Source organism: Nocardia sp. NPDC059195, assembly GCF_042754695.1.
Taxonomy (GTDB): domain Bacteria; phylum Actinomycetota; class Actinomycetes; order Mycobacteriales; family Mycobacteriaceae; genus Nocardia.
Window position 1 is genome coordinate 1 of the sequence record NZ_JBHZBG010000027.1, and the last position, 100,154, is coordinate 100,154.

General features: G+C 66.4%; 84 protein-coding genes, 2 tRNA genes and 1 riboswitch. Of the genes, 25 read left to right on the top strand and 61 right to left on the bottom strand.

The window, feature by feature from the left end; all coding sequences use genetic code 11:
• Positions 1-198: 198 nt before the first annotated feature.
• From ffh to ftsY, 6 genes are all read right to left on the bottom strand, one after another.
• A complete protein-coding gene (gene ffh, locus ACFXKN_RS26605; protein WP_378965298.1) occupies positions 199-1,764 on the bottom strand; it encodes a signal recognition particle protein in 1,566 nt (521 codons plus the stop codon).
• Positions 1,765-1,844: 80 nt separating this feature from the next.
• Positions 1,845-2,159, bottom strand: coding sequence for a hypothetical protein (locus ACFXKN_RS26610; protein ID WP_378900511.1), 315 nt, complete (start codon positions 2,157-2,159; stop codon positions 1,845-1,847).
• 132 nt (positions 2,160-2,291) lie between these two features.
• On the bottom strand, positions 2,292-4,736 hold the full coding sequence (locus ACFXKN_RS26615; protein WP_379434022.1) for a [protein-PII] uridylyltransferase: 2,445 nt from the start codon (positions 4,734-4,736) through the stop codon (positions 2,292-2,294).
• 87 nt (positions 4,737-4,823) lie between these two features.
• Positions 4,824-5,162: a P-II family nitrogen regulator gene (locus ACFXKN_RS26620; protein ID WP_110036141.1), complete on the bottom strand. Its 339-nt coding sequence runs from the start codon at positions 5,160-5,162 to the stop codon at positions 4,824-4,826.
• A 5-nt stretch (positions 5,163-5,167) separates the two neighbouring features.
• Positions 5,168-6,532 (bottom strand): ammonium transporter, encoded by a 1,365-nt coding sequence (locus ACFXKN_RS26625; protein WP_379434023.1) that lies wholly within the window; start codon positions 6,530-6,532, stop codon positions 5,168-5,170.
• Positions 6,533-6,847: 315 nt separating this feature from the next.
• On the bottom strand, positions 6,848-8,353 hold the full coding sequence (ftsY, locus tag ACFXKN_RS26630) for a signal recognition particle-docking protein FtsY (protein WP_379434024.1): 1,506 nt from the start codon (positions 8,351-8,353) through the stop codon (positions 6,848-6,850).
• A gap of 154 nt (positions 8,354-8,507) precedes the next feature.
• On the opposite strand from ftsY, the gene ACFXKN_RS26635 reads away from it, so the two are divergent.
• Complete coding sequence (locus ACFXKN_RS26635) at positions 8,508-8,897, top strand: DUF2237 family protein (protein WP_067448994.1); 390 nt, start codon at positions 8,508-8,510, stop codon at positions 8,895-8,897.
• 286 nt (positions 8,898-9,183) lie between these two features.
• Here ACFXKN_RS26635 and ACFXKN_RS26640 read toward each other — a convergent pair whose 3' ends face one another.
• The gene (locus tag ACFXKN_RS26640) at positions 9,184-9,933 is read right to left on the bottom strand and encodes a TetR/AcrR family transcriptional regulator (RefSeq protein WP_379434025.1); all 750 of its coding nucleotides are present in this window, start codon (positions 9,931-9,933) and stop codon (positions 9,184-9,186) included.
• Between the two features lie 123 nt (positions 9,934-10,056).
• On the opposite strand from ACFXKN_RS26640, the gene ACFXKN_RS26645 reads away from it, so the two are divergent.
• Positions 10,057-10,977 (top strand): NmrA/HSCARG family protein, encoded by a 921-nt coding sequence (locus ACFXKN_RS26645; protein ID WP_379434026.1) that lies wholly within the window; start codon positions 10,057-10,059, stop codon positions 10,975-10,977.
• 130 nt (positions 10,978-11,107) lie between these two features.
• On the opposite strand, the gene smc is transcribed toward ACFXKN_RS26645, so the two are convergent.
• The 10 genes from smc to ACFXKN_RS26695 form a co-directional block, all read right to left on the bottom strand.
• Complete coding sequence (gene smc, locus ACFXKN_RS26650; protein ID WP_379434027.1) at positions 11,108-14,734, bottom strand: chromosome segregation protein SMC; 3,627 nt, start codon at positions 14,732-14,734, stop codon at positions 11,108-11,110.
• A gap of 181 nt (positions 14,735-14,915) precedes the next feature.
• Positions 14,916-15,419 (bottom strand): DUF1707 domain-containing protein, encoded by a 504-nt coding sequence (locus ACFXKN_RS26655; RefSeq protein ID WP_378965250.1) that lies wholly within the window; start codon positions 15,417-15,419, stop codon positions 14,916-14,918.
• An 88-nt stretch (positions 15,420-15,507) separates the two neighbouring features.
• The gene (locus ACFXKN_RS26660; RefSeq protein ID WP_378965247.1) at positions 15,508-15,963 is read right to left on the bottom strand and encodes a DUF350 domain-containing protein; all 456 of its coding nucleotides are present in this window, start codon (positions 15,961-15,963) and stop codon (positions 15,508-15,510) included.
• A 35-nt stretch (positions 15,964-15,998) separates the two neighbouring features.
• Positions 15,999-17,162, bottom strand: coding sequence for a glutathionylspermidine synthase family protein (locus tag ACFXKN_RS26665; RefSeq protein WP_378965244.1), 1,164 nt, complete (start codon positions 17,160-17,162; stop codon positions 15,999-16,001).
• Positions 17,163-17,906 (bottom strand): hypothetical protein, encoded by a 744-nt coding sequence (locus tag ACFXKN_RS26670; protein ID WP_378965239.1) that lies wholly within the window; start codon positions 17,904-17,906, stop codon positions 17,163-17,165.
• 31 nt (positions 17,907-17,937) lie between these two features.
• A complete protein-coding gene (locus ACFXKN_RS26675; RefSeq protein ID WP_378965236.1) occupies positions 17,938-18,273 on the bottom strand; it encodes an acylphosphatase in 336 nt (111 codons plus the stop codon).
• Positions 18,270-18,713: an OsmC family protein gene (locus tag ACFXKN_RS26680; RefSeq protein WP_378626344.1), complete on the bottom strand. Its 444-nt coding sequence runs from the start codon at positions 18,711-18,713 to the stop codon at positions 18,270-18,272. Before ACFXKN_RS26680 ends, ACFXKN_RS26675 begins: the two co-directional genes overlap by 4 nt.
• A 90-nt stretch (positions 18,714-18,803) precedes the next feature.
• Entirely contained in the window at positions 18,804-19,610 is an 807-nt protein-coding gene (locus tag ACFXKN_RS26685) for a response regulator (RefSeq protein ID WP_378965224.1), read from the bottom strand.
• Entirely contained in the window at positions 19,597-22,107 is a 2,511-nt protein-coding gene (locus ACFXKN_RS26690; protein ID WP_379434028.1) for an ATP-binding protein, read from the bottom strand. The genes ACFXKN_RS26685 and ACFXKN_RS26690 overlap by 14 nt, the downstream gene beginning before the upstream one ends.
• Entirely contained in the window at positions 22,104-22,268 is a 165-nt protein-coding gene (locus tag ACFXKN_RS26695; RefSeq protein WP_379434029.1) for a hypothetical protein, read from the bottom strand. Before ACFXKN_RS26695 ends, ACFXKN_RS26690 begins: the two co-directional genes overlap by 4 nt.
• Before the next feature lie 281 nt (positions 22,269-22,549).
• Here ACFXKN_RS26695 and ACFXKN_RS26700 point away from each other — a divergent pair, with 281 nt between their 5' ends.
• The 4 genes from ACFXKN_RS26700 to ACFXKN_RS26715 all read left to right on the top strand — a co-directional run bounded on the left by ACFXKN_RS26700 (position 22,550) and on the right by ACFXKN_RS26715 (position 27,401).
• The gene (locus tag ACFXKN_RS26700) at positions 22,550-22,633 is read left to right on the top strand and encodes a potassium-transporting ATPase (protein WP_067449012.1); all 84 of its coding nucleotides are present in this window, start codon (positions 22,550-22,552) and stop codon (positions 22,631-22,633) included.
• A gap of 83 nt (positions 22,634-22,716) precedes the next feature.
• Entirely contained in the window at positions 22,717-24,387 is a 1,671-nt protein-coding gene (kdpA, locus tag ACFXKN_RS26705) for a potassium-transporting ATPase subunit KdpA (protein WP_378965210.1), read from the top strand.
• 1 nt (position 24,388) lies between these two features.
• Complete coding sequence (gene kdpB, locus ACFXKN_RS26710; RefSeq protein WP_379434030.1) at positions 24,389-26,530, top strand: potassium-transporting ATPase subunit KdpB; 2,142 nt, start codon at positions 24,389-24,391, stop codon at positions 26,528-26,530.
• Between the two features lies 1 nt (position 26,531).
• Positions 26,532-27,401 carry a potassium-transporting ATPase subunit C gene (locus ACFXKN_RS26715; RefSeq protein ID WP_379434031.1) on the top strand — a complete coding sequence of 290 codons (870 nt, stop codon included), beginning with the start codon at positions 26,532-26,534 and terminating at the stop codon, positions 27,399-27,401.
• 110 nt (positions 27,402-27,511) lie between these two features.
• Here the strand turns inward: ACFXKN_RS26715 and ACFXKN_RS26720 are convergent, their stop codons facing one another.
• The 10 genes from ACFXKN_RS26720 to ACFXKN_RS26765 all read right to left on the bottom strand — a co-directional run bounded on the left by ACFXKN_RS26720 (position 27,512) and on the right by ACFXKN_RS26765 (position 37,872).
• Positions 27,512-29,656, bottom strand: a complete 2,145-nt coding sequence (locus tag ACFXKN_RS26720) for a glycogen debranching N-terminal domain-containing protein (protein WP_379434032.1) — start codon at positions 29,654-29,656, stop codon at positions 27,512-27,514.
• A complete protein-coding gene (locus ACFXKN_RS26725) occupies positions 29,653-30,822 on the bottom strand; it encodes a glycosyltransferase family 4 protein (RefSeq protein WP_379434049.1) in 1,170 nt (389 codons plus the stop codon). Before ACFXKN_RS26725 ends, ACFXKN_RS26720 begins: the two co-directional genes overlap by 4 nt.
• A gap of 424 nt (positions 30,823-31,246) precedes the next feature.
• Entirely contained in the window at positions 31,247-32,740 is a 1,494-nt protein-coding gene (locus ACFXKN_RS26730; RefSeq protein ID WP_379434033.1) for a substrate-binding domain-containing protein, read from the bottom strand.
• Between the two features lie 92 nt (positions 32,741-32,832).
• Entirely contained in the window at positions 32,833-33,870 is a 1,038-nt protein-coding gene (locus ACFXKN_RS26735) for a PHP domain-containing protein (protein WP_379434034.1), read from the bottom strand.
• Between the two features lie 5 nt (positions 33,871-33,875).
• Positions 33,876-34,457: a dihydrofolate reductase family protein gene (locus ACFXKN_RS26740; protein ID WP_378965187.1), complete on the bottom strand. Its 582-nt coding sequence runs from the start codon at positions 34,455-34,457 to the stop codon at positions 33,876-33,878.
• A 64-nt stretch (positions 34,458-34,521) separates the two neighbouring features.
• Positions 34,522-35,382 carry a bifunctional DNA-formamidopyrimidine glycosylase/DNA-(apurinic or apyrimidinic site) lyase gene (gene mutM, locus ACFXKN_RS26745; protein WP_379434035.1) on the bottom strand — a complete coding sequence of 287 codons (861 nt, stop codon included), beginning with the start codon at positions 35,380-35,382 and terminating at the stop codon, positions 34,522-34,524.
• Positions 35,383-35,386: 4 nt separating this feature from the next.
• Positions 35,387-36,118, bottom strand: a complete 732-nt coding sequence (rnc, locus tag ACFXKN_RS26750; RefSeq protein WP_378965176.1) for a ribonuclease III — start codon at positions 36,116-36,118, stop codon at positions 35,387-35,389.
• Positions 36,119-36,142: 24 nt separating this feature from the next.
• Entirely contained in the window at positions 36,143-36,325 is a 183-nt protein-coding gene (gene rpmF, locus ACFXKN_RS26755) for a 50S ribosomal protein L32 (protein ID WP_040708879.1), read from the bottom strand.
• An 80-nt stretch (positions 36,326-36,405) separates the two neighbouring features.
• Entirely contained in the window at positions 36,406-37,011 is a 606-nt protein-coding gene (locus ACFXKN_RS26760; protein ID WP_379434036.1) for a YceD family protein, read from the bottom strand.
• 87 nt (positions 37,012-37,098) lie between these two features.
• Positions 37,099-37,872, bottom strand: coding sequence for a DivIVA domain-containing protein (locus ACFXKN_RS26765; RefSeq protein ID WP_378965162.1), 774 nt, complete (start codon positions 37,870-37,872; stop codon positions 37,099-37,101).
• Between the two features lie 253 nt (positions 37,873-38,125).
• Between ACFXKN_RS26765 and ACFXKN_RS26770 the strand changes: the two genes are divergently transcribed.
• Entirely contained in the window at positions 38,126-38,683 is a 558-nt protein-coding gene (locus ACFXKN_RS26770; protein WP_379434037.1) for a GtrA family protein, read from the top strand.
• Between the two features lie 149 nt (positions 38,684-38,832).
• Here ACFXKN_RS26770 and coaD read toward each other — a convergent pair whose 3' ends face one another.
• Genes coaD through ACFXKN_RS26785 form a run of 3 tightly spaced genes read right to left on the bottom strand, consistent with a single transcriptional unit; the run spans position 38,833 to position 43,280 of the window.
• Positions 38,833-39,318: a pantetheine-phosphate adenylyltransferase gene (coaD, locus tag ACFXKN_RS26775; RefSeq protein ID WP_378965153.1), complete on the bottom strand. Its 486-nt coding sequence runs from the start codon at positions 39,316-39,318 to the stop codon at positions 38,833-38,835.
• A gap of 3 nt (positions 39,319-39,321) precedes the next feature.
• Positions 39,322-39,885 carry a 16S rRNA (guanine(966)-N(2))-methyltransferase RsmD gene (rsmD, locus tag ACFXKN_RS26780; protein WP_379434038.1) on the bottom strand — a complete coding sequence of 188 codons (564 nt, stop codon included), beginning with the start codon at positions 39,883-39,885 and terminating at the stop codon, positions 39,322-39,324.
• On the bottom strand, positions 39,882-43,280 hold the full coding sequence (locus ACFXKN_RS26785; protein ID WP_378965138.1) for a pyruvate carboxylase: 3,399 nt from the start codon (positions 43,278-43,280) through the stop codon (positions 39,882-39,884). The genes rsmD and ACFXKN_RS26785 overlap by 4 nt, the downstream gene beginning before the upstream one ends.
• Before the next feature lie 279 nt (positions 43,281-43,559).
• Positions 43,560-43,769, top strand: a riboswitch (cobalamin riboswitch).
• Between the two features lie 143 nt (positions 43,770-43,912).
• Here ACFXKN_RS26785 and metE point away from each other — a divergent pair.
• Entirely contained in the window at positions 43,913-46,177 is a 2,265-nt protein-coding gene (metE, locus tag ACFXKN_RS26790; RefSeq protein WP_379434039.1) for a 5-methyltetrahydropteroyltriglutamate--homocysteine S-methyltransferase, read from the top strand.
• Positions 46,178-46,331: 154 nt separating this feature from the next.
• On the opposite strand, the gene ACFXKN_RS26795 is transcribed toward metE, so the two are convergent.
• The 3 genes from ACFXKN_RS26795 to ACFXKN_RS26805 are packed head-to-tail and all read right to left on the bottom strand — an operon-like array spanning position 46,332 to position 49,910.
• Positions 46,332-47,468 (bottom strand): bifunctional 2-methylcitrate synthase/citrate synthase, encoded by a 1,137-nt coding sequence (locus ACFXKN_RS26795; protein ID WP_378965129.1) that lies wholly within the window; start codon positions 47,466-47,468, stop codon positions 46,332-46,334.
• A 4-nt stretch (positions 47,469-47,472) separates the two neighbouring features.
• The gene (gene prpB / locus ACFXKN_RS26800; protein ID WP_378965124.1) at positions 47,473-48,387 is read right to left on the bottom strand and encodes a methylisocitrate lyase; all 915 of its coding nucleotides are present in this window, start codon (positions 48,385-48,387) and stop codon (positions 47,473-47,475) included.
• Positions 48,387-49,910, bottom strand: a complete 1,524-nt coding sequence (locus ACFXKN_RS26805) for an MmgE/PrpD family protein (protein WP_378965514.1) — start codon at positions 49,908-49,910, stop codon at positions 48,387-48,389. Before ACFXKN_RS26805 ends, prpB begins: the two co-directional genes overlap by 1 nt.
• A gap of 318 nt (positions 49,911-50,228) precedes the next feature.
• Between ACFXKN_RS26805 and ACFXKN_RS26810 the strand changes: the two genes are divergently transcribed.
• Positions 50,229-51,653, top strand: coding sequence for a short-chain fatty acyl-CoA regulator family protein (locus tag ACFXKN_RS26810; RefSeq protein ID WP_378965119.1), 1,425 nt, complete (start codon positions 50,229-50,231; stop codon positions 51,651-51,653).
• Between the two features lie 74 nt (positions 51,654-51,727).
• Here ACFXKN_RS26810 and recG read toward each other — a convergent pair whose 3' ends face one another.
• The gene (recG, locus tag ACFXKN_RS26815) at positions 51,728-53,986 is read right to left on the bottom strand and encodes an ATP-dependent DNA helicase RecG (protein WP_378965113.1); all 2,259 of its coding nucleotides are present in this window, start codon (positions 53,984-53,986) and stop codon (positions 51,728-51,730) included.
• Positions 53,987-56,047, bottom strand: a complete 2,061-nt coding sequence (locus ACFXKN_RS26820) for a DAK2 domain-containing protein (RefSeq protein ID WP_378965109.1) — start codon at positions 56,045-56,047, stop codon at positions 53,987-53,989.
• Between the two features lie 313 nt (positions 56,048-56,360).
• Here ACFXKN_RS26820 and rpmB point away from each other — a divergent pair, with 313 nt between their 5' ends.
• The 3 genes from rpmB to ACFXKN_RS26835 all read left to right on the top strand — a co-directional run bounded on the left by rpmB (position 56,361) and on the right by ACFXKN_RS26835 (position 58,070).
• Entirely contained in the window at positions 56,361-56,552 is a 192-nt protein-coding gene (gene rpmB, locus ACFXKN_RS26825) for a 50S ribosomal protein L28 (RefSeq protein WP_011210730.1), read from the top strand.
• Positions 56,553-56,651: 99 nt separating this feature from the next.
• On the top strand, positions 56,652-57,155 hold the full coding sequence (locus ACFXKN_RS26830) for a GNAT family N-acetyltransferase (protein WP_378965102.1): 504 nt from the start codon (positions 56,652-56,654) through the stop codon (positions 57,153-57,155).
• 126 nt (positions 57,156-57,281) lie between these two features.
• The gene (locus tag ACFXKN_RS26835; RefSeq protein WP_378965089.1) at positions 57,282-58,070 is read left to right on the top strand and encodes an enoyl-CoA hydratase/isomerase family protein; all 789 of its coding nucleotides are present in this window, start codon (positions 57,282-57,284) and stop codon (positions 58,068-58,070) included.
• Between the two features lie 181 nt (positions 58,071-58,251).
• Here the strand turns inward: ACFXKN_RS26835 and ACFXKN_RS26840 are convergent, their stop codons facing one another.
• Genes ACFXKN_RS26840 through ACFXKN_RS26850 form a run of 3 tightly spaced genes read right to left on the bottom strand, consistent with a single transcriptional unit; the run spans position 58,252 to position 60,252 of the window.
• On the bottom strand, positions 58,252-58,503 hold the full coding sequence (locus ACFXKN_RS26840) for a hypothetical protein (protein WP_378912457.1): 252 nt from the start codon (positions 58,501-58,503) through the stop codon (positions 58,252-58,254).
• Between the two features lie 49 nt (positions 58,504-58,552).
• The gene (locus ACFXKN_RS26845; RefSeq protein WP_378965084.1) at positions 58,553-59,236 is read right to left on the bottom strand and encodes a uracil-DNA glycosylase; all 684 of its coding nucleotides are present in this window, start codon (positions 59,234-59,236) and stop codon (positions 58,553-58,555) included.
• Between the two features lie 11 nt (positions 59,237-59,247).
• Positions 59,248-60,252: a thiamine-phosphate kinase gene (locus ACFXKN_RS26850; protein WP_378965510.1), complete on the bottom strand. Its 1,005-nt coding sequence runs from the start codon at positions 60,250-60,252 to the stop codon at positions 59,248-59,250.
• A 119-nt stretch (positions 60,253-60,371) separates the two neighbouring features.
• On the opposite strand from ACFXKN_RS26850, the gene ACFXKN_RS26855 reads away from it, so the two are divergent.
• On the top strand, positions 60,372-61,145 hold the full coding sequence (locus tag ACFXKN_RS26855) for a DUF3515 domain-containing protein (RefSeq protein ID WP_379434040.1): 774 nt from the start codon (positions 60,372-60,374) through the stop codon (positions 61,143-61,145).
• Positions 61,146-61,215: 70 nt separating this feature from the next.
• Here ACFXKN_RS26855 and ACFXKN_RS26860 read toward each other — a convergent pair whose 3' ends face one another.
• Both ACFXKN_RS26860 and ACFXKN_RS26865 read right to left on the bottom strand, forming a co-directional pair.
• Entirely contained in the window at positions 61,216-62,307 is a 1,092-nt protein-coding gene (locus ACFXKN_RS26860; protein ID WP_379434041.1) for a D-alanine--D-alanine ligase family protein, read from the bottom strand.
• A gap of 44 nt (positions 62,308-62,351) precedes the next feature.
• Positions 62,352-63,347, bottom strand: coding sequence for an NAD(P)H-dependent glycerol-3-phosphate dehydrogenase (locus ACFXKN_RS26865; RefSeq protein ID WP_378965069.1), 996 nt, complete (start codon positions 63,345-63,347; stop codon positions 62,352-62,354).
• Between the two features lie 31 nt (positions 63,348-63,378).
• On the opposite strand from ACFXKN_RS26865, the gene cofC reads away from it, so the two are divergent.
• The 3 genes from cofC to ACFXKN_RS26880 all read left to right on the top strand — a co-directional run bounded on the left by cofC (position 63,379) and on the right by ACFXKN_RS26880 (position 67,235).
• Positions 63,379-64,050 carry a 2-phospho-L-lactate guanylyltransferase gene (gene cofC / locus ACFXKN_RS26870; RefSeq protein WP_379434042.1) on the top strand — a complete coding sequence of 224 codons (672 nt, stop codon included), beginning with the start codon at positions 63,379-63,381 and terminating at the stop codon, positions 64,048-64,050.
• A gap of 72 nt (positions 64,051-64,122) precedes the next feature.
• Complete coding sequence (locus tag ACFXKN_RS26875) at positions 64,123-66,291, top strand: RNA degradosome polyphosphate kinase (RefSeq protein WP_379434043.1); 2,169 nt, start codon at positions 64,123-64,125, stop codon at positions 66,289-66,291.
• Complete coding sequence (locus ACFXKN_RS26880; RefSeq protein WP_378965050.1) at positions 66,288-67,235, top strand: NUDIX domain-containing protein; 948 nt, start codon at positions 66,288-66,290, stop codon at positions 67,233-67,235. The genes ACFXKN_RS26875 and ACFXKN_RS26880 overlap by 4 nt, the downstream gene beginning before the upstream one ends.
• A 122-nt stretch (positions 67,236-67,357) precedes the next feature.
• On the opposite strand, the gene ACFXKN_RS26885 is transcribed toward ACFXKN_RS26880, so the two are convergent.
• The 3 genes from ACFXKN_RS26885 to leuC form a co-directional block, all read right to left on the bottom strand.
• Positions 67,358-68,005 (bottom strand): HU family DNA-binding protein, encoded by a 648-nt coding sequence (locus ACFXKN_RS26885; protein WP_056811975.1) that lies wholly within the window; start codon positions 68,003-68,005, stop codon positions 67,358-67,360.
• A 156-nt stretch (positions 68,006-68,161) separates the two neighbouring features.
• Positions 68,162-68,770, bottom strand: a complete 609-nt coding sequence (gene leuD, locus ACFXKN_RS26890; RefSeq protein WP_378965041.1) for a 3-isopropylmalate dehydratase small subunit — start codon at positions 68,768-68,770, stop codon at positions 68,162-68,164.
• A 35-nt stretch (positions 68,771-68,805) separates the two neighbouring features.
• Positions 68,806-70,230, bottom strand: a complete 1,425-nt coding sequence (leuC, locus tag ACFXKN_RS26895) for a 3-isopropylmalate dehydratase large subunit (RefSeq protein WP_379434044.1) — start codon at positions 70,228-70,230, stop codon at positions 68,806-68,808.
• 63 nt (positions 70,231-70,293) lie between these two features.
• On the opposite strand from leuC, the gene ACFXKN_RS26900 reads away from it, so the two are divergent.
• Positions 70,294-70,995 (top strand): IclR family transcriptional regulator, encoded by a 702-nt coding sequence (locus ACFXKN_RS26900; protein ID WP_378965024.1) that lies wholly within the window; start codon positions 70,294-70,296, stop codon positions 70,993-70,995.
• A 51-nt stretch (positions 70,996-71,046) separates the two neighbouring features.
• Here the strand turns inward: ACFXKN_RS26900 and ACFXKN_RS26905 are convergent.
• The 4 genes from ACFXKN_RS26905 to ACFXKN_RS26920 all read right to left on the bottom strand — a co-directional run bounded on the left by ACFXKN_RS26905 (position 71,047) and on the right by ACFXKN_RS26920 (position 73,681).
• Positions 71,047-71,119 (bottom strand) — tRNA-Glu (locus ACFXKN_RS26905).
• Between the two features lie 27 nt (positions 71,120-71,146).
• Positions 71,147-71,218, bottom strand: a tRNA-Gln gene (locus ACFXKN_RS26910).
• A gap of 193 nt (positions 71,219-71,411) precedes the next feature.
• Entirely contained in the window at positions 71,412-72,887 is a 1,476-nt protein-coding gene (gltX, locus tag ACFXKN_RS26915) for a glutamate--tRNA ligase (RefSeq protein ID WP_378965014.1), read from the bottom strand.
• Positions 72,888-72,907: 20 nt separating this feature from the next.
• A complete protein-coding gene (locus ACFXKN_RS26920) occupies positions 72,908-73,681 on the bottom strand; it encodes a fumarylacetoacetate hydrolase family protein (RefSeq protein WP_378965008.1) in 774 nt (257 codons plus the stop codon).
• Positions 73,682-73,984: 303 nt separating this feature from the next.
• Between ACFXKN_RS26920 and ACFXKN_RS26925 the strand changes: the two genes are divergently transcribed.
• The gene (locus ACFXKN_RS26925; RefSeq protein WP_379434050.1) at positions 73,985-75,163 is read left to right on the top strand and encodes an MFS transporter; all 1,179 of its coding nucleotides are present in this window, start codon (positions 73,985-73,987) and stop codon (positions 75,161-75,163) included.
• A gap of 155 nt (positions 75,164-75,318) precedes the next feature.
• Here the strand turns inward: ACFXKN_RS26925 and ACFXKN_RS26930 are convergent, their stop codons facing one another.
• Complete coding sequence (locus tag ACFXKN_RS26930; protein ID WP_379434045.1) at positions 75,319-76,326, bottom strand: 3-isopropylmalate dehydrogenase; 1,008 nt, start codon at positions 76,324-76,326, stop codon at positions 75,319-75,321.
• Between the two features lie 319 nt (positions 76,327-76,645).
• Entirely contained in the window at positions 76,646-78,244 is a 1,599-nt protein-coding gene (gene serA, locus ACFXKN_RS26935) for a phosphoglycerate dehydrogenase (RefSeq protein WP_378964993.1), read from the bottom strand.
• 136 nt (positions 78,245-78,380) lie between these two features.
• On the opposite strand from serA, the gene ACFXKN_RS26940 reads away from it, so the two are divergent.
• Positions 78,381-79,184 (top strand): DNA polymerase beta superfamily protein, encoded by an 804-nt coding sequence (locus ACFXKN_RS26940; RefSeq protein WP_379434046.1) that lies wholly within the window; start codon positions 78,381-78,383, stop codon positions 79,182-79,184.
• 76 nt (positions 79,185-79,260) lie between these two features.
• On the opposite strand, the gene ACFXKN_RS26945 is transcribed toward ACFXKN_RS26940, so the two are convergent.
• Positions 79,261-79,464: a cold-shock protein gene (locus ACFXKN_RS26945; RefSeq protein ID WP_056812000.1), complete on the bottom strand. Its 204-nt coding sequence runs from the start codon at positions 79,462-79,464 to the stop codon at positions 79,261-79,263.
• Positions 79,465-79,879: 415 nt separating this feature from the next.
• On the opposite strand from ACFXKN_RS26945, the gene ACFXKN_RS26950 reads away from it, so the two are divergent.
• Positions 79,880-80,662 (top strand): MHYT domain-containing protein, encoded by a 783-nt coding sequence (locus ACFXKN_RS26950; protein WP_378964978.1) that lies wholly within the window; start codon positions 79,880-79,882, stop codon positions 80,660-80,662.
• Here ACFXKN_RS26950 and ACFXKN_RS26955 read toward each other — a convergent pair.
• Positions 80,659-80,862 (bottom strand): cold-shock protein, encoded by a 204-nt coding sequence (locus tag ACFXKN_RS26955; protein ID WP_378927543.1) that lies wholly within the window; start codon positions 80,860-80,862, stop codon positions 80,659-80,661. The two genes, ACFXKN_RS26950 and ACFXKN_RS26955, sit on opposite strands and share 4 nt — an antisense overlap.
• Positions 80,863-81,032: 170 nt before the next feature.
• On the opposite strand from ACFXKN_RS26955, the gene ACFXKN_RS26960 reads away from it, so the two are divergent.
• From ACFXKN_RS26960 to ACFXKN_RS26970, 3 genes are all read left to right on the top strand, one after another.
• Positions 81,033-82,328, top strand: a complete 1,296-nt coding sequence (locus tag ACFXKN_RS26960; protein ID WP_378964967.1) for a hypothetical protein — start codon at positions 81,033-81,035, stop codon at positions 82,326-82,328.
• Positions 82,329-82,458: 130 nt separating this feature from the next.
• Positions 82,459-83,106: a hypothetical protein gene (locus tag ACFXKN_RS26965; protein WP_378964963.1), complete on the top strand. Its 648-nt coding sequence runs from the start codon at positions 82,459-82,461 to the stop codon at positions 83,104-83,106.
• A 291-nt stretch (positions 83,107-83,397) separates the two neighbouring features.
• The gene (locus ACFXKN_RS26970; RefSeq protein WP_378964958.1) at positions 83,398-83,916 is read left to right on the top strand and encodes a hemerythrin domain-containing protein; all 519 of its coding nucleotides are present in this window, start codon (positions 83,398-83,400) and stop codon (positions 83,914-83,916) included.
• A 57-nt stretch (positions 83,917-83,973) separates the two neighbouring features.
• On the opposite strand, the gene ACFXKN_RS26975 is transcribed toward ACFXKN_RS26970, so the two are convergent.
• Positions 83,974-84,234 (bottom strand): hypothetical protein, encoded by a 261-nt coding sequence (locus ACFXKN_RS26975; protein WP_378964954.1) that lies wholly within the window; start codon positions 84,232-84,234, stop codon positions 83,974-83,976.
• 230 nt (positions 84,235-84,464) lie between these two features.
• A complete protein-coding gene (locus tag ACFXKN_RS26980; protein WP_378964952.1) occupies positions 84,465-84,998 on the bottom strand; it encodes a hypothetical protein in 534 nt (177 codons plus the stop codon).
• Positions 84,999-85,372: 374 nt separating this feature from the next.
• Between ACFXKN_RS26980 and ACFXKN_RS26985 the strand changes: the two genes are divergently transcribed.
• Both ACFXKN_RS26985 and ACFXKN_RS26990 read left to right on the top strand, forming a co-directional pair.
• Positions 85,373-85,678, top strand: a complete 306-nt coding sequence (locus ACFXKN_RS26985; protein ID WP_378964949.1) for a hypothetical protein — start codon at positions 85,373-85,375, stop codon at positions 85,676-85,678.
• A gap of 1,001 nt (positions 85,679-86,679) precedes the next feature.
• Positions 86,680-87,105 carry a phosphoribosyltransferase gene (locus tag ACFXKN_RS26990; RefSeq protein WP_379434047.1) on the top strand — a complete coding sequence of 142 codons (426 nt, stop codon included), beginning with the start codon at positions 86,680-86,682 and terminating at the stop codon, positions 87,103-87,105.
• Here the strand turns inward: ACFXKN_RS26990 and ACFXKN_RS26995 are convergent.
• The 8 genes from ACFXKN_RS26995 to ACFXKN_RS27030 form a co-directional block, all read right to left on the bottom strand.
• The gene (locus ACFXKN_RS26995; protein WP_378964938.1) at positions 87,078-89,684 is read right to left on the bottom strand and encodes an ATP-binding protein; all 2,607 of its coding nucleotides are present in this window, start codon (positions 89,682-89,684) and stop codon (positions 87,078-87,080) included. The genes ACFXKN_RS26990 and ACFXKN_RS26995 overlap by 28 nt on opposite strands.
• Before the next feature lie 268 nt (positions 89,685-89,952).
• Positions 89,953-90,768 (bottom strand): DUF6339 family protein, encoded by an 816-nt coding sequence (locus ACFXKN_RS27000; protein WP_378964932.1) that lies wholly within the window; start codon positions 90,766-90,768, stop codon positions 89,953-89,955.
• On the bottom strand, positions 90,765-91,598 hold the full coding sequence (locus ACFXKN_RS27005; RefSeq protein WP_378964928.1) for a hypothetical protein: 834 nt from the start codon (positions 91,596-91,598) through the stop codon (positions 90,765-90,767). Before ACFXKN_RS27005 ends, ACFXKN_RS27000 begins: the two co-directional genes overlap by 4 nt.
• A gap of 62 nt (positions 91,599-91,660) precedes the next feature.
• Positions 91,661-93,649 (bottom strand): hypothetical protein, encoded by a 1,989-nt coding sequence (locus ACFXKN_RS27010; RefSeq protein WP_378964926.1) that lies wholly within the window; start codon positions 93,647-93,649, stop codon positions 91,661-91,663.
• Positions 93,646-94,662, bottom strand: coding sequence for a PD-(D/E)XK motif protein (locus ACFXKN_RS27015; protein ID WP_378964922.1), 1,017 nt, complete (start codon positions 94,660-94,662; stop codon positions 93,646-93,648). Before ACFXKN_RS27015 ends, ACFXKN_RS27010 begins: the two co-directional genes overlap by 4 nt.
• Complete coding sequence (locus ACFXKN_RS27020) at positions 94,662-97,217, bottom strand: Z1 domain-containing protein (RefSeq protein WP_378964918.1); 2,556 nt, start codon at positions 97,215-97,217, stop codon at positions 94,662-94,664. The genes ACFXKN_RS27015 and ACFXKN_RS27020 overlap by 1 nt, the downstream gene beginning before the upstream one ends.
• Before the next feature lie 163 nt (positions 97,218-97,380).
• The gene (locus tag ACFXKN_RS27025) at positions 97,381-98,490 is read right to left on the bottom strand and encodes a DNA cytosine methyltransferase (protein ID WP_378964915.1); all 1,110 of its coding nucleotides are present in this window, start codon (positions 98,488-98,490) and stop codon (positions 97,381-97,383) included.
• A 44-nt stretch (positions 98,491-98,534) separates the two neighbouring features.
• Complete coding sequence (locus ACFXKN_RS27030) at positions 98,535-99,644, bottom strand: DNA cytosine methyltransferase (RefSeq protein WP_379434048.1); 1,110 nt, start codon at positions 99,642-99,644, stop codon at positions 98,535-98,537.
• Positions 99,645-100,154: the final 510 nt, after the last annotated feature.

Sequence of the window (100,154 nt, forward strand, 5' to 3'; positions counted from 1 at the left end):
CGCCACTCCTTAAAACCGCCATGACCGCACTCCCAACCCCGCACCCGCGACCCCTGGGGAGCGGCGGCCACGATGGGGCCGGTCCGCGGCCGGGTCGCCGGTTAGCGCTCGAAAGCGCTGAGCCGAAGGCTCTAGTCTCGAGCGCTAACCGGCGGCCCCTCGGGGCCGCGGACACGCGCGCGCCAGCGCACCAAAAACTCAGTTCTTGGGGAACTTCAGCTGTGACAGATCGATTCCGTCCAGGCCGGGCGGCAGCTGATCGAGACCGGGCGGCATGTTCGACAGATCCATGCCCGGCGGCAACCCCGGCATCCCGGCGGGCATCCCGGGGAACCCGCCACGCACCTTCGGCGGGGTAGGCCCACGCCCACCCTTTTTGCCCTTCTTGCCGCCCTTTTTGGTGCTGCTGCGGCGTGCGCCGGGCATCCCCATCTGCCTGCCCATCATCGCCATCATCTTCTTGGCTTCGAAGAAGCGGTCGACGAGCTGGTTGACCTCGGAAACCTGCACTCCGGAACCATTGGCGATGCGCAAGCGCCGCGAGGCGTTGATGATCTTCGGGTTGTCGCGCTCGGCGCGAGTCATGCCCCGGATGATCGCCTGCACCCGATCGAGCTGCTTGTCGTCGACCGCGGCCAGCGCGTCCTTCATCTGACCCGCACCGGGCAGCATCCCGAGCAGGTTGCCGATCGGGCCCATCTTGCGGATGGCCAGCATCTGGTCGAGGAAGTCTTCGAGGGTGAGTTCGCCGCTGCCGATCTTGCGCGCGGTCTCCTCGGCCTGCTCGGCGTCGTAGACCTGTTCGGCCTGCTCGATGAGGGTGAGCACATCGCCCATGCCGAGGATGCGCGAGGCCATCCGGTCGGGGTGGAAGACGTCGAAGTCCTCGAGCTTCTCACCGGTGGAGGCGAACATGATCGGCGCGCCGGTGACATTGCGCACCGACAGCGCCGCGCCACCGCGGGCGTCACCGTCGAGCTTGGTGAGCACGACACCGGTGAACCCGACACCGTCGCGGAAGGCTTCGGCGGTGCTGACCGCGTCCTGACCGATCATCGCGTCGAGCACGAACAGCGTCTCGTCCGGCTGCACGGCATCGCGGATACCGGCGGCCTGGCGCATCAGCTCGGCGTCGATACCGAGGCGACCGGCGGTATCGACGATGACCACGTCGTACTGCTTGGCCTTGGCCTCTTCGATACCGGCCGCGGCGACGGCGACCGGGTCGGCCGCGGTGATCCCGAGCGGATTCTCGCCGCCACCGATGGAGGTGCCGCCGTGCGGGGCGAACACGGGCACACCCGCGCGCTCACCGACGACCTGCAGCTGGGTGACCGCGCCGGGACGCTGGAGGTCACAGGCCACCAGCAACGGCTGGTGTCCCTGACCCTTGAGCCATTTGGCCAGCTTGCCGGCGAGGGTGGTCTTACCCGCACCCTGCAGACCGGCCAGCATGATCACCGTCGGCGGGTTCTTGGCGAGGTTGAGGCGACGGGTCTCGCCGCCGAGGATCGCGACGAGTTCCTCGTTGACGATCTTGACGACCTGCTGCGCGGGATTGAGCGCGCCGGAGACCTCCGCGCCCTTGGCGCGCTCTTTGACGTTGGCGATGAAGCCGCGCACCACGGGCAGCGCGACGTCGGCCTCGAGGAGTGCGAGGCGGATCTCGCGCGCGGTGGCGTCGATGTCGGCCGGTGACAGACGCCCCTTACCGCGCAGATCCTGCAATGCACCGGTAAGCCGGTCGGACAGGGATTCGAACACCGATCGCGCTCCTGATCTGAAAGGGTCTCAGGTCGTCAGACCGAAGTCGGACGTCTATTGCCCTCCCAGGGTAATGGAGGTTATTCGGTATGCCGCACGTGCGGTGGCGCCGTGCGGCGCAACTCGTGCGATTCGATGTTCACCAGGTACACCGCTTCCCTGCCGGTGAGGCCGAGTTCCCGGGAGAGCGCCTCGATGCGAAGCCATTCGGAATCGGCGCTGTCGGCGTGGTGGGCGGCGGTCGAGGCGATGGTCATCGCGGCCAGCGCCTGCGCACCACTGAGGGTGCGCCCCGGCAACCACGAAACCACCCACAGGTCACCACCGACGCAGCGCGCGATGTGCGCGGTCGCGTCGCTGGTCATCATTGACGCGGAAACGACTTCGATAGCCACGGATCAGCTCCCCTCGAACGAGTGACAGCCAGACCAGAGAAATGCTATAGGTCCTATCTCGACTTATCGGGCCGCGAGATCGCTGTGTAGCAACCTGATAGCAATCGGTGAGTAAACCGTGTCCTTACACTGTCAGGCGGTCCCGTCGGTTGCGGTCGGCGGCGGAGTGGGCGCGGGCCGGGGAACCACGTCGAGGACGGCCTTTTCGATGCGGTCGCGCAGGGCCGGGCTGTCGGAGTCGCCCAGATCGAGGCAGAAGGCGTCGACCACGGCCGAGCCCATCGTGACCACCTTGGCCCACCGGACGTTCGCTCCCGTCGCGGCGAAGGCACCGGCCAGTCTGCTCAGCAAACCGATCCGATCGTCGGCACGCAGCTCCAAGATCACCTGTCCTGGTGTGCTGATAGGTGACCAGATCAGTCGCGGCACAGCACGCGCGTACCGGCCGGGCCCGGTCCCGACTGCTTCGGCTTCGCGTTTGGCCAGCACTGCGGGCAGGTCGAGCGCGCCGGTGGTGGCTCGGATCAGTTCCTGACGCAGCAGACCCGCGTCCGGCGGGTCGCCGAATTTCGGCATCACCACGAAGGTGTTGATCGCCGAGTCCCCCGCACTGCCCAGCGAGGCCGAGAGCACGCGCAGCGCGTGCAGTGCCAGGACACCGGCGGCGTCGGAGAGCAGACCGGGCTCGTCGGGGGCGATCACCGTCACCACGAAGGTGTGTTTGCCGTCGCCGGGCGCGAGGCTGACGTGCACGCCGCCCGCCGCGGCCTTGTCCGAGAGCTCCGGGTCGATGGGTTCCGGTTGCGGCAGCGGCTCGCCCGCCATGACGAGCCGGCAGCGGCGCACCAGTTCGCCGATCAGCGAGGCCTTCCAGTCACCCCAGACGCCGGGGCCGGTGGCCATCGAGTCGGCCTCGGCCAGCGCGTGCAGCAGTTCGAGCAGGCCGACGTCGCCGCCGAGCGCGTCGGCGACATTCTGCACGGTCGCCGGGTCGTCGAGGTCGCGCCGGGTAGCGGTGTCGGGCAACAGCAGGTGGTGGCGCACGATCGCGCTGAGGGTGCGCACATCCGAGGGCCACAGGCCGAGCCTGCGGCCGATGTGGGTGGCCAGTTCGGCGCCGACGATGCTGTGGTCGCCTGTTCGGCCCTTGCCGATGTCGTGCAGCAGCGCGCCGAGGGCGAGCAGGTCGGGCCGGGCGACCCTGGTGCTCAGGCCACTAGCGAAGGCGACCGTCTCCATCAGGTGCCGATCGACGGTCCAGGTGTGCAGCGCGTCGCGCGGCGGTAGGTCGCGGACCGCACCCCATTCGGGAAAGAGCCTGCCCCACAATCCCGTTCGATCGAGCGCCTCGACCGCATCGATGCTGCCGCGGCCCGCGCCGAGCAGCACGAGCAGGTCGTTGAGCGCGTCCTTGGGCCACGGTTCGCGCAGTTCGGGCGCGTCCTCGGACAGGCGGTTGAGCGTGGTCGCCGACATCGGCAGCCCGGTCTGCGCCGACGCCGCGGCCACCCGCAGGATCAGCCCGGGATCGCGTTGCGGGCGGGCGTCTCTGGCCAGCACCACCTCGCCGGAGTGCTCGACCACCCCCTCATCGAGTGGTCGGCGCACCGGCATCCGGCGCAGTCTGGCCAGGCCGCGCCGCGGTAGCGCGTTGGCGGCCGTACGCAGACCGACGTCGCATGAATAGCTCACCGTACGCGCCGAATCGGTCAATGTCCGGGCGAGATCGAAGCGGTCACCGATGCGCAGCGCGGCGCCGATCTCGTCGGCGTCCTGGGCGCGCAGCTGATCGCGGGCCCGGCCGGCGACCCGGTGCAGTTCGGTGCGCACGTCGAGGAGTCGGCGGTGTGCCTGTTTCAGGCCGCCGCCGGGGACCTCGGGACCCAATCCCGGCATGGCGTCGGTCAGCTGGGCGATCGAGAGCGCGTCGAGCAGCTGGATATCGCGCAGGCCGCCGCGCCCGTTCTTGAGATCGGGTTCGGCGCGGTGGGCGATCTCGCCGCTGCGCTGCCAGCGTGCGGTGGTCTGGGCAATGAGATCGTCGAAGCGGGACCGGATTCCGGTGCGCCATTCCCGCCGCACGCCGCCGATGAGCAGATTGCTGAGGTCTTCGTCGCCGACGATGTGGCGGGCTTCGAGCAGGCCCAGCGCGGCGATCATGTCGTCGGCGGCCACCCGCAGCGCCTGCGGCACGGTGCGCACGCTGTGGTCGAGCTTGATGTGGGCGTCCCACAGCGGATACCAGAGTTGATCGGCGACTTCGGAGACCACCTTGGGGTCGACGTCGTCGTGCAGCAGCACGAGGTCGAGATCGGAATACGGCAGCATCTCGCGGCGGCCGAGTCCGCCGACCGCCACGACCGAGAGGCCGCTGTCGGCGGTGATGCCGAGTTCGTTGCCCTTGCCGGTGAGCCACAGTTCGAACAGGTCGACCAGGGCCTCGCGCAGCGATTCCGGATCGAGCCGTGGATTGCGGGTGCCCGCTCCGTCGAGCAGTTGCGCCCTGGCCTTGACCAGATCCGCCGCTCCGTTGTTCTGCGTACCGCCGTTCCGCTGTGCCACAGCCCACACCACCATTTCATGCGGGCGGCCCCGCCCCGACCGGATTCTCACCGGTGGGAGCGGGGCCGCCGCTCGATCGATTGTCGTGCGTTCCCTACCGAATTACAGTGCGTCGCTTCCGCGTTCGCCGGTACGGACGCGGATGATGGTGTCCACCGGGGTCACCCACACCTTGCCGTCGCCGATCTTGCCGGTCCGCGAGGCTTCGACGATCACCTCGACGACCTTCTCGACCGACGCATCGTCCACGACGACCTCGACCCGAACCTTGGGAACGAAATCCACCGAGTACTCAGCACCGCGGTACACCTCGGTGTGGCCCTTCTGCCGGCCGTATCCCTGGACTTCGCTGACGGTCATGCCGAGCACGCCTGCCTGTTCCAGCCCGGTCTTCACATCTTCGAGCGTGAACGGTTTGACGATTGCGGTAACCAGTTTCATGTTCGTCATGCCTCCTTGACGAGCGAGCGTGCCGTGCCACCCACAGCAGCGAAATCGTATGCGGTTTCCGCGTGCTCGGCCTCGTCCAGGCCCGCAGCCTCGGACTCTTCACTGGCGCGCAGGCCGATCGTGAACTTGATCGCGTACGCGATGATGGCCGTGGCGACCAGCGAGTAGGCCAAGACGACGAAAGCACCGACAGCCTGCAGCTTCAACTGCTCGACTCCACCACCGTAGAACAAGCCGGTGACGCCCGCCGGAGCTTCGCCCGCAGCGACCAAACCGACCATCAGGGTGCCGACCAGACCACCGACCAGGTGGACGCCGACCACGTCGAGCGAATCGTCGAAGCCGAAGCGGAACTTCAGGCCGACAGCCAGGGCGCACAGCGCACCGGCGACCACACCGATGGCCAGGGCGCCGACCACGTTCACCGAGGAACAAGCCGGGGTGATGGCGACCAGACCGGCGACGATGCCCGAGGCAGCGCCGAGCGAGGTCGGGTGACCGTCGCGGATCTTCTCCACGAGCAGCCAGGCCATCATCGCGGCAGCGGTCGCGATCGTGGTGGTGAGGAAGGTGGCACCGGCGATGCCGTTGGCGCCCAGCGCCGAACCGGCGTTGAAGCCGTACCAGCCGAACCACAGCAGACCGGCGCCGAGCATCACGAACGGCAGGTTGTGCGGACGGAACGGCGTCTTCGGCCAGCCCTTGCGCTTGCCCAGGATGAGGCACAGGACCAGACCGGCGGCGCCGGCGTTGATGTGGACCGCGGTACCACCGGCGAAGTCGATCGCCTTGAGGTTGTTGGCGATCCAGCCACCGGCCTCAGCGGTGTAGCCGTCGAAGGCGAAGACCCAGTGCGCGACGGGGAAGTAGACGACGGTGGCCCAGATTCCGGCAAATACGAGCCACGAGCCGAACTTCAGGCGGTCGGCGACCGCGCCCGAGATGAGTGCGACCGTGATGATCGCGAACATGAGCTGGAAGGCGACGAAGACCGTCAGCGGGATACCCGCCGTGATCGGGGCCGTCGGGTCCTCCGGCGTCGCCGTGAACAGCGGGATGCCCGCCGAATCCGCGGCGGTGCCACCGAAGATGCTCTTCAGACCGAAGTACTGGAGAGGATCACCGATCAGGTTGCCCTTGTCCTCGCCGAACGTCATCGAGAAGCCGTATAGACACCACAGGATGGTGACCAGGCCCATCGCGGAGACGCTCATCATGATCATGTTCAGCACGTTCTTACCGCGGACCATGCCGCCGTAGAAGAACGCCAAACCCGGCGTCATCAACAGCACGAGCGCTGCCGACGCCAGCATCCAAGCGGTATCACCGGTATCCGGTGTACCGATCAGTGGAAATGCCACCTTGTCTTCCTCCTCATCTCGGGCCTCGCCGATGACGGCAAAAGGACCTGTACAGAAGGGTCGCCACTCGGTGTTTCATCCGTTGAGCTGTGGTGTTTCGCCTGAGTGAACGGATAGCGCTGTTGTGTTGCATCCACGTTTCGTGTGGTTGGCATGAGCCTGTCAGCTCACGGTGAGGTTGGTACGGAGGTGGGATTCGCCGCGAGTTCGCGCGGCGATTCGCCGCGGCGTCGTTTCCCGGAAACAGGGATGTCAGCCGCGAAAAACAGCGATGCCCGCCCGATCGCTGGATCGGACGGGCATCTACGAGAATCGCTACGCGGTGCCCCCGAGCAGGGCGTCGACGAACGCACCCGGCTCGAAGGGGGCCAGATCGTCGGCACCCTCGCCGAGGCCGACAAGTTTCACCGGCACACCGAGTTCGTGCTGCACCTGGAACACGATGCCGCCCTTGGCGGTGCCGTCGAGCTTGGTGAGCACCACGCCGGTGATGTCGACGACGTCGGCGAACACCCGCGCCTGCATCAGGCCGTTCTGGCCGACGGTCGCGTCGAGGACCAGCAGCACCTCGTCGACCTCACCCTTCTTCTCCACGACCCGCTTGACCTTGCCCAGCTCGTCCATCAGGCCGGTCTTGGTGTGCAGGCGGCCCGCGGTGTCGATGAGCACCGCGTCGACACCACCGTCGATACCCGCGGTGACCGCGTCGAAGGCGACGGCGGCCGGGTCGGCGGCCTCTTTACCGCGCACGGTCTCGGCGCCGACCCGTTCGCCCCAGGTCTGCAGCTGATCGGCGGCGGCGGCGCGGAAGGTGTCGGCGGCGCCGAGCAGCACGCGGCGGCCGTCGGCGACGAGCACGCGGGCCAGTTTGCCGGTGGTGGTGGTCTTACCGGTGCCGTTGACACCGACGACGAGCAGGATCGCGGGCTTGTCGCCGTGCGGGAGGGCATGGATGGAACGGTCCAGCTCGGGGCGCAGCGCCTCGATGAGCACGTCGCGCAGGGCGCCGCGGGCCTGCTCGGGTGTGCGCACGCTGCGCGAGGCCATCTCTTCGCGCAGGCGTTCGACGATCTTCGCGGTGCTCGCGGTGCCGATATCGGCCAGCACCAGGGTGTCTTCGATCTCCTCCCACGAATCCTCGTCGAGGTCGCCGCCGCCGAGCAGGCCGAGCAGGCTCTTGCCGACCGCGTTCTGGGAGCGAGCCAGGCGCCCGCGCAGGCGGACGAGGCGGCCGGTGGTGGGGTCGATCTCTTCGATCGCGGTGGTGGTGGCGTCGGGCGCTGCGGTCTCGGCCTCGGTGGGCGCTGCGCTGGGCGCGGCCTCGGTGGGCGCTGTGTCCGCGGGCGCGGTGGGCGCTGTGTCCGCGGGCGCGGTGGGCGCAGCGGTGGCTGGCGCGGAGTCGGTAGGCGCGATCGCGGTGTCGGGCTCGGCCGGTGCGACCGTGTCGAGAGTGGACGCGTCGTCGGGGACGACCACGGTCTCGTCGACGGCCACGTCGCCCTCGGGCAGCGCGACATCGGTGATGCCGCGGCGCGGGGCGTCACGCGGGATAGCGGCGTCGTCGCCGATGTGCGGTTGGCCGTCGGTGTCGGTGCGTTCCGGGACGGGTTCGGGCTTCGGCAATGTCGCCGTCGAACCGCCCTGGCTGAAGTTGAACCCACCGGAGGCGGTGTAACCACCGGAGCGGTCCGTCAACTCCTTGTCCGGCTCGGGCGGGGCCAGCGAAATCTGGCGTCGCTTGTACAGGACGAAACCCGCGACGAGCGCCACCAACAGCACGGCGGCGATCGCGGCGATCAGGATCCACGCTTGCGAACTCACCCGGCGAGTCTATTCGTGCGGGGAGTTACCGCACGTCGGCGGCGTCTGCGCGGCAGGTCGGGGAGACGTCTCCGGGCGCGTCGCGGTGTGGCGGAAACACTACAGATTCGTTGTCCTGCGGAACTTCTGGCACTTGCCCCATAGGATCGGCGGAGTGACCGATCGAAACGTGCTTGGGGGGCCGCTGGAAGAGTGCGGCGCCGATCCTCTCACGGGCTTCTACCGGGACGGCTGCTGCAGCACCGGTCCGGAGGATCTCGGCAGCCACACCGTGTGCACCGTCGTGACGGCCGAATTCCTGGAGCATCAGGCCTCCATCGGCAACGACCTCAGCACCCCCCGCCCAGAGAACAATTTCCCCGGCCTGCAACCGGGCGACCGCTGGTGCGTGGTGGCGGTTCGCTGGTTGCACGCCCACGAGGACGGCGTCGCCGCACCCGTGGTGCTGGCCGCAACCCACGAGAACGCGCTGGAGGTCATCTCGGTGGACATCCTGCGCAAATACGCCGTCGACGTCCCCGACGACGTCAGCGACCTGTTGTAGGCCTCCGCACCCTGGCCACGCCGGTCCGGCGTGGACTAGACCCACCTGTTCCGACTTTGCGTTCTGCTCCGGCATGGTGCTGCCGCCGTTCACCACGGGCCACACCGTTGCGGCGGTGGCGGGTGGGTAGCTGTGCGCATCTGGCCGGTAGGCGGCGGGGCCGGGCGCTGGGGCGGCGTCGGCGACGCTCGTGCATCGATGATGCTGCGCTGACACGTGTAGGAGGCGGTCCGCGGCGGTTGCGGGCTGTCGCTGAATCCCCGCCCCGCGTACCACACGCACGCGATCAGGGGTGGCGTTGGCGATGCGCTTTCTGGCGGCACGCTGCGGAGCAGTAGCGGGCCGGCCTCCCGGTGGTGGAGCGACGCAGACTAGCGCCGCAGACAGGACAGGCCGACGGAGTTTCGCTACTCTCCCTAGTTTCGTTACGGGTAGGTTTCCCGGGTTCCGTTACGGGAGACGGGTGGGTTCGCAGGGCGTCGAGGATGAGGGCGACGGCCGGGGCGAGGGGGTCGTCCGCGCGTCGATGTCGTTGGATGGCAACGCATCCGGTGAAGATGTCGAGCACGTCGGTGACGACCACGTCGGCTCGGACCGCACCCTGACGTTGAGCCGAGGCGAGGAGCGCGCCCAGTCCGCGGTGGAAGCGGTTACCTGCGCCGCGAAGTAGGGCGCGGGGCCAGCCGTCGTCGGATTGCACCAGGTCGCAGAGGTCTTTGTTGCCGGGCGTCGTGATGATGACGTGGGTGCACAGGGCGAAGAAGGCCGAGCCCGGATCCGGATCGGTGAGGCGTTCGGCGGCCAGCGCGGCCAATCCGTCGACGCGCTGCTGCATCACCGCTTCCAACAGATCGGTTTTCGTCGGAAAGTGCCGGTGGACGGTGCCGGCGCCGACACCGGCGCGGCGGGCCACTTCGGCCAGCGAGACGGTGGTCCCTCGTTCCGCGAGCGCGCGCTGGGCGGCGGCCAGAATCTGTGCGCGGTTGCGCCGCGCGTCGGCTCGGATCGCGGGTTCCGCACCGTTGCCGACCGCCATTTCGTTACGCCTTTCCTATACGTGACCTCGCCAACCGGGTGCAACCGCCCGTAACGTCCGGCATACGGGTTTACTGACCCGATTGTAGGCACACGATCGATCACGAAACGGAGCCCCTCCGCAATGACGTCAGCACTTCCCGTCCTGATCACCGGCGCCACCGGCAAGCAGGGCGGCGCGACCGCCCGCCGGTTGCTCACCGAAGGACATCCGGTCCGCGCCCTGGTCCGCGACACCGACTCCCCCGCTGCCCGCGCACTGGCCATCCTCGGCGCCGAATTGGCGGTCGGCGACCTAGACGACCCCGCATCTCTGCGTGTTGCGGCAGCCGGTACCCGGGCCGTATTCCTCGTTCCACCAGCTGATTACAGCGCGGAAGGCTGGGGCGAGGGGACCGAGGCCCGCCGCGGTACGGCCGTGATCGACGCGGCCCGCGCCACCGGTGTCGAGCAGATCGTGTTCACCGGCGTCGCCACGATGGGCGCCGCGCAATCATGGGGCCAGGAGGGCAAGCGTCAGATCGAAGCGACCATGGCCGAATCCGGCCTGCGCTACACCGTGCTGCGCCCCGTGCGATTCATGGAGAACTATCTCCTCCACGGCTCCCCCGTAGACGGCATCCGCGAAGGCGGCGAACACGCGCACCTGTTCCCCGCCGATCGCCCGCTCCAGATGATCGCCGTCGACGACATCGCCGCCTTCGCCACCCTGGCCTTCGCCGACCCGGACACCTGGCACGCCCGCACCCTCGAGCTCGCGGGCGAGGCCATCACCCCCGTCGAGGCGGCCGCCACGATCGGCGCCGCCATCGGCCGCCCTATCCACTACCGCGAGGTCACCGAGGAGGAAGCCGACGCGATCGGACCCCAACTAGGCAACACCTGGCGCCTGATCCGCGAAACAGGCGGCTGGCACGCCGACATCCCCGCGTTGCGCTCGCTGCACCCAGAGCTGACCTCGCTGCGCGACTGGTTGGCACGCGGCGGCACACAACGGATTCTCGACCGGATCGACGCCACGGTTCCGGCGAGCCGACCCCGCTGAACCAGCGGCGGGACACGTCCTGGACACAGCCCAATCCGGCCGGCTTTCGCGAGCCGGGCTGCGACTGCAGCCGTGAGCTGCCCGGAGAACCACATCGACAACGCCCCGCCGCTCGTGCGCCGACCCGGCCTCAGACCGAAGCCGCCACCGGATCGGGGTCGGTGACCTCGGCTCGGTTCAGGCGTTGCGAGATCACCTGGGTGATGCCGTCGCCGCGCATGCTCACGCCGTAGAGGGCGTCGGCTATCTCCATGGTGGGTTTCTGGTGGGTGATCACGATCAGCTGGCTCTTCTCGCGCAGCTGCTCGAACAGGCCGATGAGGCGGCGCAGGTTGGTGTCGTCCAGCGCCGCTTCGACCTCGTCCATCACGTAGAACGGAGAGGGGCGGGCGCGGAAGATGGCGACGAGCAAAGCCACCGCGGTGAGCGACTTCTCGCCGCCGGAGAGCAGCGAGAGGCGCTTGACCTTCTTGCCGGGCGGACGGGCCTCGACCTCGATGCCGGTGGTGAGCATGTCCGACGGGTCGGTGAGAACCAGCCTGCCCTCGCCGCCGGGGAACAGTTTCCCGAAGACGCCGACGAATTCGCGTTCCACATCGGCGTAGGCCTCGGTGAACACCTGCAGGATGCGGGCGTCGACCTCGGCGACCACGTCGAGGAGATCCTTGCGCGCGTTCTTCACGTCTTCGAGCTGGGTGGCGAGGAAGGTGTAGCGCTCCTCGAGCGCCGCGAACTCTTCCAGCGCAAGAGGATTCACCTTGCCGAGCGTGGTGAGGTCCTTCTCGGCACGCTTGGCGCGGCGCTCCTGGGTCGGCCGGTCGTAGGGCATCGGTTGCGGTGCGCTGACCTGTTCGCCGCGCTCCTTGGCCTGCTCGTACTCGTGCATCTCCAGCGCCGAGGGCGGCAGCACCACATCGGGCCCGTATTCGGCGACGAGCTCGGCCAGTGCGATGCCGAACTGTTCGGAGATGGTCGTCTCGAGCTGTTCGATGCGCAGTGCCGCTTGGGCTTTGGCGACTTCGTCGCGGTGCACGGCATCGGTGAGCTGGGCCAGTTGGGTGTTCAGCGCGCGTGCGCGCTCCTTCACCTGTTCCAGCGCGGCGGCGCATTCGCCACGGCGACGGACCAATTCGTCACGTCGTGCCGCGGCGGTGGCCACCACCTGCTCGAGTTCGTGCTTGATCTTGCTACCCGATTCGGCGACCGCCGCGGCCACGGCGGCCGCTTGGCGCCGAGCGGCTTGCGCACGTTCGGCGCGAGCTCTGGCCTCCCGCTCGCCACGCGCGGCCCTGCGCAGCGAATCCGCCTTGCCGCGAACGGATTCCGCGCGTTCCTCCGAGGTGCGCACGGACAACCGGGCCTCGACCTCCATGGTCCGGGCCTCGGCGAGCGCGGCAGCGGCTTCTTCACGGGCGTACCCCGCGGTCTCGGTGCTCGCGGCGCCGAAACTGTCATCGCTGCCGTCGTGTTCGATCTCTGCATGCCGCAACCGGTCCTCGAGTTCGGCCAGCGAGGCCAGCGACTTCTCCCGCGCCGCTTCGGCTTCCGCGCGCTGGGTGGCCAGCCGCTCCCCCTCGGTCTGCGCGGCGCGCGCACTCTGCCCGACGCGGGCCAGCCGGTCGTAGATCGCCAGCAGCGCCTGATCGGATTCGTGCAGCGCCATCAGCGCGTGGTCGGCGGCGTCCTTGCGGTCGGTCTGTTCGGCCAGCGCTCCGGCCAGCGCCGCCTCCAGCTCCTCGGCCCGCCGTTGCGCGGCCGCCAGTTCCGCTGTGGCGGTGTCGATGTCGGCCTGGACCTCGAGCTGGCTCGGCATCCGTTCCGAACCGCCGACGATCCAGCCCGCACCGGCCAGATCGCCGTCACGGGTAACCACCCGTAGTTCCGGGCGCACCGCGACGAGCTCCGTGGCGGTCGCCAGATCGTCGACGACCACGACGTCGGCGGTGAGCGCGGCCAGCGCGGGCCGCACCTGATCCTCGCCATCGAGCACGTCGGCGAGCCACTGCGCACCGGCGGGCAACGCGGAACGCTCGGCCGCAATCGTCGCGCCGGTCGCGAAGACGAATGCCACCCGACCACCGTCACCGCTACGCAATTCCCGGACCGCCGAGTCGGCAGTCGTCGCGGTATCGGCCGTGATGGCATCGGCGAGCGGACCGAGCAGCGCGGCGACAGCGGCCTCGAATCCGGGCTGCACGCGCAACAGACCCGACAAGCGTCCGCCGAGCCCGCTCACTCCGTGTTCGAGCAGCCAGGCCGCGCCGTCCTTGCGGGCCAGGTTCATACCGAGCGCTTCGATGCGGGCACCGAGCCGGGCGACGAGCTTGCTCGCCTCCCGGTCGAGTTCACGCAGTTCCCGCACCCGCTCGTCGGCCAGTCCCTGCGCGGCGACGGCGTGTTCGTGCTGGGCGTCCAGGCCCTTTTCCCCCGCGTCGAGCTCGCCGAGTTCGTCCTGCACCGAGTCGTATTCGACCTGCGCGGTCTCACCACGGTGCCGGGCATCGGCGATGGCCACGGACAGGCGCGCGATCTCGGCGTCCACGGACTGGGCGCGGGTGCGCAACGTGTCGACCTGGCCCGACAGCCGCGCCAGCCCCTCACGCCGGTCGGCGATCGCGCGCACGGCCGCCAGGTGCGCCTGCTCGGCGGCCTTGGCGGCGTGTTCCCGCTCGGCGAGGGCTTCGCGCGCGGCTTCGAGGGTCTCGGTGGCCATCTCGACCGCGTACCGCAGTTCGGCCTCTTCGGCCTCGATCCGGTCGGCCTCGGCCTCGAGCTGCTCCGGGTCGCGGCCTGTGCCGACCGGCACCTCGGTGTGCAGGTGCCTGGCCCGGTCACTCGCGATCCGGATGGTGGCGTTCACCCGTTCGGCCAGTGCCGAAAGCTGGAACCAGGTCTGCGCGGCAGCCTCGGCGCTGGGACTCAGCCGGGACAGCTGGAACTCCTGCTGCGCGAGCGCGGCATTGGCGGCGTCGAGTTCGGTCTGCACAGTGATCTGCTGTTCGCGGGCGTACGCCTCTTTGCTGAGCTGGGACTCCAGTTCGCCACGGCGGGTGACCAGGTCGTCGGCGGCCAGCCGCAGCCGGGCATCGCGCAGGTCGGCCTGCACGGTCTGCGCGCGGCGGGCGACCTCGGCCTGACGGCTGAGCGGCTTGAGCTGGCGTCGCAATTCGGTGGTGAGGTCGGTGAGCCGGGCGAGGTTGGCCTGCATCGCGTCGAGCTTGCGGACCGCTTTCTCCTTGCGCCTGCGGTGCTTGAGCACACCCGCGGCCTCTTCGACGAACGCGCGCCGGTCCTCCGGCCGCGATTCCAGGATCGCCGACAGCCTGCCCTGACCCACGATGACGTGCATCTCGCGCCCGATACCGGAGTCCGACAGCAGTTCCTGCACATCCATCAGCCTGCACGTGCTGCCGTTGATCTCGTACTCGCCCGCGCCGTCGCGGAACATGCGCCGGGTGATCGACACCTCGGCATAGTCGATGGGCAGCGCGCCGTCGGAGTTGTCGATGGTCAGCGTCACCTCGGCGCGCCCGAGCGGTGCCCGCCCGACGGTCCCGGCGAAGATGACGTCCTGCATCTTCCCGCCCCGCAACGCTTTGGCACCCTGCTCACCCATCACCCAGGAGAGCGCGTCGACGACATTGGATTTACCGGACCCGTTCGGCCCGACGACGCAGGTAATGCCAGGTTCGAAGCGCAAAGTGGTCGCAGACGCGAAGGACTTGAACCCCTTCAACGTCAAACTCTTCAAATGCACTACCAAGGACCCTTCCTGCGCGCGAGCAACCATGCTAACCCGCCTCCCCGGGACTCGGGCCAGACCTAGGTGCGTGGTGCTTGCCGCAGGCGAGCAGCGGTCATCTAGCTGGGCCGGTCAGCCCGTGCCCGGTGAGTTACCGATGTACTCGCTTCGGCATGTCGGCCAGAATGCAGGTTCTTCAGAGTCGGTGCGGGTCTTCGGGCTTCGCGTGCGGGTCGAGGTGGTTCATCTGCTTCTGCAGCTGACGGAGATGAGTCTGGGTGCCGGGGGTAGCTTCCCAGCCGGTGATGACGCGGAAGACCAGGACCGCGCCCCATGGGCCGATCACCCACATCGGCCAGAAGTAGGTGAGCTCGCCCGCGGTGAGCGAGATCAGGCCCCAGATGACCAGCACGATCACGCTGACGCCGAGCCAGCTGCCCGCCTCGATGCGCTGCCAGATCGGGAAGCGCGTACCGGACTTGCGTTCGGTGGGCGCCACGGCCTGCTGCTGTTTGGTCAGCGGCGGCAGGTCCGACAGGACGAGGGCGAGGTCGTCGCGCGTGGTGGTCGCGTAGACCTTGGCTACGCGCAGGTCGTATTCGCCCAGGTCGAGCCTGCCGTCGGCCAGATGCGTACCCAGCTGGGCGACGATCGCGTTGCGTTCGGCGTCGGACGCGCGCGTACCCGGGGTGATATCCATGCCGACGTCCTCTCGGTCAACATCCACGGTGGAGTGCTGGTTTCCAGCGTCCACCCTCCACAGTGCGATGTCAACCACTCGCGCTGGCTCAGAGGATGGCGAAAGCCACCACGAGACCCAGCGCGAAGTGCGCGGCGGCGACGAGGAGGACCTCGGGGGTGTAGGCGTCGGCGTGCAGCGTGCGGCCGATATCGATACCGGTGACCTTCTCGATCACCCGCACCGAGATCACCTGCGCGACGATGCCGACCAGGCCGAACACGATCGCCGCGATCAGCCCTTCCGACAGTTTGCCGCTGCCGCCGGTGGCGAATATCGCGAACACGACGATGAACGCCATGCTGATCATTCCGGCCGCCGAGACGATGATCGCGTTCGGCTTGCCCGCGATCACCAGGTCGCGCAGCTTGCCGGGCGTGGTCAGGTCGATGGCGAAGAAGCCGATGAGCATCAGCACGAGGCCGATCAGGCAGTACAGGATGATGGCGCCGACGCCTTCACCGAGCGCACTCCAATAACCCGATTCCAGGGCGAGGGCGGTCATCGTGGTCCTTTCGAACAATGTTGTGAGGTCAGGTGTCAGTCGACGATGCGGTGTGGCACGAACGCCGCGCCGTCATCGGTGATCAGGCCGGCGGTCTCTCGAATACCGAGCCCCGCCGCGGTGTCACCGACGACCCAGGCGCCGAGCACGGGGCGCATCCCGTCGAATTCCGGTAGCGGGTCGAGCAATTGGTAGACGAAACCCTCGGCGCCGTAGACGCCACCGGTCGCGGTCTCCATGCCAGGGCCGACGATGGTCATGTTCGCGCCCTCGCGGCCGAGCTTGGGTTTGCGAATGTATTCGGTGAGCTCGTGCGGGTCGTCGAGGTAGGCGGGCAGCAGGTTGGGGTGACCGGGATACATCTCCCACAGGATCGCCAGGATCGCCTTGTTGCTCAGCAGCGTGGTCCACAGCGGTTCGATCCACGCGGTCGCGGGCAGGCTGGCGACGACGCGCTTGCCGAAATCGTCGTCGATGATCCACTCCCACGGATACAACTTGAAGATCGCCTCGATCGGCGCCTCGGCCAGATCGACGAACCGGTTCAGTTCGGTGTCGAACCCGATCTCCTCGATCGGCAGCGCGACCGTGTCGAAACCGGCTTCGGCCGCCGTCTCCTGCATGTAGGCAGTCGTGACGTTGTCCTCGCCGGTCGCGTCGGCGCCCGACCAGGTGAAGTGCAGTTCGGTACCGGGCAACACGTCGCGCAGTTCGGTCCAGCGCTCCACCAGTTTCTCGTGCAGCGAATTCCATTGGTCGCCACCGGGATACACCTGCTGCAGCCAGTGCCACTGGATGATCCCGGCCTCGAGCAACGAGGTGGGGGTGTCGGCGTTGTATTCCAGCAGCTTGGCCGGGCGCCGCGCGTCGTAGCGCAGGTCGAAGCGGCCGTACACGTAAGGGTCACTGCGACGCCAGGATTCGGCGATCGGGCCCCAAGTCCATTCCGGCAGACCGAAATCGGCGAAGCGCTCGGTGAGTACCACGTGTTCGACCGCGTGCAGGCACATCGACTGCAGCAGTTCCACATCGGCTTCCAGCGCGAGGATCTCGTCCATCGAGAACTCGTAGTGCACCGACTCGTCCCAGTACGGCCGCGGCTGACCGCTGGCATCGCGCCCCGGCGCGCCGTAGACGAGACCTTGCTTCTCGACGATCTGCTGCCAGTCCTGGCGTGGTGTGCTCGTGTTGCGCCGCATCTACGACCCACTCCCCCCGGTCGACTTGCTGCCGAGTCCGCCGCGCTGCACCGTGGTGCCGCTCTTGGTCGTGATCTGGGCATTGCGCGGTTTCACCGAGGTGCCGCCCGTCGGTGGCTTGCCGATCGTCGGTGTGCCGCCGTAGTGGTAGCGGTACTGCGGCCAGCCCAGAATCAGCAGCCCGCCGCCGTGGCCACCGGAGCTGTCACTGCGGAAATTGGTCTTGCCGTCGCCGCAGTTCTCATCGGGGACAACGACTTCCTGCCCGTTCTCGTCGATCCGCACGCACGAGGCCGTCACCTGTTCGGGCGCGGTGATCGCTCGGTAGGCGAGGTAGCCACCACCGACGAGCGCGGCGACGCCGACGATGGCGACACCGCCGATCATCACGCGTTTGCGGTTGCGCCGCTTCTCCTCTGCCGCCGCGGCTGCTTGCCGCTCGGCCGCGTCTGCTTGCTTGCGGGCCTTGTCTCTGGCACGCGCTTCGCCGACGGTCGGCGGACGCGGCTGGGTGACGCCGGGTTCCTGCCTGGCCATCCGACCGGGACGCGGCGGTTCGACGGGATGCCCGCCCGCGCCGAAAACAGGCGGCGTCGACCCTGCGTTCGGGTCGGGCGGTGTCGAACTCGCCTCCGGTGCCGACCATCCCGCGCCGGGATCGGGTGGCGTCCACGGAGACCTGCCGGGCTCGCCGTTCGAGGGTTGGTCCGGTCGATCGGGCGGTCCAGGGTTCTGTGTGCTCACCGCTGCCGCCCCCTTGCCCCCGAAGTCACCACTAGCGCTCCTCGAATCCCGTCATGTCGCCCCGCGCGGGCTCCCAGCTTTCCACAACCAGGTCTACCCGCCCGGGAGCCGGCCCGGACAGAGCATGTCTCACGTGCCCGACGGGTTGCGAACTATCGGGCGCTTCGCCGGACCGTAGCAGTTCCAGCAATTTCTCGCCCGCCGTTCGTGGCCCTTCGGCGACAACATGGACGCGACCGTCGCGGTGGTTGCGCGCGTAACCGACCAGCCCGAGTTCCAGTGCGCGCGAGCGCGTCCACCACCGAAACCCCACGCCCTGCACGTATCCGTGCACCCACGCACTCAGCCGAACCGGCTCCGAACTCATGCGTCGATGTTGAAAGTCAGCGTCACTTTCGTGCCCGCTTTGAGCGTGCGACCCACGGTGCACACCTTGTCGACGGCGCGCTGCACGGTGACCAGTAGTCGTTCGCGGGCGGCCTCGTCGAGTTCGGACAGGTCCAGTTCGAGTACCTCGTCGAGCTGCGGGTAGAGCTCGTTCTCGCGGTCGGCATCACCGGAGACGCGGATGGTGGCGTCGAACTCGTCGCCGAGGCGACGCGACAACGGCAGGTCCGAACTGAGCCCGGTGCAACCGGCGAGCGCGATCTTGAGCAGCTCACCGGGTGTGAAGGCGCCGGGAACACCCTGGGAGGCGATCAGAACCTCCGCGCCGCGGTTACTGCGCCCGGTGTAGGCACGGGTTCCGGTGCGCTCGACCCACAGTTCGGTGGGCGCGTTGTTCACGGGTGCAGTCTGCTCAGCCATGCCTTGATCCTGCCATTCGCTCGAAGACGATCCACGCCTGGGAACGCCCCCGCCGCCCCCGGCATTCCGAGCACGTGACCCGGCGCACGCTCACTCCTGGAAGCGATAGCCCATCCCCGCCTCGGTGAGCAGGTGGCGCGGGTTCGCCGGATCGTCCTCGAGTTTGCGCCGCAACTGCGCGAGGTAGACGCGCAGGTAGTGGGTCTCAGTGGCATAGGCCGGACCCCATACCTCGCGCAATAATTCCTTGCGCCCCACCAGCTTTCCGCGATTGCGCACCAGCATCTCCAGCATTCCCCACTCGGTGGGTGTGAGGTGCACGGCCACGCCCTGCTTGGTGACCTTCTTCGCGGCCAGGTCGACGGTGAACGAATCGGTCACCACCACCGGGTCGTCGCTCCCGGCATCGGCGGCCCCACGCCGAACCGCCGCACGCAACCGGGCCAGCAACTCGTCCATCCCGAACGGCTTGGTGACGTAGTCGTCGGCCCCCGCGTCGAGCGCCTCGACCTTGTCGGCGGAGTCGGTGCGCGCCGAGAGCACGAGCACCGGCGCGCTACTCCAGCCACGCAGCCCCGCGAGCACCTCGATGCCATCCATATCGGGCAGCCCGAGATCGAGAATCACCACATCGGGATGCTTCTCGGCGGCGGCACGCAACGCCGCGGCACCATTGCCCGCGGTGATCACCTCGTAGCCACGCACCGACAGATTGATCCGCAACGCCCGCACGATCTGCGGCTCGTCATCGACCACCAGAACTTTCACAGTTCCGCCACTGCGCGTATTCCGGTCGGACTCAGGTGGGACGGCCGTCGTGCGGGCGGGCGCCGGTTTCGGCGTAGCGGTGGGTTCGCCGGTCCCGCCGGAGTTACCCATGTGCTCACTTGTCGGCATCGTTGTTTCCTGTGAAGGGGGAGGGCAGGTCGACCAGCATGGTCAGACCGCCGCCCGGTGTGGGTTCGGCGTGGACGGTACCGCCCATCGCCTCGACGAAACCGCGCACGACCGAGAGGCCGAGCCCGACGCCGGTGGTGTTATCCCGGTCGCCGAGGCGCTGAAACGGCTCGAACAGGTCCTCCTCGGTGCCCGCGGGGACGCCGCGTCCGGTGTCGACGACCGCGATCGACACCCGGTCGCCAACGTGTTCGGCGGTGACACGAACGGGTGTGTCACGACCGGAGTGGTGCAGGGCGTTGTCGAGCAGGTTCGCCAGCACGCGTTCGAGAAGACCGCTGTCGGCGAGCACCGAAACCTCGCCGACCTCGACTTTCACCCGGTCCATCGCCGCGCGCCGCAATCCCCGCGCGCCCATCCCGACGCTCACCAGCGCGCGGTGCACCGCCTCGTCCATATAGACCTGCCGCAGCTGCGGGCTCACCACACCGACGGCCAGGCGCGACGAATCGAGTAGGTTGCCGACCAGCGCGGTCAACTGGTCGACGGATTCCTCGATCGCTTCGAGCAGTTCGCCGGTGTCCTCGGCGGAGAACTCCACATCGTCGCTGCGCAGACTCGACACGGCGGCCTTGGCACCGGCCAACGGCGTGCGCAGGTCGTGGCTGACTGCCGAGAGCAGTGCCCGCCGCAACCGATCGGCCTCCAGCAAAGCCGCCGCGGCACTGGCTTCTTCGGCGAGTCGTTCCTGCCGGACCAGCCCGGCGGCTTGATTGGCCACCGCGTTGAGCACCGGCCGCTCCCCCGGGTCGAGTGGGTGCCCGGCCAGCAACAGCAGGCTCGTCGCATCGCCTGCTTCGATGGCCGTCTCGGCATCGCCGGAACGGCGCGGTGGATCCGTACCGACCTCGGCGACCACCACGTCACCGCACAGCATGCTCACCGCCCGCTGGCCATAGGCCTCCCGCACCTGTTCCAGCAGATTGGGCAGGTCGGCGCCGTGCAGCACCGCACCGGCGAACAGGGTGAGCAGCTCGGCTTCACGGGATGCCTTGCGCGCCTGCCTGGTTCGCTTCGCCGCGACGTCCACAAGCGCGGCGACCGCGACCGCCACGATCAGCAGCACCACCACGGTGACGAAGTTGTCCGGTTCGGCGATGGTGAGGCTGTAGCGCGGTGAGGTGAAGAACCAGTTCAGCAACAGCCCCGACAGCAGCGCCGACACCGAGGCAGGCACGACACCGCCGAGCAGCGCGACCGCGACGACACCGACGAAGAACATCGCGCTGAGCCCGCCGAGTTCGAGGAATCCGTCGAGCGTCGCCCAGCAGACCACGCTCACCAGCGCCGGCACCAGCAGTGCGGCGATCCAGGCGAACAGCGGCTGACGGACGCGCAGCGGGTTGCGGCGCACACCTTGGTTGGCCTGCTCATGGGTCACCATGTGGACGTCGATCTTGCCCGAACGCTGCACCACCGTCGACCCGATGCCCTCGTCGAGCATCCGCGCCCACCGCGACCGTCGCGAGGTCCCGAGCACCAACTGCGTCGCGTTGACCTCCCGCGCGAATTCCAGCAGCGCGCCGGGCACATCGTCGCCGGTCACGGTATGTAGCGAGGCGCCGAGCCCGGCCGCGAGTTCACGCAGCCGAACCATCCGCTGCGTCGACACACCGGCGAGCCCGTCACCACGCACCACGTGCACGACCACGAGATCGGCGCTGGACTTGGACGCGATCCGCCCCGCCCGGCGCACGACCGTCTCCGATTCCGCCCCGCCGGTGACCGCGACGACGACCCGTTCGCGCGCCTCCCACAGCTCGGTGATCTTGTGGTCGGCCCGGTACTTGGCGAGCGCGGCGTCGACCTGATCGGCCAGCCACAGCAGCGCGAGTTCCCGTAGCGCGGTGAGATTTCCGGGCCGGAAGTAGTTACGCAGCGCGGCATCCACCTTGTCCGCCGCGTACACATTTCCGTGTGACAGCCTGCGCCGCAGCGCTTCCGGTGTGAGATCGACCAGCTCCACCTGATCGGCCGCGCGCACCACCGCATCGGGCACCGTCTCGCGCTGCTCGATCCCGGTGATCTGGGCGACCACATCGTTGAGGCTCTCGAGGTGCTGCACGTTCACCGTCGAGATGACATCGATACCAGCGTCTAGGAGCTGTTCGATGTCCTGCCAGCGCTTTTCGTGCACGCTGCCCGGCGCGTTGGTGTGCGCGAGCTCGTCGACGAGCACCACGGCGGGCTTGCGCGCGAGCACCGCGTCGACGTCGAGTTCGGGCAGCTCGGTGCCCCGATAGCCGACCAGCTTCGTCGGGATCCGTTCGATGCCATCGAGCAGTTGCGCGGTCTTCGCGCGACCGTGCGTCTCCACCAGCGCGGCCACCACATCACGGCCGCGCTCGAGCCGCCGGTGCGCTTCGCCGAGCATGGCGTAGGTCTTGCCAACGCCCGGCGCCGCACCGAGATAGATGCGCAGTTGTCCGCGTTTCACCTGTCCATCATCGCGTGTCGCCGAGCCTCGCTGGTAGGGCGCACCGGCAACACGCCGACCGTCACCATGGGCGTGTGCGAGGTGTTCAGCCGACCGAGCACCCGGATCAGCAGCAACGATCCGACAAAACCGAAGATCACCGCAAGGGTCACTACCGACACCGCGATCTCACTTTCCGTGCACAGGGGAACCGGCGGCCGTTCGCCGACCGGTGCCCACTTTCTACCGCGCGAACAAACGCCTGATCTCGATCTTTACGGTGTGTTGACGGCTATCGGGCCCGCTTTGACGGCATCCTCACACCCGTCACGCACCCGTCGCGTCAACATTCCGCAAAGGCATGGCCGCCGGGCGCTAAGGAGTCGTAAGGAAGCCACGCCGAGCCGCGATCCGGCGTTTCACTCACCTAGGTGCTCCACGTCGGAGCACAAGGAGGTTGGAAATGTCTGTCGTGGTGTTCACGGTGCTCACCGTGGCGATCTTCGCGCTGCTGGGCTTGATCCAGCGAGGGGTGGAGAAGCTGTGATCGCGAACCTTGTCGGTCTCGCACTGGCTGCCGGAGTCGCCGTCTTCATGATCGCGGCGCTGCTTTTCCCCGAGAGGTTCTAGGTGAACACGACTACTGCGGGGATCGTCTTCGTGGCGGCCCTGGTTCTCGCGCTGGCTCTGGTGCATGTACCGCTGGGCGACTACATGTACCGGGTCTACAGCAGCGACAAGCACTCCCGCGTCGAGCGGCTGATCTTCCGCGCCATCGGCGCGAAGCCCGAGGTCGAGCAGACCTGGCCCGTCTACGCCCGCAGTGTGCTGGCGTTCTCGGCGGTCAGCGTGCTGTTGCTGTTCTTCTTCCAGCTGGTCCAGGGCGCACTGCCACTGCACCTCAACGACCCCGGCACCGAGATGACCCCCGCGCTCGCGTGGAACACCGCGGTCAGCTTCGTCACCAACACCAACTGGCAGAACTACTCCGGTGAGTCCACCCAGGGTCACCTGGTGCAGATGGCCGGTCTCGCGGTACAGAACTTCGTCTCCGCGGCCGTCGGCATGGCGGTAGCGGTGGCCCTGGTGCGCGGCTTCGCCCGCCGCCACACCGGTGACCTCGGCAACTTCTGGGTCGACCTGGTGCGCGGCACCCTGCGCATTCTGCTGCCGCTGGCGTTCGTCTTCGCGATCGTGCTGGTCGCGGGCGGCGTCATCCAGAACTTCCACCTCCACGATCAGGTCGCGCAGACCATCGGCGGCGCCGAACAGACGATCACCGGCGGACCGGTGGCGAGCCAGGAGGTCATCAAGGAACTCGGCACCAACGGCGGCGGCTTCTACAACGCGAACTCTTCGCACCCGTTCGAGAACCCGAACACCTGGACGAACTTCATCGAGATCTTCCTGCTGATGGTGATCGCGTTCTCGCTGCCGCGCACCTTCGGCCGGATGGTCGGCTCCACCAAGCAGGGCTACGCGATCGTGGCGGTGATGGGCACGATCGCCCTGGCCAGCATCTCGCTGACCAACCTGTTCCAGCTCCAGCACCACGGCACGGTCCCGACCGCGATCGGTGCGTCGATGGAGGGCGTGGAAACCCGCTTCGGCGTTGCCGATTCGGCCACCTTCGCCGGCGCGACCACCCTCACCTCGACGGGTGCGGTGAACTCGTTCCACGATTCCTACACCAGCCTCGGCGGCATGATGACGATGTTCAACATGCAGCTCGGCGAGGTGGCGCCCGGTGGGGTCGGCTCCGGTCTCTACGGCATGTTGATCCTCGCCGTGATCACGGTGTTCGTCGCGGGCCTGATGGTCGGGCGCACCCCGGAATATCTCGGCAAGAAGATCACCCCGCGCGAAATCAAGCTGGCGGCAACCTATTTCCTGGTGAGCCCACTGATCGTGCTGGTCGGTACCGCGGTGGCCATGGCCTTGCCGGGACAACGAGCGAGCATGCTCAACGGCGGCCCGCACGGCATGTCGGAGGTGCTCTACGCCTTCACCTCCGCGGCCAACAACAACGGTTCCGCCTTCGCCGGTCTCACCGGCAACACCGAGTGGTACAACACCGCCCTCGGCCTCGCGATGCTGTTCGGCCGATTCCTGCCGATCATCATCGTGCTGGCACTGGCGGGTTCGCTGGCCCAGCAGGGCACCACTCCCGCGTCGATCGGCACACTGCCGACGCACCGGCCGCAGTTCGTCGGCATGGTCGTCGGCACCACGGTGATCCTGGTCGCGCTCACCTTCCTGCCCGCTCTCGCACTCGGGCCGCTCGCCGAAGGAATTCACTGAAATGACCACTCCCACACTAGAAACCGCACCGCGGCCCGAACACCGAAGCAAGGGCGTGCACCGCGGCGTCCTCGACCCGAAATTGCTGCTCACCTCCCTCCCCGACGCCGTGCGCAAGCTCGATCCGCGCACGCTGTGGAAGAACCCGGTGATGCTGATCGTCGAGATCGGCGCCGTGTGGTCGACCATCCTCGCCATCGCCGACCCGAGCTTCTTCGCCTGGGCGATCGTGGTGTGGCTCTGGCTCACCGTCGTTTTCGCGAATCTGGCCGAAGCCGTCGCGGAGGGGCGCGGCAAGGCGCAGGCCGACTCGCTGCGCAAAGCCAAGACCGACACCATCGCCCGGCGGCTGGCCGACTGGACACCGGGTGGGCGCATCGTCGAGGAACGCGTCGCCGCCCCCGAGCTGCGTCGCGGCGACTACGTCGTCGTCGAAGCGGGCCAGATCATCCCCGGCGACGGTGACGTCGTCGAAGGCATCGCCTCGGTGGACGAATCGGCCATCACCGGTGAGTCCGCGCCCGTGATCCGGGAATCCGGCGGCGACCGCTCGGCCGTCACCGGCGGCACCACGGTGCTCTCGGACCGGATCGTCGTGCGGATCACCCAGGAACCCGGCGCCAGCTTCATCGACAAGATGATCGCGCTCGTCGAGGGCGCGAGCAGGCAGAAGACACCGAACGAGATCGCGCTCAACATCCTGCTGGCCGCGCTCACGATCATCTTCGTGTTCGCGGTGACCACCCTGCAGCCGCTGGCCATCTTCGCCAAGTCGAACAACCCCGGCGTGCCGGATACCTCGGCGCTGGACGCGCATGGCATCACCGGCATCGTGATGGTCTCGCTGCTGGTCTGCCTCATTCCGACCACCATCGGCGCGCTGCTCTCGGCCATCGGCATCGCGGGCATGGACCGCCTCGTGCAGCGCAATGTGCTGGCGATGTCGGGTCGTGCGGTGGAAGCCGCGGGCGATGTGAACACCCTGCTGCTCGACAAGACCGGCACCATCACCCTCGGCAACCGGCAGGCCGCCGAGTTCATCCCGGTGCCGGGCGTGCTCGACGACGAACTGGCCGACGCGGCGCAGCTGTCGAGTCTTGCCGACGAAACACCGGAGGGCCGCTCGATCGTCGTGTTCGCCAAGGAGGTGTTCAACAAGCGCGAACGCAGCGCGGGTGAACTGCCGGGCGCGACCTGGGTGGAGTTCACCGCACAGACCCGCATGTCGGGCGTCGACCTCGCCGACGGGCACCAGCTGCGCAAGGGGGCAGCCGGTGCCGTGACGGAATGGGTTCGCGCCCAGGGCGGTTCGATCCCCGAGCAGGCCGCGGTGATCGTCGACGGCATCTCCGCATCCGGTGGCACGCCGCTGGTGGTCGGCGAGGTCAAGGACGGCACCCCGCGCCTTGTTGGTGTCATCCACCTCAAAGACGTTGTCAAGCAAGGCATGCGGGAGCGCTTCGACGAGATGCGCCGCATGGGCATCCGCACCGTGATGATCACCGGCGACAATCCGTTGACCGCCAAGGCGATCGCCGACGAGGCGGGTGTGGACGACTTCCTCGCCGAAGCCACACCGGAGGACAAGCTCGCCCTGATCAAGTCCGAGCAGGACGGCGGCCGCCTGGTCGCGATGACCGGCGACGGCACCAACGACGCCCCCGCGCTCGCGCAGGCCGACGTGGGTGTGGCCATGAACACCGGCACCTCGGCCGCCAAAGAGGCGGGCAACATGGTCGATCTGGACTCGGACCCGACCAAGTTGATCGAGATCGTCGAGATCGGCAAGCAGTTGCTGATCACCCGTGGCGCGCTCACCACGTTCTCCATCGCCAACGACATCGCCAAGTACTTCGCGATCATTCCCGCGCTGTTCGTGGTGCTGTTCCCCGGCCTGGACGCGCTGAACATCATGCGCCTGGCCAGTCCGCAGTCGGCGATCCTGTCCGCGGTCATCTTCAACGCGATCATCATCGTGGCGCTCATTCCGCTGGCGCTACGCGGCGTCAACTACCGGGCGAGCAATGCCTCGAAACTGTTGAGCCGCAACCTGACGATCTACGGCCTCGGCGGCATCATCGCCCCGTTCGTCGGCATCAAGATCATCGACCTGTTCGTCCAACTCCTCCCCGGGATGTCCTGAAATGCGTATGTCAACCTGGATCCGCCAGCACCTGGCCGCCCTGCGCGCCCTACTGGTGCTGACCGCGATCACCGGAATCGTGTATCCCGTAGCCGTCTTCGCGATCGCCCAGCTGCCGGGGCTCAGCGAGCGAGCCGATGGGTCGCTCATCGAGCGGGACGGAAAAGTGGTGGGCTCCAGCCTGATCGGGCAGTCGTTCACCGACGCCGACGGCAACGCCATGGCGCAGTACTTCCAGAGCCGCCCGTCGGCCGCGGGCAACGGCTACGACCCGCTGTCCACCGCCGCGAGCAATCTCGGCCCAGAGGACATCGTCGACACCGCCGATCGCACCAGCCTGCTCACCACCGTGTGCACCCGCTCGAAGGAGGTCGGCGACCGTGAGGGGGTCGACGGCGCCCGGCAGTTCTGCACGAAAGACGGTGTGGGCGCGGTGCTCTCGGTGATCGGTCCGCGCGATGCCGACGGCGATGTGTCGCAGCCGGTGCAGGTGGTCAGCGTCAACGAACTCTGCCCCGCGCAGCCGTTCGTGGCCACGTTCCGCGGCGTCGCCGTGGAGTGCGCGAAGGAGGGCGAAGACTACTCCGTCGGCCGGATCATCCCGATTCTCGGTGACGCACCGGCCGATGCCGCCGTCCCCGCCGACGCGGTGACCGCGAGCGGCAGCGGACTCGACCCGCATATCTCCCCCGAATACGCGACCATCCAGGTCGAGCGGGTGGCGACGGCGCGCGGCATCACCACCACCCAGGTGCGTGAACTGCTCGACGCCCACACCGACGGCCGCACGCTCGGATTCCTCGGCGAGCCGCGGGTGAACGTCGTCGAACTCAACCTCGATCTCGACGCCCGCTACCCGTTCCGGGGCTGAACACAGCGATCGGGGCCGGATCCACCACGGATCCGGCCCCTTTCGTCATTCTGCGCTAATCCTCGTCTGTGACCAGAGCAAAAGACGGGGTCAGACCCAGAGTTGCTGCGCTAATCCTCGTCTGTAACCAGAGCCCAACCATCGGGCAGACCGGTCACGGTCACCGCTGACCCGCATACCTCGAGATCCACCGTCACCCCATCGCCCAGCCGGAACTCCGACATCCGCACGCACCCCCATGCCGGTGGCACCTGCGGCCGCAACGTCAACGTCTTGGCAGGCACATCGGGATCGAGCCCGAGGAACGACCGAACCAGCAGCAGCGGCGCCGCACTCGCCCACGCCTGCGGCGAACACGATGTCGGATACGGCACGGGTGCGGCGAATCTCGACCGCGGGAAACCACAGAACAGTTCGGGCAATCGACCGTCGAACGCGGCGGCCGCATCGAGCAGACCACCCGACAGCTTCGTGGCCAGTTCCACCGCGCCCGGCACATGCTGGTACCGCATCAACCCGGCGACGGCGATCGCCGTGTCATGCGGCCAGATCGACCCGCTGTGGTAACTCATCGGGTTGTAAGCGCCCATATCCGAAGCCAAGGTGCGCAGCCCGAATCCCGAATCCATCTCTGCCCGAGACAGATTCCGGATGAGGATCTCGGCATGTTCGTCGGTCGCGATGCCCGACCACAAACAGTGCGCGGCGTTGCTGGTCAACGCGTCGACCTGCCGCTTGCGGCCGTCCAACGCCACCGCGTACCACCCGTAGTGGGGTAGCCAGAACTGCTCGGCGAACTTGGTTTGCAACTCGTCGGCCCGCTCCCGCATCCGCACGGACAGCTCGGGGTCGTCGAACTGGTCGGCCAGTTCCGCGCGGGCCAGGAACGCCGCGTACACATACCCCTGCACCTCGGCCAGCGCGATCGGCGCTTCGGCGATATGCCCTGCGGCGTCGTTGATTCCGTCGAAACTGTCCTTCCACCCCTGATTGATCAGGCCGCGGTCGGTGGCGCGCACGTACTCGACGAAACCGTCGTCGTCACGGTCCCCGAAATCGGTGATCCAGCTGATCGCGGCGTCGGCGGCGGGTAACAGAGTGGCGATCGATCCCGGATCCGCGCCCCACCGTAGACATTCGGCGAGCAGCATCACGAAAAGTGGTGTGGCGTCGACGGTTCCGTAGTAGATCTGCCCGCCGAGCACCTGCCCGACCGAGGGCCCGCGCCGCATCTCGTGCATGATCCGGCCCGGCTCCTCCTCGACGAGCGGGTCGATCGTCTGGCCCTGCAATTCGGCCAGCTGCTGCAAAGTGCCTAGTGCCAGATCGGTTTCCAGCGGCAGCGACATCCATGCGGTGAGCAGCGAGTCCCGGCCGAACAGCGTCATGAACCACGGCGCGCCCGCGGCCACGAACGGCCGGTTGGTGCCGGAATCGGTGTGGATCTGCAAGGCGCCCAGATCGCTTTCGCTGCGGCGCAGGATCTGGTTGAGCAGGCCCGAGTCGGCGGAGATATCGGTGGCGGTGGCCCGCCACGCCTGGATCTTGCGTACCGGCTCACTGGCCCGGTAGCGCTCGCCCACCGAGCCGGAGGTCTGCGGGCGTTGCGCGGCGCCTGCCGGTTGCGCGGTGATCTCGGTTTGCCAGCGCGCACCCGCAGGCACCACCACCCGCCAGATCATGGTGCCGGGCAGCACCATCGGCTCGACGGTCGAGGTGAGCGCGAGCCCACGGGACAGATCCTCGCGGTCGTGCAGCAGCAGTTCGCCGTCGGCGGTTGTCATCTCCGCCCGGCGCCCGTTGGTGCGGCCTTCCTTCACCGCGAACAGGTCGACGAAATCGGCGTCGACATGCAGTTCGAGGACCACCGCCGTCGCCTCGCGGCTCATGTTCTCCAGGGTGATCACCTCGTGCATGCCCTCGGCGACGAGCCGATCGCGCACCACCAGCAAGGTGCTGTCGGCCCGACCCTGCTGCGGAGGCCTGCGCAACACGAACCGTGCCGCGAAGGCCTCCGGACTCAGCACCGACAGCGCCTCGGGCCGTTTGCCGTCGATCATCAGCTCCCAGCGCGAAATCACCCTGGCGTCACGGAAGAACAGGCCCTGCGGCTTGCCCGGCTCGATATCGCCGAGCCGGTCGGACAGGCAGAACGTACCGCCTTCGACAAGGGTGATGTTGCCGCCGCCGCCACCGAGCCCCGCGGGTTCCCCCGCGTTGAGGGGGCTCGGCGCCGAGGCGCTGTCGGTGCTCATGCGCGCCCGTTGGCCGCCACCCCGACGGGCATCGGCATCGCATACGCGGTGTCGTACCCGATCGTGGTGCGGGCGAGCAGCTCCCGGTACACCTGTTCGTAGCCGCGGCCGAGGGTGTCGGCGCTGAAGTTGTCGACCACGTGTTTGCGGCACAGGGCCGGATCGTAGGTCTGCACTTCGGCGATGGCGGCGGGCAGTTCGGCCGGATCGTCACAGATCCGCCCCGTTACCCCGTCTACCACCACTTCGCTCACCGCACCGCCGCGCAACGCCACCACCGGCGTGCCACAGATCATCGCCTCGATCATCACCATGCCGAACGGCTCCTCCCATCGAATGGGGAACAGCAGACACTTAGCTCCGGAGAGCAGTTTACGCTTGGCGGCCGCGTCGGCGAGACCGAACATCTGATCCTGGTCGGTCATTCGCGGCTGCACGAACTCCTCGAAGTAGGCCTTCTCGGGCGGCTCACTGCACTTGCCCGCCAGGATCAGCGGCATGCCGGCGGCGTGGGCGGCGTCGAGCGCCAGATGTGGGCCCTTGTCGTTGCTGAAACGACCGAGGAACAGCGCGTAGTCCTGCTTCTCGGTCTCGTAGGGCCACTGTTCGGGACACAGTGCGTTGTGGACCCGGCCCGCCCATGGCAGATCGGGGGCCAGCGCGCGCTGACGGTCGCTGATCGCGACGAGCGAGCACTCCTGGCCCAGTTCCTTGTAATAGCGGTAGCAGTCGTCCTGCACCGGGCCGTGCACGGTGACCACCGTCGGCAACCCGAGATTGGCGTAGGCGGGCGCGTTCAGCGGGCCAGCGAAAGTGTGGTCGTGGACCAGATCGATGCCTTCGGTATCGGCCAGCCGCTCGATGGCGCGGCGCACCCGCAGCGCGTGCACGATCTCCGGGAACGGGTCACCCAGCCGTTCGGGCTGGATCCGGTCCCACAGCGGGACGAAATCCGCCTGGGTGCCGTCGATGCCCGCGCCGAACAGGGTGACGTGATGGCCACGCTCACACAGTGAGTCGACCAGATCGGCGACTACGGCCTCGACACCGCCGTAGGCCTTGGGTGGAACATCGAAATACGGTGGAACAACCATGGCGATCCGCAGTGGACCTCCGTGGTGATCGATCGAGTAGAGATCGGACGCGGACAAACCGGTCGGCGACATTGCCGACGTGTCTGTACTCATGACCTTCCTTCCAGGGACGCAACCTCGCAACACTTGCGCGAACAAGAGATGGCCGCCTCGGCGGAGGTGGAGACGAGAGCTTCACCGCCGTCCATGGGGCATGGTTGGCCTGGCCAGACGCAATGCGCACCTTTTCGGGTGCCCGCCTGAACAGAGGGGCCGTCAAGGAACGTACCCCGCTACCGGAGAGTAAACCAGCGTGTTGCTGGAAATGTTCGATATCGATTCTCTACCAGGGCAGGAGATTACGCGGTCAGATGCACTCTACGCCGTATAGATTTCAAGATCACCCGGGTCAGGACCAGGAATCCTTCCGAGGCTCGGATCAATGAGACCAGCCTTACCGCACGTTTGCCGATCGCGAAATGGGGAACCCAGCGAATCACCGGCGATCTATCGATCGTCAGGGCGCGCAGTCCGTTCGAACATCCCAATCCACGCAGGCGATGCCACCGAACTCGGCGACGATGAGCCTGCCCTGACCATGGGTGAGATAGTCGATGAACTTCGCCGCCAGTGATTCCGCCGGAATTTGACCGCCGGGATAGTCGTTGAAGGCGAACTCGGCGGAGTAGAACGGGTAGGCCTTGGCGCGCATATTGTCCTTTGTCGCCTCCACGCCGTTGATCTTCACCGATTTGATCGCGGCGTCGCGAACCGCCGACGACTCGAGATAGCCGACCGCGCCGGGGTTCCTGGCGACGACATCGGCCATCGCGGTAGTCGACCGTACTTCGCAATGGACCAGTCGCTGCCGTCCCGCACAGGGTTCGGGCTGATACAGCGGTCGGTTCCAGTCGAGCAAGCGGTGCTCGATGGCGAACCTGGACCCCGATCCGTATTCCCGATCCACCACCACGACAGGCAGATCCGGGCCACCGATCTCGATCCAGTTGCTGATCTGCCCACGGAACAGTCGCTGAATCTGGTCTGTGGTCAGATCCGCGACCCCGAGGTCCGGGTGTACTACCACCGAGAACGGCGCCACCGCGAACGCACTCTCGGACAGGTCAGGGAAGGTCTTGTGCTTCGGCCCTTCACCGATGGCCACGGTGTTCGGCGCCGACTCCGGCGCATCCAGATCCTCGAGACCGTCGGTCGTCCCGGTGAAGTCGAACGCGAATTTCGCTCCGGGGCAGTGGTTCTCGAACGATGCCGCGGCCTTGCGGATCATCGGCGCCATCGCGGTCGAGCCGACGAGGTCGAGTGTGCCGGTGGCACAGTAGTCCGGCAGGGGTTCCGGTCGCACGATGGACGCCACGAGCTGAATCGTGACGACCACGGCGAGGAACAGGCTCAGGCCGAGCAGTGCGCGTGCGGGTCGAATACCGCTGGAATGGCTGGGGGTCGCCTCGAATGTGCCGCTCTTGATACTGCCCAGGTGCGTCACCACCTGTTCACCGTCGTGGTCATCCGGTGCGGCCACCGGCCCTTCGAGTACCGCGAGCACCTTGTAATGTTCACCGACTGCGAGATTTTCGGCCGGCAGGAAGATCTCCGAGCCACCGTCGGCTCTGGTGACCGTCTGGATCGCGTCCAGGGTCGCACCTGTGTCGACCCGCCCCTGGAGGTTGACGCGCTCGGTGACCTCGATCAGGTGCACCGTGTGCGCGGGGAAAACCAATCTCGGCCGACTCGAGTAGTAATCACCCGCGACGATCTCGGCGGTGCCAGAGTTCTCGATGCGGATCAGGACGACCGACTTGGATGCCGTCCCGTTGTTGTTCGCCTGCGGCGCCCCATTCGGATCGGTGAAGATCTTGCTCGCCGGCGTGTTCATCTGGACCCGATAGCCGAGCCGCTTTCGCTCGATGAACACGAACTGCTGCAGATACGTGGCGACAGCCACGGCGAGGGCGATCAGCGAGAGCACGATCTCGATCGGAAAGTCACTCATCCGGTCCCCCACTCACTCCCCGTACACAGCGAGTCGTTTGTACCAGACGAGAACGGAACCTTGCGACACGGAATCAGTTGTTGGGCACCATTTCACCCACCGGACTCACCACACCACGCAAGCAGCTCGTCGACCGGCCAGGTGTCGATCACCTTATCGGCGGTGACGCCGTGTGCCAGTGCCCGCTCGCATCCATAACCCTGCCAAGCCAATTGACCTGGGGCGTGCGCGTCGGTGTCGATGCTGAAGAAGCAGTCCATCTCGACGGCCAGCTCGATCAATCGTCCGGGTGGGTCGCGGCGTTCGGGACGACTGTTGATTTCGACGGCGGTGCCGTAGCGGCGGCAGGCTTCGAAGACGAGTTCGGCGTCGAACGACGACTCCGGGCGGGTGCCGCGTGCCCCTTCGACGAGCCGGCCGGTGCAGTGGCCCAGGATGTCGACATTCGGGTTCGCGACGGCGTAGACCATCCGCTTGGTCATGGTGGCGCTGTCGTCGCGCAGATGTGAATGCACGCTGGCGACAACGACATCCAGGCGTCCGAGGAGATCGGCGCGCTGATCGAGGGTGCCGTCGTCGAGGATGTCGACCTCGATGCCGGTGAGGATGCGAAACGGTGCCATCTGCTCGTTGAGTTCGGCGATCACGTCGAGTTGGCGCGCCAGCCGGTCGGCGGACAGGCCGTTGGCGACCTTGAGGCGGGGTGAATGGTCTGTCAGCGCACAGTATTCGTGTCCCAGTGCCGCCGCGACACCCATCATCTCGGCGATCGGACTGCCACCGTCGGACCAGTCCGAATGTGTGTGCAGATCGCCACGCAGCGCACCGCGCAACTCCTCGCCCGCGGGCGCGATCGGCTGTGCGTCCTTGCGGAGCTCAGCCAGGTAGTCGGGAACCTCACCCGCACATGCCTGTTCGATGATGGCTGCCGTTTTCGGTCCGATGCCGGCCAGTTCACGCCAGCTGTGTTCGGCTGCGCGAGTGGAATATTCGCTCTCCGGCAGCCCGGCGACGACATCGGCGGCGCGGCGGTAAGCCTTTACCCGGTGCGTTTCGGCACGACCGCGTTCGAGCCAGAACCCGACCTCACGCAGTGCCGCCACCGGACCCGGACTCGCCGCCGATGTCATCGCGACTACTTGATCCGGCCGTACTTGAGGAACGCGACGCCGTCGGCGTACACCCGGCTGGTGATCACCCGAAACCGTTCCGGCGCGGGCAGTTTCGCCCCACCGCCGAACAACGGCCTGCCGGTGCCGAGTACCACCGGGTGCAGCTTCAGGAACACCTGGTCGATCTCGGGCAGCAGCGCCTGCGCCAGTTGACCGCCGCCGCAGAGCCAGATACCCAGTCCGTCTTCGCGTTTGAGTTCACGCACCGCGGCGGCCGGATCCTCGGCGATCAGTTCCACCCCCGGCGCGGGCGCTTCGGGCAGTGTCGTGGACACCACGTATTGGCGGAGGTGCGCATAGGGGCTGGCGGTGCCGGTGCGGACCCCGAAGTCGTGGGTCTTGCGGCCCATGATCACGGTGTCGAAGTAGATGTTGCCCGCCGCGATCCCGCGCGCCTCGCGCACCTTGGTCGGCAGGGTTTCCGGGTACTGCGAGATGATCGCGGGCCCGTGGTCACCGCCTACCGGGAAGAAATCCAGCGTTCCATCCTCGGCGGCGATGAAACCGTCGATTGTCGATGCCACGAAATAGGTCAGCTTGCGCATAACGTCCTCCCTGCACGGACCCGGTCTGTCACGACCTGTCAGAGGAAACGTTAGCGTGCCCGGATCAGCGGCGGCGCGGCTTCCGTTGACACTTCGGACAGGAAAACGACGACCGGTTCATGAATTGTTCCCGTACCAGCAATGTCGCGCACCGATCGCACGGTTCGTCCTCACGCCCGTACGCGGCCAATGACCTGGCGAAATAGCCGGATTCGCCGTTCACATTCACGTACAGGGCGTCGAAGGAGGTGCCGCCGACGGCCAGCGCCTCGGTCATGACCGCGGTGACCCCGTCGAGCAGCGTGCGCAGGACCGGGCGGGTGAGCTCGGCGGCGACGCGGGTGCCGTGCAGACCCGACCGCCACAGCGCCTCGTCGGCGTAGATATTGCCGATGCCCGAGATCACCGTCTGATCGAGCAGCACGCGTTTGATCTCGGTGTTCTTGGCGCGGATGGCCGCGACCACGGCGTCGCGGTCGAACAGCGGGTCGAGCGGATCACGCGCGATATGGGCCACGGAATCGGGCACCACGGTCCCGTCCACCTCGACGAGTTCGCCCAGTGCCCAGCCACCGAAGGTGCGTTGATCGACGAACCGCAATTCGGCACCGTCACCGAGCACGGCCCGGATATGCGCGTGTTTTTCGATGGGCGCGTCAGCGGGTTGCACCAGCATCTGACCGCTCATGCCCAGATGCACGACCAGTGCGGTATCGGGCTCGTCGAAAGTGAGCCAGAGATACTTCCCGCGGCGCTGCGCGGAGTCGATCCGCAATCCGGTGAGTCGTGCCGCCAGATCAGCACCACCCGCGGCGTGCCTACGCACGGCACGCGGGTGGGTGACGGTGACGGTATCGATCGCCCGGCCGACAGCGTGATCGGCCAGACCGCGCCGAACAACCTCTACCTCGGGCAGTTCGGGCACGGATTCAGGCTTTGTTCGTAGATTCGTCGGTCAGCGCCTTGTAGGCGTTACCGGCTGCCTGCTGCTCGGCTTCCTTCTTGGAACGGCCGACGCCCGAACCGTACGGATGACCGGCGATCACCGTGGTGGCGGTGAATTCCTTGTTGTGGTCCGGTCCGGTGGACGTGATCTCGTAGGCGGGTACGCCGAGACCGCGTTCGGCGGTGAGCTCCTGCAGGCTGGTCTTCCAGTCGAGGCCGGCGCCCATGCGGGGGCCACGCTCGAGCAGCTCGGCGAACAGTCGAAGCACCACACCGCGCGCGGTTTCGATGCCGTGCTCGAGGTGCACCGCACCGAGCAGCGACTCCATGCCGTCGGCGAGGATGCTCGGCTTGTCGCGGCCGCCGGTGAGCTCTTCGCCCTTACCGAGCAGCAGATACTGGCCGAGTCCGCCGTTGCCGAGACCACGCGCCACCTCGGCGAGCGCGTGCATATTCACCACGCTGGCGCGCAGTTTCGCGAGTTCACCCTCGGACTTCTCCGGATGCTCGGTATACAGGCGCTCGGTGATGCTGAGGCCGAGTACCGAGTCGCCGAGGAATTCCAGGCGCTCGTTGGTCGGCAAACCGCCGTTCTCGTACGCGTACGACCGGTGCGTCAGCGCTAGGCGCAGAAGCTCCGGTCGTACGTCGACACCGAGGGCGGTGAGCAGGCTGGCGTGATCCGCCGCGCCCACATTGTCTTTACTGGCTGTCACGTTGCTAGGAATGATCTACAACGATCAGACTGCAGAGGTGACCTGGCGGCCCTTGTAGGTACCGCAGGACGGGCACGCGATGTGCGGGAGGGTCTTCTCACCACACGCGCGGTTCGGGCAGGTGACCAGGGTCGGCGCAGTGGCCTTCCACTGGCTGCGCCGCGACCGGGTGTTGGAACGCGACATCCGACGCTTGGGAACAGCCACGGCTACTTCTCCTCTTGGTTTTCGCTGACAACATCGGCATCAGATGCCGCGGCAGCGGTTTGGTCTTGGTGGTGGAACCCTCAGGCGGGGTCGCCGGTACCGGGCTCGTCAGTGGCGAAATTCGCCAACTTCGCCCAGCGAGGGTCCAGTATCTCATGCCCATGATCAGGACCCGCAATCGCCATCCGCACACCGCACTCGGGGCACAGGCCCGCGCAGTCCGGCGAACACAGCGGCTGCAGCGGAAGCTCCAGCCCGATGGCGTCGAGGATCACCGGCTCGAGATCGACGAGGTCGTCTTCCATGCGGTAGACCTCGGCGTCCTCGGTCGTCTGCTCGGTGGCGCTGTCCGGATACGCGAACAACTCCGTCAGACGAACCTGCACCTGGCCGTCGAACGGTTCGAGGCAGCGCGAGCACTCCCCGGCCGTCGGCCCGGACGCCGTGCCGGTGATCAGCACACCCTCCGAGACCGCCTGCAGCTGCAGGTCGAGTTCCACCTCGGCGTCGGCCGGGATGGCGATCAGGTCCAGACCCAGCCGCTCATGGTCGGTGACCGTGCGACGCAGCTCCCGCATGGTTCCCGGCCGACGGCCGAGATTGCGGACATCCAGCACAAAACCCGCGTCGGACACAGGACCACTGGTCTTGCGTGGACGCGCAGGCGAACCGGAACCGGCGGACATCACGGACTCACTTACCGTTGAGGGGATAATGGGCAACCACTCAACAGTACGGCAGGACCCCGCCGGAACTCAAAACGCGCGCTCGGCTCAGCGGCGGTGGTCGGCAGCGTATTCGGGGTATTCGGCGCCCGGTGCGCCGCGCATCTGCTGACGACCACGGGTGATCGAGCGCCGGGTGGTGTTGAGCGTCTCTTCCACGGCGGCGAGCCTGCTGCCGAAATCGGCCATCTGCTCGTCGACATAGTCGTCGCATTCGGTGCGCACCCGGTCGGACTCGGCCTGCGCATCGTCGATCAGCCGGGCGGATTCGGCGTGCGCGACCCGCACCACCTCGGTCTGCGCGACCAGCCGGGCCTGTTCGGCCTTGCCGTCGGCGACCGAGCGCTCATACGAGGCCTTGCCCGCGTCGATGGCCCGGTCGGCGTCGATCTGGGCGCGGCCGGTGAGCTCGTCGTACTCGGCATTGCCGTCGGCCACGACCTGATCGGCCTCCGCCTGGGCCGAAGTCACCAGGCGGTCGGCATGGGCGGTGGCTTCGGCGACCATCCGGTCGGCGTGGTCCTTGGCGTCGGCGAGGATGCGATCGGCCTCGGCGCGAGCTTTGTCGATGGTGGTGCGTGCCTGCTCGTTGGCCGTGGTGACCGTCGTCTCGGCGCCGCTGCGGGCGTCGCCGACGATCTTGTCGCGGTGATCGAGCACATCCTGGGCGTCGTCGAGTTCACCGGGTAGCGCGTCGCGGACGTCGTCGAGAAGTTCGAGGACATCGCCGCGCGGCACGATGCAGCTGCGGGTCGGCGGGATGCCGCGCGCCTCTTCGACGATGGCGACCAGTTCGTCGAGTGCTTCGAATACGCGATACATGCTCACTACCCTCCTGCGGACTCACGGCGAAACCACTACCGCCGACGCCCAGTGTGCCCGTCCTCGGCGGCTGTGCCGAATGTCGTTGCGGTGTGTCGCGACAGTGTCCAAGATCGCACGGTTATCAAGTGGAGTGCAGCCCTCCACTTCGGCTACCATCGGTAGGCACGACAACGCCGTCCGCCGGGAAGCACCGCAACCTTTTCGCTGTTGTACTCCTCGACGTCTGTTCATTTGGGGATCGGAGTCGAACATGACCCTCCTGGAAACTCCTAGGAGTCCGGTGTCGCACGTGGCGGGCATGTTCACTCCCTGGACCGGTCCGTTCCCCGTGGTGACGCCGAGTGAAGTCGCACCCGCGCTGCGCCCCCAGCTCGAGGGCGCGCTCACCTATCTGCGCGGCGACCGCGCCCTGCCCCAGCTCTTCCGCTTCGCCCTCGTCGGCGGGTCGAGCAATATCGCCTATGTGCTGCTGTTCTTCGCGATGCACGGCATCGGCCCGCTGGTCGCCAATGTGGCCGGCTCGGTGGTCAGCACGATCATCGCCAACGAATTCCACCGTCAGCTCACCTTCCACGCCACCGACCGGGTCACCTGGTTCACCGCGCAGTGGGAAGGCGGCGGGATCGCGTTGATCGGACTCGCGATCACCACCGCGTTCTTGGCCGGACTGGATTTCTGGGCGCCCGGTCTGGGCGACATCACCCAAGCACTGACGGTCCTCGCCATCACCGCCGCGGTCGGCGGCATGCGCTTCCTCGCACTGCGAGGCTTGTTCCGCCTCCCTGTCCCGCCTCCCCGCGACATCTAGCCACCGTTAGTCCGTTGAGGAGTCGCGTTGGCGGCCGGCAGTTGGGGTATGGGGCTCGGTTAGCTGTTAGCTGGTGAGTTACCCATGTTCTCGCGAGATCAGGTCTTGCGCTTGTTCTCGCGAGGACAGTTCTTGCGCTTGTTTCTCGATCAGTTCTTGCGTTCCGCGAGGCGGGCGAGGAGGCGCTTATGGACGGCAGGCGGGAGCATGTCGCTCACGTCGCCGCCGTAGGCCGCTACTTCTTTGACCAAGGAGCTGGACAGGAAGCTCAGGGACGGGTTGGTGGCGATGAAGAAGGTGTCGACGCCGGCCAGTTTGTGGTTCATCTGGGCCATTTGGAGCTCGTAGCCGAAGTCGCCCGCGTCGCGCAGACCCTTGACGATCGCACTGACGCCTTCCTGCTTGGCGAAATCGACCGTCAGACCCTGCCAGGACGCCACGCGCACGTTCGGGAGGTGCGAGACCGATTCGCGCAGGAGTTCCATGCGCTCTTCGACGGTGAACATGCCCTGTTTCTTGGGATTCACGTTCACCGTGACGATCACCTCGTCGAACTGTGCGGCCGCGCGGGCGAACACGTCGAGGTGACCGTTGGTGACCGGGTCGAAGGAGCCGGGGCACAGTGCTGCAGCCATACCTCAGACGCTAGCACCGAACTCGGCCAGCTCAACTCTGGTCTCCCCGTACTTGCGTGCCTTCAGCGCCACATAGCCTGCGGGCCAAGTGATTTCGGGTGAACGACTCGACCGTTCCACCACCACCAACGCCTCCGGTGCGAGCCAGCCGTTGCTCGCCAAGGCCGTGAGGTCGGCGATCACGTCCTCGGTGCTCACGTCGTAGGGCGGATCCGAGAACACCACGTCGTAGGCCCGCGGCGCGGCTTGCTTCAGCACCGAGGACACACTGCCGAGCCGCAGTTCCGCACCGGGCAGACCCAGCTCGGCGATGTTGGCGCGCACCACGTCGGCCGCCTTGCGGTCGGATTCCACCAGCAATGCCCGCTCGGCCCCGCGCGAGAGCGCCTCCAATCCCAGCGCACCCGAGCCCGCGTACAGGTCGAGGACCGTTGTCCCGTCCAGATCGAGGCGAGCGTCGATCGCGCTGAACAGCGCTTCACGCACCCGATCGGAGGTGGGCCGGGTACCGGCGGGCGGCACCTTCAAGCGCCGCCCGCCTGCCACACCCGCGACGATGCGTGTCATTCCGACTCGCGTGCGACCAGTTCCACCAGCAGGTCCCCGCCCTCGACCTGGGCCACCTTGGTGGTCGCGATCCGCCCGACCACGCCACCGCGCGGCGCGGTGATGGCCGCTTCCATCTTCATCGCCTCGATGGTGCCGACGGTGTCACCGGCGTGGATCTCATCGCCCTCCGACACCGCCAGGGTGACCACACCGGCGAACGGTGCCGCGATGTGGCCTGCGTTGTTCTTGTCGGCCTTCTCGGCCGCGGGCACCTCGGAGGCAACCGAACGGTCCCGCACCGCGACCGGGCGCAACTGCCCGTTCATGATGCACATCACCGTGCGCATGCCCTTCTCGTCGGGCTCGGAGATCGCTTCGAGGCCGATGAGCAGAGTGACACCCTTCTCCAGCTGCACGCGGTGTTCCTCGCCGCGGCGCAGGCCGTAGAAGAACTGGTTCTCCGACAGCCCGGTGGTGTCGCCGTACTTCTCGCGGTGGTTGTTGAACTCGGCGGTCGGGCCGGGGAACAGCAGCCGGTTCAGCGTTTCGCGGCGCTCGGCGGACGAGCCGTCGAGTGCCTTCTGGTCAGCCGGGCTCAGCGGGGTCTCTGGCTTGGGTTCGTTGCGCCCCGCCAGTGCCTTGCTGCGGAACGGCTCGGGCCAGCCGCCCGCAGGGGTGCCGAGCTCGCCGCGCAGGAAGCCGATCACCGAATCGGGGATGTCGAAGCGGCCCGGATCGGCGGCAAAATCTTCGATGTCGACACCGGTGCCGACCAGGGCCAGCGCGAGGTCACCCACGACCTTCGACGACGGGGTCACCTTGATCAGGCGGCCGAGCAGCCGGTCGGCGGCCGCGTACTTGGCCTCGACCTCTTCGAACCGGTCACCCAGGCCGAGCGCGATCGCCTGCTGACGCAGGTTCGACAGCTGACCACCGGGGATCTCGTGGGTGTACACCCGACCGGTCGGCGCGGGCAGACCCGACTCGAACGGCGCGTAGACCTTGCGCAGCGCCTCCCAGTACGGCTCGAGATCGCACACGTTCTGCAGGTTCAGGCCGGTGTCGTGATCGGTGTGCGCGGTGGCGGCCACGATCGCCGACAGCGCGGGCTGGCTCGTGGTGCCCGCCATGGCCGCGGACGCGCCGTCGACCGCGTCGGCACCGGCCTGCCAGGCCGCCAGGTAGGTGGCCAGCTGTCCGCCGGGGGTGTCGTGGGTGTGCACGTGCACCGGCAGATCGAAGTTACTGCGCAGTGCGGTAACGAGTTTCGCGGCCGCGGGGGCGCGCAGCAGACCAGCCATGTCCTTGATCGCGAGGACATGCGCGCCCGCGTCGACGATCTGTTCGGCCAGCTTCAGGTAGTAATCGAGGGTGTAGAGCGACTCGTTCGGGTCGAGCAGGTCACCGGTGTAGGACAGGGCGACTTCGGCTACGGCAGTACCGGTTTCGCGGACCGCGTCGATCGCCGGACGCATCTGGTCGACGTTGTTGAGTGCGTCGAAGATGCGGAAGATATCGATACCGGTCGTGGCGGCTTCGGAAACGAAAGCGCGCGTGACCTGTTCGGGATAGGGCGTGTAGCCGACGGTGTTGCGACCGCGCAGCAGCATCTGCAGGCAGATGTTGGGCACGGCTTCCCGCAAGGCCGCCAAGCGTTCCCACGGGTCCTCGTGCAGAAACCGCAGTGCCACATCGTAAGTCGCGCCGCCCCACGCCTCGATCGAGAGCAGCTCCGGGGTCAGCCGCGCGACGTGTCCCGCCACACCGAGCAGACCGTTGGTGCGCACGCGGGTCGCCAGCAGCGACTGGTGCGCGTCACGGAAGGTGGTGTCGGTGACGCCGAGCGCCTTCTGTTCGCGCAGGGCACGCGCGAAACCCTCCGGTCCGAGGGTGAGCAGCCGCTGGCGCGAACCGTCCGGCGGCGGCAGCGTCAGGTCGACGGCGGGCAGCTTGTCGTAGGGGTACACCGTGGTCGGGCGGTCGCCGTTGGGCTTGTTGACGGTGACGTCGGCCAGATAGGTCAGGATCTTGGTGCCACGGTCGGCCGATCCGCGCGAGGTGAGCAGTTCGGGACGCTCGTCGATGAACGAGGTGGTCACCCGGCCCGCCTGGAAATCGGGGTCGTCGAGCACCGACAGCAGGAACGGAATGTTGGTCGTCACGCCACGAATACGGAATTCGGCGAGCGCGCGCTGGGCGCGCGCGGCGGCGGCGGGCAGGTCGCGACCACGGCAGGTGAGCTTCACCAGCATGGAGTCGAAGTAGGCGCCGATCTCCGCGCCCAGGTTCGCGCCACCGTCGAGGCGGATGCCCGCGCCGCCCGGCGTGCGGTAGGCGGTGATGCGGCCGGTGTCGGGGCGGAATCCGTTGGCCGGGTCCTCGGTGGTGATGCGGCACTGCAGCGCGGCACCGCGAATCTGCACCGTTTCCTGACTCAAGCCCAGGTCCGCGAGGGTCTCACCGGCGGCGATCCGAAGCTGCGACTGCACCAGGTCGACGTCGGTGATCTCCTCGGTGACCGTGTGCTCCACCTGGATGCGCGGGTTCATCTCGATGAACACGTGGTTACCACGCTCGTCCAGGAGGAACTCCACGGTGCCCGCGTTGATGTAACCGATCTGGCGGGCGAACGCCACCGCGTCGGCGCAGATCCGCTCGCGCAGTTCAGGAGACAGGTTCGGGGCGGGCGCGAGCTCGATCACCTTCTGGTGGCGGCGCTGCAACGAACAGTCCCGCTCGAACAGGTGCATCACATTGCCGTGCTGGTCGGCCAGGATCTGCACCTCGATGTGGCGCGGATTCACCACCGCCTGCTCGAGGAACACCGTCGGGTCACCGAACGCCGACTCCGCTTCGCGCGAGGCCGCTTCGATCGACTCACGCAACTGCTCGGGCGCGGCGACCCGGCGCATGCCACGACCGCCACCACCGGCGACGGCCTTGACGAAGATCGGGTATTCGAGTTCGGCCGAGGCGGTGAGCAATTCGTCGATGTCGGCCGAGGGTTCGCTGGACTTCAGCGTCGGCAGGCCGGCCGCCTTGGCCGCGGCGATCGCCGTGGCCTTGTTGCCCGCCATCTCGAGGATCTGGGCAGTGGGGCCGATGAACGTGATGCCCGCGGCGGCACAGGCCGCGGCGAGGTCGGGGTTCTCCGACAGGAAGCCGTAGCCGGGGTAGATCGCGTCGGCGCCTGCGGCCACCGCGGCGTCGATGATCGCCTCGATCGACAGATACGCCCGAACCGGGTGACCCTCTTCGCCGATCTGATAGGACTCGGCCGCCTTGAGGCGGTGCACGGAGTTGCGATCCTCGTATGGGAACACCGCGACCGTTCCGATGCCGAGTTCGTAGGCCGCGCGGAAGGCACGGATAGCGATCTCACCACGATTTGCGACCAAGACTTTCGAGAACATTGGCCTACGGTACCCGGCCATGAGCCGGGGACGGACACGCAAGGTGGCTTCGCAGCAATCTTCACACCGCACACCCGCCTACCTGCGAAGTTGCGTTCATCAGGCCGTCACATCTCACCGCGGGGAGTGGCCTGCGGTGCGCGTGGACAACGTGGGCGCAACCGCAGGTCACGGCGCTGTTCACCACGGGGCGGTGACCCGCGCCCGGCGTCGAGGGCCTATGCTGGGGACGCAGCTGGTTCGCCTGCGCGGTGGAAGAGTCGGAGCCCCGACCTCCCGCACAGGTGTCGAAACCCGGGTGCGGATCATGTTCCGCACCGGGTGAGAGGGAACCCGGTGAGAATCCGGGACTGTCCCGCAGCGGTGAGCAGGAACGACCGCCGTCATCAGCACTGGGCATCATGCCTGGGAAGCGACGGCCAGTAGGTCGGTCGATCACACGACCGGTGCCCGCGAGTCCGAATACCTGCCGACTGTGCCGGATACGCCGTATCCGGCGGCCACCGCCTCGTGGATCGGGCGCGCGGACCACCGATGCCGACTCGTCGCACCTTTTCGCGACCTGGTCCGGCCGGGTGGCGTGTGCCCGCGAAAAGGCGACGGCTCTCCCTGCACGACACTGGAGAATCTCCGTGACTGTTTCGCACACTCCTTTCACCGCAACGGTTCTCGGCCTACCGCGCGTCGGCCCGAACCGGGAACTCAAGCGCGCCACCGAGTCCTACTGGGCCGGCCGTGCCGATGCCGCGCACTTGCACGCGGTCGGCCGTCAGCTCCGTCGCGCCCAGCTCACCGAACTGGCCGCGGCGGGACTGGATTCGGTGCCGGTTGGCACCTTCTCCTACTACGACCAGATGCTCGACACCGCTGAACTGCTCGGCGCACTGCCGCCGCGCGTGGCCGGGATCGCCGATCCGCTCGATCGCTATTTCGCGGCGGCGCGCGGCACCGACACGGTCGCGCCGCTGGAGATGACCAAGTGGTTCGACACCAATTACCACTACCTGGTGCCCGAGATCGACGCGGCCACCACCTTTTCGCTGCATCCCGGCAAGCTGCTGACCGAACTCGACGAGGCGATCGAGCTCGGTGTGCCCGCGCGTCCGGTGCTGATCGGTCCGATCACCTTCCTGAAACTCGCCAAGGCCGCCGACGGCGCCGCGCTGGAGCGGCTGCCCGAGCTGCTGGGGCTGTACCTGGACCTGCTGGCCCAACTGGCGGACGCGGGCGCGCAGTGGGTGCAGATCGATGAGCCGGTGCTGGTCACCGACCTGACCGAGGCGGAGATCGCCCTGGTCGGCCAGACCTACAGCGTGCTCTCGGCCGCGCAGAACCGGCCCGCGATCCTGGTCGCCACCTACTTCGGGCACCCCGATGCCGCATTGGCGGTGCTGGCCGAGACCGAGATCGAGGGTGTCGCGCTCGATCTCACCGCGGGCACCGATATCTCGGCGGTCGCGGCGCTGCCCGCTCTGGCTCGCAAGCTGGTGGTGGCGGGCGTGGTCGACGGCCGCAATATCTGGCGTGCCGACCTCGACGCCGCCCTCGCCACCCTCGGCTCCCTGCTCGGCAGCGCCGACGCGGTGGCGGTGTCGAGTTCGTGCTCGCTGCTGCACGTGCCGTATTCGCTGACTCCCGAGACCGGACTGGACGAGCGGCTGCGCTCGTGGCTGGCGTTCGGCACCGAGAAGGTCGGCGAGGTGCGAGTCCTGGCCACCGCCCTCACCGCCGGTGTCGACACCGTCGCCGACGAACTGGGTGCGGCCCGCGCCGCCGCCGACTCCCGCCGGAGCGACCCGCGCCTGCACAACGACCAGGTCCGGGCTCGATTGGCCGCGCTCGACGACAACGACCTGACCCGCTCCCCCGCCGACGAGCGTCGCGTCCTGCAACGCGATCACCTCGACCTGCCGGTGCTGCCGACCACCACCATCGGCTCCTACCCGCAGACCTCGACCATCCGGCTGGCCCGCGCCGCGCTGCGCAAGGGCGAGATCGACAGGTGCGAATATGTGCGGCGGATGCGGGCCGAGATCGCCGACGTGATCACCCTGCAGGAAGAACTCGGCCTCGACGTGCTGGTGCACGGCGAACCCGAACGCAACGACATGGTGCAGTACTTCGCCGAACTGCTCGACGGTTTCGCCGTCACCGAGGCGGGCTGGGTGCAGTCCTACGGCACTCGCTGCGTGCGCCCGCCGATCCTGTTCGGCGACGTCACCCGGCCCGAGGCGATGACGTTGTCCTGGATCGGCTACGCCCAGTCGCTGACCACCAAGCCGGTCAAGGGCATGCTCACCGGCCCGGTCACCATCCTGGCGTGGTCGTTCGTCCGCGACGACCAGCCGCTGGGTGAGTCGGCCCGCCAGGTCGCGCTCGCCATCCGGGACGAGACCGTCGACCTGGAAGCCCAGGGCGCGCGGATCATCCAGGTCGACGAGCCCGCCCTGCGCGAGCTGCTGCCACTGCGTGCCGCCGAACAGCCCGCGTACCTGCGGTGGTCGGTGGATTCGTTCCGCCTCGCCACCGCGGGCGTCGCTGACACCACCCAGGTGCACACCCACCTGTGCTACTCGGAGTTCGGCGAGGTCATCTCGGCGATCGCGGGCCTGGACGCCGATGTCACCTCGATCGAGGCGGCGCGCTCGCACATGGAGGTTCTCGACGATCTGAACGCGGCCGGTTTCGCGCTCGGCGTCGGGCCGGGCGTCTACGACATCCACTCGCCGCGGGTGCCGTCGGTCGAAGAGATCACGGTCTCCCTGGCCGCCGCGCTGAAAGCGGTACCTGCCGAACGCCTCTGGGTGAACCCGGACTGCGGTCTCAAGACCCGCGGGCCGGTCGAGGTGGAGGCGTCGTTGCGCAACTTGGTGACAGCCGCGGCAGCGCTGCGGTGATCTGAGAGTCGGGACAGGCCACTGCCCCGGGCGCCATGTTCTCGCCCGGGGCAGTGGCCACCGCCGATCCCGGAGTTGGCTCAGTCACGCGAGTACCCGACGCGATTCGCGTTCGATACGGGGAGCGAAACGCGCCGGAAGGCAAGGTTTCCGGTCAGCTGACGCGCACGACCGGAACCGGCCGCTGTGGCACGCCGCGGTATTCCGACAGCGGCCGGATCAGGGCATTAGCGGCCGACTGCTCGGCGATGTGCGCGGTCCAGCCAGTGATCCGGCTCATCACGAAGATGGGCGTGAACATCTCGATATCGAAGCCCATCAGGTAGTAGGCCGGTCCCGCGGGGAAGTCGAGATTCGGTGCTATGCCGGTCTTCTCCGCCATCGCGGCGGCGAGCTCGTCGTACATCCGAACCCACTGCTGCCCACCGGTTACCGCCGCGACCTCGTCGAGGGCGGCCTTCATGGTCGGCACCCTGGAGTCGCCGTGCCGGTACACCCGATGCCCGAAGCCCATCACTTTGCGCTTGGCGGTGAGGGTTTCGGCGACCCATGCCGTCGCGAGTGCGGGATCGGCGATCTCCAGCATCGTGTGCATCACCGCCTCGTTGGCGCCGCCGTGCAGGCGACCCTTCAAGGCGCCGATCGCCGCGGTGATCGCACTGTAGGAGTCCGAGCCGGTGGAGGTCACCACGCGCGCGGCGAAGGTCGAGGCGTTGAAACCGTGCTCGGCGTAGAGGATCAGCGAGATCTCGAACGCGCGCACGATCCGCGGTTCCGGTACCGCGCCGAAGCACATATACAGGAAGTTCTCGGCGAACCCGAGCTGGGAGTGCGGTGCGATCGGGTCGAGGCCGCGCCGCCTGCGCATCGCCGTGGCGATCACCGTGGGCAGCAGGGCAGTCAATCGCAGTGCGGCGTCCAGTCTTTCGCGCTCGCTCGCACTCTCGGATGCGGCGTCCTCGGTGCCCAGGTAGCTGACGACCGTGCGGACCGCGTCCATCGGGTGGCAGGTGTCGGGCATCTTCTCCAGTAGCGCGAGCACCGACCGATCGATCCGGCGCTGGGCGCGTTCGCGCTGGCTGAGCAATTGCAGCTGGCCCTCGTCGGGGAGTTCGCCGTACCACAGCAGGTAGGCGACCTCCTCGAAACCGCAGCGTGCGGCCAGGTCCTGCACCGGGTAGCCGCGATAGGTCAGCGAGTTGGTCTCGGCGACCACCTTGGAGATGCTGGTCGTGTCGACCACCACTCCGGCCAGACCTTTGGCGATGGTGGGATTCTGCGCACTGGTCATAGCGTCACTCACTCACCGTGAAATCGAAGATGCCGGAGTCGAATTCGTTGTAGTGCCGGTAGCCGAGCAGCTCATAGAGCCGCGACCGGTGCTGCATGCGGTCCAGCAGTGCCGATTGCGTTCCGGCCGTGGCTATCTCGCGCAGACCGTCTTCGATCGCGCCCATCGCCAGTCGCAATGTGGTGACCGGGTAGATCACCGCGTTGTAGCCGAGATCGGTCAGTGCGCGTGCGTTCAGCAGCGGGGTCTTGCCGAATTCGGTCATGTTCGCGAGCAGCGGGATTTCCACGGCCGCACGGAACTTCGCGAACTCGCCTTCCTCGGCGAGTGCCTCGGTGAAGATCAGATCCGCGCCCGCGTCGGCATAGGCTTTGGCTCTGTTGATCGCCGCGTCGAGACCCTCGATCGCGCGCGCGTCGGTGCGGGCGCAGATCACGAAGCCCGGATCGCGGCGCACCGCCACGGCGGCCCGGATGCGGCGCACCATCTCGTCGGTATCGACGACCGCCTTACCGTCGAGATGCCCGCATCGCTTCGGGTTGACCTGGTCCTCGAGATGACAGCCGGCCAGGCCCGCGTCTTCCAGGAGGCTCACCGTGCGGGCCGCGTTCATCGGTTCACCGAAGCCGGTGTCGGCGTCGATGAACACGGGCAGATCGGTGACGCGCGCGATCTGGCGGCCACGCTCGACGACCTCGGTGAGGGTGGTCAGGCCGATATCGGGCAGTGCCAGCTCCGCCGAGATCACCGCGCCCGACACGTAGACGCCGTCGAAGCCGATCTCCTGGATCAGCTTGGCCACCAGCGGGTTCACCGCTCCGGGCAGTCGTTGCAGCCGACCGGAGGCCAGCCCGGCGCGGAAGGTCGCGCGCTTCTGTGCGGCAGTGGTGTGCGCGGCGAGCAGTCCCGAAACAGTCATCAGAACAGCCCTTCCCGTGCGGCGGGCAGCCGGTCGAACAGCGCGGGGTCGACTACGAAGGTGAGCTGATCGAGCTCTCCCGGGCCGAGTTCCTGGGTGCGCTGGGCGGCATCGAGGAAACGGTCTTGTTCGGCGGGCGTGACGACACCGTCGGCGAGGGCGCGGAACTTCTCGAGGTACTGCTCGCGCGCGAACGGCCGCGCGCCCAGCGGATGCGCGTCGGCGACCGCGAGTTCGTCGACGATCACCTCACCGTCGTCGAGGGTCACCACCGCGCGCGCGCCGAAGGCCTTCTCGGCCGGATCGGTCGCGTGGTAGCGGCGAGTCCACTCGGGGTCCTCGACCGTGGAGATCTTGCGCCACAGCGCGACTGTGTCGGGCCGCTCGGCGCGTTCGGGCGCATAGGAGCGCTCGTGGTGCCAGGTGCCGTCCTGCAAGGCGACCGCGAAAATGTAGGGGAGCGAGTGGTCGAGGGTCTCGCGGCTGGCGTGCGGATCGAACTTCTGCGGGTCGCCGGATCCGGTGCCGATCACGTAGTGCGTGTGGTGGCTGGTGTGCAGCACGATCGAGGCGATGCGGGCGGTGTCGGTGATCCGGTCGCGGAGTCGGCGCGCGAGATCGATCGGGGCCTGGCTCTGATACTCGGCCGAGTGCTCCTTGGTGTAGCTGTCCAATATGGCGCGCTTGGCCTCGCCCGGACACGGCAGCGGCACCTGATATTCGGCCGCCGTCCCACCGAGCAGCCACGCAATCACACCGTCGGCGCCCTCCCAGATCGGCGCGGGCGCGCCTTCACCGCGCATCGCCCGGTCGACCGCCTCGACGGCCATCTTCCCGGCGAACGCGGGCGCGTACGCCTTCCAGCTGGAGATCTCGCCCTTGCGTGACTGCCGGGTCGCGGTCGTGGTGTGCAGTGCTTGACCGATGGCTTGATAGATGGTTTCGGTGTCGAGGCCGAGCAAGGTTCCGATGCCCGCGGCGGCCGACGGGCCGAGGTGAGCGACGTGATCGATCTTGTGCTCGTGCAGGCAGATCGCGCGCACCAGGTCGATCTGGATCTCGTAGCCGGTGGCAAGACCGCGGATCAGCTCGGCACCGCCGCACCCCGCGTGCTGGGCAACGGACAGAATCGGCGGGATATTGTCGCCTGGATGCGAGTACTCCGCCGCGAGGAAAGTGTCGTGGAAGTCGAGCTCGCGCACCGCGACCCCGTTCGCCCACGCCGCCCACTCGGGCGAAACACGCTGTGCGCCGGGCAGTCCGAAGACGGCGGCGCCATGGCGTGGCGAAGCGGCGGACAGCGGATGCGCCCAAGCCTGGGCACGGGCGGTCCGGACCGGACCGCGCAGCACCGACGCCGCGGCCACCGCGGCATTGTCGATGATTCGGTTGACGATCATCTCGGCGACCTCGCCGGACACCGCCACCGGATCGGCAGCAACCTCGGCGATCAGGGTGGCCAGATGCTGTGACCGCGGGAAGTCCTCGGCGGCCCCGACGCTGCGAACGATATGGGTTTTCAATGACATGGTTCGCACGCTACGCACCGGAGCAACAGCTGGATATGAGCTGAACAAGCGTATTTTTGCGTGCGATGGACGACGAATCAGCAACTATTGCGAAGATCGGTGATCAGCACCGAATCGGTGATACCGAAGCGCTATGGTGATTTCTCGCGGCGAACACGTGGGCGGCAAGTGAACTTCCCCATGCCCCGGCCTGTTCCTTCGCATGTTACGCACGGGTAGCCACAGGTAAAATCCCTTGCAGGACTGGACTTCTCCCGAGGCATTCGCCACTTTCAGCAAACATTGCGAACAGGTCGCGTTAAGATCTGCGGCGTGCGGAAGATGTACGCGGGGGCCAGGCTACGAAGGCTGCGCGAAGAACGGCGGATGACCCAGGCAGCGCTCGCGAAATCGCTTGACCTCTCACCCAGCTATCTCAATCAGCTCGAACGTGATCAGCGTCCGCTGACCATTCCCGTGCTGCTGAAACTCAACTCGACCTTCGACCTCGACGTGCAGTTCTTCGCCGCCGACTCCGACGCGCGGCTGGTCTCGGACCTGCACGAGGTGCTGGTGGAAGCCGCGGGCGGCGGCGATACCGCGCCGATCACCGAGGTCGAGGAACTGGCGACCAGGCTGCCCGAGGTGGCGCGCATCGTGATCGCGATGCACCGGCGGCTGCGCGCGGCGACCGACCAGCTCGACCTGCTGTCCTCGCGCGTCGACACGCCCGCGGGCGCGCCGGGCACACCCATGCCGTACGAGGACGTGCGCGACTTCTTCTACGACCATCGCAACCACATCTCGACCCTCGACCACGCCGCCGAGCAACTGTTCGAGGAATCCGGTCTGAGTATCGGCTCGCTGGATCGTCAGCTGGCCAGGATCGCCGAGGAACGCGCGGGCGTCACGGTGCTGGTCCGCGGCGACGGCGCCGACCCGACCATCCCGAAACGTCACTACGACCCCGACACCCGAACCCTCACCCTGGCCAGGCGCCTGCGCCCCGGGCAGCGCGCCTTCCAGATCGCGACCACGCTCGGCCTGCTGCTCTACGGCCGCGAGATCGACAACGTGCTCGCCGAATCCCGCGCGCTCACCGGCGAATCCCGCACGCTGGCCAGAGTCGGGCTGGCCAACTACTTCGCCGGTGCGCTGATCCTGCCCTACGGGCGGTTCCTGCGCTCGGCCGAGGAACTGCGCTACGACGTCGACCTGCTCGCGCTGCGTTTCGAGGTCGGTTTCGAGACGGTCTGCCATCGGCTCAGTACCTTGCAGCGGCAGGGGCAGCGCGGTGTGCCGTTCTTCCTGGTGCGTACCGACCGAGCGGGCAATATCTCGAAACGTCAGTCCGCCACCGCGTTCCACTTCTCTCGAGTGGGCGGCAGCTGCCCGCTGTGGGTCACCCACGAGGCGTTCGCGCACCCCGGCCGCATTCTCACCCAGATCTCGGAGATGCCCGATGGGCGGCGATATCTGTGGATCGCTCGCACCACTCCCCCTGCCGCGCAGGGGTTCGGGGCGGCATCGAAGAACTTCGTCATCGGGCTCGGCTGCGATATCGAATACGCCGACCGGCTGGTGTATTCGCAGGGACTGCAGTTGGACGATCCGCAGGTGGCGGTACCGATCGGGGCCGGGTGCAAGGTATGCGAGCGGCCCGCGTGCCCGCAGCGCGCGTTCCCGCAGATCGGACGCCCCTTGGCCGTCGCCGAACACACCAGCACCGACCTGCCGTACCCGCGCCTACCTCGCTGACACCGCGCCGTGGGTGCATCGAAAGCGCAGCGCTCCCCGTCCGCGTCCACCAGGCCACAACGCCTGGTGGACGGTCAGGACTTGGCGAGGTACTCGATACGTTCGCCGTCCACGGCGGCGTGCATCATGCCCGCCAAGCCAGGATGGTTCACCAGACCCGGGTCCTCGGCGACGACCTGTCGGGCGAGTTCCTGCGCGGCGGTGATCACCTCGAGGTCGTCGAGCAGCGAGAGCAGTCGCAGCGACCGGGCGGTACCGGACTGCGCCGCGCCGAGGACATCACCTTCGCGCCGCTGCCGCAGGTCGAGCACCGACAGTTCGAAGCCGTCGGTGGTCGCCGCCACCGCCTCGAGCCGCGCCATCGCGGTCCCGCCGGGCGCGGCATCGGTGACCAGCAGGCACAGGCCGGGATGCTTGCCACGGCCGATGCGACCGCGCAACTGGTGCAGCTGACTCACGCCGAATCGGTCGGCGTCGACGATCACCATCACGGTCGCGTTCGGCACGTCGACACCGACCTCGACAACGGTGGTGCAGACCAGGACGTCGATCGCACCGTCGTTGAATTGGCGCATCACGTGGTCTTTTTCGTCGGACGGCAGCCTGCCGTGCAACAGGCCGACGCGCACACCGGCGAGCGGACCGGCACTGAGCGTCTCGTACATCTCGACGGCGGCCGCGGTGGTCGGTCCTTCCTTCTCCGCCTTCTTGCCCTTCGCCGGTGGCGCGTCTGGGTCCTCGCCGATGCGCGAGCACACGACATAGGCCTGCCTGCCCTGGCCGACCTCCTCGACGATGCGTTCCCAGGCGCGCTCCACCCAGCCTGGATGTAGTTTGCGCGGAACGACTTTCGACACGATCGGCGAGCGGCCCTTGGGCAGCTGGGTGAGAGTGGAGGTCTCGAGGTCGCCGAGGGTGGTCATCGCGATGGTGCGTGGGATCGGTGTCGCGGTCATCACCAGCAGGTGCGGGCTGATGCCGTCTTTCGCCTTGGCGCGCAACGCGTCTCGCTGCTCGACGCCGAAGCGGTGCTGTTCGTCGACCACCACGAGGCCGAGGTCGTAGAACTCGACCGCGTCCTGGATCAGCGCGTGGGTGCCGATGACGATGCCTGCCTCACCGGTCATCGCGTCGAGCAGCGCCGCCTTCTTCGCGGCCGTCGACATCGATCCGGTGAGCAGGACGACCTTGGTCGAGTTCTCGGCGGCACCGAGTTCGCCCGCGTTTCCGAGGTCGCCGAGCATGGCGCGCAAGGACCGATAGTGCTGCGCGGCGAGAACTTCGGTCGGTGCGAGCAGCGCGCACTGGCGGCCCGAGTCGACTACCTGCAGCATGGCGTTCAGCGCCACGATCGTTTTGCCCGAGCCCACCTCGCCTTGCAGCAACCGGTGCATCGGGCGGGTGCGTGACAGGTCTTGCGAGATCTCCTTCAGCACCTGCTGCTGACCTTCGGTGAGCTCGAAGGGCAAGCGTTCGTCGAAGGCCGCGGCGATACCGTCGGTCGATGGCGGACAGGCCGGTGCGGTGCGGCCCTCCACCTCGTGGCGGCGTTCGGCCAGCACGAGTTGCAGGGCCAGCGCCTCATCGAAACGGAGTCTGTCCCTTGCCTTTTCGATATCCAGCTTGTGCTCGGGGAGGTGGATCAGGCGGAGCGCCTCCGAGAGCGGCAGGAGTCGGCGGTCCTCGCGCAGGTCGGCGGGCAGTGGGTCCTCGATGGGGTCGAGCTGGTCGAGCACCTGGCGAATGCAGGCCAGCAGATCCCAGCTCTGGACCTTGGCGGTCGCCGGGTACACGGGGACGAACTCGCGCTCGAAGAACGAGGCATCCACTCCCCCCGCGCCTTTCGCGCTCTGGGCGAGGCCGCGCAGCGCACCGCTGCCACGCACGGACGTGAGTTCCTCCACGCCCGCTTCCGGCTTGTCGGGCAGGATCAGGTAGTCGGGGTGCGAGAGGTTCCAGCGGTCGGGACGCCACCAGTGCACGGTGCCCGACATCATCGCTCGCACACCTTCTTTCACCAGATAGCGCACCTTGTCACCGTTGAAGAAGGTGGCCTCGAGCGGACGCTGGGCGCCGGTGTCGAGCTGCACCTTCAACAGCGAGCCGCGGCGGTTCTTCATCGGGCGCAGTTCGGTTTTCGCGATGCGGCCGATGACGGTGATGTGCGCGCCCTCCTCGGGTTCCTCCTCGGTGAGGGGCTGACCCTGGGTCGCGTAGCGCACCGGATAGTGGCGCAACAGATCCTCGACGGTGGCCATGTCGAACGCCTCGGTCAGCCGGTCGGCCGCCTTGATACCCAGCACGTGGTCGAGCCGATCACTCAACGTCGCCATCTACTCGACCCCTATCTGCACCAGATCCGCTTGCTGTCCACCGGAATACACGACCACCTCGACGCCGGGGAAACCGGCCGTCACATGCTCGGCGAGCACCTGGGCCAGCTCGGGCCCCGCATCGGCGCCCATCAGTAATGTCACCAATTCCCCACCGAGGCCGAGCATTCGGTCCAAAAGGATGCGTCCGGCGCCGACCACATCGGGGTCGATCACCACCACATCGTGGCCGACGAGGCCGAGTCCGTCACCGGGAGAACACATTCCGACCATGGTCAAGGCCCGCACCCGCGCCGCCCGCAAGGCACCCCACCGGGTGGTCGCCGCCGCCTCCGACATCGCGAACGCGTCATCCACCGCGATCCGCCCCCGATCGTGCACCGCCAGCGCCGCGAGGCCCTGCACCATCGACGCACTCGGCAGCAGCAACACATCACGCGACCCGTCACGCGCGGCCACACCGACCGCGACGAGTTCCTGCGCGGGCAATGCGCCGTTGGGCAAGACCAGCACCTCCCGATTCGGCATCCCGCGGATCGCCCGCAGCAGGGCGCTCGTATCGACTTGCCGATCCCCACGCAACACCACCGCGCCCGCGTCCTCGAACAGGCGCGCGGCAGCGGCACCGCCCACCACCGCGAGGACACCGCGGTCCGCGAGGTCATCGCCGGCGACGATCTGGCGGTCGACGAGACCAGGTGGCCGGTCGTCGCCCGCACGTGCCTCGCTCGGCACGCGCGCACCGTCCCCGTTGTGGGTGGCGTCGAGCTCGTCGGCACCGTGCCCGTGGTTGCCGCTGTGGGGCGCGGTCACCGCGAAACTCTCGATCCGAATGCCCGTCACAGTGCCGAGCGCGAGGCCCGCCTCGATGGCCGCGCCCGCGTCGCGACAGTGCACATGGGCCGACCAGGTGGTCGCACCGTCACCGACCACCACCACCGAGTCACCCAACACCGCGAGCCGATCCCGCAGCCCACTCGCGGCCGCCTCATCGGTGCCGGAGATCACGTACATGACCTCGAAATGCGGATCGGCCGTCTGCTCCCGACGATCGCGGTCGTCGAGGAAGTCGGGAGTCCGGCGCTCCTGACCTGCTTCGATGGGGCGTTGAAGTCCGACGGTCGCCTGTTCGAGGTCACCGGTCAGGCCGTCAAGAGTGCCGATCTGTGTGTCTCGCCGATCCCGTGTCGGCCCTGGACCGACCAGTGCACCGATCGGGGAGGCGCCGTCCGTGTCGTGTCGTGGATTCGGTCCGTACCCGCGGCCTTGGGCGTTGTTGTCTTCGTCGGTACCAACGGGTCGCCGATGCGGCCCATGATCCCCGCGTTCGCCCCGCGTGTATCTGACTCGCTCCGGCGGCTCGCCGCAGACTTCGGCCACGAGGCAATCGAGCAGCACCAGCAGTCCGCGCGCCCCCGCATCGACCACTCCGGCCGCGCGCAGCACGCCCAGTTGGGTCGGGGTCTCGCTCAGCGCACGCGCGGCACCCTCGGCGGCGCACTGGGCAACCGCGGCCAGCGTGGGTTCGGCTGCCTCGGCGGCAGCGGCCGCGGCGCGGTCGAGAACGGTCAGGATCGTGCCCTCGACCGGGGCACTCAGTCCCGTGCGCACGAGCACCGCCGACCGCCGCAACGCCACCTGCAGCCGCGCGCCGGTCAGCGGACCAGCGACAACGGCCTCCGCGACCCCGCGCAAGACCTGCGACAGGATGATGCCCGAGTTTCCGCGCGCACCCGTGGTGGCACCACGGGCCAAGGCCTGGGCGACGAGGTGAGCCGAGGGCCCGTCGACGCTGGCTTCCGGTTGGTGGTCGCCGAGGCTCGCGAGCCCGCTGAGGCCGTGCCGTTCGTGGGCACCGGACGTGGCGGACTCGACGCCGAGCACAGCCCGGTCCGCCGTCGCGACCGCGGCGCGCATGGTGGCGAGAAGATTGGTTCCGGTGTCGGAGTCGGCGATGGGGAAGACATTGAGCGCGTCGATCTCGGCGCGACGTAGTTCCAGATCGGTGCGGCACCTGCGGGCCCAGACCAGCAGATCGGGACCGTCGAGAGACTCCCGCACGTGCGACACCGCCACCTCGCTCCCCGTTCTGCGTACCCGCGCGCCGAGCACGCAAGCCAGGTTAGCGGCAGCAACCGACCGAGGTACGCTGACCTCGGACGGGCTCTCAGCCGGGCTGTGCTCGGCGGGTCGACCGGGGCACCCGGTTTGGAACTTCGAGGCCCGGCCCGCTAGTCTTGCAGGGTTGCCTCGTGCGGCCCACGTGGGTCTGCGCTGGCCGACGTCAGTCGGCAAGGCATTTGATGACATCAGTTTCCGGTTCAGCGGGCATACGTGCGCCGCTGTCCGCTTATGACATGAAGGAGCTCGCGACATGGCTGCCGTTTGCGACGTCTGCGCCAAGGGCCCCGGTTTCGGGAAGTCGGTCTCGCACTCGCACCGGCGCACCAACCGTCGCTGGAACCCGAACATCCAGACCGTGCGTGCGCAGGTTGCCCCTGGCAACACCCGCCGGATGAACGTGTGCACCTCCTGCCTGAAGGCGGGCAAGGTCGTCCGCGGCTGATTTTCAGCCCGTACATTCTGCCGACAGTGCCCCGGCACCCCTCGCGGGTGATCCGGGGCTTTGTCGTACCACGGCCGAGCATCGTCGAACGGGCTCACCGTGCCTGACTGGCAGATCGCGCCGCTGACGGCGAACCGGGTCACCGAACTCGCCGCCTGCCACATCGCCAGCTGGCGCGAAGCCTACGGAACCCTCGTCCCCGGTCACATCCTCCACGGCTTCGACCTCGAACGCTCCGCGCTCACCTGGGAACGTCGCCGTGCCGACGGCACCCACGAGTTGCCGGTCGCGCTGGTCGGCGACCGCCTGGTCGGCTTCGCCTCCGGGACGAATTCGCCCTCACCCGGTCGGCAGGCGGACGGGTCCGCCCCCACCGCCGAACTCGAAGCGCTCTACGTCCGCAGCGCCTGGCACGGCACCGGTATCGCCGACGCCCTGATCGAAGCCGCCGCCCCCGGATCACCGTGCACCCTCTGGGTCTTCGCCGACTATCCGCGCGCCCACGCCTTCTACCGCAGGCACGGCTTCACCGACACCGGCATCCGCCGAACCGACCCGTTCACCCTCCTGCCCGAACAATTGTGGCGCCGCGACCTGAATTAGGCGTACCTCCGCCTTCGCTCCGGCCGTGCGCAACTGACGAACGCTGCCGCGACTGCGCCCATTGCGCGTACCTCCGAGTAAGGACTGCGAAACCCTGCGCGTCATGGCCCCATTAAGGTGACGCCTATGAGTACCACCGAATCGGTCCCCGCCACCGAGATCATCGACGGCGTGCTGCAGCTGACGATCGCCACCGCCGCCGCAGGCACCTCGATGGATTTCGACCTGATCAACGCGGGCACCGCCGCCCTGCGCGCACTCGACCCAACGGTCGGCGCCGTGCTGCTCACCGGTGCAGGCGCGAATTTCTGCGCGGGCGGCAATGTGCGCGATTTCGCCGCCGCCGACGACCGCGGCGCCTACCTCCACAAGCTGGCCGACGAACTCCATGATTTCGTCCGCGCGCTGCGAGACACCCACCTCCCCGTGGTCGCCGCCGTGCAGGGCTGGGCGGCAGGCGCCGGTATGAGCCTGGTCTGCACCGCCGACATCGCGATCGGCGGCCCGTCGACGAAACTGCGCCCCGCCTACCCCGGCATCGGCCTGTCCCCCGACGGCGGCATGTCCTGGTCGCTCTCCCGCATCGTCGGCCAGAGCCGCGCCAACGAGATCCTGCTCACCGACGCCGTCCTCGACGCCGAAGAAGCTGTCCGCCTCGGCATCCTGAGCCGCACAGTCGACGACGCGGACATCCGCACCGAGGCCCTCCGCGTCGCGCAGACCTTCGTCAACGGCCCCCGCGCCACCTACACGGCCATGAAAAAGCTGCTGGCCCAGTCGCCGACGGCGACATTGGACCAGCAGCTCGACGCCGAACGCGACAGCATCTCCGCCGCCGCGAACAGCAAGACAGGCCAGGAAGGCGTCGATGCCTTCATCGCCAAGAGGAAACCGAATTACGTAGGGCTCACCTGATCGGCGACCAACTCCCGCGACTGAACTGACCCTCCGACGCGACAACGCCACGCCGGAAAATCAGCCACCACGGGTTTTCGGCCGCCTCGCATCCGAAGGGCGAGACGACAACACCGAAGGCACAGTATCGCCCTTCGGATGTGCGGCAATCAGGGCCGAAAACCCAGCGGCGCCAGCCGCTTTAACACGCAGCGCCGAGAGCGCTGAAGGTGTTCTGCAGCAGGCAGGTCACCTTCGCGTTCACGCCGGAAGAGATGGTGGAGGTGCCGGTGGAGGTCCATTCCTCGCCGACCTGGGTGGTGGCCACCGGTGCGGCCTGCTCGTTGTAGGGCTCGAGCTGCAGGCCCGCGGCGGTGGCCGAGCCTGCGCCTGCGGTGATTGCGGCGGCCACGGCGACGGTCGCGAGGGCAGCGCGAACGGTGGTGATGTGCATCGGGTTGTGCTCCTTCATCATTCTCTTCTGGTGCAGGCGACACCCCGGGTCAGGGCAGCCGCCAGTCGACGGGGTCGGCGCCGAGTTCGTCGAGCAGTTCGTTGACCCGGGAGAACGGGCGTGAACCGAAGAACCCGCGTGAGGCGGAAAGCGGTGAGGGGTGCGCCGATTCGACGTAGGGCACCTCGGCATCGACGAGCGTTGGCTTGAGCGAGCGAGCATCGTTGCCCCACAGCACGGCGACGAGTGGTTCGTCGCGGGCGACCAGCGCCCGGATCGCCTGCTCGGTGACGGCTTCCCAGCCTTTGCCGCGATGCGAGGCAGGCGCACCCGGGGTGACGGTGAGTACTCGGTTCAGCAGCAGCACACCTTGATCCGACCAGGGGCTCAGGTCACCACAGGTCGGCGTATCGAAGCCGAGGTCTTTGCTGTATTCGGCGAAGATGTTGGACAGGCTGCGCGGGACCGGCGAAACCTGCGGTGTGACAGAGAAGCTCAGCCCCATCGCGTGGCCGGGTGTCGGGTACGGGTCCTGGCCGACGATGAGTACGCGCACCGCGTCGAACGGTCGCTGGAATGCGCGCAGCACGTTCTCCCCTTCGGGAAGGTAGCCGCGGCCTGCCGCGTTCTCCTCGCGTAGGAACTCGCCCATTTCGCTGATGCGGTCGTTGACCGGCTCCAGTGCCCGGGCCCAGCCCGGATCGATGATCTCCGACAGTGGTTTGGCACCCATGACCGCACAACCTATCGTTCGTCGTCGGTGGGCATGGCGTCCGCCCCACGGAACGATTCCCAGCCGGTGCCGCCGGTGGGTGCCGTGCCGTCGACGGTGACGCCGCTACCTGCGGTGACGACACCGATCGGCCGCCAGCCCGCGGGCAGCGCGACACCGGCGGGCCAGGTTCCGGCGAAGGCGTGGTCTTCGCCGCCGGCCAGAATCCATTGCGCGGCATCGGCATCGAGCAATGTCGCGACGGCCGCCAGTTCGGGGTCGGTCAGTGCCGCGCGGTGGACATCGATCGCGACGTTCGAGGCGGCGGCGAGATGCCCGAGATCGGCGAGCAATCCGTCGGAGATATCGGTGAGGGCGCTCGGGGGGTGAGTGCCGAAAGCGTCGAGGACCGCGGCGTAGGGCGGTTGCGGAACACGGTGTGTCGCAAGGGCATAGGCGAAGTCCGGATCGGAAAGGTCTGCGCCACCGGTCAATACGGCCAGCCCAGCACCCGACCAGCCGAGTTCGCCTGCGACAGCGACGATATCGCCGACGCCGGCACCGGATCGAGTGATCGCGCCTTGCCCGCCGAGGTCGCCGAACGCGGTCACCGAGACAACCAGTTGTTCGCTGTGCACCAGATCGCCGCCCGCGATGGAACCCCCGGCGCGGCTCGCCTCGATCCACATCCCGTCGGCGATCCCCTCGACCACCGACACGGGGGTTTCGGCAGGGCAGCCGAGCGCGACCACGAAGGCCGTCGGCCGCGCGCCCATCGCCACCACATCGGCGGCATTCTGCGCGATGGCCTTGCGGCCGATGTCGACGGGCGAGGACCAGTCGAGCCGGAAGTGCCTGCCTTCGACGAGCATGTCGGTGCTCACCACGAACCGTCCGTCGGGCGCGGCGACCAGCGCGGCATCGTCACCTGGTCCGATCAGAACGTGCGCGGCCTGCTCCCGACCGGCGTTGATCCGGTCGATCAAGGCGAATTCGCCCAGCTCACGCACCGTCTGTGGACGGCTGTCCTCGCTGATGACCGACCCCTTCCCGCTGTGCTGCTGACCGACGAAATCGCCCCGACGGTACCCTTTCGAAGGCGATCGGGCACCACCGACGGTGCAGGCGAACCCCCGAACGGAAGGACCACACAGCTATGGCGGACTCGACACCGGAGGATCGCGACGAGGCGACCGCCCCCGACGACACCGCCACCACCGACGCGAAATCCCCCGTCGACAAGCCGGCGTCCGCCGCGAACACCGACGCAGCTGCGCAACAGGCCGCGGCGGATCCGACCGACGCTCGATCAGCGGCGTCTACCACGCCCGGCGACGTCGACGCGACGGCCGTGAACCCAGGCGCCGACACCGACACCGAAGACGCGGACTCCGACACCGAGTCGCACCACTCCCCCGCGCTCATCGCCACAGCGGTCGCCCTACCGGTCGTACTGATCGTCGCCGTACTGGTCGCCGCCTTCATCGCCCTGCGCGCCCCTGTCGAACGCGAACCCCTCGCCCTCGGCCCGGTCCCGGCCCCCGCCGCCGACGGTCCGGCCTGCCAGGCCCTGCTTCCCGCCCTGCCCGCCGACCTCGGCGACCACACCAAGGCCACCCTCGTCGAACCCGCCCCGCCTGCCACCCGCGCCTGGCAGCTCCCCGACGGCGGCGACCCGATCACGCTGCGCTGCGGTCTGGATCGCCCCCTCGAATTCAACCGCGCGTCCCCGCTGACAGTCATCGACGGCGTGAAGTGGTTCCAGGTCCGCGACGAAGTCGGCAAGACCGGCACCTGGTTCGCCGTCGACCGCGAGACCTACATCGCCTTGACCGTCCCCGACGGCTCCGGCACCAGTGCGTTGCAGACCGTGTCCGAGACGATCAACGCGAATCTGCCTGCCCGCGAACCGACTCCGGGCGAACTCTGAGCTAACCGACTGGCGCCGTAGGACTTTCGAGCACAACCCGGCCGAAAGCCCTGCGGCCGAACAGAACCTGCTACCTCAGCCCGGTTCCGCGCGCGACCGCCGTCTCGATCAGCGTCGACACCAGCGTCGGGTAGTCGATGCCGGTGGCTTCCCACATCCGCGGGTACTGCGAGATCGGCGTGAAGCCGGGCATCGTGTTGATCTCGTTGATCACCGGGCCGTTCTCGGTGACGAAGAAGTCGACCCGGGCCAGTCCCTGGCAGTCCAGCGCACGGAACGCCCGCACCGACAGCTCACGGATCTCGTCGGCGACATCGTCGTCGAGCTTGGCGGGCACATCGAATTCGCACACGTCGTCGAGGTATTTGGTGGCGAAGTCGTAGAACTCGGGCGCGGCCGCGTCGGCATCGGGCATCCGGATCTCGGAGACGACGCTGCCCCGCACCTCACCGTCGGCGAATTCCAGTACGCCACACTCGACTTCGCGTCCGACGATGCCCGCTTCGATGATCACCTTGGGGTCGTGCGCGCGGGCGGCGGCGATGGCCGCACCGAGATCGGCCCAGTCGGTGATCTTGGTGATGCCGATCGAGGAACCACCGCGCGCGGGCTTCACGAAGGCAGGCAGGCCGATCCGGGCCCGGTCCGCGTCGGTCAGGGTTTCGATGCCTGGGCGCAACACAACTTGCACGCCGACGGGCAAAGATTCGGCGGCCAGCAATTTCTTGGTGAACTCCTTGTCCATGCCCGCCGCGCTGGCCAGCACGCCCGCGCCGACATAGGGAATCCCGGCCAATTCGAGCATGCCCTGCAGCGTGCCGTCCTCACCGAAGGGACCATGCAGGATCGGGAACACGACATCGATGTTGCCCAGCACGACGCTCGAGTCGAGCGCCACCAGCGCACCCGAGCGGCCGGGGTCAGCGGCCAACGTGAGGGCGGTCCCCGACGCGTCGACCTGCGGCTGCACACCGTGGCTCAGCGCCAATTCGCCGATCCCGTCGGCCAGCACCCAGCCGCCGGTGGGGGTGATGCCGATCGGCACCACCTCGTAGCGCGTCGGATCGAGGTTGCGCAGCACACTGCTCGCCGACACGCACGAGACGGCGTGCTCGCTGCTGCGCCCGCCGAACACCACAGCTACCCTGATCCGTTCCGTCATGAACGTCACCGTAGTAGGTTCTCGCCGCCATGGCGCTATCGCCCTTATTCGGGCTTGATCCGCCTGCCGAGCAGGCTACCGACCGCCTCGCTCACCGATAGCCCCTCATGGCACACCTTGTGCACCGCGTCGGTGAGCGGCATCTCCACCCCGTGTTCGGCGGCCAGGGCCCGCACCGATGTGCACGACTTCACACCTTCGGCCACCTGCCCATTAGTCGCTTCCTGCGCGGCGGCCATCGTGCCACCGGCACCGAGCGCGAACCCGAAGGACCGGTTGCGCGACAACGGCGAGGTACAGGTAGCCACCAGATCGCCGACACCCGCGAGCCCGGCCAGCGTCACCGGCTGGGCACCCAGCGCCACACCGAGCCGCATCACCTCGGCGAGCCCGCGCGTGATCAGACTCGCGACCGAGTTGTCGCCCAGACCCATTCCCGAGGCGATGCCGCACGCGAGCGCGATGACGTTCTTGCACGCGCCACCGATCTCGCAGCCGATCACATCGGTATTGGTGTACGGCCGGAAATACCCGGTGGCACACGCCCGCTGCACGACCCCGGCACGCTCGGTATCGGTGCATGCGATCACCGTCGCCGCGGGCTGACGTTCCACGATCTCGTGCGCCAGATTCGGGCCCGACAGCACCGCGATGCGCCCCGGCTCAGCCCCGGTGACCTCCGCGATCACCTGACTCATCCGCAACAGCGTTCCGGTCTCGATCCCCTTGGCCACACTCAACAACGTGGCGTCGGACCCGATATCGCCCTTCCACAGATCCAGATTCGCCCGCAACGACTGCGAAGGCACCGCGAGCACCACCAGATCCGCACCGTCCAGCGCGACCCGATGATCATCGGTCCCCCGCACCGGCGGCAACTGCACGCCGGGCAGGTAGAACGGATTGCGGTGCTCGGTGTCGAGCGCCTGCGCGACCTCGGCCCGCCTGGCCCAGATCGTCACGTCGGTCCCCGCATCGGCCAACACCTTCGCGAACGCCGTACCCCACGACCCCGCACCCATAACCGCCGCCCTCGTCATCAGCCCAATATGCCATGCAAGGATCGAAGCCATGCACACCGTGCACGCCGTAATGGCGGTCAAACACATCGGCCGGGCCAAGAGCAGGCTGGCGAGCATGCTGAGCACCGAGCAGCGCGCCCAGCTCGTGCTGGCCATGTTCACCGACACCGTGGTGGCCGCTACCGCTGTGCCCGAGCTGTTGTCGCTGACCGTGGTCACCCCCGATCCGCTGGTCGCCGCCCGCGCCCGCGAGCTCGGCGCGCACGTGCTCGATGAACCCCCGGCCGGTGACGATCCGCTCAATACCGCGCTCGCCGCCGGCGCCGCCGACGTGCGCGATCGCCACGGCCCTGCCCACCTGCTCGCGCTGCAGGCGGACCTGCCCGCCCTGCGCCCGTCCGAGCTCGCCGACGTACTCGCCGTCGCCGTCGGCACTCGATCGGTGGTGATCGATCACACGGGCACCGGCACCGCCGCATTGCTGGTCCGCGATACCGCCGCGCCGCTGTCGCCCCGCTTCGGTGCCGATTCCGCGCACGCACACCGCGACGGTGGCGCCGCGCCACTGCTCGGGCACTGGCCCGGCCTGCGCTGCGATGTCGACACCCCCGAGGATCTCGACATCGTGCGCGCGCTCGGAGTCGGCGAATTCACCGCGTCGACCCTGCGCGAATTCGGATTCTCGCCGCACAGAAGTGATCCCGTTCGCACTGTGTGCTAGCTGATCGCCACCTGCGGACCGGACGCAACGATCCGTGCGATGTCGTGATGCGCGGTGCCCCTTCCTCGAGGGATGATTGATCCCGTGAGCGATACGGAAACCATCAAGCAACTGCCCCCGATTTCCCCGCCACCCGCGGCCGCGATCACCTCTGGCGGTAACGCGACGTCACAACGGTTGCCCCGCGATCGCTACCTCAACCGCGAGTTGAGCTGGCTCGACTTCAATGCCCGCGTCCTCGCCCTTGCCGAAGACGCCTCGCTGCCGTTGCTGGAGCGGGCCAAGTTCCTCGCGATCTTCGCGTCCAATCTCGACGAGTTCTACATGGTGCGCGTGGCCGGCTTGAAACGCCGTGCCGAAACCGGTCTGTCCGTGCGCTCGGCCGACGGTCGCTCACCGTCGGAACAGCTGGAGATGATCACCGCCCGCGCCCAGGAACTCGCCGACCGCCACGCACGCGTCTTCATCGACGAGGTGAACCCGGCACTGGCCGCCGAGGGCATCGACATCATTCTCTGGAGCGACCTCGACGACGATGAGCGCCAACGCCTCTCGAACTACTTCACCGACCAGGTGTTCCCGGTCCTCACCCCGCTCGCCGTCGACCCGGCGCACCCGTTCCCCTACATCTCCGGCCTGAGCCTCAACCTCGCCGTCACCGTGAGCGACTCCGGCACCGGCGGCGAACACTTCGCCCGCGTGAAGGTGCCCGACAACGTCGACCGCTTCGTGCGCGTGCGCCGCACCGGCGCCCCGTCGGCGATCGCGGCGTTCCTGCCGATGGAAGACCTCATCGCCGCCCACCTCGACCTGTTGTTCCCCGGTCTCACCGTGGTGGAGACACATTCGTTCCGGATCACCCGCAACGCCGATTTCGAAGTCGACGAGGACCGCGACGAAGACCTGCTGCAGGCGATGGAGCGCGAACTCGCCCGCCGCCGCTTCGGCAAGCCGGTGCGCCTCGAGGTCTCCGACGACATGACCGAGCACATGCTGGAGTTGCTACTACGTGAGTTGGAGGTCGACCCCGCCGACGTCATCCAGGTGCCCGGCCTGCTCGACCTGTCCTGCCTGTGGCAGGTCTACGGTGTCGACCGCCCCGAACTCAAAGACGCGCCGTATGTCCCGGCCACCCCGGCCGCCTTCGGTGAGCGCGAGACCCCGCGCAATGTCTTCGCCGCCCTGCGCGAGGGCGACGTGCTGGTGCACCACCCCTACGACTCCTTCTCCACCAGCGTGCAGCGCTTCATCGAACAGGCCGCGGCCGACCCGCAGGTGCTGGCGATCAAGCAGACGCTCTACCGCACCTCCGGCGACTCCCCCATCATCAACTCGCTGATCGAAGCCGCCGAGGCGGGCAAGCAGGTCGTCGCGCTGGTCGAGATCAAGGCCCGCTTCGACGAGCAGGCCAACATCAAATGGGCGCGCGAACTGGAACAGGCGGGCGTGCACGTGGTCTACGGCCTGGTCGGCCTCAAGACCCACTGCAAGACCTGCCTGGTGGTGCGTCGCGAGGGTTCCACGATCCGCCGCTACTGCCACATCGGCACCGGCAACTACAACCCGAAGACCGCGCGCCTGTATGAGGACGTCGGATTGTTCACCGCCGCACCGGAAATCGGTGCCGATCTCACCGACCTGTTCAACTCGCTGACCGGATACTCCCGCAAGGAGGACTACCGCAACCTGATGGTCGCGCCACTCGGTGTGCGCGCGGGCATCATCGAGCGCATCGATCGCGAAATCGAGCTGGCCGGACAGGGTCGCGCTGCCCGGATCCGGATCAAGGCCAACGCGATCGTCGACGAGCAGATCATCGACGCGCTCTACCGCGCCTCCCAGGCGGGCGTGCCGGTGCAGATCGTGGTGCGCGGCATCTGCGGCCTGCGCGCCGGGGTGCCCGGCCTGAGCGAGAATATCGAGGTGCGCTCGATCCTCGGCCGGTTCCTCGAACATTCGCGGGTCATGGAATTCGGTGCGCAGGAGCAGACGTGGATCGGCAGCGCCGACATGATGCACCGCAATCTCGACCGCCGCGTCGAAGTGATGGTGCAGGTGAAAGATCCCAAGCTCGTCGATCAGCTCGCGAAGGTGTTCGATTCCGCGCTCGATCCGGCGACCCGCTGCTGGATCCTGCTGCCGGACGGGACCTGGCAGGCCAGTCCGACCGATGTCGAGGCCGACCAGGTCCGTGATCACCAAGCCTTCCTGATGCGTTTGCGTCGCCCCGATCAGCCGTGAGCGCACAGAGCAAGGACGAGTCGTTGCGCGACCCGCGGGTACGGCCCAACATCCATGCGGCGGGAGCGGTTCTGTGGCGTGCCGGCGCCGCGGGCCCGGAGATCGGCGTCATCCACCGACCGAAATACGGTGACTGGTCGCTGCCCAAGGGCAAGCTCGATCCCGGCGAGACCCCGGTGGTCGCGGCCGTGCGCGAGGTAGGCGAGGAAACCGGCCTGCCCGCCACGCTGGGGCGCTATCTCGGCCACGTCACCTATCCGATCCCAGGCCACCGTCAGCTCAAGCGGGTCGACTACTGGGCCGCCGAGGCCGCCGACGGCGACTTCGCCGTGAACGACGAAGTCGACCAGTTGCGCTGGTTCCCCCTCGCCGAGGTGATGGACCAGTTGTCGTATCCGATGGATCGCCAGATCGTCCGGATCTTCGCCCGACTGCCCGCCCGCACCAACACGGTGCTGCTGGTGCGCCACGCCAAGGCGGGCAAGCGCCACCGCTTCGACGGACCCGACGAGTTACGTCCGCTCGAGGCCGCCGGAGAACAGCAGGCGAAGGGATTGACGCCGAATCTGTTGGCGTTCGGCGCATCCGAGATCTATTCCGCCGATCCGCTGCGCTGCGTCCAAACCGTGACCCCGTTGGCAGAACAGCTCGATGCCGAAATCAATTGCGAGCCAATGTTTTCCGAGCAAGGTTACGATTCAGCGAAAAGCGCGGCGCGGCAACGATTTCTGTCGTTGGTAACGGATCGGGGGGTGCCGGTCGTGTGTAGTCAGGGCGGGGTGATTCCCGATCTGACACAGTGGCTGGCCGAGCAGGGCGGGCTCACGCTGCCCTCGGCGCGCAATCGCAAGGGCAGCGTCTGGGCATTGTCGTTCGTCGGCGACCGATTGGTCGCGGCGAACCATATGGACCGTTCGCTGTCGACGGCAATCGTCACCACCTGAGTCGCCCGGACCGGCTCGAAACAGCCGAAACGGCCCCGGGATTCCCGGGGCCGTTCTCGGTCCAGTGGTGGGTGATGCGGCGTTACGTGCACATTCCCCGACCTGATCCCGCTGCGGCAGGATCAACGAGCACGACGGGCGGCAGTCTTCTTGGCAGCAGTCTTCTTAGCGGGAGCCTTCTTCGCAGCAGTGGTCTTCTTGACCGCCGTGGTCTTGGCGGCCGTGACCTTCTTGGCAGGAGCCTTCTTGGCCGCCGTCACCTTCTTGGCGGGCGCCTTCTTGGCCGCCGTCACTTTCTTTGCCGCCGTGGTCTTCTTGGCGGCAGGTGCCTTGGTGGCGGCCTTGCGGGCCGTGGTCTTCGCGGGACCCTTCGACGGCGTCGCCTTCTTGGCCGCGGTCTTCTTGGCCGCGGTCTTCTTGGCTGCCGCCTTCTTCGCCGCCACCGGGGCATTCACGCCTCGCTTGACGGCGGGCCCGGACGAAGCCAGCTTCTGCTTACCCGCGATGACCGCCTTGAACTGCGCGCCCGGCCGGAAGGCAGGCACCGAAGTGGCCTTCACCTTCACGGTTTCACCGGTACGCGGGTTACGGGCAACCCGGGGGGCACGCTTGCGCTGTTCGAACACACCGAATCCGGTGATGGTGACGCTCTGACCCTTGTGCACGGCACGGACGATGGTGTCGACAACATTCTCGACAGCCGCGGTAGCCGTCCGCCTGTCCGTACCCAACTTTTCGGTCAGAACGTCGATCAGTTCCGCCTTGTTCATTGAATCCTCCGCAGACTAATGGCCCGTCGTCGGACCGACTAGGTACCACGGTAAACCCAGTTTGAGCAAGAGTCTATGTGCCACGCCAAAATTCATGTGGTTTAGCACACGTCCAGCTACCGCCGCCCGGGATGCGCCCCTAAGCGCCCCAGCTGATTACGCCCGCGAAATAGGCTCCGGCAGCGTCACGGGTTTCCATGACGGCCTTCCCTTTTCGAACTCGCCGATGACGTCGGCCTGTCGCAGGGTGAGGCCGATGTCGTCCAAACCCTCCAGCAGACGCCAGCGGGTGTAGTCGTCAATATCGAACGGCAACACGACGGTTCCCGCTGTGACGGTGCGTGCGGACAGGTCGACAACCAATTCGATGCCGGGCTGTTCCTCGATCAGCTTCCAGAGCATTTCGACATCGTTCTGTGACATCTGCGCGGCCAACAGCCCGCCCTTACCCGCATTTCCCCGGAAGATGTCGGCGAAACGAGACGAGATGACCACCCGAAAGCCGTAGTCCGACAGCGCCCACACCGCGTGCTCACGCGAAGAACCGGTGCCGAAATCCGGGCCGGCCACCAGCACGCTGCCACGGTTGTACGGCTCGGTGTTGAGAATGAACTCCGGATCGGTACGCCAGCCGGCGAACAAGCCGTCCTCGAAACCCGTTCGGGTCACGCGCTTCAGGTAAACGGCGGGGATGATCTGATCGGTGTCGACATTGGACCGGCGCAGCGGCACACCGATGCCTTTGTGAACGGTGAAGGCTTCCATAACGATTCCCTTTCGATCTGTAGGTGATCGGTGACTCAGGCCAGATCAGCGGGCGATGACAGGGTCCCACGGACCGCCGTCGCGGCCGCGACCAGCGGCGAGACCAGGTGCGTGCGACCGCCCTTGCCCTGCCTGCCCTCGAAATTACGGTTCGAGGTAGACGCGCAGCGCTGGCCCGGTTCGAGCTGATCGGGATTCATACCGAGGCACATCGAGCAGCCCGCCTGCCGCCATTCCGCGCCCGCGGCGGTGAAAATCTCGCCGAGTCCTTCTTTTTCCGCCTGCGCGCGCACCCGCATCGAGCCAGGCACAACCAGCATTCGCACACCCTCGGCGACGTGGCGTCCCTGCAAAATATCGGCGACGGCACGCAGATCCTCGATCCGGCCATTGGTGCAGGAGCCGACGAATACGGTGTCGACGCTCACCTCACGCAGCGGCATTCCCGGCGTCAGGTCCATGTAGCGCAAGGCCTTCTCGGCGGATTCGCGCTCGTTCTCGTCGGCGATCTCGGCCGGGTCTGGCACATTCGCGCCCAGCGGCAGGCCCTGGCCGGGATTGGTGCCCCACGTGACGAACGGGGTCAGCGTGTTCGCGTCGATGTGGACCTCGGCGTCGAACTGCGCGCCTTCGTCGGTGACCAGCGCGTCCCAGGAGGCCACTGCGGCATCCCAGTCGGCTCCCTGCGGCGCGTGCGGGCGGCCCTTCAGGAATTCGTAGGTGACCTCGTCGGGGGCGATCATGCCGGCGCGCGCGCCCGCTTCGATGGACATGTTGCAGATCGTCATCCGCGCGTCCATCGACAGCTTGCGGATCGCCTCGCCGCGGTACTCCAGCACATAGCCCTGGCCGCCGCCGGTGCCGATTTGGGCGATCACGGCCAGGATCAGGTCCTTGCTCGTGACGCCGTGCGCCAGTTCACCGTCGACGGTGATGGCCATCGTCTTGAACGGGCGCAGCGACAGCGTCTGGGTGGCGAGCACGTGCTCGACCTCACTGGTGCCGATGCCCATCGCCAGCGCGCCGAACGCGCCGTGGGTGGAGGTGTGACTGTCACCGCAGACGACGGTCATGCCGGGCTGGGTGAGACCCAGCTGCGGACCGACGACGTGCACGATGCCCTGCTCCAGGTCGCCCATCGAGTGCAAGCGCACGCCGAATTCGGCACAGTTGCGGCGCAGCGTCTCCACCTGGGTGCGCGAGATCGGGTCGGCGATCGGCTTGTCGATATCGATGGTGGGGACGTTGTGGTCCTCGGTGGCGATGGTGAGATCGGTTCTGCGCACCGGACGGCCCGCCGCGCGTAGCCCGTCGAAGGCCTGCGGGCTGGTCACCTCGTGCACGAGGTGCAGATCGATGTAGATCAGGTCGGGTTCGCGGGAGGAACCTTCGCCTTCGCCTTTGGCGACGACGTGCTGTTCCCACACCTTCTCGGCCAGTGTGCGAGCGCGCTCGGCCATTGCTTGATCACCTTTCGACGGACATACTTGGTATCTCAGCATTTGAGACGTTAGTATCGTTCTATGAGACAGCATAGCGGTATCGGTGTTCTCGACAAAGCCGTGGCGGTGCTCTACGCCGTCGCCGACGAGCCCTGCGGTCTCAACGACCTGTGCACCCGCACCGGCCTGCCACGTGCCACCGCGCATCGGCTGGCGGTCGGGCTGGAGACGCATCGGCTGCTGGCCCGTGACGGCAACGGATTGTGGCGGCCGGGACCCGCGCTCACCGAGTTGTCGGCGGGGGCGGCCGATCCACTGGTGGAGGCCGCGAGTGCCATTCTGCCCCGTCTGCGTGAGATCACCGGCGAGAGCGTCCAGTTGTACTGCCGCGACGGGCACGCGCGCGTCTGCGTCGCCGCGCTGGAGCCGCCGGTCGGCCTGCGTGACACGGTGCCGGTCGGTTCGCGGCTACCGCTCACCGCGGGTTCGGCGGCGAAGGTGTTGCTGGCGTGGGCCGACCCCGAGTTGCAGCGCACGGTCCTGGCCGACGCGGTGTTCGGCGACCGGGCACTGGCCGAGGTGCGCAAGCGCGGCTGGGCGCAGAGTGCCGCCGAGCGCGCGCAGGGCGTGGCGAGTGTCTCGGCGCCGGTGCGCGATGCGGGCGGGGTGATCGTGGCCGCCGTGTCGGTATCGGGGCCGATCGATCGGATGGGTCGCAGGCCGGGCGCGCGCTGGGCCGCCGATCTGGTCGCGGCCGCCGAGGCACTGCACAAGCGGTTGTAGAAACGAAGAAGGCCCCCGGTCGGATTCGACCGGGAGCCTTACTTTGCTTTGTAGCCCCGACGGGATTCGAACCCGCGCTACCGCCTTGAGAGGGCGGCGTCCTAGGCCGCTAGACGACGGGGCCAGGACGATCTCACAGAGTGAAACCTTGCTGGGGTACCAGGACTCGAACCTAGAATGGCTGTACCAGAAACAGCTGTGTTGCCAATTACACCATACCCCAAAGACCGAAACGCCCGACCTTGCAATCTCCACCGAGTGGTTGTCGGTGTTGCGAGGCCGTGTTCCGCGGCGATGAGAAGATTACCAAACACTAGGGGGTAAACCACAAATCGCCTGGTCAGAAGCCGCTTTTCGGCCGATTTAACACCTTGTCGAAGCGGATGCGGCGCAGTGGCCGCACCCGCTCCCCACGGCTACTGCGCGGCAGGAGCCCAACCACGCGCGGCACGCAGCCGGTCGAGCGAGACCTCGCGGCCGAGCAGCTCCATCGACTCGTACAGCGGCGGGCTGATGTGCGAGCCCGTCACCGCGACCCGCACCGGCGCGAACGCCTTACGCGGCTTGAGCCCCAGATCGTCGATCAGCGCCTTTTTCAGCGCTTCCTCCAGTGCCGGGGTGGTCCACTCGCCCAGCGGCTCCACAGCGGCAATCGCGGCGTCGAGCACCGGATCGGCCTCGGCGCCGAGATTCTTGGTGCCGGCCGCCTGGTCGATCGCGAAGTCCTCGGGCGCGACGAACAGGAACTTCAGCAGGTCCCACGCGTCACCGAGCACCACGATGCGGGTCTGCACGAGTTCGGCGGCGACCAGGAAGGTCTTCTCGTCGATTTCGGCGCCGATGTGGCCCTGCGCGGTGAGGAACTCGCGCAAGCGGTGACCGAAATCGCCGGGCTCGAGAAGGCGAATCTGCTCGGCATTGATGGCGTCGGCCTTCTTCTGATCGAAGCGGGCCGGATTCGAATTCACCGAGGAGATATCGAAAGCCGCGACCATTTCCAGCATGGAGAACACATCGCGATCCTCGCCGATACTCCAGCCGAGCAGAGCGAGGTAATTCAGCAAACCCTCGGGGATGAATCCGCGGTCGCGGTGCAGAAACAGATTCGATTCCGGGTCGCGCTTGGACAGTTTCTTGTTGCCCTGGCCCATGACGAACGGCAGATGGCCGAACTCGGGCGTGAACTCGGCAACCCCGATACGCTGCAGCGCGGCATACAGCGCGAGCTGACGTGGGGTCGAGGAGAGCAGATCCTCGCCCCGCAACACATGGGTGATCCGCATCATCGCGTCGTCGACCGGATTCACCAATGTGTAGAGCGGGTCGCCATTGCCACGGGTGAGGGCGAAATCGGGGACGGTACCGGCTTTGAAGGTGGTTTCCCCGCGGACCAGATCATTCCATCCGAGATCTTCGTCGGGCATCCGCAAACGGACCACGGCGGGGCGACCCTCGGATTTGTACGCCGCGATCTGCTCGGCGCTGAGGTCGCGATCGAAATTGTCGTAACCGAGTTTCGGATCACGGCCGACGGCACGGTGACGGGCCTCGACTTCCTCCGGCGTCGAGAACGCCTCATAGGCCTCGCCCGCCTCGAGCAGCTTGCGCACCACGTCGAGATGCTGACCGCGCCGCTGCGACTGCCGGTAGGGCTCGTAGGGTCCGCCGACCTCCGGGCCCTCGTCCCAGGTGAGCCCCAGCCAGCGCAACGCGTCGAGGAGCGCGCGGTAGGAATCCTCGGAATCGCGTGCGGCATCGGTGTCTTCGATGCGGAACACGAACTTGCCGCCGTGGTGGCGCGCGTACGCCCAGTTGAACAGCGCCGTGCGCACCAGGCCGACGTGCGGCGTACCGGTCGGCGACGGGCAGAAACGGACCCGTACTTCAGTCATGACTCTCTTCTTTCGCGGTATCAGCGCTTGGTGGCAACAGGATTGGTGAGGGTGCCGATGCCCTCGACGGTGACCGACACGTTCTGCCCGGCCCGCAGCGGACCGACGCCTTCCGGTGTGCCGGTGAGGATCACGTCACCGGGCAGCAGGGTCATCACCGAGCTGATCCATTCGATGATCTTCGGAATGTCGTGCAGGAACAGCGAAGTGCGGCTGCGCTGGCGGACCTCACCGTCTACTTCGGTGACGATCTCCAGATCGCTTGGGTCCAGCGTGGTTTCGATCCACGGGCCGAGCGGGCAGAACGTGTCGTAGCCCTTGGCCCTGGTCCACTGCCCGTCGTGGCGCTGCTGATCACGAGCGGTGACATCGTTGGCGATGGTGTAGCCCAGGATCACCTCCGACGCCTTCGCCGCGGACACGTCCTTGCACGGACGGCCGATCACCACGGCCAGCTCGCCCTCGTAGTCGACCTGAGAAGAGCTGGGCGGCAGGATGATCGATGCGTTCGGGCCGATGATCGAGGTGTTCGGCTTGATGAAGATGACCGGGTCCACCGGTGCCTCGCCACCCATTTCGGCCGCGTGGGCGGCGTAGTTCTTGCCGATGCAGATCACTTTGCTCGCCAGGATCGGCGCCAGCAGGCGGATATCGGCCAGCGGCCAGCTCCGCCCGGTGAACGTCGGCGAGCCGAACGGATGTTCGGCGATCTCCTTGGCGACGGCGTCGCCACCGTCGCCTTCGATGCTGACGAAAGCGACTCCATCGGGACTGGCAACTCGACCTAAGCGCATGCCCCGGAGTCTATCGAGACGGGGCTACCTGCCCGAACGCGCCCGTGATGCGACAGGAGTCCTTCGATAGCAACTCGGGCGAAGTGCGTCCAAGCTCACACCGATGTGATTCGAAGGCACTGCCCGCGTGCGGGATTCACGTGTGTGGCGATGTGACCTGTCAGACACCTCACCGGTGGGCAACATCGGAGGGTCATCGGTGTAGCGTGATCAGTGATGTTCAAACAATGAGACATCAATCTCATATATTGAGATGCAATCGTGCAATCCGGCGAGGTGAGAATCGTGACAGACGCGGGGCCGATGGTCGAAGTGACGCAGCTCGGTAGCGGCAGACGCTGGTTGATGCTCGCGCTCGGCGTGTTCGCGCAGACCTCCAGTTCGATCTTCATCCACGGCACCCCGTTCCTGCTGCCCGCGCTCACCGCTCGTGGCGATTCGCTCGCCTCCGCCGGTGCGCTGGTGGCACTACCGACCGTAGGTCTGGTCTGCACCCTGATCGCCTGGGGGTACGTCGTAGACCGGATCGGCGAACGCATCGTGCTGGTGGCGGGCACGCTGCTGATGTTCGTGGCAGGTGTCGCCGCGGCCGTGGTGGACAACCCCGTCGCGTTCGGAGTGTTGCTGTTCGTGGGCGGTATCGGCGCTGCCAGCTCCAACGGCGCCAGTGGCCGGGTGATCGTCGGCTGGTTCCCGCCGGACCGGCGTGGACTGGCCATGGGTATCCGCCAGACCGCGCAACCGCTCGGTGTCGGCATCGCCGCGCTCACCATCCCCTGGGTGGCCGCGCACCATGGCATTCCCGCGGCCATGCTGGTGCCCGCGCTGATGGCCGGGGTGGCCGCGATCGGCTGCCTGGTCGGCATCATCGACCCACCGCGACCAGCCGCGAAGGCGGCCGACCGAGCCAACCCCTACCGCGGCGGCGACTCCACGCTGTGGCGCATCCACGGTGTCTCGATCCTGCTGGTCGTCCCCCAGGCCACCCTGTGGACCTTCGGTCTGCTGTGGCTGCACGTCGACCTGGGCTGGTCACTGGCCGCCGCGGGCGCGCTGATGACCGTCACCCAATTCCTCGGCGCCGCAGGAAGAATCGGCGCGGGGGCCTGGTCCGACCGAGTCGGCTCCCGCCTCGGTCCCCTGCGACAGGTGGCCATCGGCGCCGCCGTCGCCATGGCCGCCCTGACGATCACCGCCTGGACCGACTGGTGGTGGGCCGCGGTCCCCTTGATGGTCGCGGCGTCGGTGATCTCGGTGTCCGACAACGGATTGGCGTTCACGGCCGTGGCCGAAATAGCGGGCCCTTTCTGGAGCGGCCGGGGCCTCGGCATCCAGAACACCGGTCAGAACCTCGCGATAGCCGCCGTCCCACCACTTTTCGGTGCCGTCATCACAGCGACCGGCTTCCCCGTGGTGTACGCCTTGGCAGCGCTCGCCGCTGTGGCAGCGGTGCCGTTGGTCCCCAGAGGATCCCGAAAGTAGCTGCACGGCAGGGGTTCCAGCCCGGCCCGCGAATTGCATTCCGGCACGGGCGAATACCTCTATCTCCCACTCGCCGAACGCAATTCGATCGGCACGCCGACGACAAAGGCTCGCTCCAGCATTCAGCCGGAGCGAGCCTTTCGCGTGCGAGGGGATCAGACGATGGCCGCGATGCGGTCGCCGACCTCCACGGTGGAGGCGGTGCCGGTGCGCGAGGCCAGGTCCTTGGCCACCGCGGATTCGATGCGGGCCGCGCCCTCGGTGTTGCCCAGGTGGTTGAGCAGCAGCGAGACCGAGAGAATAGCGGCGGTCGGGTCGGCCTTGGACTGGCCCGCGATGTCGGGGGCACTGCCGTGGACCGGCTCGAACATCGACGGGTTGACGCCCGAGGCGTCGATGTTGCCCGAGGCGGCCAGGCCGATGCCACCACTGACGGCGGCGGCGAGGTCGGTGATGATGTCGCCGAACAGGTTGTCGGTGACGATCACGTCGAAGCGGCCCGGGTCGGTCACCATGTGGATGGTGGCGGCGTCGATGTGCTGGTATGCCGTGGTCACCTCGGGGAACTCGACGGCGACCTCGTCGACGGTGCGCTGCCACAGCGAGCCGGCGAAGGCGAGCACATTGTTCTTGTGCACCAGGGTGAGGTGCTTGCGGCGGGCCTGCGCGGTGGCGAAGGCGTAGCGCACCACGCGTTCGATGCCGAAGCGGGTGTTGTTGGAGACCTCGGTCGCCACCTCGTGCGGCGTGCCGACGCGGATCGCGCCGCCGGTGCCGGTGTAGGGGCCCTCGGTGCCCTCACGCACCACCACGAAGTCGATATCCGGGTTGCCCGCGAGCGGGCTGGTGACGCCGGCGTGCAGCTTCGACGGACGCAGGTTCACGTGGTGATCCAGCGCGAAACGGGTCTTGAGCAGCAGCCCACGCTCGAGCACACCGCTGGGCACCGACGGATCGCCGATCGCGCCGAGCAGAATCGCGTCGTGCTGCTTGAGCTCGGGCAGCACCGACTCCGGCAGGATCTCCCCGGTGCGGTGGTAGCGCGCGGCGCCCAGGTCGTACTCGGTCTTCTGCACACCGGGCAACACCACGTCGAGCACCTTGAGCGCCTCGGCGATGACCTCGGGACCGATGCCGTCACCGGCGATTACTGCGAGCTTCATCAACTAACTCCGTTCAAAGGAAAGCGTGCCGCCACCGCCACGCAACGAGTCCGCCATGACCCACACTCAGCCGGCCACACCGTCAAACCCCACTCCGCCATGACCGCACTCCCAACCCCGCACCCGCGACCCATAGGGAGCGGCGGCCACGAAGTGGCCGGTCCGCGGCCGGGTCGCCGATCAGGGCTCGAAAGCGCTGAGCCGAAGGCTCTAGTCTCGAGCCCTGATCGGCGGCCCCTTGGGGCCGCGGACACGCGCGCGCCAGCGCGCCAATAAACACAGCGTCAAACCTGCCTGGGACGCTGGGCGCTTCGAGTCTTTAAGCCAGATCGACCAGCACAACCTTCGACGCACCAACAGCCTCGGCGATCGCGGTCTGCACCTCGGCCGAGACCTCGGCGTTGACGCGCAGCACAACGGTGGCGCCTTCGGCGTCGATGTCCTGGCTCAGCTGCGCGGCCAGGATGTCGATCTCCGCCTCGCCCAGCTTGGTGCCGATCTTGCCGAGCGCGCCCGGCTTGTCGCTGTAGTTCAGCACGGCCAGGTTCAGGCCCTCGGCGCGCATGTCGTAGTTGCGGCCGTTGATGTTGACGATCTTCTCGACCAGGTTCGGCTCGGTCAGCGTGCCCGCCACGTTCAGCGTCGAACCGTCGCCGAACACGGCGCGCAGGTCGACCACGCTGCGGTGGTTCGGGCTCTCGGTGGCCGTGGTGACGGTGGCGGTGATGCCACGCTCCTTGGCCAGCGCCGGGGCGTTGACGAAGGTGACCTGGTCCTCGACCAGCGCCGAGAACACACCGCGCAGCGCGGATAGCTCCAGCACGGCGACGTCCTGCGAGGCGAGCTCACCGCGCACCTGCACCTCGACGCTGACGGGCAGCTCGCTGGCGATAGCGCCGAGCAAGGCACCCTGCTTGCGCACGACATCGAGCCACGGGGCGACGACATCGTTGACCGCGCCGCCGGTGACGTTCACCGCGCCGGGCACGAACTCACCGGCCAGCGCCAGCAGCACCGACTTGGCGACATCGGTGCCAGCGCGGTCCTGGGCCTCCGAGGTGGAGGCGCCCAGGTGCGGGGTCACGACGACCTCGGGCAGGTCGAACAGCGGGCTGTCGGTGCACGGCTCGGTCTCGAACACGTCCAGACCGGCGGCACGCACGTGGCCGGACTTGATGGCGTCGGCGAGCGCCTGCTCGTCGATCAGGCCGCCGCGCGCGGCGTTGACGATGATGACGCCCGGCTTGGTCTTGGCCAGGGTCTCGGCGTTGAGCATGCCCTTGGTCTCGGGCGTCTTCGGCAGGTGGATCGAGATGAAGTCGGCGCGCTCGAGCACCTCGTCCAGGGTCAGCAGCTCGATGCCGAGCTGGGCGGCGCGAGCGGGCGAGGTGTAGGGGTCGTACGCGACGATCTTGGTCTCGAAGGCGGCGAGACGCTGCGCGAACAGCTGGCCGATCCGGCCGAGGCCGATGACGCCGACGGTCTTACCGAGGATCTCGACACCGTTGAACTTGCTGCGCTTCCAGGTCTTCTCGCGCAGGGTCGCGTCGGCGGCCGGGATCTGCCGCGCGGCCGAGAGCAGCAGCGTGACAGCGTGCTCGGCGGCGGTGTGGATGTTGGAGGTCGGCGCGTTGACGACCATCACGCCACGCTCGGTGGCGGCGGGCACGTCGACATTGTCGAGGCCGACACCGGCACGGGCGACGATCTGCAGCTTCTTGCCCGCGTCGAGCACCTCGGCGTCGACGGTGGTGGCGGAGCGCACGAGAATCGCGTCGGCCTCGGGGACCGCGGCGAGCAGCGCCGGGCGGTCGGGTCCGTCGACCCAGCGAACCTCGACACCGTCACCGAGTGCGTCGACGGTCGACTGGGCGAGCTTGTCGGCGATCAGAACTACAGGACGGCCTGCTTGGCTCACTGTGGGGTACTCCTGGGGAAGAATGGGGGGTCGGCAGTTACCGCGAACCAGAATAGTCGCCCGAACTTCGGCTGCCCTTACCCCCCTGCCCGAAAACCGGGTGAACCCTGCGCACCGACGCCTCTAACATCACCACATGTCATTGCGCACCGTCCCCGAATCGATGGACCCGGCTGTGGTGGCCGCCGTCGACGCAGAGCTCGACAAGGTGGCGGCCGAGCACAACGTGTCCATCCGTCTGGCTATCGAAAGCGGCAGCCGTGCTTGGGGTTTCCCCTCGCCGGACTCCGACTACGACTGCCGTTTCGTCTACGTGGCAGGCCTGGATACCTATCTGTCCCCGTGGCGCACCCGCGATGTGATCGAAACACCGTTGATCGGTCTGCTCGACGTGAACGGGTGGGATCTGGCGAAAGCGCTGCGCCTGCTGGTGGCGGGCAACGCGGTGCTCGTCGAATGGCTGATGTCGCCGATCGTCTACCGCGGCGACGAGGCGTTTCGTACCCGACTGCGCGAGGTGGCCACGGAGGTAGCCGACCGCGACCGAATCGCCCGGCACTACCTGCACCTGGGCGCGCGCCAGTGGGCGCTGTTCGAGCGCAACGGCGGCTTGAAGAAGGTGTTCTACGCGCTGCGACCCGCGATGGCGCTGCGCTGGTTGCGTGAGCACCCCGGTGCCGCGGTGGCGCCGATGCACCTGCCGACGCTGCTCGCCGAGTGCGAGCTGCCGTCCGACCTGGTGTCGGCGATCACCGAGCTGACAGATCTCAAGTCGAAGACCAGAGAGATGGGCTCAGCCGCACCGCCCGCGCTGATCACGGCGTTCATCGACGCCGAATTCGAGCGGGCCACCACGGAATTCGACTCCCGCGGGCCGCGCGATCTCACCACGTCGATGGCGATCACGGGCGAGTTCTTCCGCGCCGAAGCGCTGAGATAGCAGAAAGCCCTGAGATAGCAGAAACTCCGCACCATCCGGTGCGGAGCTTCACATTCGTACGCTGGTCAGCGCAGAATCAGATGGCGCGAACGTCCTGAGCCTGGGGGCCCTTCTGACCCTGACCAACCTCGAACTCCACGCGCTGACCCTCTTCGAGGGACTTGAAGCCCGAGCCGCCGATGGCGGAGTAGTGAACGAAGACGTCCGGGCCGCCTCCGTCTTGGGCGATGAAGCCGAAGCCCTTTTCGCCGTTGAACCACTTAACAACACCCTGTGCCATTTCAAAACCTTCTGTAGATGAGCTAGGTCCTAATAGTCCGGTCCTGGTCTCGGTGTCCACCATGCCATGATCCGACGAATTCGGCCACACCCCACCGTGCAAAGTGTGCGAACTGTGAGGAAGGCAACCCCCGGGCCCTGCCGACCGGTGCTGCCACGGACGTGACGCAGCCCGCTATCGGGTGGATGCTCAGCGTATGCCGAGATAGTTGCTCCAAGGATGCCGGATTAGCTGGACAGTCGCATCAAACCGACTGGCACGCTTCACCATCGAGAACTCTACGCAATAGTGACGTGCCATCGTCAGCAACCCTATACATTTTCGAGAAACCTAGTACGGCAAATTCCCTACCAGCGTATTTTCCGAGTTCGTGAGGGATCGCACGCCTCGCCGGAAATCACGCTAGGAGCAGACGGTGCTGGATATCAACCATTTCACTTACGGCTGGGTGACCCCCCTGCTGGCCTATGCCATGTCGGTCATCGGGTCGATGCTGGCGCTGCGTTGCATGGTTCGCTCGCGCGCTTCGGGCATGCACGGCGGCTGGCTCACCGCGGCCGCGATCGCACTCGGTGGCACCGGTATCTGGGTCATGCATTTCATCGCGATGCTCGGTTTTTCGGTACGCGGCGTGACCATCCGCTACAACGTTCCCGTCACCTTGTTCAGCGCCGCTGTCGCCATGGGTGTGGTGTGGCTCGGATTGTCCATCGTGGTGCGCCGCAGCTGGGACAGCGCCGCGTTACCGGTCGGCGGCACGATCACCGGGCTCGGCGTCGGTGCCATGCACTACGCGGGCATGTACGCGATGAAAACCGACGCCGAGATCATCTACGACCCCGTCGTGGTCGCCGCGTCGCTCGCCATCGCGGTGGTCGCCTCGATCGCGGCGCTGTGGTTCGCCCTGCACATCCACGGAATCGTCGCCACCATGGGCGCTGCCCTGCTGATGGGCGTGGCCGTCACCGGCATGCACTACGTCGGCATGTTCTCGATGAGCGCGCACACCAGCGCCCACGTTGCCCATGCCAGCGGCGCCACCGCCGCCCAGCTGCTCACTCCGCTGATCATCGGCATCAGCATGGTGACCATGATCCTGCTGATGCAGGTCGGCATCACCGAAGCCGAGGACCCCAACCTCACCCGCCCGGTCCACAATCAGAACGCGAGCCGCTTCTGGCCGAGCGGGCAGAACTAACCCGCCTGCACATCGTGTGCTTCGGGTCCGCGCCGAGTCTCGGTGACGGTGTATTCCACGCGCTGACCGTCGCGCAGCGTGCGGAATCCCTCGCCGATCAGCGCGGTGTACTCCACGAACACGTCGGGTCCACCGGCGTCGGGGGTGATGAATCCGAAACCCTTGCCGCTGTCGAACCAGGTCACGACCCCGCTTGGCATCAACCGACCTTCCGACTCCTGTGCCCACCAGCCTGATTCGTCAATCGTCGCACGCCGGTGCCCGCGACACGAACGGCATTCGGTTCGAGGAGCCGATCGGGCTGCGACGAAATGGCTATGCTCCGGACACGGTCCGCCCGGACCCGGTCAGCCGCGAGAACGGGGATTCGGTGCAGCCTTCGACCGTTCGCTGCACGGCCGAAACCGTCACGATCTTCGTCGCCACCTCGGTTGCGGCGCTCGCGATCATGCTGCCGATCAGTTTCGCCTCGTTGGCCGCGTCGCTGCATGTCGACCTGCTGGTGTTCAACGTTCCGCGGGCGATGACCGGTGCCGCGTTCATGGCGGTGATCACCGCCGCCGTCACCGTGGCCATCGGCAGCGTGCGAACGGCCCGCTGGACCGCGCTACTCGCCCTGGTCGGCATCTTGGCGAACCATCTGGCCTTCATCCCGGACAGCACCGACGGTCACCTCGACAGTCTGTCGCTGCCCACCTTGAACTTCATCGACGCTCTGCTCGCGGGCATTGTCGTCGGGGCGCTGGCGGTGGCGGTCTGGAACGAACGGCTGCTGCGAACCGTCTACCTGTTCGGCGCGCTCGGCGGCACCATTCTCGGCGACCTGACCCAGTCCCCCACCGACCCGAACTCCGACGGTTTCAGCGGCGCACTCGGCGGCGCACTGCCCCTCTGGTTCATCGGGGCCACCGTGCTCGCACTCGCCTACTTCGCGCTCACCACCGCGGTCCCGCCGCGCTCGACCATCGAAACCGCCATCCCGCTGGCGCCGGTGTTCGCCGCCGTTGTCGCCTTCACGACAACCATCCTCACCGCGCTCGCCGTGGCATCCCACAAGACCAGCGCCCCCTATCTGATCGTCGCCTCGATCGTCGCCATCGCGGCCGCGATCGCCGCCGCGCTGATCCTGCCGGGACGCGACGGCATTCTGGTCCTGCTGATGAGCAGTTTCTCCGTCGCGGGCAGTCTCGTCATCACGCTGCCGCGCTCGGGCTGGATCGACCTCGCCACCCTCGCTGCCACCGCCGCCGGCCTACTGATCGGCATGCGCACACCACGTCCGGTGGTGGCCGCGGCGAGCGTGCTCGCCCTGGCCTGCTTCGTTCTCGCCGTCGATGTCTTCGCCCCACACGCCACGCTCGCCGCCGCCCTCGGCTGCCTCGCCCTCGGCGCGGTCGCCGGGTACTGCCTCGGCACTTCGGTTCCGCAGAGCCCTACGTCCGGGACCGTCGGCCTGGCGACCCTGTTCGTGCCCTCGATCGGAGTCGCCTTGAGCGACAGCAGTTTCGGACACCTCGCCTATTCGTCATCCTGGTACCGCACCGCGGACGTGGATCGCGGCGTTGGCCCCGGCCTGGTCGCGATAGTCGTCGCCCTCGGCTGCACGATTGCCGTCGCGACCCTGATGCGCCTCCGCGCCGCACCGCCGAAGATCGTCAGCCCCTAGTCGATTCCCACCCCTATTCCGAAAACGCCGGCCCCGATACTTCTCGACGGTCACCCCTCCTGATCGAATTCCCCGCCCTGGAACTTCGAGACAGCGCCTGCCGCAGATGTTTTCGGGGTATACCCACATCATGAGTTTCCCGGTGTCCTTCGGGTTCGCCCAGGTCGGTCTCCTGGCCATGATCGCCCTCGCCGTCGCCCTCCTGGTCATGGCCGCACTGGCCGCCACCCGCCGCCGCGGACCCAAGGCCGTGCTCGGCCGCGCGGTCCCCGGCGCGGCCCTGCTCCTGGTCGCGGTCCTCCTACTCTGGATCGCCACCCTCCTGCAGACCTACCTCGGCCTCACCGGCGAAATCAAAGCCGCGCACGTAGTCGCCAAACCCGTTGCGGGCCAAGAACACCAACTCGACATCGTCCTCACCCAATTCGACGAAGACGGAACCGCGGGCCAGCCGACAACCCATCGCGTCGAGGGCGACCTGTTTGCCCTACAGTCCAACATCGTCGAACTCGAACCCTGGGTCAACGCCCTCGGCTTCCACTCCGGCTACAAGATCAGCCGCCTGTTCGGCCAGCGCCTCGACGGCAAATCCCCCACCCAAGACCACACCTTCCTCAACGGCGGCGACCGCGACTTCTTCGAAGACATGAACGAAAACCGCTGGTATACATCCCCTTTCATCCGCTCCGCTTATGGCAATGCCGTCATAGCCACCCCCGGCGAGTACGACGTGTACATCTCCCGCGACGCCATCAAAGTCCGCCAGACCGAGGGCTAGAGCATCCGAAGTCCTGCCGATACACCCACCGAAGGCGTCACGACCGCGGCGGACGATCAAGCCCCTGCCTGCGGGTCACCGCTAGATCCCAGCAGCACGTTCTGGGGCAACCCACGCCCCGTCCCCCGCCGGGAGTTCCCCGCTGTGGACTCCGAGGTCCCTGCGGGCGCACTCCAGCGATCCTGAGACGCTCACGTATGGACTTGGGCGAATGAACGATGTCCTGGCTCATCTTGCGCGGATGTAATTGGTCCATGAGGCGGATCACCCGCATGACGAAAGGTAAGTCAGATGTCTGAACGCGATTTGGCCATGATGTACGCAGCACATGACGCATTCCGGCGTGATCTCCGGGCGCTCGCCACTGCCCCGGATCGTGAACGCTGGACGCAGTTTCGCACCCAACTATCCGTCCACCACACTGCGGAGGACGTCGTACTCTGGCCGAGTCTGCGCCGCCGCGGCGTGGACGCGCGGTTGGTCGAGGCGATGGCCGCTGAACACGACCGGATCGATCCGCTCCTTGCCCAGGTGAACCAGGCCTTCGATACTGCGGGGCCGGTCGCCGCGCGACCAATACTCGTGGCACTGTCCGAGCTATTGCACAACCACCTGCGGCACGAAGAGCAAGAAACACTCCCACTGATCAACGATCGAGAATGGTCGTTACTCGACCGAGAGATGCGCCGTCGCATCGGACTCCGCGGACTTCGGCCCTATTACTCGTGGCTACTGCGGGATGTGGAGGGTGAACGCCGCCGCAGGGTACTGGCCACGATTCCCGGCCCACTCCGCCTGGTGATCTCGTAGACGATTAGTTCTGGCAAACCAACCCTGCCGTTCAACACCCAGACGGCAGGCTGGAACTCAACCGAAGAGCTCTCCCGCGCGGGTCGCGGTCACCGCCTGCATCAGCCATGCACGGAGCTGATCGAGGTCGACACTCTCAGCGAGCACGACCCGTTGGGCGGCAGATAGCTCGATTCCCCGGCCGGTAAGCACAGTCAGGACAGCGTGTGCAGCTTCCTCACGTACCTTCGCTCGCCCGGCTTCAAGCCCCTCTTCACGCCCTTGCGCGCGCAGCCGCTGAGCAGATTCCGACCGGAAGAACGACAGATCCGCTTCCATTTTGTCCCTCCATAGGTGGGCCGCGCCGGTGTGTGAAATTCCTTGCTCGATGAGCTCAGCGTAGAACGCGGTCTCACCATGTCTCGCAATCGTGGCATCGGCACCGCGATCCTGGAGCTAGCGGACCATTTCGAGTGTCTGCCCAGCCCGATCGAGCAGGACGCGCGACGGCCGCTCTTTCTTTCACAAGAGTTCACGCTCCCGGCCGGTGGGTCGGCGCGGGGAATCGCTCAGTCGAAGAGCTCGCCCGCTTGGGTCGCGTTCAATGCCCGCAAGAGCCATGCGCTGAGCTGATCGAGGTCAGTGGTATCGGCGAGCCGCTTTTGCTGGGTGGCGGATAGCTCGATTCCCCGTGCTGTACTTACGATCCGCACCGAATGCGCGGCTCCCTCGACGATCCCTTGCTTGTACCCCTCCGCACAACCCTCCTCGAAGGCCTCTTCACAGGCCGGCTCACGCACGAAGAGCTCGGACGCTCGGGTTGCCGTGACCGCGTCCGACAACCACGCACGAAGCCGATCGAGGTCGACGGTTTCGGCAAGCAGTCTTCGCTGGGCTGCGGAGAGTTCGATTCCACGACTGGTCAATACAGTCAGCACCGCTTGTGCAGCTTCCTCAACGCGTGCCCGCTCACCACCCTGAGCACGCAACCGCTGAGCCGTCTCCGAACGGAAGAACGAAAGATCCGTGTCCAATTTGTCGCTCCAAAGCTTGGCGGCGTAGAGCTCGGTCTCGTCGTAGGATCCCCGCTTGTCCAGATCCACGACGATCCAACCCAGTATCCCACCGGGCGCACACGCGATTCCTCGAACCATGGAACCGAATCACCCTCACTCGCGCCAAAGAGATCAAGAGGCGTTTCAGGATCGAATGACAATATCTTGCGGCGGCAGGTTGGGCCGTGGTCAGACCTGTATTTCCGGCAGAGCCACCCGACCGGTGCGAGAACCTCGGTATACTCCCCGGGACCACGATTAGGGGGTGGCGATGACTTCGCTGAGCGACATAATTCTGCAGGGTGGTGTGTCGACAGCTGCGCGGGGTCCGGTCGCGCTGGCAGTCGATCGAAGCCGCGTAGTCCGGGCAGGGTACGGGCACCTATCCGGATTACGCCAAGACCGCCGAGTGGTTCCAGACGATGTCGCATCAGGCGATCTACGACGCCGTGCACGGCTCCAGCGCCCCGCACGCCGATGACGGGCCTGGACCTGGACGATCCGTTGTCGTCGATCAGTCCGGGGTTGGCGAATCCGACACTGCGACCAGCGCGGCGAAGACAACCCTACGAGTCACCGACTATCAACTCGACAGGACCAGCAAGCTCATGATCAACATCACCGCGGAACAATCCTCTCAAGGTCCGGCGGTGTCCACAATATTCGCCCGAAACCCCAAAGTTGTTCGTGACGCCAGCTTTCCGGCATCGGCGGAGCTGATGCAATAACATTGGCGCTCACAGCCGCTCGCGCGGTCATAAGGAGGATCTGTTGTGTTGCACTTGATGGCGCTAGAAGTCAACGCTGTAACGCATTGCAATCTGTCGTGCGTAAGTTGCAGCCACTCAAGTCCAGAGGCCGCGGTCAGCTCTGCTGACATCGCGGTGGTCAGCCGAGACTTGTCAGCGCTTGCCAACGTTGTGGCGCCAACGTATGTGCGAATCGTCGGAGGGGAGCCGTTGCTTCATCCAGAGTTGCATGCGTTGACAGCGGCGATCAGGTCGGCGATGCCGAATTCGATTCTTCGTTTATATACCAATGGCACCCGACTCGACAAGGTAAACAATAACTGGCTTCACAATATCGACGAACTACTGGTTTCAGTGTATCCGCGGGCGGTCGTTTCAGATTCGACGCTCAATCGGGTCGCCACCGAGTGTTCGGCTGCCGGCACCAAATTGCTAGTCGAACGGTTCATATCCTTTCGAGCAAGCCGACCGTCGCTACGACTAGGCAATACCGAGGCACGCCAAGTGTTCCAGACCTGCCAGATGGCTCATTCGAAGAGTTGTCACGTTGTCCAAGACGGGCACGTGTACCTATGCCCCCCATCGACGCCGATATCAATTGGCCAGCCGCATGGCGTATCTTGCCCAATCGAGCCTAGCGCAACGCTCAGGAGCAGGCTTGCGGAATTTCTCGAACGACCCAATCCGATAGACAGGTGTTACACCTGTCTAGGCACTGTCGGATCGCGAATCCCGCATACCATGTCCACCCACAAGGCCTGGTCTGAACTGAGCTCTCGCGGGGAGATCGACCACGAACATTTGGACGCGCTGCAGCGAGATCCACACTCTGACAACTATTGCTCGGTCGCTGAGAGTTGGATACCTGAGACCGATCCCCCCCACAATTCGACGGAGCGGCACGGATGACCCCGCGAGACGAGATCAACGGCGCTGAAGTATCCTGCGACTCAACCCATCCGAAACAAAAGGATAACGCCATGCAACGACTCACATGGAACGACGTTGAGGTACTCACCAAAGCATTGGCTGACGCAGTAGACGCAACCAATATCGAGATCGATCACATAGTAGCGGTGTCTCGCGGCGGGTTCGTACCTGCGAGGTTACTCGCCTCCAAGTTGAAGGTAAGACGTCTAGGCAGCATCGGAGTCCGCTACGCTGACGCTTCGCGGATCACACCCGAAATCTACGCGCCAGCCGGCGGCCTACGCCCATCTGACAAGGTTCTACTTGTCGAAGACGCGATAGAGACCGGCAGGAGCCTGATGTACGCAGCCACAGTGATCGCTGCTCAAGTCTCAGTCTTGAAAACCGCAGCGTACTATCGGCAACCTACCTCTGTTCCCAGCTTGGATTTCGTCGTCGAGGAGCGAAGTCAGCTCCCCCAATTCCCGTGGGAGTGACCCAGGGCCGCCCTTGCTGCATCCATCCGAATAGTGAGGTCTTCCAGCACGATCGGATTGGCTCGTTCTTGGATGACCGGCAGCGCAGCGTTCCACGACCGCAATGCCTCGGCAGGGTTTCGCAGGAGCACTTGCGCCTTGCCCATCTCGATCATCGCCATCGCGCTCCACCAGCGGTCTGCAGTCCGCTCGAGCACGGGCACTGCCGCTCCCAGCGCACTCATCGCGCGCCGCCCATCCCCTGAGTCCGCGTAAGTGCGGGCTAGGTGAACGCGCGCGACTGCTCCCCGACGTTCATCGCCGAGGCTCTGCATGGTTGCTAAGCTGCTCTTTAGCCGCTCAACGGCCGTTTGATACTCGCCGAGCCCTCGATATACGTCGCCGATCCAGACGCCAGCATTCGCCTCCCACCAATCATCACCGTGGTGCCTGAAAATCGGCAGAGCCAGGTCGAACTCAAGCAGCGACCGATCATAATCAGACTTCTGGTGATAAATGTCGGCGAGATTCGCGGTTACATATCCCCACGCATGATCGTCCCCTACCTCGAGATAGATAGCACGTGCCTGTTCGAACAACGGGATTGCAGCATCGATATCACCGAGTTGATAAACTTTCCCAATTGCACAGAGAGATGCTGCCTCCAGCGACCGGAGTCCGTGCTGCTCGGCGAACTGAAGAGATTGTTCGAATTCGGAAATTGCATCGCTCCACTCACCGAGGAGATGGTGAACTCGACCGAGCTGGAAAAGGAATAGACATCGGGCAGGACCATCATTGAGTCCGATCGCGGCGGACAAACCACACTTAGCAAGTGACTCCCATTCTCGCCAGTATGAATGTTGCTCGCAAAAGGAACTGAGCGAGTAGGCCAAGATAGTCACGTGCTGTAGACATTCGTCAATCAGCATTTGACTCGCGAGGGCGATCGAGCTCCTTAGTTCCGTTTCGCACCATAAAATTGCTCGGGCATAAGAAGCAAGGGGGACCGCTGGTGACTGCATATCTTGGGGTAGTTGTAGTACCGGAAAAATATTGTGGCGCGGCGCACTTCTGCGAATCCAAACGTCAGCAGCGCGCGCTGTTGCCGCGTACGATCCGCCGACCGCGTGGAGTGTCGCGACAGTTACCGCTTCGCAATCAGGTAGCCCAGCAAGCTTCTCCTCGGAAAACTCACGGAGTATATCGTGGTAGCCGAAGCGATTGTTCCCGAGCTGGTCGGGGCCTAGCGACTCAATCATTTCCTCTTCCGAAAGCTCGTCGTGGCCCGTACGGGTTATCGGCGTCTCGCGATTGTCAAGCAGATCGAAAATCCAGTCCGGAAACGCTTTGATGCTAAGCGCTCCGAGCGAGGCGAATAGCAGCCGCGCCTGTGGTGAAAGCGCAACGTAGCTGATCTCCAGTGTCGCACGGACGGCCCGCTGACCATTAACAAGCGAGGGTAGCAGCGCCTGCTGTTCGAGGAGTCGCTGCACTAGATCTTCGATCGGCCGGCGCGGGTCTGCTGCCAATCGAGCCCCGAGTATTCTTATTGCAAGTGGTAGATATGCGGCCAGCTCGACCAATTTCTTCGCCGTGTCTATTTCTCGATCGATACGGTCACGACCCAAAATCTCTCGCAGAAACTCGATAGCCTCGTCCGCCGCCATCACATCCAAACGAACTCTGGTGATTCCATCGAGTGCCGCAAGGCGTACACGGCTGGTAATAAGAACTACGCTCGTCGACTCGCCTGGAAGCAATGGCTGAACCTGAGCCTCTGATTGGGCATTATCCAGCAGCATGAGAATGCGGCGTCGCCCCAGGATCGTACGCATCAAACGCGATCGGTCATCGAGCGAGATCGGCACCGCATCCTGGCTTACGCCCAGCTCACGTAGCAGCGAACCCAATACCTCATATGGATCAAGCGCCTCTGCTTCTGGACCTCTAAGGTTTATGTAAATCTGACCGTCAGGAAAAGCGTCCGCCACCATATGCGCGACATGAACTGCAAGCACGGTCTTCCCTACACCACCGCGCCCCGAGATCGCCGTGATTAGCACCGCATTGCGGCTCTTTGGTGCTCGAATAAGCGCACGCGCCAGGACACGCGCTTCCTGATTCCTGCCTGTAAAGTCGAGCAAATCCCTCGGCAACTGGTTGGGTGTCCGCTCCTCGGATGACGATGGCCGTCCAGTCCGTGCGTCGAGGGCCAATACCACCTGGACCGAAGTCAGATACCCGACTACCAGAGCCGCGGCAACGCCGACGACAATGCGTGCCTCCGAAGAAAGCCCAGCGGACCCGGCGAACAACGACAGGTACGCGCCCACACCGCAGAAAAGAGCGATCGCGAACAAGCGAAGCCCCTTGGCGTGAGGCCGTCCGCCCGGAGGCAGTCTAGAACCCGGTAGCTTCATGCGAAACCCCACCATCATCCTCACTACGCGCGGCCGGATGGCTGCGGCGCGGTCTAACAATCGGTCAGCCGATGCCATCACGCTATCAACATTCGACCTCGCGTGCCCCATCTTGGCGGTTAATGCTGTTGCGGGACTGCTGGATTCGAATCTGATCGTGCCGAGATGCAGCGCCATGCTCGACCTCTGCACCCGCTGGGCCGGTATGCCATACGACCACCAAGTCAGCCCAGTACGTCACGAAGACTCATCGTTCAATCCACGGCAACACTGGCGTGATCAGCATCGTGGGTCGCTACGGCCATAAATCCCGTAGAGGGTTCATTTTGACACGTTGAGTCACGCGGGCGTCGTACGGGAGGCGGCCCGTGAAAGCACCGTCCAAATGTCACTCATAGAAGCCTCACAGATTTGGTACAGGTGGTTAGCGGTGCCGTGGCTCTAGTCAAACGAAGACCTGTGCCGTCCTGGATTCCACCTCGTTCGCCGGTACCCGACCCACTTCTGACAGGTAGCCGACCACCGTTTCCTTCGCGATTTCGAGCAACTCCTCGTCCAACGCTCGACTATCCAACGCCTCGAAGACGACGAACGGTGCCAAGCGTAGGAGTCGTTTGAGGAAGTCTCGAAGGACATCGCGTTCGGTGAGATCGGGGCCGGCGAAGTTCATCTGTTTCCAGGTTCGCAGGATCGATTGGATCAGGTGAGGGCTGCCGCCGAGGGCGGCGCGCCGGGCGTAGATCTGGTCGAATGCCGCTTCGCCGAGCACGTGGAGCGCGGTGTATGGGTCAGAGTCGGCGGGGGCGTATACGAGTTGGGCTCGCCACCACATGCGTCCGAGGACGTGGCGCGTGAGGTCGGACCCGAGCACTCGATCGCCAGGGGGTTTGGGGTAGCGCCAGTGCGCGACATCGGGGAGAACGATCAGCGCAAGAAACGCCCAGACGTCGCCGGAGGCCGCCTCGGCGGGCGAAATTCGCATCTCGCTGTGTAGCGCCACGGCTAGCCGCAGGTCGAAGCTGTTCTTCTGCTTGGTATCCGGTGGTTCCGGAAACCCGGAATCCTTGGCCAAGTCGACGACGATGTCGCGCAGGAGCTGGAGCTTAGCCTGCTCGATCCGGGTGCCGCCGGTCGCGACGAACACCGCGGAGCTGTCGGCAAGCGACCAACGACTGTTCAACTCGATCGGACCGAGTTCCTTGTATTCCGCGGCAAGGGGTTTGGCGCGGTGACGAAGGAGTCGCGGATAGAGGAGTGTCATGCGACCCCCTCGAAAATCTTTACCGCTGCCTGCAATTGCGAGGCAAAGAGGTTCGGGGATTCTTGCGCAGCGAGCCGGATGTCGGTGATGGATCGGCCAGGAAACAGGCGGCCGAACAGCTCCTGCAGCGTGGCTCCCAGCGTCTCGTCGATATATGTTGCGTCGTCGTCGAATTCACTGATGCGTAGCGCGTGGTCGACCATGGTTCGAGCCACGTCCGCGTACAGCATCGAAAGCGCCATCTTGTCTTGCAGGCGCGGACTTCCCGCCCGCTGCAATGCTTCTGCGATCAGCGCCTTCTTCTCGTTGACGAGCAGCAGCAGTGACCCCATCGTGGCGACGTCGAGGTCTGTGCCGATCTCGAGGTGCCAGGCGGCATCACCCGGGTAGTTGGTTTTCTCGAAATCGACAATGGCGATAGGGAATTGGGGAGCATCGCCCTGCAGACGGATTTGGGTGCGATCGCTCCACAGTACGGACCCTCCGCGGCGAGGCGCGACGGGCCGACCCGTGCCATGTCTGCGACGAGCCAGTACCAACGCGGTGTCGAGCATCAGGACACCACCCAGATCTGCTCCCACGAGATCGGCCCGCAGCTCGACCTCACCGTTAGCGGGGACAATTGCCCGTGACACCGTTCCGCGCAGCTTGGATCCGGTGGATGTCCACACCGCGGCCAATGCCAACTCGGTGCCGGGCGCGAGCGTCGACTCAGCCAGTGCTCGCTCGAGGTCGATTCGTACGACTCTTCGCAGCGCCAAGTTCGTCTGGTAGTCCCAGTGTGGGAGGTGTTCCGGCAACGGCATCTCCGCGTCGCCGATCGTCAGCAACCACTCCCCCGCCCGAATTACGCCGGCAGTCGGCTTCTTGTACGGCAGAACACGATTGGCCATCAGGCGACCGCCTCGGTGTACAGGACTATATCGGTCATCGTGTCCGGCGCCGGTTTGACGACTGCCCTCCACACACCGCCGTCGCCACCTTCGATGACGTACGTGGGTGTCGTGTGGACCTCGCCGTGCGGGTCCTGCCATCCCACAAGGCCCGGCATCTCGGCACCGGTGGGCGGGTCCATTTCGAGCCCACCTTCGCTGTTCAACGCAACGGCAACATCGGCACTGACCCGCTGGGGCACCGCCACCGGCAGTTTGAACCGCTGCATGACAACGCCGTGTCCCCAGAGTTCGTCCGGCTCGGGGTCACCGACATATTCGATCTTGGGGCGGCGGCGACGGGCAGGTGCCTGCCGCGTGGTCTGCTCCGTCGGTTGGCCGCTCTCGTGACCTCCGTGGGCACCGCCGCCCGAGGAGGCAATGCCGCCCGAGCCGCCGGCCTCGAAGGCATCCGAGGTTTCGAGATCGTCGGACTCAGCGGGGTCGTTTCGCCTGCCACTCGGTCGCCGCTTCGGCGCGGGTCTAGGCGGCGGCGCGGTATCGCCGGGCCTGCCGTAATCGGTGGCCGCGCCAATGCCCCAGGCACCACCGACGAGCGGAGACAACCGGTCACTTGCCGCGCCGAGCGACACCTGCGCGACCTCGACTCCGCTGCTTCCGCGGGGCCCGATGACCTTATCGATCTCTTCCTTCATTCGTGTGAATGTCATTTTCACGAACGAGTATTCAGGTAGGTCGAGCGTCTGATAGTTCCAATTGTCATGTGTCGGCGGCTCCGCCTTCGCATACGCTTCGTCGAGTTCTTTGTCCGCACGGAAAACGCCTGCGTAAGCTGAGATTTCGCTGGCCGGTTTGGGCCCTGGCCAATAGGTGACCACGAGCTCGGCCGGACGCATCAGGCACACATGATGCACCATGCCCGTCTCGAAGCCGGCCATATGTTCGGCGTCGCTGGGTTCGAATCGGAGCGCAACCGACTGATGTAATCCGAAGCGCCCGAGCAGCTTCTTGGGTCGCCTGCAGTAGAGCTCCTCGGCACCGCTGCCGACCATCTTCCGGTAGGCCTGAACGAACAGTTTCAGCGTCTTCATTCGGGCCGGATCGGGCACGGGGTACTCGATGCCGTCGCAAGTCACCGAGAAGCGCATCGGTGGAACACCATTGCTGTCGGGGAGCATCTTCGGCCACAGCTGGTAGACAATCGTCTCCGCCAAGTACCGCGCGATATCGGATGGTTCACTTCCGTCGAGATTCGGATCGAGGATCGATATCGTCGTTCCGGTTTCGGTCGCTCCGAATGGCCGAAGACCCAGCTTGCGCGCCATCGCATCGGCTTCAGCGCCCACCAATGGCTCGATGACGTCGCCCGAGGCGTCGCCCCACCAGTGTCGACCGGTGTAGCGACGTTCTTCTTCCTTGGCGTCGTAGCTCTTCCACAGAGCTGCGGCCATCAGCCGAGTCTCGTATCTCCCCTGGTACTGACAGCGGGTATGGACCAGGATGGTGCCTGATCCCGATGCGAGGTAGAGAATGCCTTTGCCGAACCCGTATGTGCCACCACCCAACGCCCGGTCGCGAGGTTCGCCGATATTGCGCAGGAATGCCACGAAATCACGGCCTTGGTCGGTGACTGCATCGGCCCGAGTCGGGCCGCCGAGCCCGCGAGTACCCCGGTCGGAAATCGACAGCACACGAATTGTTGGTTGTTGCAATGCATCTCGAAGTGGGAGCCGCTGCTTCGCCGGTGCCTTGCGTAGGAGATTGTCGCGCCATGCCGGAGCGTCGGCCGCACTGACGGTCTGCAGGTCGATGCGATAGTCGACGGGGATTCCTTCTGCCTGGCGAGCATCCCAACTGTTCTGGGCCGATTCACGGACCAGGATCGTTAGATGGTCCAACTCGGGCTTCCCCAACTGGTTCCTGATGCCTTCTGCGGCGCTCGCACCCTCAGGCGGAAATGGTTGGGAGACCCAGGCAGGTGCCGTCATCGGGATTCCTCGAGCATCGCTTTGATATGCCTCTCGACATCATTGGCTTCCATCGGCGCGGGTGATTCGCCGGACAGGTCGATCGTGTAGTCGACGTTGCGGACGTTGGTGGAGATCGACGCGGCCGCCAGGTCGACGGTTGTGAGCCTCGGAAAGGCGACATCGACGTTGTACCAACGGTGTTCGTTGATCGAGTACCGCGAATGCGCGTAGTGATCATTGTCGGCGGAGCGATAGCCGACGGCAGCCAGACGCGTCAGGATCTCGCTCTCGTCGTCAGTGAGGTCGAGCACGCGTTTGATCAGTTCGAGGAACCCGATGCCGCCCTGAACATCGGTTTCCAGCCGCAACCACACCAACCCGAGCACGCCGTCGAGCGGTGGCTCCAGCTGGTCGAGTCCGTGGATACGCACCGCTCGACCGTCCGGATTCGTCGATGTCTTCACCTCGAGTGCGCCCGCATCGGTGGCGAAATCGTGCCGGTGACCAGACGGTCCCTTCCACAACCGAATTGCGCCGCTGTCGTGTTCGAGGAGGAGCTCCAACACGACCAGCTCGCCGAATAGACCGGCGAGCTGCTGCGTCCCCAGCGGTGGCCCCGGGTTGAGAAACAGTGCACGCCAGCGGTCGAGGATGCGGTGCAGAACCTTCACCGGGTTCTCCGGCGACTCCTCCGTAGCGACGAGAATATCGGCGCACACGGTCGCGAAGATGTCGTTCAAATCCCGACGAAGGCATGCTAGAGCCGCGTAGTCCTGCACTCGCCCATCCTGTTCCAACGTCCGCTTGCTCAGCCGCAGAACCGGGCCGTTGAGACCTTTTCGCACGATCTGGTGCGCACCGATCGGAACGAGCAGATGGCGGTTTCCTTCGCTGTCCAGGCCTGCGGCCAACACCCCATTCGCAGTCGGGACCGGAAGGTCGGACACGGTGACGACGGATGCTTCGACGCTCGGGCGCCGTTCCAGCCGCCGCCACTGATCGTCGAGAACCTTCTTCAGATCGTTCAGCATCAGATGTCCTCGGAGTCGAGGAGGCTGAAGTCCTCCTCCTCGATCTCGACGCCGGACAGATCAGCGGAAATGTAGTCGGATTCCCAAGCAACGGTGCTGTCGTCGTTGGCCGGCGAAGGAAACACGAGACCGACGCCGATCACATGCTCTGGTGCGTTCAGCGATTCACGCTTCGCCTTGGACGGCTCGGGTTCCGATACCTTATCGATCGGGTACAGCACCAGTAGGCCTGCATCCGGCTGCTGAGCCTTACGGGCTTTGGCGATATCGCCTTCTGTTGTGGCAGAAGTGATCCCGTCGAGATCCAGCCCGGCATCCCGACGACTCATCAACGTCTTGATATCCGCGTGGTCGATGCCAGACGCGAACTGCGAACGAACGATACGACCTACACTGACTCCGGGCGCGAAGTCGAACAGATCCTGTTCCGCCACAGCTGGTTTGCCGACAATCGCTACGTTCCAGCGGCGCAATGTGCCCGCGTTTCGGATGCGCTTCTCGATGTATCCCGCCATCAACCTCGCGTCGCACTCCGTTGACTTCTCGTGAAACTGGTAGTCGCGCAGGAAGTCCAGGACATGCTCACTCTGCACACCGCGAATCAGGTAGCGACCGTCAGCGCCGTTACCTTCGGCTCGGCTGACCCCGAGCGCCGCGTTCACGAGCACCTGTGCAGCCGACTGATTGCGCAGCAGCCATTCGGATTCCATGCGGAAGTATCGGGTCTGGACTCGTTGCCCGCCGTAGGACGACAGCGCCGACACCGCGTCCTTCATCTTCGCGGCGGCAGTCACCCGGAGCGAAGGATGCGTCCGCAGTCTCACCGCGAATGTCATCGGAGTTTTGCCTTCAGTCATGTAAACGTCTATGTCACGGCGCATCTCGGTCTCGACCGTCGCGAGGTGCCGGAACCAATCCTCGAGTTCCTCGGTCATCCAGATTCGCGGCAGATCCGCGTATCCGGTCCGGTAGCCGAACCAACGACCCATCTGCAGCAGCGTGTCGTAGGTGGAGACCGCTCGAACGAAGTAGCTGACCGAGAGACCTTCCAGGGTGAGGCCTCGGGACAAGGTGTTGCCGCCGACCGCAATAGCGACAATCGGGCCGTTCCCGTAGTCGAGGCGGTCGGTACTCTCGGAGTTATCCATCACGATGCGGCAATCACGCAGGACCCCAGGCAGTTCCGATGCAAGCTCATCGAAGGAGACCGGCTTCTCATCGAACTCGGTCGCCGAAACCTTCGACGTCTCCTCCTCCCACAGCTCGCGGAGTTCGCGGCGCAGGACGGAGTCCGACAAGTTGTTCCCGACCTTGGCGCGGAGCAGCATCAGCGGGTCTCGGAAACTGTTGTGCACGGCAGTCCGCACGCTGGTGTGAATCAGCATGGTGGAGTGGGGATTTCCACCTCCGCGAACTCTTCGGGCGGCGGTTGTCAGCCAGAAGTACAGGACCGCCTGGCGCAGTGTGTCGGTAATCGACGGATAGAAGTCCTCTGCATCTGCCTTGGTCTTAGGGCGAACGAGCGCAACGTCGTCGTCGGGAACAGTGCGGATCATGTCGTAGCCATCGTCGACTTCTGTCGGATCTTCGCCGTCGAGGGCGTAGCGACCGAACAGCACCTCGGTGCCGAAGTGCCCGTATGGCTTGGGCAGGTTCACGATGAAATGCTCGGGGTAGAGATCGTCTGCGGATGGATCGATGAGCAGATTCGCAAACGGCGAGGCTGTGTACCCGACATAGGCCGATTTGGGCAGCGTGTTGAGGATTTGGCGGATCAGGGGGTTGATCGATTTGGTCGCCACGGTCGCCTGGTCGGCCTCATCATCGATGATCAACGCGGGACAGTCCGCCAGGTACTCCGAGGCGTCGCCCAGCCACTTGACCAGCTTGCGCAGCACAGTGGCGTTCTTCTTGACCACGCACAGCACATGGGTCTTGTTCGACTTCCCGAAGAAGCTGGCCGGGTTGGCAGTCGGCGAGAAATCGCGATCGAGGTCGGTGATCTGCGTCCACAGCGTCGGGTTCGGTTCCACCAGCTGCTGAATGAGTCGCGCCTGGGTCTGACGGCGCAGGCCGTTGTGGATGCCGGCCAACACGATGAACAGCTTGTAGCCGCGGTCGGCGGCCTTCGCCATCACCGCGGTGAAGTTGGTGGTCTTGCCGGACTGCACGTAGCCGACCACCAACCCCCGAGTGGAGAACTCGTTCTTCCGAGGATGCTGGAGCAACGACACGATCCGTGTCGACGAGTCGTCCAGGCTGTCGATGGCCGGATCTCTCGGCCACCCCTGCTTGATTAGATCGTCCTCGATCGCAGGCCACAGCTTGTCATCCGGATGCGGTCCCGCATACCAGGTTTCGTAGTTGTCGATGACCACCGAGTGCGGCTCGCGCATCTCCTTGATCCGAACCATGTCCTCGTCGTAGCGCTCCATGATCCGCTTGATCACGTCTTCGGAAGCAAACAGCCGGAGCTTCTTGATCGCCTCGACCGGGGTGTCCTTGTCCAAGAACGACTTGAACACGTCGTACTGCCCATCGATCAGATCACTCATCGGAAGCTCCCACCTGCGCTAACCCTCGGTCGACGATGGGAGGTTTCGCTCCCCCGTGTTGTGGGTAACAGTATCGGCTCGTTCCGACCAGTTGGAAGTGAGTGCGATAGTTGTTACCCGGTCGATGTGGGCTATCGGTGGGCAACGGTGGTTCGCTACACCGTCAGCTGAACAGCAGGCCCATCCGCTGCAGGTGATCGAGCGGGGCCGAGTCACGGGTGTCGACCCACGGGCGGTCGACGACCTTCGCCGCTTCCTCGTGGCTCACCTGACTCCCCAACGCGGCCGACAGCACATGGAGCGCCAAGACAGGCGGGATCGCATTGCCGATCTGTTGCGAGATATCGCTACCCGACCAGGGATAGTCGAGCGGGAAAGTTTGCAGCCGTCCTGCCTCAGCCAGGCTGAACCGTGGGCAGGGGAAGCCGGTGTTGTCGACGATCTGGTTTCGCGAGACCTTCCCCGTGATCGTTGCCGAGGGTTCCCGCGAATTGCGGCGTCCACGCAGCTTCGGGTCTCCACCGGTGCCATAGTTGGAGATGACCTGAAAATCGTAGCCACGGCTCAGGGCCGTGCCCATCGTCTCCCAGGGCAGATGCTTCGCCTCGCCATGCGCTCGGTCGACTCCCTTGCGGTAGGGACGATGAGTCACAGTCGGAAGTTCGGGTTCGACTCGGAGCCTTGCGATAAGGATGGCGCGCCTTCGCGTTTGCGGGACGCCGAACTGTTCGGTGCGAAGGACGTCGGCGGTGACTCGATAGCCGATGCCCTCGAGCACCTTGCCCATCCGCCTCCAGATGGGCAGAACGGCCGGAACCTGCTCCAGCACAATAACTTTGTACGGGTCTCCGCGACGGTTCGCTTCGAGCGCCCACCGCAGTGGCTCCAGAACTAGGCCCGTTCGCTCGTCCTCGAGACCGGCAAGATCCTCGGACACGTTGTCGCCTGCGCCCATGCGGTCGACGAAGGTCAAGACTTCATCCAACGCTTTGCGACCTGCTCCGGAACCCGCAACAGTGAAGGTCTGGCAAGGCGGCCCGCCCGCGAGAATCCACGCTCCCGGCACGTCCTGCGGGCCGAAGTGACGCACATCGTGGGGGCGATCGTTCAAGCCGGCGGCGCCCCTGGTCGCGCAGGCATTGCGGTCCCACTCGAATCCGTAGACATCAAGACCCAACCAACGCGCCGCTACGTCCAGGCCACCCGGCCCGGCGAAAAGGTCGACCATGTCCGCTCGGCGTGGCAGCGTCGGCTCGCGTTGGTCGGTGGGCATGACTCGAGATCTTAGCCGGCGCGACGGGTACGCGATACCGGCCGTTAGCGAGCTGACAGGGTGGACCTCAAAGCGATGCCGAGCGCATGCGCGAACGGCGGCGGGGTTGCGTTACCGACCTGGCGATACCTGGCTGTCTTTCGACCCTCGAAAGTCCAGTACGGCGGGAATCCCTGGAGCGCGGCAACCTGATCGACGGTGAGCTTCAGCATGTGGTCGGTTCCCTGCGACGGGTCCCACACAAAATCGGCCGATGGCACGTCATCGGCAAGCGCGCGTCCATTCACGCCGAACTTCGCCCATGCACGAACTGAACCCTGTGGGCCCAGGTCGCCCCCGCCGCGATCCCACGAACCGCCGACGATCGTCGGCGATATCCCGCCTGCCTGCGCGGCCCACTCCGTAGCTTGCGGCCACCCACGGGCACTCATCGATCCACGGAGGACCGCTCCGACTGTCAGACCGGGCGCGGGCGGGATGGGATGCAGATTCTCGGCGAAGTCGCCGGTCCCGCCGTCGCGGAGGGCAACCATCACGGCGTACTCGCGGTGCTGCGGGACACCGAAATCGCAAGCATCGACCAACCACCAACAGCACTCGTATCCGGCGTCCTCGAGATTCTTGGCGACGCGGGTTCGACTCGACTCGTACTCATCGCGTTTCAGCAGGTCGGGGACGTTCTCGATCAGCAGGGCACGCGGTCGCAACTCCACCGTCAGCCGCGCAGTTGTCTCGAAGAGTTCCAACTCCCAGCCGCTACCCCTGGGTCTCGACGCTGTTGCCGCCGACTTCACCCGCGGAAGTCCCGCGGCAATAACGTCGATTTCACGGTGTCCCGGCAGATCGAATCTGGGCTCGAATTGGAGTAGGTCCTTATCCAGCACATTCCAGCCAGGACGGTTTGCTCGTAGGGTTTCGCACGCCACGTCGCGGTTATCCAGCAGAAGCACAGGATCGAACCCGGCTTGTTCCAGCCCGAGCGCAAGTCCACCGGCACCTGCGCAAAACTCCACCGAGGTAAGGCGATTCGTCCGCAGCAAACTGTGCGTACCGCGATCTGGTTCACCCGCCATCGCCGCCCCCTCGCCGTCATAATGACTGCAACTCGACCAAGAATACCGCTCGAAGTCAGGCCATGCCGGCGTCCTGGGCATACTTGACGCCGTGACCGAATGGGTGCCGACGCGGTATGTCTCTCCGGATGAGCTGATCGCCAACCAGACGCCGAAGGGCGGGTTCACGCAGGCCGTGTTGACTGGGTGGGATGTGCCATGGCCGCCGCCCAAAGGGTGGAAAAGGGCTGTGTCGGACCAGGATCGGTGGTCTGAGGATTTGACGACGTTTCTTGGATAGCCGACGGCTATGGTACGGTCGGCGCACAAGTCAGGCCCCGGTGGTGCTACGAACACCGCCGAGGCCCTGGGCGAGAATCTGGTATCAGCAGACTCACCGCCGTAGGCAGGAAGCCTACCGATGATTCTGGCGTCTCCGCCAACCTCCCCCCTTGCCGCTGTGCGCCCGGGCGAGTTGTGCGGGTGATGCGCCTTACTCGCGCAGTCGTCGCCCGTCAGACCTCCGATATCGCTAAGAGTCAAGCGGCGACCGGTTCTGGCGTGAAACGGACGGGAATCGCGAAAGCCTTGGCTGGATCGAACAACTCGCCG

Excerpts from the sequence above, each read along its gene's own strand:
- ACFXKN_RS26615 (WP_379434022.1), bottom strand. The coding sequence starts at position 4,736 with ATGGTGGTGTGGGCTGTGGCACAGCGGAACGGCGGTACGCAGAACAAC.
- ACFXKN_RS26620 (WP_110036141.1), bottom strand. The coding sequence starts at position 5,162 with ATGAAACTGGTTACCGCAATCGTCAAACCGTTCACGCTCGAAGATGTG.
- ACFXKN_RS26640 (WP_379434025.1), bottom strand. The coding sequence starts at position 9,933 with ATGGCGGTCGGCAACGGTGCGGAACCCGCGATCCGAGCCGACGCGCGG.
- ACFXKN_RS26645 (WP_379434026.1), top strand. The coding sequence starts at position 10,057 with ATGACGTCAGCACTTCCCGTCCTGATCACCGGCGCCACCGGCAAGCAG.
- ACFXKN_RS26655 (WP_378965250.1), bottom strand. The coding sequence starts at position 15,419 with ATGGATATCACCCCGGGTACGCGCGCGTCCGACGCCGAACGCAACGCG.
- ACFXKN_RS26660 (WP_378965247.1), bottom strand. The coding sequence starts at position 15,963 with ATGACCGCCCTCGCCCTGGAATCGGGTTATTGGAGTGCGCTCGGTGAA.
- ACFXKN_RS26665 (WP_378965244.1), bottom strand. The coding sequence starts at position 17,162 with ATGCGGCGCAACACGAGCACACCACGCCAGGACTGGCAGCAGATCGTC.
- ACFXKN_RS26675 (WP_378965236.1), bottom strand. The coding sequence starts at position 18,273 with ATGAGTTCGGAGCCGGTTCGGCTGAGTGCGTGGGTGCACGGATACGTG.
- ACFXKN_RS26680 (WP_378626344.1), bottom strand. The coding sequence starts at position 18,713 with ATGGCTGAGCAGACTGCACCCGTGAACAACGCGCCCACCGAACTGTGG.
- ACFXKN_RS26685 (WP_378965224.1), bottom strand. The coding sequence starts at position 19,610 with ATGCCGACAAGTGAGCACATGGGTAACTCCGGCGGGACCGGCGAACCC.
- ACFXKN_RS26700 (WP_067449012.1), top strand. The coding sequence starts at position 22,550 with ATGTCTGTCGTGGTGTTCACGGTGCTCACCGTGGCGATCTTCGCGCTG.
- kdpB (WP_379434030.1), top strand. The coding sequence starts at position 24,389 with ATGACCACTCCCACACTAGAAACCGCACCGCGGCCCGAACACCGAAGC.
- ACFXKN_RS26715 (WP_379434031.1), top strand. The coding sequence starts at position 26,532 with ATGCGTATGTCAACCTGGATCCGCCAGCACCTGGCCGCCCTGCGCGCC.
- ACFXKN_RS26720 (WP_379434032.1), bottom strand. The coding sequence starts at position 29,656 with ATGAGCACCGACAGCGCCTCGGCGCCGAGCCCCCTCAACGCGGGGGAA.
- ACFXKN_RS26725 (WP_379434049.1), bottom strand. The coding sequence starts at position 30,822 with ATGTCGCCGACCGGTTTGTCCGCGTCCGATCTCTACTCGATCGATCAC.
- ACFXKN_RS26730 (WP_379434033.1), bottom strand. The coding sequence starts at position 32,740 with ATGAGTGACTTTCCGATCGAGATCGTGCTCTCGCTGATCGCCCTCGCC.
- ACFXKN_RS26735 (WP_379434034.1), bottom strand. The coding sequence starts at position 33,870 with ATGACATCGGCGGCGAGTCCGGGTCCGGTGGCGGCACTGCGTGAGGTC.
- ACFXKN_RS26740 (WP_378965187.1), bottom strand. The coding sequence starts at position 34,457 with ATGCGCAAGCTGACCTATTTCGTGGCATCGACAATCGACGGTTTCATC.
- ACFXKN_RS26760 (WP_379434036.1), bottom strand. The coding sequence starts at position 37,011 with ATGTCCGCCGGTTCCGGTTCGCCTGCGCGTCCACGCAAGACCAGTGGT.
- ACFXKN_RS26765 (WP_378965162.1), bottom strand. The coding sequence starts at position 37,872 with ATGTATCGCGTATTCGAAGCACTCGACGAACTGGTCGCCATCGTCGAA.
- ACFXKN_RS26770 (WP_379434037.1), top strand. The coding sequence starts at position 38,126 with ATGACCCTCCTGGAAACTCCTAGGAGTCCGGTGTCGCACGTGGCGGGC.
- coaD (WP_378965153.1), bottom strand. The coding sequence starts at position 39,318 with ATGGCTGCAGCACTGTGCCCCGGCTCCTTCGACCCGGTCACCAACGGT.
- rsmD (WP_379434038.1), bottom strand. The coding sequence starts at position 39,885 with ATGACACGCATCGTCGCGGGTGTGGCAGGCGGGCGGCGCTTGAAGGTG.
- ACFXKN_RS26785 (WP_378965138.1), bottom strand. The coding sequence starts at position 43,280 with ATGTTCTCGAAAGTCTTGGTCGCAAATCGTGGTGAGATCGCTATCCGT.
- ACFXKN_RS26795 (WP_378965129.1), bottom strand. The coding sequence starts at position 47,468 with ATGACCAGTGCGCAGAATCCCACCATCGCCAAAGGTCTGGCCGGAGTG.
- prpB (WP_378965124.1), bottom strand. The coding sequence starts at position 48,387 with ATGACTGTTTCGGGACTGCTCGCCGCGCACACCACTGCCGCACAGAAG.
- recG (WP_378965113.1), bottom strand. The coding sequence starts at position 53,986 with ATGGCGACGTTGAGTGATCGGCTCGACCACGTGCTGGGTATCAAGGCG.
- rpmB (WP_011210730.1), top strand. The coding sequence starts at position 56,361 with ATGGCTGCCGTTTGCGACGTCTGCGCCAAGGGCCCCGGTTTCGGGAAG.
- ACFXKN_RS26835 (WP_378965089.1), top strand. The coding sequence starts at position 57,282 with ATGAGTACCACCGAATCGGTCCCCGCCACCGAGATCATCGACGGCGTG.
- ACFXKN_RS26840 (WP_378912457.1), bottom strand. The coding sequence starts at position 58,503 with ATGCACATCACCACCGTTCGCGCTGCCCTCGCGACCGTCGCCGTGGCC.
- ACFXKN_RS26845 (WP_378965084.1), bottom strand. The coding sequence starts at position 59,236 with ATGGGTGCCAAACCACTGTCGGAGATCATCGATCCGGGCTGGGCCCGG.
- ACFXKN_RS26855 (WP_379434040.1), top strand. The coding sequence starts at position 60,372 with ATGGCGGACTCGACACCGGAGGATCGCGACGAGGCGACCGCCCCCGAC.
- ACFXKN_RS26860 (WP_379434041.1), bottom strand. The coding sequence starts at position 62,307 with ATGACGGAACGGATCAGGGTAGCTGTGGTGTTCGGCGGGCGCAGCAGC.
- ACFXKN_RS26865 (WP_378965069.1), bottom strand. The coding sequence starts at position 63,347 with ATGACGAGGGCGGCGGTTATGGGTGCGGGGTCGTGGGGTACGGCGTTC.
- cofC (WP_379434042.1), top strand. The coding sequence starts at position 63,379 with ATGCACACCGTGCACGCCGTAATGGCGGTCAAACACATCGGCCGGGCC.
- ACFXKN_RS26875 (WP_379434043.1), top strand. The coding sequence starts at position 64,123 with ATGATTGATCCCGTGAGCGATACGGAAACCATCAAGCAACTGCCCCCG.
- ACFXKN_RS26885 (WP_056811975.1), bottom strand. The coding sequence starts at position 68,005 with ATGAACAAGGCGGAACTGATCGACGTTCTGACCGAAAAGTTGGGTACG.
- leuD (WP_378965041.1), bottom strand. The coding sequence starts at position 68,770 with ATGGAAGCCTTCACCGTTCACAAAGGCATCGGTGTGCCGCTGCGCCGG.
- leuC (WP_379434044.1), bottom strand. The coding sequence starts at position 70,230 with ATGGCCGAGCGCGCTCGCACACTGGCCGAGAAGGTGTGGGAACAGCAC.
- ACFXKN_RS26900 (WP_378965024.1), top strand. The coding sequence starts at position 70,294 with ATGAGACAGCATAGCGGTATCGGTGTTCTCGACAAAGCCGTGGCGGTG.
- gltX (WP_378965014.1), bottom strand. The coding sequence starts at position 72,887 with ATGACTGAAGTACGGGTCCGTTTCTGCCCGTCGCCGACCGGTACGCCG.
- ACFXKN_RS26920 (WP_378965008.1), bottom strand. The coding sequence starts at position 73,681 with ATGCGCTTAGGTCGAGTTGCCAGTCCCGATGGAGTCGCTTTCGTCAGC.
- ACFXKN_RS26925 (WP_379434050.1), top strand. The coding sequence starts at position 73,985 with ATGGTCGAAGTGACGCAGCTCGGTAGCGGCAGACGCTGGTTGATGCTC.
- ACFXKN_RS26930 (WP_379434045.1), bottom strand. The coding sequence starts at position 76,326 with ATGAAGCTCGCAGTAATCGCCGGTGACGGCATCGGTCCCGAGGTCATC.
- ACFXKN_RS26940 (WP_379434046.1), top strand. The coding sequence starts at position 78,381 with ATGTCATTGCGCACCGTCCCCGAATCGATGGACCCGGCTGTGGTGGCC.
- ACFXKN_RS26945 (WP_056812000.1), bottom strand. The coding sequence starts at position 79,464 with ATGGCACAGGGTGTTGTTAAGTGGTTCAACGGCGAAAAGGGCTTCGGC.
- ACFXKN_RS26955 (WP_378927543.1), bottom strand. The coding sequence starts at position 80,862 with ATGCCAAGCGGGGTCGTGACCTGGTTCGACAGCGGCAAGGGTTTCGGA.
- ACFXKN_RS26965 (WP_378964963.1), top strand. The coding sequence starts at position 82,459 with ATGAGTTTCCCGGTGTCCTTCGGGTTCGCCCAGGTCGGTCTCCTGGCC.
- ACFXKN_RS26970 (WP_378964958.1), top strand. The coding sequence starts at position 83,398 with ATGTCTGAACGCGATTTGGCCATGATGTACGCAGCACATGACGCATTC.
- ACFXKN_RS26975 (WP_378964954.1), bottom strand. The coding sequence starts at position 84,234 with ATGGAAGCGGATCTGTCGTTCTTCCGGTCGGAATCTGCTCAGCGGCTG.
- ACFXKN_RS26985 (WP_378964949.1), top strand. The coding sequence starts at position 85,373 with ATGTCGCATCAGGCGATCTACGACGCCGTGCACGGCTCCAGCGCCCCG.
- ACFXKN_RS26990 (WP_379434047.1), top strand. The coding sequence starts at position 86,680 with ATGCAACGACTCACATGGAACGACGTTGAGGTACTCACCAAAGCATTG.
- ACFXKN_RS26995 (WP_378964938.1), bottom strand. The coding sequence starts at position 89,684 with ATGGCGCTGCATCTCGGCACGATCAGATTCGAATCCAGCAGTCCCGCA.
- ACFXKN_RS27000 (WP_378964932.1), bottom strand. The coding sequence starts at position 90,768 with ATGACACTCCTCTATCCGCGACTCCTTCGTCACCGCGCCAAACCCCTT.
- ACFXKN_RS27010 (WP_378964926.1), bottom strand. The coding sequence starts at position 93,649 with ATGACGGCACCTGCCTGGGTCTCCCAACCATTTCCGCCTGAGGGTGCG.
- ACFXKN_RS27015 (WP_378964922.1), bottom strand. The coding sequence starts at position 94,662 with ATGCTGAACGATCTGAAGAAGGTTCTCGACGATCAGTGGCGGCGGCTG.
- ACFXKN_RS27020 (WP_378964918.1), bottom strand. The coding sequence starts at position 97,217 with ATGAGTGATCTGATCGATGGGCAGTACGACGTGTTCAAGTCGTTCTTG.
- ACFXKN_RS27025 (WP_378964915.1), bottom strand. The coding sequence starts at position 98,490 with ATGCCCACCGACCAACGCGAGCCGACGCTGCCACGCCGAGCGGACATG.
- ACFXKN_RS27030 (WP_379434048.1), bottom strand. The coding sequence starts at position 99,644 with ATGCCCAGGACGCCGGCATGGCCTGACTTCGAGCGGTATTCTTGGTCG.